The 87889-nt window shown below is 65.7% G+C and carries 89 protein-coding genes and 1 pseudogene (1 of these 90 cut by a window edge); 38 read left to right on the top strand and 52 right to left on the bottom strand.

Going from position 1 to position 87889, the window contains the following annotated elements:
• Nucleotides 1-12: 12 nt before the first annotated feature.
• The 4 genes from EZM81_RS18770 to EZM81_RS10680 form a co-directional block, all read right to left on the bottom strand.
• Entirely contained in the window at nt 13-141 is a 129-nt protein-coding gene (locus EZM81_RS18770; protein ID WP_371685739.1) for a hypothetical protein, read from the bottom strand.
• A gap of 79 nt (nt 142-220) precedes the next feature.
• Nucleotides 221-1828, bottom strand: a complete 1608-nt coding sequence (locus EZM81_RS10690) for a glycosyltransferase family 2 protein (protein ID WP_136645689.1) — start codon at nt 1826-1828, stop codon at nt 221-223.
• Between the two features lie 260 nt (nt 1829-2088).
• The gene (locus tag EZM81_RS10685; protein WP_136645688.1) at nt 2089-2958 is read right to left on the bottom strand and encodes a glycosyltransferase; all 870 of its coding nucleotides are present in this window, start codon (nt 2956-2958) and stop codon (nt 2089-2091) included.
• A complete protein-coding gene (locus EZM81_RS10680; protein WP_136645687.1) occupies nt 2955-3710 on the bottom strand; it encodes a hypothetical protein in 756 nt (251 codons plus the stop codon). The genes EZM81_RS10685 and EZM81_RS10680 overlap by 4 nt, the downstream gene beginning before the upstream one ends.
• Nucleotides 3711-3855: 145 nt before the next feature.
• Between EZM81_RS10680 and EZM81_RS10675 the strand changes: the two genes are divergently transcribed.
• On the top strand, nt 3856-4767 hold the full coding sequence (locus tag EZM81_RS10675; RefSeq protein WP_136645686.1) for a S9 family peptidase: 912 nt from the start codon (nt 3856-3858) through the stop codon (nt 4765-4767).
• A 2-nt stretch (nt 4768-4769) separates the two neighbouring features.
• Here EZM81_RS10675 and EZM81_RS10670 read toward each other — a convergent pair whose 3' ends face one another.
• The 3 genes from EZM81_RS10670 to EZM81_RS10660 all read right to left on the bottom strand — a co-directional run bounded on the left by EZM81_RS10670 (nt 4770) and on the right by EZM81_RS10660 (nt 8886).
• Nucleotides 4770-6614, bottom strand: coding sequence for a glycosyltransferase family 2 protein (locus EZM81_RS10670; protein ID WP_248298194.1), 1845 nt, complete (start codon nt 6612-6614; stop codon nt 4770-4772).
• 109 nt (nt 6615-6723) lie between these two features.
• Entirely contained in the window at nt 6724-7545 is an 822-nt protein-coding gene (locus tag EZM81_RS10665; RefSeq protein WP_248298193.1) for a hypothetical protein, read from the bottom strand.
• Between the two features lie 111 nt (nt 7546-7656).
• The gene (locus tag EZM81_RS10660; RefSeq protein WP_136645685.1) at nt 7657-8886 is read right to left on the bottom strand and encodes an FAD-dependent monooxygenase; all 1230 of its coding nucleotides are present in this window, start codon (nt 8884-8886) and stop codon (nt 7657-7659) included.
• Between the two features lie 77 nt (nt 8887-8963).
• Here EZM81_RS10660 and EZM81_RS10655 point away from each other — a divergent pair, with 77 nt between their 5' ends.
• The 4 genes from EZM81_RS10655 to EZM81_RS10640 all read left to right on the top strand — a co-directional run bounded on the left by EZM81_RS10655 (nt 8964) and on the right by EZM81_RS10640 (nt 15958).
• Entirely contained in the window at nt 8964-10295 is a 1332-nt protein-coding gene (locus EZM81_RS10655; RefSeq protein ID WP_136645684.1) for an amidase, read from the top strand.
• 165 nt (nt 10296-10460) lie between these two features.
• Complete coding sequence (locus tag EZM81_RS10650) at nt 10461-11639, top strand: aminotransferase class I/II-fold pyridoxal phosphate-dependent enzyme (RefSeq protein ID WP_136645683.1); 1179 nt, start codon at nt 10461-10463, stop codon at nt 11637-11639.
• A 12-nt stretch (nt 11640-11651) separates the two neighbouring features.
• The gene (locus EZM81_RS10645) at nt 11652-14672 is read left to right on the top strand and encodes a DNA translocase FtsK (protein WP_136645682.1); all 3021 of its coding nucleotides are present in this window, start codon (nt 11652-11654) and stop codon (nt 14670-14672) included.
• Nucleotides 14673-14950: 278 nt separating this feature from the next.
• On the top strand, nt 14951-15958 hold the full coding sequence (locus EZM81_RS10640; RefSeq protein ID WP_136645681.1) for a serine/threonine-protein kinase: 1008 nt from the start codon (nt 14951-14953) through the stop codon (nt 15956-15958).
• A 10-nt stretch (nt 15959-15968) separates the two neighbouring features.
• Here the strand turns inward: EZM81_RS10640 and EZM81_RS10635 are convergent, their stop codons facing one another.
• Complete coding sequence (locus tag EZM81_RS10635; protein ID WP_136645680.1) at nt 15969-17312, bottom strand: D-amino acid dehydrogenase; 1344 nt, start codon at nt 17310-17312, stop codon at nt 15969-15971.
• A gap of 224 nt (nt 17313-17536) precedes the next feature.
• Between EZM81_RS10635 and EZM81_RS10630 the strand changes: the two genes are divergently transcribed.
• Complete coding sequence (locus tag EZM81_RS10630) at nt 17537-18136, top strand: outer membrane lipoprotein carrier protein LolA (protein WP_135449450.1); 600 nt, start codon at nt 17537-17539, stop codon at nt 18134-18136.
• Nucleotides 18137-18182: 46 nt separating this feature from the next.
• On the opposite strand, the gene EZM81_RS10625 is transcribed toward EZM81_RS10630, so the two are convergent.
• Complete coding sequence (locus tag EZM81_RS10625; protein WP_136645679.1) at nt 18183-18767, bottom strand: lytic transglycosylase; 585 nt, start codon at nt 18765-18767, stop codon at nt 18183-18185.
• Between the two features lie 206 nt (nt 18768-18973).
• Here EZM81_RS10625 and hspQ point away from each other — a divergent pair, with 206 nt between their 5' ends.
• The 7 genes from hspQ to EZM81_RS10590 all read left to right on the top strand — a co-directional run bounded on the left by hspQ (nt 18974) and on the right by EZM81_RS10590 (nt 24035).
• Complete coding sequence (gene hspQ, locus EZM81_RS10620) at nt 18974-19300, top strand: heat shock protein HspQ (protein WP_135449454.1); 327 nt, start codon at nt 18974-18976, stop codon at nt 19298-19300.
• A gap of 61 nt (nt 19301-19361) precedes the next feature.
• Nucleotides 19362-19703 (top strand): STAS domain-containing protein, encoded by a 342-nt coding sequence (locus EZM81_RS10615; RefSeq protein ID WP_136645678.1) that lies wholly within the window; start codon nt 19362-19364, stop codon nt 19701-19703.
• Complete coding sequence (locus EZM81_RS10610) at nt 19687-20163, top strand: ATP-binding protein (RefSeq protein WP_136645677.1); 477 nt, start codon at nt 19687-19689, stop codon at nt 20161-20163. Before EZM81_RS10615 ends, EZM81_RS10610 begins: the two co-directional genes overlap by 17 nt.
• A gap of 197 nt (nt 20164-20360) precedes the next feature.
• A complete protein-coding gene (locus EZM81_RS10605; protein ID WP_136645676.1) occupies nt 20361-21935 on the top strand; it encodes a gamma-glutamyltransferase family protein in 1575 nt (524 codons plus the stop codon).
• Entirely contained in the window at nt 21913-22389 is a 477-nt protein-coding gene (locus tag EZM81_RS10600; protein ID WP_135449462.1) for a GAF domain-containing protein, read from the top strand. Before EZM81_RS10605 ends, EZM81_RS10600 begins: the two co-directional genes overlap by 23 nt.
• 94 nt (nt 22390-22483) lie before the next feature.
• Complete coding sequence (locus tag EZM81_RS10595) at nt 22484-23374, top strand: homocysteine S-methyltransferase family protein (protein ID WP_135449463.1); 891 nt, start codon at nt 22484-22486, stop codon at nt 23372-23374.
• A complete protein-coding gene (locus tag EZM81_RS10590; RefSeq protein WP_240784037.1) occupies nt 23367-24035 on the top strand; it encodes an RluA family pseudouridine synthase in 669 nt (222 codons plus the stop codon). Before EZM81_RS10595 ends, EZM81_RS10590 begins: the two co-directional genes overlap by 8 nt.
• 46 nt (nt 24036-24081) lie before the next feature.
• Here EZM81_RS10590 and EZM81_RS10585 read toward each other — a convergent pair whose 3' ends face one another.
• From EZM81_RS10585 to EZM81_RS10530, 12 genes are all read right to left on the bottom strand, one after another.
• Nucleotides 24082-26058, bottom strand: a complete 1977-nt coding sequence (locus EZM81_RS10585) for an FAD-dependent oxidoreductase (protein WP_136645675.1) — start codon at nt 26056-26058, stop codon at nt 24082-24084.
• Nucleotides 26059-26161: 103 nt separating this feature from the next.
• A complete protein-coding gene (locus EZM81_RS10580; protein WP_135449467.1) occupies nt 26162-27619 on the bottom strand; it encodes an aldehyde dehydrogenase family protein in 1458 nt (485 codons plus the stop codon).
• Between the two features lie 67 nt (nt 27620-27686).
• Nucleotides 27687-28286, bottom strand: coding sequence for an N-acetyltransferase (locus EZM81_RS10575; protein WP_136645674.1), 600 nt, complete (start codon nt 28284-28286; stop codon nt 27687-27689).
• Nucleotides 28277-29119, bottom strand: a complete 843-nt coding sequence (locus EZM81_RS10570; RefSeq protein ID WP_136645673.1) for a hypothetical protein — start codon at nt 29117-29119, stop codon at nt 28277-28279. The genes EZM81_RS10575 and EZM81_RS10570 overlap by 10 nt, the downstream gene beginning before the upstream one ends.
• Complete coding sequence (gene mobB, locus EZM81_RS10565; protein ID WP_136645672.1) at nt 29109-29603, bottom strand: molybdopterin-guanine dinucleotide biosynthesis protein B; 495 nt, start codon at nt 29601-29603, stop codon at nt 29109-29111. The genes EZM81_RS10570 and mobB overlap by 11 nt, the downstream gene beginning before the upstream one ends.
• Complete coding sequence (gene mobA, locus EZM81_RS10560) at nt 29600-30190, bottom strand: molybdenum cofactor guanylyltransferase MobA (protein WP_136645671.1); 591 nt, start codon at nt 30188-30190, stop codon at nt 29600-29602. Before mobA ends, mobB begins: the two co-directional genes overlap by 4 nt.
• Nucleotides 30191-30293: 103 nt before the next feature.
• Nucleotides 30294-30944 (bottom strand): ribosome biogenesis GTP-binding protein YihA/YsxC, encoded by a 651-nt coding sequence (yihA, locus tag EZM81_RS10555; protein ID WP_136645670.1) that lies wholly within the window; start codon nt 30942-30944, stop codon nt 30294-30296.
• A complete protein-coding gene (locus EZM81_RS10550; protein ID WP_248298191.1) occupies nt 30941-31714 on the bottom strand; it encodes an MOSC domain-containing protein in 774 nt (257 codons plus the stop codon). The genes yihA and EZM81_RS10550 overlap by 4 nt, the downstream gene beginning before the upstream one ends.
• Entirely contained in the window at nt 31711-33561 is a 1851-nt protein-coding gene (gene yidC, locus EZM81_RS10545; protein ID WP_136645669.1) for a membrane protein insertase YidC, read from the bottom strand. Before yidC ends, EZM81_RS10550 begins: the two co-directional genes overlap by 4 nt.
• Before the next feature lie 170 nt (nt 33562-33731).
• Entirely contained in the window at nt 33732-35204 is a 1473-nt protein-coding gene (locus tag EZM81_RS10540) for a GGDEF domain-containing phosphodiesterase (protein WP_136645668.1), read from the bottom strand.
• Nucleotides 35205-35280: 76 nt separating this feature from the next.
• Nucleotides 35281-36150, bottom strand: coding sequence for a tRNA 2-thiocytidine(32) synthetase TtcA (ttcA, locus tag EZM81_RS10535; protein ID WP_135449482.1), 870 nt, complete (start codon nt 36148-36150; stop codon nt 35281-35283).
• A gap of 262 nt (nt 36151-36412) precedes the next feature.
• Nucleotides 36413-37144: an SDR family NAD(P)-dependent oxidoreductase gene (locus tag EZM81_RS10530; RefSeq protein WP_135449484.1), complete on the bottom strand. Its 732-nt coding sequence runs from the start codon at nt 37142-37144 to the stop codon at nt 36413-36415.
• A gap of 123 nt (nt 37145-37267) precedes the next feature.
• On the opposite strand from EZM81_RS10530, the gene argB reads away from it, so the two are divergent.
• Entirely contained in the window at nt 37268-38146 is an 879-nt protein-coding gene (gene argB / locus EZM81_RS10525; RefSeq protein WP_135449712.1) for an acetylglutamate kinase, read from the top strand.
• Nucleotides 38147-38177: 31 nt separating this feature from the next.
• On the opposite strand, the gene EZM81_RS10520 is transcribed toward argB, so the two are convergent.
• A complete protein-coding gene (locus tag EZM81_RS10520) occupies nt 38178-38540 on the bottom strand; it encodes a dihydrodipicolinate reductase (RefSeq protein ID WP_136645667.1) in 363 nt (120 codons plus the stop codon).
• Nucleotides 38541-38601: 61 nt separating this feature from the next.
• Nucleotides 38602-39411: a 4-hydroxy-tetrahydrodipicolinate reductase gene (dapB, locus tag EZM81_RS10515; RefSeq protein ID WP_135449487.1), complete on the bottom strand. Its 810-nt coding sequence runs from the start codon at nt 39409-39411 to the stop codon at nt 38602-38604.
• Between the two features lie 123 nt (nt 39412-39534).
• Between dapB and rbfA the strand changes: the two genes are divergently transcribed.
• The 6 genes from rbfA (at nt 39535) to EZM81_RS10485 (ending at nt 44630) form a co-directional block, all read left to right on the top strand.
• The gene (gene rbfA, locus EZM81_RS10510; protein ID WP_136645666.1) at nt 39535-39945 is read left to right on the top strand and encodes a 30S ribosome-binding factor RbfA; all 411 of its coding nucleotides are present in this window, start codon (nt 39535-39537) and stop codon (nt 39943-39945) included.
• Nucleotides 39945-40667, top strand: coding sequence for a phosphodiester glycosidase family protein (locus tag EZM81_RS10505; RefSeq protein ID WP_135449491.1), 723 nt, complete (start codon nt 39945-39947; stop codon nt 40665-40667). The genes rbfA and EZM81_RS10505 overlap by 1 nt, the downstream gene beginning before the upstream one ends.
• 3 nt (nt 40668-40670) lie before the next feature.
• Nucleotides 40671-41573 carry a tRNA pseudouridine(55) synthase TruB gene (gene truB / locus EZM81_RS10500; RefSeq protein WP_136645665.1) on the top strand — a complete coding sequence of 301 codons (903 nt, stop codon included), beginning with the start codon at nt 40671-40673 and terminating at the stop codon, nt 41571-41573.
• Nucleotides 41574-41670: 97 nt separating this feature from the next.
• Complete coding sequence (gene hisC / locus EZM81_RS10495; RefSeq protein WP_136645664.1) at nt 41671-42756, top strand: histidinol-phosphate transaminase; 1086 nt, start codon at nt 41671-41673, stop codon at nt 42754-42756.
• Nucleotides 42753-43670, top strand: coding sequence for a prephenate/arogenate dehydrogenase family protein (locus EZM81_RS10490; RefSeq protein WP_136645663.1), 918 nt, complete (start codon nt 42753-42755; stop codon nt 43668-43670). Before hisC ends, EZM81_RS10490 begins: the two co-directional genes overlap by 4 nt.
• Nucleotides 43671-43820: 150 nt before the next feature.
• Entirely contained in the window at nt 43821-44630 is an 810-nt protein-coding gene (locus EZM81_RS10485; RefSeq protein WP_248298190.1) for an extensin family protein, read from the top strand.
• Nucleotides 44631-44721: 91 nt separating this feature from the next.
• Here EZM81_RS10485 and EZM81_RS10480 read toward each other — a convergent pair whose 3' ends face one another.
• Entirely contained in the window at nt 44722-45726 is a 1005-nt protein-coding gene (locus EZM81_RS10480; RefSeq protein ID WP_136645661.1) for a DUF2125 domain-containing protein, read from the bottom strand.
• Nucleotides 45727-45789: 63 nt separating this feature from the next.
• On the opposite strand from EZM81_RS10480, the gene EZM81_RS10475 reads away from it, so the two are divergent.
• From EZM81_RS10475 to EZM81_RS10465, 3 genes are all read left to right on the top strand, one after another.
• Nucleotides 45790-46320, top strand: coding sequence for a gamma-glutamylcyclotransferase (locus tag EZM81_RS10475; protein ID WP_136645660.1), 531 nt, complete (start codon nt 45790-45792; stop codon nt 46318-46320).
• A gap of 67 nt (nt 46321-46387) precedes the next feature.
• Nucleotides 46388-47560, top strand: coding sequence for a biopolymer transporter ExbB (locus tag EZM81_RS10470; protein WP_135449504.1), 1173 nt, complete (start codon nt 46388-46390; stop codon nt 47558-47560).
• 3 nt (nt 47561-47563) lie between these two features.
• Nucleotides 47564-49165, top strand: coding sequence for a peptidoglycan -binding protein (locus EZM81_RS10465; protein WP_136645659.1), 1602 nt, complete (start codon nt 47564-47566; stop codon nt 49163-49165).
• Nucleotides 49166-49286: 121 nt separating this feature from the next.
• Here EZM81_RS10465 and clpA read toward each other — a convergent pair whose 3' ends face one another.
• Together clpA and gloB are read right to left on the bottom strand one after the other, a co-directional pair.
• Entirely contained in the window at nt 49287-51605 is a 2319-nt protein-coding gene (gene clpA / locus EZM81_RS10460; RefSeq protein WP_136645658.1) for an ATP-dependent Clp protease ATP-binding subunit ClpA, read from the bottom strand.
• Between the two features lie 159 nt (nt 51606-51764).
• A complete protein-coding gene (gloB, locus tag EZM81_RS10455) occupies nt 51765-52532 on the bottom strand; it encodes a hydroxyacylglutathione hydrolase (RefSeq protein WP_135449511.1) in 768 nt (255 codons plus the stop codon).
• A gap of 59 nt (nt 52533-52591) precedes the next feature.
• On the opposite strand from gloB, the pseudogene EZM81_RS10450 reads away from it, so the two are divergent.
• Nucleotides 52592-53350 (top strand): annotated as a pseudogene (locus EZM81_RS10450) (class I SAM-dependent methyltransferase); the annotation flags it as partial.
• 23 nt (nt 53351-53373) lie between these two features.
• Here EZM81_RS10450 and EZM81_RS10445 read toward each other — a convergent pair.
• Nucleotides 53374-53919: a L,D-transpeptidase gene (locus tag EZM81_RS10445; RefSeq protein ID WP_136645657.1), complete on the bottom strand. Its 546-nt coding sequence runs from the start codon at nt 53917-53919 to the stop codon at nt 53374-53376.
• A 349-nt stretch (nt 53920-54268) separates the two neighbouring features.
• Between EZM81_RS10445 and EZM81_RS10440 the strand changes: the two genes are divergently transcribed.
• The 6 genes from EZM81_RS10440 to EZM81_RS10415 all read left to right on the top strand — a co-directional run bounded on the left by EZM81_RS10440 (nt 54269) and on the right by EZM81_RS10415 (nt 59589).
• Nucleotides 54269-54829 carry a F0F1 ATP synthase subunit delta gene (locus EZM81_RS10440; protein ID WP_135449514.1) on the top strand — a complete coding sequence of 187 codons (561 nt, stop codon included), beginning with the start codon at nt 54269-54271 and terminating at the stop codon, nt 54827-54829.
• Nucleotides 54829-56367, top strand: coding sequence for a F0F1 ATP synthase subunit alpha (gene atpA, locus EZM81_RS10435; RefSeq protein ID WP_135449515.1), 1539 nt, complete (start codon nt 54829-54831; stop codon nt 56365-56367). Before EZM81_RS10440 ends, atpA begins: the two co-directional genes overlap by 1 nt.
• 21 nt (nt 56368-56388) lie before the next feature.
• The gene (locus tag EZM81_RS10430; protein WP_136645656.1) at nt 56389-57255 is read left to right on the top strand and encodes a F0F1 ATP synthase subunit gamma; all 867 of its coding nucleotides are present in this window, start codon (nt 56389-56391) and stop codon (nt 57253-57255) included.
• A gap of 20 nt (nt 57256-57275) precedes the next feature.
• Nucleotides 57276-58721: a F0F1 ATP synthase subunit beta gene (gene atpD / locus EZM81_RS10425; RefSeq protein WP_136645701.1), complete on the top strand. Its 1446-nt coding sequence runs from the start codon at nt 57276-57278 to the stop codon at nt 58719-58721.
• Between the two features lie 9 nt (nt 58722-58730).
• Nucleotides 58731-59123, top strand: coding sequence for a F0F1 ATP synthase subunit epsilon (locus EZM81_RS10420; protein ID WP_136645655.1), 393 nt, complete (start codon nt 58731-58733; stop codon nt 59121-59123).
• Nucleotides 59124-59241: 118 nt separating this feature from the next.
• Nucleotides 59242-59589, top strand: a complete 348-nt coding sequence (locus tag EZM81_RS10415) for an H-type lectin domain-containing protein (protein ID WP_136645654.1) — start codon at nt 59242-59244, stop codon at nt 59587-59589.
• On the opposite strand, the gene EZM81_RS10410 is transcribed toward EZM81_RS10415, so the two are convergent.
• From EZM81_RS10410 to EZM81_RS10370, 9 genes are all read right to left on the bottom strand, one after another.
• A complete protein-coding gene (locus EZM81_RS10410; protein WP_136645653.1) occupies nt 59586-60602 on the bottom strand; it encodes a phosphatase PAP2 family protein in 1017 nt (338 codons plus the stop codon). The genes EZM81_RS10415 and EZM81_RS10410 overlap by 4 nt on opposite strands.
• A gap of 357 nt (nt 60603-60959) precedes the next feature.
• Nucleotides 60960-61922 carry a phosphatase PAP2 family protein gene (locus EZM81_RS10405; protein WP_136645652.1) on the bottom strand — a complete coding sequence of 321 codons (963 nt, stop codon included), beginning with the start codon at nt 61920-61922 and terminating at the stop codon, nt 60960-60962.
• Nucleotides 61923-62084: 162 nt separating this feature from the next.
• Nucleotides 62085-63104: a ribose-phosphate pyrophosphokinase gene (locus EZM81_RS10400; RefSeq protein WP_135449530.1), complete on the bottom strand. Its 1020-nt coding sequence runs from the start codon at nt 63102-63104 to the stop codon at nt 62085-62087.
• 96 nt (nt 63105-63200) lie between these two features.
• Entirely contained in the window at nt 63201-64217 is a 1017-nt protein-coding gene (locus EZM81_RS10395; protein WP_135449532.1) for a low specificity L-threonine aldolase, read from the bottom strand.
• Nucleotides 64217-64669 (bottom strand): YcgN family cysteine cluster protein, encoded by a 453-nt coding sequence (locus EZM81_RS10390; protein WP_136645651.1) that lies wholly within the window; start codon nt 64667-64669, stop codon nt 64217-64219. Before EZM81_RS10390 ends, EZM81_RS10395 begins: the two co-directional genes overlap by 1 nt.
• A gap of 41 nt (nt 64670-64710) precedes the next feature.
• Nucleotides 64711-65634, bottom strand: coding sequence for a bifunctional riboflavin kinase/FAD synthetase (locus EZM81_RS10385; RefSeq protein WP_135449536.1), 924 nt, complete (start codon nt 65632-65634; stop codon nt 64711-64713).
• 25 nt (nt 65635-65659) lie between these two features.
• Nucleotides 65660-66103 carry a MaoC family dehydratase gene (locus tag EZM81_RS10380; RefSeq protein ID WP_135449714.1) on the bottom strand — a complete coding sequence of 148 codons (444 nt, stop codon included), beginning with the start codon at nt 66101-66103 and terminating at the stop codon, nt 65660-65662.
• Nucleotides 66104-66221: 118 nt separating this feature from the next.
• Nucleotides 66222-67112 carry a TIGR01459 family HAD-type hydrolase gene (locus EZM81_RS10375; protein WP_135449537.1) on the bottom strand — a complete coding sequence of 297 codons (891 nt, stop codon included), beginning with the start codon at nt 67110-67112 and terminating at the stop codon, nt 66222-66224.
• A 63-nt stretch (nt 67113-67175) separates the two neighbouring features.
• On the bottom strand, nt 67176-68093 hold the full coding sequence (locus tag EZM81_RS10370; RefSeq protein ID WP_135449539.1) for a manganese-dependent inorganic pyrophosphatase: 918 nt from the start codon (nt 68091-68093) through the stop codon (nt 67176-67178).
• 289 nt (nt 68094-68382) lie between these two features.
• Between EZM81_RS10370 and EZM81_RS18305 the strand changes: the two genes are divergently transcribed.
• A complete protein-coding gene (locus tag EZM81_RS18305) occupies nt 68383-68544 on the top strand; it encodes a hypothetical protein (RefSeq protein WP_167850966.1) in 162 nt (53 codons plus the stop codon).
• 73 nt (nt 68545-68617) lie between these two features.
• Here EZM81_RS18305 and EZM81_RS10365 read toward each other — a convergent pair whose 3' ends face one another.
• Nucleotides 68618-69349 carry an N-acyl homoserine lactonase family protein gene (locus tag EZM81_RS10365; protein ID WP_136645650.1) on the bottom strand — a complete coding sequence of 244 codons (732 nt, stop codon included), beginning with the start codon at nt 69347-69349 and terminating at the stop codon, nt 68618-68620.
• A complete protein-coding gene (locus EZM81_RS10360) occupies nt 69346-70338 on the bottom strand; it encodes a TraB/GumN family protein (RefSeq protein WP_136645649.1) in 993 nt (330 codons plus the stop codon). The genes EZM81_RS10365 and EZM81_RS10360 overlap by 4 nt, the downstream gene beginning before the upstream one ends.
• A gap of 187 nt (nt 70339-70525) precedes the next feature.
• Here EZM81_RS10360 and groES point away from each other — a divergent pair, with 187 nt between their 5' ends.
• From groES to EZM81_RS10345, 3 genes are all read left to right on the top strand, one after another.
• Complete coding sequence (gene groES, locus EZM81_RS10355) at nt 70526-70813, top strand: co-chaperone GroES (protein WP_135449544.1); 288 nt, start codon at nt 70526-70528, stop codon at nt 70811-70813.
• 63 nt (nt 70814-70876) lie between these two features.
• Nucleotides 70877-72514, top strand: a complete 1638-nt coding sequence (groL, locus tag EZM81_RS10350) for a chaperonin GroEL (RefSeq protein WP_136645648.1) — start codon at nt 70877-70879, stop codon at nt 72512-72514.
• A gap of 84 nt (nt 72515-72598) precedes the next feature.
• Entirely contained in the window at nt 72599-73438 is an 840-nt protein-coding gene (locus tag EZM81_RS10345) for a DMT family transporter (RefSeq protein WP_136645647.1), read from the top strand.
• Here EZM81_RS10345 and EZM81_RS18550 read toward each other — a convergent pair.
• The 3 genes from EZM81_RS18550 to EZM81_RS10330 are packed head-to-tail and all read right to left on the bottom strand — an operon-like array spanning nt 73414 to nt 74928.
• Nucleotides 73414-74004: an N-acetyltransferase gene (locus EZM81_RS18550; RefSeq protein ID WP_248298189.1), complete on the bottom strand. Its 591-nt coding sequence runs from the start codon at nt 74002-74004 to the stop codon at nt 73414-73416. The genes EZM81_RS10345 and EZM81_RS18550 overlap by 25 nt on opposite strands.
• Nucleotides 73985-74491, bottom strand: coding sequence for a GreA/GreB family elongation factor (locus tag EZM81_RS10335; RefSeq protein ID WP_136645646.1), 507 nt, complete (start codon nt 74489-74491; stop codon nt 73985-73987). The genes EZM81_RS18550 and EZM81_RS10335 overlap by 20 nt, the downstream gene beginning before the upstream one ends.
• Nucleotides 74488-74928: an NUDIX domain-containing protein gene (locus EZM81_RS10330; protein ID WP_248298188.1), complete on the bottom strand. Its 441-nt coding sequence runs from the start codon at nt 74926-74928 to the stop codon at nt 74488-74490. The genes EZM81_RS10335 and EZM81_RS10330 overlap by 4 nt, the downstream gene beginning before the upstream one ends.
• 119 nt (nt 74929-75047) lie before the next feature.
• On the opposite strand from EZM81_RS10330, the gene EZM81_RS10325 reads away from it, so the two are divergent.
• On the top strand, nt 75048-75737 hold the full coding sequence (locus tag EZM81_RS10325) for a triacylglycerol lipase (RefSeq protein ID WP_136645644.1): 690 nt from the start codon (nt 75048-75050) through the stop codon (nt 75735-75737).
• Nucleotides 75738-76006: 269 nt separating this feature from the next.
• On the opposite strand, the gene EZM81_RS10320 is transcribed toward EZM81_RS10325, so the two are convergent.
• The 3 genes from EZM81_RS10320 to EZM81_RS10310 are packed head-to-tail and all read right to left on the bottom strand — an operon-like array spanning nt 76007 to nt 77818.
• The gene (locus EZM81_RS10320; RefSeq protein ID WP_136645643.1) at nt 76007-77071 is read right to left on the bottom strand and encodes a 5-(carboxyamino)imidazole ribonucleotide synthase; all 1065 of its coding nucleotides are present in this window, start codon (nt 77069-77071) and stop codon (nt 76007-76009) included.
• Nucleotides 77064-77543: a 5-(carboxyamino)imidazole ribonucleotide mutase gene (purE, locus tag EZM81_RS10315; protein WP_135449557.1), complete on the bottom strand. Its 480-nt coding sequence runs from the start codon at nt 77541-77543 to the stop codon at nt 77064-77066. The genes EZM81_RS10320 and purE overlap by 8 nt, the downstream gene beginning before the upstream one ends.
• Before the next feature lie 56 nt (nt 77544-77599).
• On the bottom strand, nt 77600-77818 hold the full coding sequence (locus EZM81_RS10310; RefSeq protein ID WP_135449559.1) for a YdcH family protein: 219 nt from the start codon (nt 77816-77818) through the stop codon (nt 77600-77602).
• A gap of 198 nt (nt 77819-78016) precedes the next feature.
• Between EZM81_RS10310 and EZM81_RS10305 the strand changes: the two genes are divergently transcribed.
• From EZM81_RS10305 to EZM81_RS10295, 3 genes are all read left to right on the top strand, one after another.
• Nucleotides 78017-78445 (top strand): Hsp20 family protein, encoded by a 429-nt coding sequence (locus EZM81_RS10305; RefSeq protein WP_135449561.1) that lies wholly within the window; start codon nt 78017-78019, stop codon nt 78443-78445.
• Entirely contained in the window at nt 78442-78669 is a 228-nt protein-coding gene (locus EZM81_RS10300) for a DUF1150 family protein (protein WP_135449563.1), read from the top strand. The genes EZM81_RS10305 and EZM81_RS10300 overlap by 4 nt, the downstream gene beginning before the upstream one ends.
• A gap of 79 nt (nt 78670-78748) precedes the next feature.
• Nucleotides 78749-79222, top strand: a complete 474-nt coding sequence (locus EZM81_RS10295; RefSeq protein WP_135449564.1) for a cytochrome b — start codon at nt 78749-78751, stop codon at nt 79220-79222.
• Between the two features lie 69 nt (nt 79223-79291).
• Here EZM81_RS10295 and EZM81_RS10290 read toward each other — a convergent pair whose 3' ends face one another.
• The 8 genes from EZM81_RS10290 to EZM81_RS10255 form a co-directional block, all read right to left on the bottom strand.
• Entirely contained in the window at nt 79292-80998 is a 1707-nt protein-coding gene (locus EZM81_RS10290; RefSeq protein ID WP_136645642.1) for a bifunctional sulfate adenylyltransferase/adenylylsulfate kinase, read from the bottom strand.
• A 365-nt stretch (nt 80999-81363) separates the two neighbouring features.
• Nucleotides 81364-81630 carry a hypothetical protein gene (locus tag EZM81_RS10285; RefSeq protein WP_136645641.1) on the bottom strand — a complete coding sequence of 89 codons (267 nt, stop codon included), beginning with the start codon at nt 81628-81630 and terminating at the stop codon, nt 81364-81366.
• Between the two features lie 66 nt (nt 81631-81696).
• Nucleotides 81697-82200, bottom strand: coding sequence for an RNA pyrophosphohydrolase (locus tag EZM81_RS10280; RefSeq protein WP_136645640.1), 504 nt, complete (start codon nt 82198-82200; stop codon nt 81697-81699).
• Nucleotides 82201-82237: 37 nt separating this feature from the next.
• On the bottom strand, nt 82238-83584 hold the full coding sequence (locus tag EZM81_RS10275) for a S41 family peptidase (RefSeq protein ID WP_135449572.1): 1347 nt from the start codon (nt 83582-83584) through the stop codon (nt 82238-82240).
• A gap of 6 nt (nt 83585-83590) precedes the next feature.
• Nucleotides 83591-84706: a murein hydrolase activator EnvC gene (locus EZM81_RS10270; protein ID WP_136645639.1), complete on the bottom strand. Its 1116-nt coding sequence runs from the start codon at nt 84704-84706 to the stop codon at nt 83591-83593.
• Complete coding sequence (gpmI, locus tag EZM81_RS10265) at nt 84703-86220, bottom strand: 2,3-bisphosphoglycerate-independent phosphoglycerate mutase (protein WP_136645638.1); 1518 nt, start codon at nt 86218-86220, stop codon at nt 84703-84705. The genes EZM81_RS10270 and gpmI overlap by 4 nt, the downstream gene beginning before the upstream one ends.
• Nucleotides 86221-86343: 123 nt before the next feature.
• The gene (locus EZM81_RS10260) at nt 86344-87240 is read right to left on the bottom strand and encodes a DMT family transporter (RefSeq protein ID WP_136645637.1); all 897 of its coding nucleotides are present in this window, start codon (nt 87238-87240) and stop codon (nt 86344-86346) included.
• On the bottom strand, nt 87237-87889 hold the 3' portion of the coding sequence (locus EZM81_RS10255; RefSeq protein ID WP_136645636.1) for a DMT family transporter. The gene runs 232 nt beyond the window's last position; 653 of the gene's 885 nt are visible here — the last part of the coding sequence; its start codon lies off the right edge, out of view; it ends in the stop codon at nt 87237-87239. Before EZM81_RS10255 ends, EZM81_RS10260 begins: the two co-directional genes overlap by 4 nt.

The following is an 87889-nucleotide window of genomic DNA, read 5'->3' as shown; positions in this document are numbered from 1 at the left end:
GAGATGAATCCCTCACGCGATTTGTGCAACAGAGCCGTCGTCCCCCGAAGACAGCGAGACGAAGTTCCGACCGGGCCCGGTATGGATCACCGAGCTTCCATCGCCATCGATGATCCGGTCGTTGCCGTGGCCGCCGTAAATCAGGCTATTGTTGCGCCGGCCACGAAGCCGAGAACAACCGCGCGACCTGTGGCGCCTCCGCTTGTTTGATCGGCGCGGATTATCCCGCCGAGTCCTCCCCTGTTGCTGTCCAGCGGGCGATCTGCTCAGGCGTGAGAACCTGCGCGCGACGTGCTAGGTAAGTTTCAAGAGCCTGCGCCTCAAACTTGCGAACCAGAGGGTCGGAGCGCATCTCTTCCATCAAGGACACAACCCGCGGCCAATGGCGCAAGATAGCTCGATCCTCAATCTCGTTCCGGTTGTAGCGCCGGTGTAGTCTTGAGTTCAGGCGATAGCGCGAGTGCTGCGCTCCATGGCCGTCGCCGCGGTCGTTCTTCATCAGGAACAGGTCTGGCGACTTCACCGCATAATGGTTCAGGCAGGCATTGGCGAACGTCAGCTGGTGAAACTTGGCCTTGTATCGGCTCTTGCTAGGCTTGCGCACCGAGGCGTTGGGCATCATCTGGCCGGCGCTGTTCACGACCCGGAACTCAGCGACCAGCGGATCCTTGGGCATGTGGTCGGTGCACCGACCAAAGAGTTTCGGCCGGAAGATTGACTTGTGGTTCACCGTACGCCGCATCGGCTGACCCTGTGATCGGGTGAACTGCTGCATCACCGAACCGCCGTTCCATTCCCGTAAACCATTGTCACCAAAAAGTTTCCAGAGCAGTGCGATCACGTCGGCGTTCTCTCCTACACTGTCCAACAGCTCGTCGACGGTGCCATCGCCAATTGAGACGTCCAGAAACTCGTCGGCGTCGATGTGCAATAGCCATTCGGCGCTGCGGATTAGCGGATCCGCCAGTGCCAGCCGAGTTGCGTTGAGCTGGGGCGAAGTTCCCTGCGGCGGCTGGTGATCGACATGCCGTAGGACCCCCAAGTCTTGAAGCCTGGCAAGCAAGCGGTCGGAGCCGTCCGTGCAGTTGTTGGTATATACGGTAATCGGGTCGAACCCGGCGGCGCGGTGGTGGGCGACCCACTCCACTACGAACATTCCCTCATTGCGCATGCAGCAGATCAGCGCAGCGCGGGGCTGGGTGGGGCCGAGAAGCAAATCCTGCGACATGGGCATTCCTTGGTGGCGGATACGGGTTGGTTGAGACAGGTGGTCTAGTGGCTTCCCTCTGGAACCTGTCGGGCGGCGGCGCGCAGATCGGTTAGGACGCGAGCGAGGGAATTGCGCATCCAGCAGCGAAAAGGGCATGGTGTCGCAGCCTCCGGCGCATGCAGCCCCAAAAATTTCTTCACCTGCAAACGCGGAATAGTCCTCGCGTCGTACTCCCTCGAAGTAGTCGCGGTATTTCCATTCGTGAGCCTCGTCCTGGGGGTTCCAGAAAAGGCTGGGAATACCGTAGGCTTCGGCAAGGACCAGACCGTGCAGGCTGGAAGAAATGATCGGCTCGCATGATGAAAGCCGCTTCAGCGTCCCGGCGACGTCCGGGTCGGTGACATCAATCAGTATGCTGCCTTCCAGCACCTCAAGAAGCGGCCTGACCGCAGAATGCTTCAGTTCCGAACGATGCGGCAACAGGCCAAAGCGGAAACGCTTTTCCTTGGCTCCAAGCCAACGCTCCGACGCAAAAAGTCCCGGCTCGCCTAAGGGGACATCGGGGCCTCCCGCAATCATCGAAGCCGTCCGTGGACCGCGCAAGGCTCCAAGGATCACCGCCAGTTCCTCGATATGGAAAGGCTACGTAGCAAGCGTTCCGCTTCCCCAGACAAAAAGCGGACGATGTCGCCGCCTTTGGCGCGCCTTGCGAGGATGGAAAACGCTACCGATGCCTATCCCATCGGAGTTTTCGGCGCTGGCCCAATATATTGACCGCCCCGAAAGATGGGCAAGGATGGGGCCTGCGATCTCGTCTCCCAGATTGTGCCCGCCGCTGCCCGGCCGCCACCAGTAAAGCCCAATTGCTTTCATTTCGCTCATAGTCCTTCCAAATAAGGAAACCTTCGGGTTAGATCGGCCTCACATTGTTTTTCGACCACCGGTTGCCATCTCTCTACCGGTTCAACGCGAGAATCATTGAAGTCATGCACCGTGCGCAAGAACATGCGAGCGCCGCCCAAGAGCCTATGGCCGAACCGCTTTGGTGCTTTGCGATGGCTAATCGCAAGGATGTTCTTGCCAGAGGGAGTGCCAACCATGGTTAGACCGGCGTTTATGAAGGGGTAGCGCTGGCGAAAAATGACTGGTTCGGTGCCTGTTCCGTAGCCTTGCCCGGTACTGGAACGCAACACCAGTGCATAACCGAGAGCATATGAAATGAAGAACGGCCGCGCAGAAACTCCGGCCAAGTCATCGGGGCCGAGACCCTCCAGATCTCTGCGCAGCCGCGCGACGAAATCGATCGCCAAGCCATCGTCGTCGTCCAGCACAACCTGCACGATATGGTCGGTCTTGAAATGTCTTTCCATGAACTTGCGCAGCGGCCGTCGGGCGGGCGCCGATGGGCGCGCTAGGATGGTAAAGCGGCGATGCGAATGGTCATAAGCGGTATTGCACAGGCATTTCAGTTCCTCCATTGCCCATTCCGGCAACTCACTGCTGGTCAGCACGAGATGATGGAAATCAGGATCGGTCTGTCCGCGCAGCGAAGGCAGGGTGATACCGCCAAACAGATCGAGACGCGATCTTAGCCGGGCAGTTTCGAACAGCAGTACGGCGTCTCGCGAGGCGTCGCTTTTCCAGCCGGATGTGCCCAGAAAGGAAAATCGGGTAACGACAAGGATCGGTGCGCGCGTGATCTCTGAAGCTTCGCCGACAGCGATACATTGACTCGGCTGGCTGCTCATCGAACATATCCACCCAAATTTCTTGTGTCCGAAGCGGCGATCAGTAGGTTTTCCAAGGCCGTGCCCTGCGCCAGACCTGCGGCAGATGTCGAATTGTCGGTCTCGACCCGGGTGACGAACAGGGGCAGGCCCGCGTGTTTCTCCATCTGCCAGTCAAGCCAGGCCTCGGCCATCAGCGCCTCGTGCGTCATCTCGCGCAAGGGGGCCAGAAGATCGGTGGTCGAGGCCCGCTCGATCCCGGCGTGGCCGACCGCGCCGATGTCGTCGGCGGGTGCGACGATGTGAAACGGGTAGCCTGCCGTTTGCGGACTGGCGAGCGCCGCACGCGGCCCGCCGATGCCCAGGATTGCGATCAGCGCACCGGGCGCGTCGGCCAGGATGGCGCCGCCCGCACGGTTTCGGCAGAAATCGCGCTGTCCCTGTCGCCCAGCCAGCCGGCCAGTGAAGCGCAGCCATTCGCCGTCGGCACGAAGGTTCCAGACATCATGCCCGTCCAGCATCGCCTCCAGGCGTTCAAGGTCGATCGCGCCCGCCGTATGGCCGGCAGCCTCCCCGGCCTCGGGTTTGCCGGTCCCGACCGGCAGGCGGTCGCGCAGGCGCAGGGCGATGTCGTCGATCACCCTGTCCGCCAGCCGGAGCACCAGGCCTGTGTTGTCATAGGCGATCACGTCGCCATTGCGAGCGCGGACCAGAACGCCATGGCCCGCCCGGACGGCCATTTCCTCGGGGGGGGTCTCGCGCTCGTCGGTCATGGATCCACTCTCGCTTGCGCCGTTGTCGTCGCTGAGGGCGCCATATTGCAAACAGGGTCTGTATCGCTATAACCGATTGATAGTCCACGTTCCAGCGGAACGGAGCGGGGCCAGGGGCAAAGTCAACGGGCCGGGGTCACGCCGAATGTCAGCCGTCAGCGATGGTCCGGATGACCTGCCGCCGCTGCTTGCCCCCGACGCGGCCGCAGATGCGTCACACCGCTTCCGTGTCCTCCGGGATCGGGCGGCGCTGTGGTTCGAACCCGGTGACCGGGCCCTGATCGTCACCTTCGACAATCTCGCCACGATCGACCACCCCTACCCCCGGAGTCCCTGGCTGAAGAACCTGGTTCAGGACTTGGGATTTGCCCTTCTCGGGGTGCAGTCCTTCGCCAAGGACTGGTATCGCAACCCCGACGCCGTGCCACTGGTCCGGCAGCTTGAAGCAGACGGGTTCTTTGCCCGCTTTGACAGGGTGGTCTTCATCGGCGCGTCGATGGGGGCTTTCGCCGCGATCAACATGGCCACGCTGGTTCCCGGGGTTTCGGTGATCGCGCTTTCGCCGCAGTCAACGATGTCGCGGAAGATTGCCCCGTTCGAGGGCCGCTTCGGCTGGGCAGTGAAACGCAGCGACTGGACGACGCCCCATTTCCTGGATGCCGCCGAGACGGTCCGCCGGCTGGACCGGGTCGTGGTGCTTTTTGACGGACGGGTGAACGAGGATCGCCTGCATGCCGCGCGGCTGGCTGGTCCCAATGTGCAGATGCTGCGCATCGATCACACCACGCACGAGGCCGTTCGCGTGGTGCTGAAATGCGGCGCGCTGGGGCACCTGATCGCCGGGGTGGCCGAACGGGGCCAGCCGGGGCCCGAGTTCTGGCAGGCCATGCGCAACCGCCGCACCGTCCGCAAGTGGGCGCGCGCCTTCTTCGAACAGGTGACGGCAGAGGGGCACCCCGCCCGTATCCGGGCAGCGGGGGCGGCCCTGCTCAGGCAGGACGACTATCTTTTCGTACATCGTGGCCTGAAACGCCTGGCAAACAGCGGTATTGACTGAGTTCACCCTGCCCGCAGAAACAGGGCCGAGCCGTTCCGCGCGGCCTCGGTGTCCTCGTTAAAGCCGACAGCGGCCAGTGCCGGGCCGAAGGCCTGCCGACATGCGGCAAGTTCGGCATCGCTGTCCACCGGAAAGACGATCCTTCGCACACTGTCCAGCGGTGCTGCGGCAAGGATTTCCGGGCTCAGGCCGGCACGTCTGCCGACCCGCAGCAGATCGGGCCGGAAGTCGCGCAGACAGGCTGCAAGCCCGCCGGCCTCGGTCTGGCGATCCCCCGGCAGACGCAGCCTGCCACCGACCAGCTTCAGCACGGCACTGTCAGTCAGCCCGTTGCGGCGGTGGATCGCCGCCGCCGCGGCCATCATTCCTGCCGTTTCGTCCTGCATCATGGCCACAAGGCCCTGTGTCGCCTGCAGCGCCTTGATCGCACAAAGGCCGACGCCCGACCCCAGATCAAGCATCCGGCGCGCGTCTGCCGTGTAAAGGGTGATGTTGCGGGCGTGGCGGCGGTCGAGCTTGCCGGCCAGAACGGCCATCACCCCCTCGGCCGAGAAAAGTAGCGGATCGGCGGGCAGTTCGATGTCCTGATTGCGTACCCAGGCAATGCCGGGATCCTGCGACAGCGCAACCCCGCCGAGGCGGTAGGGATCGACGGCCCTGGCGTTCCAGCCCGAAACCGGTGCCGGATCGTTGCGCGGTTTCATGGCTGCGGCCTCGACGGTGCGTCGTTCGACCCGGCTCATCAGCTCGGCTATCCTTGCGGGGTCGCGGGCCTTGGGGGGCTTGGCCTCGACCTTGGTGATCGGCACCTTGCCGGCTTCGATGAGGCGGGCGCGCATGCTTTGGTAGGCCTCGGTCTCGCGCAGCTCGGCAAGCCGCCGCTCGACCCTGTCCAGCGCCGCCTCGTGCAGTTCGCGCAGGATCGGGTCGGTCAGAAGCTGTGCCATGATCGCGGCGCGCGCCTCGGCATGGCGCAGGATGCGGGTGTCCGGCACCTCGTTGCGGTCCTGTAGCGACCAGTAGTCGGCGTTGTACTTGTCGGCCTTGTTGTTCACGTTGCCGCGCAGCCTGCGGATGACATAACTGTCGATCGACTTGACGGCGTAGTGGTTCATCTGGGCCCAGTTAAAGCCGACCGTGCGCCGGATCGAACGCCAGCCGCGGAACTTGAAATAGTCCTCCATCCGCTCGCCCGATCCGTTCAGCCAGTGGACAGTATCGGGAAAGTCCCCCTGGAGATGCTTGTTGCGTATCGTGGGGCGGTGGATGCCCAGCTTCCAGTATTCCGGGTCGAAGCGGAACAGCGTCTTGACCCCCCAGCCCATGCGCCACAGGGGGGGTGCGGCGCGGGTGAACTGTTCGGTCACCGGGGCGCGCGACCAGTCGATCACCCCGTTCGACCCGAAGATCCGCCAAGTGACGACGATGCCGTTCGCGCCCTTGGCCACCACATCATCCAGCATGCCGTCCAGATGGCCCGAGGGGTGGTTGATTGCCAGGAACTCGTCGGCATCGAAAACCATCACCCAGTCGGCCGCCGCCACCAGCGGTTCGGCCTGGGCATGGGACAGCGCCGAAGGCTGCGGCTTGACCCCTTCGCGGATCACGTTCGGGCGGTGATGCCCCAGACCCAGCGCCTGAAGCCGTTGAAGCATCTCGACTGTGCCGTCCGTGCAGTCGTTGGTGTAGACAAGGATGTCGGTGAAGCCGACTGCAAGGTGATGGGCGAACCATTCCAGCAGGTAGGGCGCCTCGTCCTTCATCATCGACACGGCCATGATCGTGCCGTGCGGGCTTGTCCGCTTCAGTTTGCCAAATGCCAGGGCTTCCGGTGCCGGGGACGGCATCTGCGTCAGATCCAGCCGAGGTTCACGCGCGCAGGCATCTGATTGCGCGGCCGGAAGGGCGCGATCCCGGCGTCGACCCCGGTTGCCGGTGCGGCATTCAGGGCGCCCCTCATTCGCCCCCCAGCGCCTGTTCGGGGTCGATCCCCACCTGTTCGCACATGCGCGCAACATAGGAATTCCTGAGCGGCGGGTTGTTGCGCCACCAGGGCTTGGTCCCGTTGGTGTAGAGATGAACCGATACAGTGGCATCGGTGAAATGTCCCTCGACCCTGCCGTAGGGGTCGAAGAACACATCGTTCAGCTGGAACGGCACCGGATACAGGACATCCGGTGTCATCGCCTTGTCGTAGTCCCCCGACTTCTGGGCAAAATAGGTGAAGGCCTGCGGGCCGAAGGCGGTGCGTTCGGTCTTGTAGATGGCGGCCGCATGCGACAGGCCGCCCTTTTCGGTGTTGCGGTCCATCTGCTTGCGCTGCTTCTTGCTCCACCACGGCGGATAGTCCGGCAGGTTGTCGTAGTAGTCGAGCAGCAGGTCCATCAGCTCACAGTCCGGCGGCAGGCCGACGACCCCACAGTTCAACGCCCCGCGCATCCCGTGGCCAGCAAAGACATAGTCCCATTCGTCGGGAAAGGGCTGGTGGCAGAAGGCGTCACAGTCGATCCACAGCGCGCCCGTCTTCCGGATCATCTTGTAGCGGAACACGTTAGACAGGAACGAGGCAGAGGTCGCTTCGACCAGATCCATGTCCAGGTCCATGATCTCGGACGCCGGCCGGATGACCACGCCCTCGGGGGCATTTGTGACGTCATGGGTGCAGAACAGGGTGACCGGATGCCCGTGCAGCAGGTGTGACTTCAGGCACAGCTGGTTGAGGTAATGCAGCCTTTGCCCGATCCACAAGGAAGCCACTGGGCGACGGTTCAGGATCATGGCCGATGATGTCCATTCTTGCGGGAACGTGGCAGGATTGCAGGGTTTTCCTAGCTGATAGCCCGGCAGGTGACAACACGCTCGGGCAGTGCCCTGCTGTCCTTGCCGGCTTCAGATCCGCTTTCCGGCCAGCAGTTTCGGCAGTTCCCCGGTCAGACCCGCCGCCTGGCGGATGAAGCCGCGGCGCAGGCCGGGAAGGGCGCCGACAAGACCCATGCCGAGGTCGCGGCCCAGCCGCAGGATCGGGTTGTCGTTCGAAAATACCCGGTTCACCGCATCCATGCCCAACGCAAGGGCGGTCGCATCGAACCGGCGCCAGCGCTGGTATTCCTCCAGCGCGGCCGGACTGCCCGGCTCTTCGCCGCGGCGCCGTGCCAGGATCAGCACTTCGGCCAGCGCGGCCACGTCGCGCAGGCCCAGGTTCAGCCCCTGCCCGGCGATGGGATGCACCCCATGCGCGGCATCACCCACCAGCGCGAGGCGGTCCGCCACGAAACGCTCGGCCAGGGACAGCGACAAGGGATAGGTGAATCGTGAACCCGCCAGCTCGATCCGGCCGAGGAAATCCCCGAACCGGGGCCGCAGCGCGTCAAGATACCGGTCATCCGGCAGCGCCTGGATCGCGGCGGCGGCGGCGTCGGTCTCGCTCCAGACGATGCTGGAATGATGCCCGCCCTTGAGCGGCAGGATGGCAAGCGGCCCCGACGGCATGAAGAACTGCTGCGCCACCCCCATGTGGTCGCGTTCGTGCCGGATCGCGGTGACCAGCGCGGTCTGGCCGTAGCCCCAGCCCACGCGCCGGATTCCCGCCCGCGCTGCAACGCCCGAGCCGCGCCCGTCGCAGCCGACGAGCAGACCCGCCGTCACTACCTTGCCCGAGGCCAGCGTCACGGTCACCCCGGCGGGGCCCACCTTCTGCGCCTCGACCGTCTCGCCGGACAGAAGGGTGATGCCTGGTGCGGCCTGAATCGCGGCGAGGAAGGCGGCGTAAAGGAAGCGGTCCTCCAGCATGTGGCCCATCGGGCCTTCCTCGATCTCGGCATGGTCGAAGTGCAGGAACAGGGGCGATGCCCCCTCGCCCGCGCGGCCGTCGCTGGCCCGTATCTCCAGGATCGGCTGCGCCTTGTCGCTGACCGTGCCCCAGACCCCGATCGCGGTCAGCAGACGGACAGAGGCGATGGCCAGCGCATAGGCGCGCCCGTCGAAGCCGGCCTCGGCCCGGGCCGAGGCGCGGCGAGCATCGACGACGATCACCCGGAACCCGCCCTGGGCCAGCGCCAGCGCCAGCGCCGGGCCATTCAGCCCGCCACCCGCAATCACCACATCGGCATCCCAGCTCATGTGACCTTCTTATCCTGCGGGCGCGGATTGTCCATGCGTCGGCAAGCCGCTACCCTTGCCGAAACCATGGGGGCGACATGACCGGAACCTGGGCGAACCTGACCGCATCTGAACTGGGGCGCGAGATCGACGGGGGCCGTATTCATCCCGTCGAACTGACCGAAGCCTTCATCGACGCCATCGAAAGTCACCCGCTTGCCCCCCGGATCTATGTCCGCACCACGCCTGCCCGCGCCCGGGCCGAGGCCATGGCCGCCGCCACCCGTGCCAAGGCGGGGCTGCGCCGGGGCCTTCTGGACGGTGTGCCGGTCAGCTGGAAGGATCTGTTCGACACCGCCGGCGTGGCGACCGAGGCAGGATCGGCGCTGCTGAAGGGGCGCACACCAGACCGCGATGCGGCGGTGCTGGAGACGGCAACCCTGAACGGGCTGGTCTGCCTGGGCAAGACGCACATGTCGGAACTGGCTTTCTCGGGCCTTGGCTTGAACCCGGTCACCGCGACGCCCCCCTGCCTGAATGACGATCGAGCGGTGCCGGGTGGGTCGTCCTCTGGTGCGGCGGCTTCGGTTGCCTTCGGTCTTGCGCCTGCGGCTATCGGATCGGACACCGGCGGTTCGGTGCGCATCCCGGCGGCGTGGAACGACCTTGTGGGATTGAAGACCACCGCCGGCAGCCTGCCGCTGACCGGCGTGGTGCCCCTGTGCGAAACCTTCGACACGATCGGTCCCCTGGCCCATTCGGTCGAGGACTGTGCGCAGCTTCTGGCCGTCCTGTCGGGCACGAAACCGGCCGACCTGTCGGGCACCAGCCTGTCGGGCGCGCGCCTGGCCGTGCTGGAGACCGTGGCTCTTGACGATCTGCGTGACCGGCCCGCACAGGGCTTTGACGATGCCACCCGTCGCCTTGCCCGTGCCGGGGCCGAAATCACCCGGATCAGCGCGCCGGAGGTGGCCGAGGCGATGGGTCTGGCCGGCATACTGTTTACTGCGGAAGCCTATGGCATCTGGAGGGAAACGATCGAAAGGGCTCCGGAAAAGATGTTCCCGCGCATTCTGGAACGTTTCCGATCGGGCGCGCAGTTCCCGGCCATGGACTATGTTGCCGCCTGGCGCCGCCTGCACCAGTTACGCGGGCTGTGGGCGGCACGGGCGGCGGCCTTCGATGCGGTGCTGCTGCCCACGTCGCCGATCCTGCCGCCAGATGCCGGACGTCTGATGTCCGACGATGCCTATTACGTCACAGAAAATCTTCTGGCCCTGCGCAACACCCGGATCGCCAACCTCATGGGCCTTTGCGCACTGACGCTGCCAACCTCGCAGCCCTCCTGCGGGATCAGCCTGATGGGCGCGGCGGGCGGCGAAGCGCGGCTGTTGCGGCTGGGCGCTGCGGCCGAACAGGCACTGCGCTAGGCTCGGGCACATTGATCCACGGCCGCGCCGCCGGGCGTCCCAAGCGCAAAAGCCACAATCGGCCGCCCCAACCTGCTCAGCTTGCAGGGTTTTTCTGGACCTTGCGCCCGCGACTGGCTATCGTCTGCAAAAATGGGGCGACCAGACCCCGACCTTGAGGCAGCAATGGCATTTCCTGAGCGGTTTTCGAACCTGCCGGACTATGCGTTTCCGCGTCTGCGGAAGCTTCTGGATGCGTACGCCCCCGGCGGCGAACCCATTGCCATGACCATCGGCGAGCCGCGCCATGCCATGCCCGATTTCGTCGGGCCGATCCTTGCCGCCAACCTGTCGGGCTTCGGCGTCTATCCGCCGAACGAGGGCACGCCCGAGCTTCTTGCCACGATTTCGGGTTGGATCGCACGGCGCTATGACGTGACCGTGGCCGAGGACCGGCTGATGGCACTGAACGGCACCCGCGAAGGCCTGTTCAACGCCTGCATCGCGCTGTGCCCGGAGACGAAGAACGGCAGGAAGCCGGTCGTCCTGATGCCGAACCCGTTCTACCAGGTCTATGCCGTGGCCGCGCTGACGGTCGGGGCAGAGCCGGTCTATGTGCCAGCCACCGCAGCGACCGGCTTCCTGCCCGATTACGCCAGCCTGCCGAAGGACGTGCTGGACCGGGTGGCGCTGGCCTATATCTGCTCGCCCGCCAATCCGCAGGGCGCGGTGGCATCGGCCGACTATCTGGCCGATCTGCTGGCCCTTGCCGAAAAGCACGATTTCCGCGTCCTGGCCGACGAATGCTATTCGGAAATCTGGCGCGACGCGCCACCGCCGGGGCTGTTGCAGGTGGCCGCTGGGCAGGGGGCCGACCCGGAGCGCGTGCTGGTGTTCCATTCGCTGTCGAAGCGGTCGAACCTGCCGGGGCTGAGGTCGGGCTTTGTTGCGGGTGGGCCTCAGTGCATGGCACGTATCCGCCAGCTGCGATCCTTCGCGGGGGCGCCCCTGCCCCTGCCTCTGCAACGGGTGGCCGAAGCCGCCTGGGCGGACGAGGATCACGTCAAAGCCTCACGCGCGCTTTACCACCGGAAATTCTCTGATGCCGACCGCATCCTTTCAGGTGTGCAGGGCTATCAGCCCCCCGGCGGCGGCTTCTTCCTCTGGCTGCCGGTCGAGGACGGCGAGGCGGCGGCCCTGAAACTGTGGCGCGAAACAGGGGTGCGGGTGCTGCCCGGCGCTTACCTGTCGCGCGAGGTCGGGGGCGAGAACCCCGGCAAGGGATACATCCGCGTGGCGTTGGTCGCCACGCCGGAAGAAACGCAGCGCGGGCTGACCCTGCTCCGCGACTGTCTTTATCGGTAGGTGAGGGACGGCATGGCATCCTTTCAGGCACGGCAGCGCGATCCGCTTCTGGACCAGACGACGCAGGCAATGCTGGAACGCCGGGGGCGCGAGCTTCTGGGGCTGGTCCTGATCCTGATCGGGGTGGCCTTCGCGCTCATGTTGGGCAGCTACTCGCCCGAGGATCCGGGCTGGATGGTGGCCACCGACGAACCTGCCCGCAACATGCTGGGCCGCTTCGGGGCGGCCGTCGCCTCGACCCTGATCATCCTGATCGGCAAGGGTGCCTGGTCGATCCCGCTGATCTTCATGGCCTGGGGGGTGCGCTTCATGATCCACCGCGGCGGCGAACGCGCGCTGGGCCGGGTGGTCTTTGCCGTGATCGCGGTGGCCTTCGCCGCCGTTCACTGCGCGACCCTGGTGCCGGGGTCCGACTGGGCGCATACCTTCGGTCTTGGCGGGCTGTTCGGCGACACGGTACTGGGGTCGCTGATCGGTGTGGTTCCGGGCAGCGCCGGCTTCGGGCTGAAGTTCCTGTCGCTGCTGACCTTTGCCGGTCTCATCGTCTTCATGCTTTATGTCACCGGCTTCGACCTGGCCGAGGTGCAGGCGATCTGGCGGTTCCTGCTGCTGGGGTCGATCCTCGGGTACAATGCCGCCGCCCAGGCACTGGGGTCGGGTGCGCGCGGCGCGGTCAGCGGGGCGCTGGCCTTGCAGGACCGTGCGCGCAGCCGGGCCGCCGCCGCGCCCTCATCGTTGGGACGCGATGCAGGGATTCGCCGCGCCGTGCCGCCTGTGGCCGGTGCCATGGCGCCCGAACCGCTGCGCGCCAGCCCGGCGCGCGCACCGGCCCAGCCGGCCTCGTTGCCCTCGGGCCGCTCGCGCGTCATGACGCCCCCGTTGCGGTCGGAGGCCCGGCCGGCCGCCCCCCCCGAGCCTGCATCCGCGGCGCCTTCGATGACCGCCCCGAGGCTGGGCCTGCTGGAACGTCTGCGCCGCAGACACCAGCCCGAGCCGGAGCTGGTCGAAGCCGAGGCCCCGTCCTGGGATGCCGCGATGCCGACCGAAGACCGGATCAAGGCGCGGATTTCTGACGTGATCCGCAGCCGGCTGAAGCATTCGCCCGATTTCCCTGTGGCCCCGCCGCCGCTGCCGCAGAGCGCGCGCGTGGAACCTCCGGTCATGCGGCCCAAGGGTCCGGCGCCGCTGATTGCCGACACCCGAACCCCACCTGTGGCCACCCGTGTCGCCACGCCGCCGCTGACTGCCCCACATGCTGCCACCCAGCCGGCCTGGCAGGCGGAAGGCAGCGATGAGGACGACGCGACCGACAACATGTCCGCCTCCGAGGCGGCGTGGGGCGAACCGCTGGAGGACGACCTCGACGACGCGCCGCTGGAGGATTTCGATCCCGCACCCCGCGCCCTTGGTCCGGCAAACGACCGTCGCGGCGTGGTGCAACATGCCGTGCGCAAGCCCACCCCGTCGCGTCAGGCACTGGCCGAGACGCAGCCCGCCCTGCGATTCGATGATGCCGCGCCAGCCTACGAACTGCCGCCGCTCAGCCTCTTGGCAAGCCCCTCAACGGTGCAGCGCAGCCAGCTTTCCGACGAGGCGCTGGAAGAGAACGCGCGGATGCTGGAATCGGTGCTGGATGACTATGGCGTGAAGGGCGAGATCGTTGCCGTCCGCCCCGGCCCGGTGGTGACCATGTACGAGCTGGAACCGGCGCCCGGCCTGAAGGCCTCGCGCGTGATCGGCCTGGCTGACGACATCGCGCGGTCGATGTCGGCCTTGTCGGCCCGCGTCTCGACAGTGCCGGGCCGGTCGGTCATCGGCATCGAACTGCCCAACGCGCATCGCGAAAAGGTGGTGCTGCGCGAGATCCTGTCCAGCCGCGACTTCGGCGACAGCCAGATGCGGCTGCCCTTGGCGCTGGGCAAGGACATCGGCGGGGAACCTGTCGTGGCGAACCTCGCCAAGATGCCGCACCTGCTGATTGCGGGGACGACGGGTTCGGGCAAGTCGGTCGCGATCAACACGATGATTCTCAGCCTGCTCTACAAGCTGACGCCCGAGGAATGCCGGCTGATCATGATCGACCCGAAGATGCTGGAACTCTCCGTGTACGACGGCATCCCGCATCTTCTGTCCCCCGTCGTGACCGACCCGAAGAAGGCCGTGGTGGCGCTGAAATGGGTCGTGGGCGAGATGGAGGAACGTTACCGCAAGATGTCCAAGATGGGCGTGCGGAACATCGAGGGCTACAACGGCCGCGTCCGCGAGGCGCTGTCCAAGGGCGAGATGTTCAAGCGCACCATCCAGACCGGCTTCGACGAGGAAACCGGCGATCCGGTGTTCGAGACGGAAGAGTTCGCGCCGCAGCCCTTCCCCTACATCGTCGTCATCGTGGACGAGATGGCCGACCTGATGATGGTGGCGGGCAAGGAGATCGAGGCCTGCATCCAGCGCCTTGCCCAGATGGCGCGGGCGTCGGGCATCCACCTCATCATGGCGACGCAGCGGCCTTCGGTCGATGTCATCACCGGCACGATCAAGGCGAACTTCCCGACGCGGATCAGCTTCCAGGTCACCTCGAAGATCGACAGCCGGACGATCCTGGGCGAGCAGGGGGCCGAGCAGCTGCTGGGCGCGGGCGACATGCTCTACATGGGCAACGGCGCGAAGATCACCCGGATCCACGGGCCGTTCGTTTCGGACGAGGAAGTGGAAGAGATCGTCAACCACCTCAAGAGCTTCGGCCCGCCGGTCTACATGTCGGGCGTTGTCGAGGGGCCGGAGGACGAAGTCGCCAGCGAGATCGACCTTGTGCTGGGCCTGGGGGCGGGCGAAGGTTCTTCGGACGACGCGCTTTACGACCAGGCTGTGGCGATCGTCGCGCGCGATCGCAAATGCTCTACCTCCTACATCCAGCGCAAGCTGGGCATCGGCTACAACAAGGCCGCCCGCCTGGTGGAACAGATGGAGGAACAGGGCATCGTCACCCGCGCAAACCACGTCGGCAAGCGCGAGATCCTGGTCGAGGAACGCTGACCGGCGTTCCAATTCGGCCATACGGTGATTCGGCGTCAGCGGCTCGATCGGGCAGAATGCGGGCAGTTCTGCCCTGGGGAGATGGGGGCCCGCTTCGGTTGAAAGTCAGGCAGTGGATATAATCATGGGCTTACCATGGGCTTTGTTTGCGAAACGCGAACAACCCTTCGAATTTTCAAAGCTTTTCTGTTGCAATCTGGAGTTGTGGGCCTAGCCTGACTTCATGCAGGGCGTGTTTGCGCCCTGCGGATGGGGACAGCGTGAAGGGTCACTGCGCCATGGCTCTCGACAGACTTTCGGACGATCTCGAAATTACCGATGAACTGCCCGTGGGCACGACGATCTTTCACGGCCAGTACCGGATCACGAAGTTTCTCAACAGTGGCGGCTTCGGCATTACCTACCTTGCCAAGGACAGCCTGAACCGCGACGTGGTGCTGAAGGAATGCTTCGTCGGCGCCTTCTGCCGGCGCAGTCAGACCCGGGTCCGTCCCCGGTCGGAAAGCGGGCGGGTTCACCTTGGGAAGGTGATGCGCGGCTTCCTGCGTGAGGCGCACACCCTTGCCGCCATGTCGCACCCGAACATCGTCCGCGTCCACCAGGTGTTCGAAGACAACGACACTGCCTACATGGCACTGGACTATGTCCGGGGCTACGACCTGCTTCAGGTCGTCGATGAGGGCAAGATGCATCTTGCCGCCGGGCAGCTGGTCGATCTTGCGCGCAAGCTGCTGTCGGCGCTGGATCATATTCACCAACGCGGGATGCTGCACTGCGATGTCTCTCCTGACAACATCTGCCTCAGCCTGAGCGGAGAGCCGGTGCTCATCGACTTCGGCGCCGTCCGCAGTGCCACCGCGCAAGATGCCTCGCTGCAGACCGGACTCAGCATGGTGAAGGATGGCTATTCCCCTTACGAACTTTATTCCGGCGGCGCCACCGCCGGACCGTGGAGCGATCTTTACGCGCTTGGGGCCACACTCTACCACGCCATTACCGGCGCTGCGCCAGCCGATTGCCAGAGCCGCCTATCCGCCGCGGTCGAACGCCGCCCGGATCCCGTCACGCCCCTGGCGGGACGCTTTGCCGGCTACCCGGCCGGGTTCCTTGAAAGTATCGACAGGGCAATGTCGGTCAGGCCGTCGGCGCGCGTCCAGTCTGCGCGGGACTGGCTGAGCGCCCTTGCCCCCAGAGATACGGCAGGCGACCGCAGCATCGTCCTGCTGCGCAAGGCGCCGGTGACAGGCGGTTCGGTCCGCCCGGTGCGCCCTGTCAGACCAGGTTGAACGCGGCCCGTCAGGCCGGCACCGGCAGCCTGGCGCCTGCGCGCCGTCCCTTGCCGGCTTCGCGCAGATAACGGGAATAGCCCAAGTCGGCGGCCTCGATCTCGGCCCGGCGGCCACTGACGATGTCGGCCAGCACCCGGCCTGAACCTGCAGCCATTGTCCAGCCAAGCGTGCCGTGGCCGGTGTTCAGATACAGGTTGGCAATCGGCGACCGACCGACGATCGGAGTTCCGTCCGGGGTCATCGGACGCAGGCCGCACCAGAACGTCGCGCGCGACTGGTCGCCTGCGCCGCCGAACAGATCCTCGACCGAATGCGTCAGCGTAGCCTGACGCTTGGCCTTCAGGCTCAGGTCGAAGCCGGCGATCTCTGCCATGCCGCCCACACGGATGCGGTCGCCCAGCCGCGTGATGGCGATCTTGTGCGTTTCGTCCATTACGGTTGACAGCGGCGCGAGGCCCTCATCCACGATCGGGACAGTGATCGAATAGCCTTTCACCGGATAGACCGGCAGCCTGATTCCGAACTCCCGCACCAGCATGGGCGAGTAGGAACCCAGCGCCACCACGAAGGCATCTGCGGTCACGGGCCCTTCGGAGGTGTGCGCCGCAATCACCCGGTCGCCTTCGACCTGAAGCCGGTCGATGGTGACGCCATAATGGAAGGTCACGTCCTGAGCTTGGGCCAGCTGCGACAGGTTTTGGGTGAACTTGAAGCAGTCACCTGTCTCATCCCCCGGCAAGCGCAGCCCGCCCGCAATCCTGCCGCGCGCCCCGGCCAGGCCGGGTTCCGCAGCGACGCAGGCATCGGCGTCCAGCACCTCGAAGGCCACGCCGTCAGCCTTCAGCACCGCGATGTCCTTTTCCGCCGCGGCCACCTGCTTTTCGGTGCGGAACAGTTGCAGCGTACCCTGCGTTCGTTCGTCGTAGGAAATCCCGGTCTCGGCCCGCAGTTCGATCAGACAGTCGCGCGAATATTCCGCCAGCCGCAACATGCGCGACTTGTTCACGGCATAGGCCGAAGCCGTGCAGTTCATCAGCATCCGTGCCATCCAGGACAGCTTGGCCCAGTCAGGCCGCGGCTGGATGATCAGCGGCGCATGTTCCTGGAATATCCACTTCAGCGCCTTCAGCGGGATGCCCGGTGCGGCCCAGGGCGAGGCATAGCCGGGGCTGATTTCGCCGGCATTGGCGAAAGACGTTTCCAGCGCTGGGGCAGGCTGACGGTCGATCACCGTCACCTCATGCCCCGCGCGCGCCAGATACCAGGCCGAGGTCACCCCGATCACGCCCGCGCCAAGCACAACGATCTTCATCTCAGCCACCCCGACCGCAAATGTTGCATTGCCGGGCAAGATACGCGCGCAGCCCTGGAATTTCTTGGGGATTATCCGCCATCAAGCCGCAACTTGCGCAAGAAGCTTCGATCTCAGTGACCAAGCGTGGAATAATCTTCCACAGAATGGAAACCTGGCAGCAAAACCTGTGACCTCACGCACTTTCACGCGGTCGGCACGTCCTTGCGACTGCGGAATGCCCGGGGGTGCAAGTCACCCGCGTGTCACATATATTCCCCCGCATGAACCGCCGCACCGCCATCCTGGCCCCGCTTGCCCTGCTGCTGCCCCTTCCCGCGGCGGCCGAGAAGATTCCGCTTGCCACCCTGTCGCAGTATCTGAACGGACTGACAACGGTCGAGGCCGACTTTACCCAGGTGAACGCCGACGGCTCGATCTCGCTGGGCAAGATCTATATCCGCCGTCCCGGACGGGCGCGGTTCGAATATGCCCCGCCCGATCGCAGTCTGGTCATCGCGGGGGGCCAGCAGGTGGCGATCTTCGATGCAAAGTCCAACCAGCCGCCCGAACAGTATCCGCTGAAGCGTACGCCCTTGAACCTGATCCTTGCTGGGAACATCGACCTTGGCCGGGCGAAGATGGTGGTCGGGCATACCGAGGACGGCACATCGACCCGTGTGCGAGCACAGGATCCAGAGCACCCGGAATACGGGACGATCGAACTGGTCTTCACCGCGAATCCGGTCGAGTTGCGCCAGTGGATCATCACCGATGACCTGGGCCAGCAGACGACGGTGATCCTTGGCGAGATGAAGAAGGGCGTGCAGCTTGGCGCCGGGCTGTTTGACATCTCGGCCGAGATGACGGCTCGCCGGAACTGACGCTGCTGCGCGGAAGTCCTTCGCGCTGCCGTCGCATGGTTTGCGCTCAGCGACAGTAGGCGAGCTGTTGGCGATACATCTCGGATCGCGCCGCGACGCGCTTTGCCACTTCCATCAGCCAGGGCTTGTTCAGATAGGACTGGTTGGCAAAACCTGTCCGCCCCTCGTGATAGGCAAGATACTGGCTTTCGGCATCGGACTTGGAAATGCCAAGCCGGCGCGAGGATTCGTCCATGTACCAGCCCATGAAATCGGTCGCATCGGCGATGTCGTCACGCTTGGCCCGCCGATGCCCGGCGGTGGCCAGGTATTCCTCCCATGTGCCGTTCAGGGCCTGGCTGTAGCCGTAGGCGGTGCTTTGCCGGCCCATCGGAATCACCCCCAGGGCAAAGCGGTGCGGCGTGCGCGCATTTCCGATGAACTTCGATTCCTGATGAATCGTCGCCATCTGCACATGCACGGGAATGCCCCAACGGCGCTCGGTCCGCTCCATCGCCCGCAGGTAGTGCGGGCGTTCCCGGATGATGGCGCAAGCGTCATCCAGTTGCCGTGGGGCGGAATAGTTACCCCCGCCGCCGCCGCAGGCGGCAAGCATCATCAACAGGATCGACGCACGGAGAAACCTGCTCATCTGCCCCTCGTGCCTTCTTTTTGTTGGGGCCACACTACCCCAAAGATCCGGGCGATGAAATGGGGAACACTCCGGCACCCATTCAGATCGCCGCGAGGAAACGTGACTGTCGGGCGCATGTTCACAGACTGTTTCCCTTGCCCAGATCCGGACAGGTGGACAATGAAAGCAGTTCGGGAGTAGAAAGGCCCATGGGGGCCGTGGCTATGCAGACAACCCACGCCAAATATCATCTGGGTCAGGTGCTTCGTCATCGGAAGCATCCCTTCCGCGGTGTCGTCTTTGACGTCGATGCGATGTTCTCGAACACCGACGAGTGGTATGAGAACATTCCCGAAGACAGCAGGCCTGCGAAGAACCAGCCTTTCTACCATCTGCTGGCCGAAAACGACCAAAGCTACTATGTGGCCTATGTGTCCGAGCAGAACCTGGTACCGGATGAGACAGGGGAACCGGTGGATCACCCGGATCTCGCCGAACTGTTCGGCGATTTCCAGGATGGCCGCTATCCGCTGGTCTTCCATCTGAACTGACGCTTACCTTCCGCTAACCCTTTGCCCCTAGGCTGGCGGAAACGTCAGCCAGGGGGCCGCGATGCAATTGCAAACTCGGACGCAGTCCACGGTCACGACCGTCACCGTGCTGGATGCGCGGATCGACGCAGCGACCGCAATCCAGTTCAAGGAAAGAATGCGCGATATCACCGCGGGCGGCGAGGGCCGGGTCGTGCTGGATCTGACGCAGGTGAAGTTCCTTGATTCCAGCGGGCTTGGCGCCATCGTTGCGGTGAAGAAGCTGCTCGGTCCCGAACGAATGCTGGACCTTTGCGGCCTGACCCCGACGGTGGAAAAGGTCTTCCGCCTTACGCGGATGGACACGGTCTTCACCATCCACCCCACCCTCGACGCTGCCATCGAAGATGCCGCCAGCGCCTGAACCCTGTGCACGGGAAGGTCCGCATGGCCTTGTAATCCGGGCAGAGCCGACCTCGGTCAGGGCGGCCCTTCGGTCCATCCTTGCCGCGCCTCTGGTCAGCGAGATTGCGCCCGGGCACCGGCAAACGGTCGAACTGGTGCTGGCCGAGGTGCTGAACAATGTGGTCGAGCACGCCTATGCACCCGCGACGGGGCATGTTGCCATCTTCCTGATGCGGTTTTCCGGCGGCCTCGTCTGTGAGGTCATAGACAACGGCGCGCCCATGCCGAACGGCACCGCACCCGCGGGGCGCCTGCCCGAATTCGACCTTTCCGGGTGCGACCTGCCCGAGGGCGGTTTCGGGTGGTATCTGATCCGCAGTCTGGCCTGCGACATCACTTATCGTCGGCAACGGGGCACCAACCGACTGGGCTTCACGATCCCGCTTGGTCCGCCTGTGCCGCAGGCGTCATATCCGTAGCGAACGGCCTCGAACACTCCGCATGCCTGGTGTGGTTGCGCCGGGATGCAGCGGGCCACAGTGCCCCCTGCACGTCAAGGCCGCGCCCCGGCATCCGGCCCCTGCGCCTGTCACCCCGGCGGGAGACAGGTGTTCCGTTCCGCCCCTTGGCTTCGCCAAGCGTCCGGTCTAGCTATGGGTGCAAACTCGGGGGCATCATGCGCGATCTTCACCGTCCCGGCCGCTCGGCCGTATATGCGTCGAACGGCATGGCGGCCACCTCGCATCCGATCGCGGCCCAGGTCGCGGTCGAGATGCTGAAGTCCGGTGGCAACGCCGTGGATGCCGCCATTGCCGGGGCACTGGTCCTCGGCATTGCCGAGCCGCAGATGACCGGGATCGGCGGCGATTGCTTCGTGCTGCTCAAGCCGCCCGGTTCGGAAGAAATCATCGGCCTGAACGGATCGGGCCGGGCGCCCCAGGGGCTGAACGCGGCCGAACTGCGGGCGCGCGGATTGACCGCGATTCCGACCCATGGCATCGAGGCCGTGACCTTGCCTGGCGCGATCGACGCCTTCTGCCGCCTGAATGCCGACTACGGCCTGAAATCCCTGGCCGAGACCCTGGCCCCCGCCATCCGCTATGCCGAGGAAGGCATCCCCGTCGCCCCCCGCGTCGCCTTCGACTGGGCCGAGGACATCGCCTGCCTGAAAGGGGCTGCGCGCGACTTCTACACCCTGGGCGGCAAGGCGCCGCAGGTGGGCCAGATCTTCCGTGCCCCCGGCCAGGCCGAGGTTCTGCGCCGCATCGCGCGGCAAGGTCGCGCCGGCTTTTACGAAGGTGAAGTGGCCGAGGACATGATAGCCTCGCTTCGCGCGCTGGGCGGCAGCCACACGCTTGACGACCTTGCCGCCACAGCCTGCGATTACACCATTCCGGTTGCCGGGCCCTATCGCGGGATCGAGCTGGTCGAACATCCGCCGAACGGCCAGGGCGCGACGGCGATCCTGCTTCTGAACATCCTCAGCCACTTCGACATCGGGTCGATGGACCCGTTCGGGGCCAAGCGTGCCCATATCGAGGCAGAGGCGACCAAACTTGCCTATGACGCCCGCAACCGCTTCATTGCCGACCCCGACCACACCAGGCGGCTCGACCATATGCTGTCGCCCGAAACGGCGGCCAGCCTTGCAACCCTGATCGACCCCGGGCGCGCGATGCCTCAAGCCGCCCCACTGACCGAAGCCATGCACCGCGACACGATCTACATCACCGTTGTCGATCGCGACCGCATGGCCGTTTCGCTGATCTATTCGATCTTCTGGGGATTCGGATCTGGCCTCGCCTCGACGAAATTCGGCATCAACTTCCAGAACCGCGGCGCGGGATTCACCCTGGCCGAAGGTCATCCGAACGAGGCCGGACCGGGCAAGCGCCCGATGCATACGATCATCCCTGGCATGATCCGGCAGCACGGGCGTGTCATAATGCCCTTCGGTGTGATGGGGGGCGCCTACCAGCCCTGTGGTCATGCCCGCTTCGTGTCGAACCTGATCGACTTCGGCCTTGATCCGCAATCGGCCATCGACGCGCCCCGCTCTTTCTCCGGCCCCGACGGGATGGAGGTCGAGAGGGGATATTCCGACAGGGTTCGCGCCGACCTTGCCGAAATGGGTCACCATGTCATCATTCCCGAAACTCCCCTTGGGGGCGCCCAGGCCATCGCCATCGACGGTGGCATCCTCATCGGCGCATCGGACCCCAGAAAGGATGGCTGCGCCCTTGGCTACTGACATCGACCGTCCCGCGATCACCGCCGCCATCCGCGCGCTGACGCATGGCGAAACCGATACCGTCGCGCTGATGGCCACGCTGGTCTGCGAAATCCACCACGCCCACCCCTTTTGCGACTGGACCGGCTTCTATCGCGTTGTCGCGCCCGGCCTGTTGAAGATAGGCCCCTATCAGGGCGGTCACGGCTGCCTGGTCATTCCGTTCAGCCGGGGTGTCTGCGGTGCTGCCGCCCGCAGCGGCCTGGTCCAGAACGTGCCCGATGTCGATGCCTTCCCTGATCACATCGCCTGTTCCTCCACCACCAGGTCGGAACTTGTTCTGCCGGTATGGAACGGAAAGGGTGAGCTGCTGGGGGTGCTGGATCTTGATTCCAACACCCCGGCCGCCTTCACCCAGGAAGACGAAGACTGGCTTGTGCCCCTGCTGGCCGAGGTCTTCCGGGACGCTGCCTGAACGCCCGGCGTGGAATTTTCCTTCCTCTCTGCCCAAATTTCCCATGAGGGTCCGGGGGTGTGGCCCCCCGGGCGCCGATCGAAGGACCGCAACGATGACCGAAATCACCCTTCTTGACGGCGGCATGGGGCAAGAGCTCATCGCGCGCGCAGGTGCCGATCCCGGGCCGCTCTGGGCGACGCGGGTGATGCTGGACCACCCCGGCCTTGTCCGTAAGATTCATGAGGACTACTTCGCCGCCGGAGCCAGCCTGGCGACCACGAACACCTACAACATCCTGCACGACCGGCTGATCCCCCAAGGGCTCGACCATCTCTACCACGCGCTGCACCTGCGCGCGCTGGCCGAGGCGCACGAGGCCCGCGCCGCCGCCGGGCGCGGGCTGATTGCCGGCTCGATGGGCCCCCTGGGCGAAAGCTACCGCCCCGACCTGACCCCGCCGGTCGAAACCAGCGCAGCGCTTTATGCCGAAAAGGCCAGAATCCTGGCACCACATGTCGATCTGATCCTGATCGAGACCATTTCCTCGCTTGAACTGGCCCGAGGCGCGCTGCGGGGCGCCCGTGCCACCGATCGCCCGGTCTGGCTGTCGGTTTCGGTGCAGGACCGTGACGGCACGCGCCTGCGTTCGGGCGAACCCGTGGCCGCCCTGGCCGAGGTTCTGGCCGATACACCGGCCGATGCCGTGCTGGCCAATTGTTCGATGCCCGAGGCAATGGCCGCCGCGCTTGCGGCGCTGAAACCCCTGGGCCTGCCCTTCGGTGCCTATGCCAACGGCTTCTCCGAGATCATCCCGCACAGCCATGGCACCGAAGCCCCTGCCTATTGCGCGCGCCACGACCTGACGCCGGAACGCTATGCCGATTTCGCGCTGGGCTGGGTAGGGCAGGGCGCCACCCTTGTCGGCGGCTGCTGCGAGGTCGGCCCGGTCCATATCCGCCATCTGCGCGACCGCCTGATTGCCGAGGGCCACCGCATTGCATAGGCCATCGCTGATCCCGGATTTCGCCTATGAGCCGCCGGATGTGCCGCTGACGATCCTGTACGAGGATTCAGCTATCCTTGTCCTTGACAAGCCCGCGGGCCTGTTGACGGTTCCGGGCAAGCTTGCCGATCGGCAGGATTGCCTGATAGCCAGGCTCCAGGCCGCCCGATGGGATGCGCTGACGGTTCACCGGCTGGATTGCGACACAAGCGGCGTCATCATCTTTGCCCGCACGAAACAGGCCCAGGGCTTCCTTGGCCAGGAATTCGAGCAGCGCCGCGCGCGCAAGACCTATGTCGCCCGCCTGAAGGGGCGTCTGGAACCTGACAGCGGCACAGTCGATCTGCCGATCGGAAGCGACTGGGATTACCGCCCGCGCCAGAAGATCGACCCCCATCACGGACGGCCTGCAATCACCGATTGGCAGGTCATCGGGCGGACGGATGACGAAACCCGTGTCCGTCTGACCCCTCATACCGGCCGCAGCCACCAGCTGCGTGTCCACATGCTGGCACTCGGCCATCCGATCCTTGGCGACCAGATCTATGCGCCCGAGACCCGGGCCGATCATGCGCGCCTGATGTTGCACGCCGAAACCCTGGCGCTTCACCATCCGACGACAGGCGAATGGGTCAGCTTCACAGCGCCGGTTCCGTTCTGAGGCGGCGCAAGGCTTGTGAAAAAGGCGGTCAGGCTTGATGACCCGCCTAAAGCGACAGGCCCAGCTTCCGCCCCTCGTGAAAGGCATAGGCCGCAAGCCTTGGCGCCGCGCAGTCCCCGATCCGGTGCAGCACCTTGCCCGGCAGCGTCTCGGGCAAGGGATCGAACGCCCGGTTCGTCGTCGCCATCACCAGACCCGAAGCCGGGATCACCACCTCCTCCCCCGTCAGGAAGGACCGCACCGTCACCCCGTTGCCGTGCCAGCGGACCAGCCGGTGCTCGGCCAGCATCCGCACCCCCAGCGCCCCCAGCCGCCGCCGCACTACCCCGTCCGCCGCCGTCCGTGCCAGTTCCTTGCCGACAAAGGGCTCGGGCGTGACGATGGTGACGCGCTTGCCCGCCTCGGCCAGCGCCCAGGCCGTGCCGACCCCGCGCCAGTTGCCGCCCTCGTCATAGATCACAACCGCATCGCCCAGCCGCGCCTCGCGCCGCAGGACCGCCTCGGGCGACCAGACGCCGCCCGCCTCGATCCCCGGCAGGGCAGGCTCTTCCGGCACCCAGCGCTGAAAACCGCTTTCATCGGGCAGGGAGCCTGTGGCCACCACCACCACCCCGGCCGGATGCGCCGCCACCTCCTCGGCGTCAAGAAAGGTGTTCAGCCGCAGCCGCACGCCCAGCCTGTCGAACTGCCTCTCATACCAGTCCATCAGCTCCAGGATCTGTGCCCGGCGGGGCTGCATCCCCGCCAGCCGGAACTGCCCGCCGACCACGGGCGCGGCCTCGACGATCTCCACCCGATGTCCCCGTTCCGCCGCGACCCGCGCAGCTTCCAAGCCCGCAGGCCCGGCGCCCACCACCAGCATATCCTTCGGTTCCGGCGCGACGACAAACCGGTCCCCGCCCCATTCGAACTCGCGCCCCGCGCTAGGGTTGATCAGGCAGGAGATCCAGTAGTCCCGGCTGCGCCGCCCCCAGCACATCTGGTTGCAGCTGATGCAGCCGCGGATGTCCTCCGCCCGCCCCTCGGCCACCTTCCGCGCCAGATGCGGATCGGCGATCTGGCCCCGCACGATCGACACCAGATCGGCGAGGCCGGAGGCGATGATCGCCTCGCCGTTTTCGGGCGTCCTGACCCCGGCTTCCGAGGTCACGACCGCGTGCTTCAGCACCCCTTTCAACTGCGCCGTTAGGGGCGTCGTCAGCTTCTCGCCATGGGTGAAGGGCGGGATGATCGACTCGAACTCCAGGTAAGACCCGGCGCCCACGGTCACATAATCCACATGGCCAGAGCGGTCGTGCATGTCGAGGATCTCGCACAGCGCCTCGGCCCCCAGCGTCACGCGGTAGGCTTCCGAATAGCTGACGGCCAGACCGATCACGAAATCCTCGCCGCAGGCCCGCCGGATGCGTTCGATCAGCGTGCGGGAAAAGCGGGTGCGGTTTTCCAGCGAGCCGCCCCACTGATCCGTCCGCCGGTTCGACCAGGGTGTCCAGAACTGGTCCAGAAGCGAGTGATAGGCCGCCCAGACCTCCACCCCCTGAAAGCCCGCGGCCTTGGCCCGGACTGCCGCCGCGACATGCGCCTCCAGCAGCTCCTCGACCTCAGCCCCGGTCATGGCGTGGCTGCCATCGGAATCGTGATACGACGGCCCGCCAGAGGGGGACCAGTGCGGCGCGAAGCTCAGGTCCGAATCGCCATGCGCGCCAATGTGGTAGAGCTGCTGGAGGATGACCGCCCCCGCGTCCTTCACCTCGTCGGTGATCTTGCGGAAGGCGGGGATCACCCGGTCATCGGAATGCAGGAAGTTGCCCCGGGTCAGCACGCCCGTCCGGTGCACCGGCACGGGTTCGGCCACCACCATCGCCGCCCCGCCCAGGGCGCGCTCCAGGAGATACTTGCCGAAGCGCGGCCCCGGCATCCCCTGGTCCGACATGTTCGCGGTGTGCGCGCCGAACACGATCCGGTTGCGCAGGGTATGGCCGCGCAATTTCAGGGGGGACATCAGTCGGGGATGCTGGGTCATGGCGGCCTCCGTTCGCCGCCATGTCAGCCAATCTCGACACCTGTGTCAAGTTTTCTTCGGGTGACGCAGGGGATTCTCGTCCCGGGCTTGATCCGGGGCGGGGTCACTCCGCAGCTGTGCCAAGGCTGATATCCCAACCCGAGATCGCCTTGACCTCCAGGAACTCCTCGATCCCCCAGACCCCGCCCTCGCGCGCCCGACCGCTGGCCTTGACGCCGCCGAAGGGCGCGCCCGCGCCGCGCGACTTGCCGTTCATCTCCACCATCCCGGCCCGCAATTGTCGCGCCAGCCGGTTGCGCCGCGCACCGTCCGCCGACTGGACATAGTTGGTCAGCCCATAGGGCGTGTCGTTGGCGATGCGCACCGCCTCTTCCTCGCTGTCGAAGGGCATGATGCAGAGGACCGGGCCGAAGATCTCTTCCCGCTCGATGGTCATGCCGGGTTTCACATCGGCAAAGACCGTGGGTCGGACGAAATAGCCCTTGTTCATCCCCTCGGGCAGGCCCAGCCCCCCGGCCACCAGGCGCGCGCCCTCGTCGATGCCCTTCTGGATATAGGCCTGGATCTGGTCCCACTGGCGCTTGTTCACCACCGGCCCGATGTGATCGCCCGGCTCGCTGGCCGGCCCGACCTTGATGCCTTTGGCCACCTCGGCCGCAATTTCAACCGCCCGGTCGTAGTAGCTGCGTTCCACCAGCATCCGGCTGGGCGCGTTGCAGCTTTGCCCCGAATTGTTCATCATATGCCGCACACCGCGTTCCACCGCACGGGCATCGGCATCGGCAAAGATCAGGTTCGCGCCCTTGCCGCCCAGTTCCAGCGTGACCCGCTTCAGCGTCTCGGCCGCAGCCTTGCTGATGGCGCGGCCCGCCCGCGTGCTACCGGTAAAGCTGATCATCTCCACATCCGGGTGGCTTGACAGCTGGGTGCCCACCCCGGCGCCATCGCCGTTCACCAGATTGAACACGCCCGGCGGCACGCCCGCGTCATGGCAGAATTCGGCAAACAGCATCGACGACAGGGGCGCCTCTTCCGAAGGCTTCAGCACGCAGGGGCAGCCTGCCAACAATGCCGGGATCACCTTCAGCGTCACCTGGTTCATCGGCCAGTTCCAGGGCGTGATCAGGCCGACCACACCGATCGGCTCCAGCGCAATCATCGTGTCGGGGGCATGCGGGCCCAGGGGGCGGATCCATTCGATCTGGTCGAAGGCGGTCAGGAAATTCTTCAGGTGCCAGGGCAGGCATTCCGCCTGGTCGTCGCGGCTCATGTCGATGGGCGCGCCCATTTCCAGACTGATCGCCTGCGCCATTTCTTCCTTGCGCAGATAATACTGCTCCAGGATCCGTTCGACGACGCGGCGCCTTTCGGCCAGTGGAGTGGCCGCCCAGCCGGGGAAGGCGGCCTTGGCGGCAGCCACTGCGGCATCGGTGTCGGCCTGATCGCCGAGCGAGATCACCGCGCAGACCTCTTCGGTCGAGGGGTCGATGACCGGACAATCCCGCGCGACCTTGGGGGCGACCCATTCGCCGTTGATGTAGAACTCGCGCTTGATGATCATGAGCTGGCCCTCCGCCGCCGGAATTTGATCATATTCTGACAGGGCCCGCCCGCCGGGGCAAGGGGTGTCAATCCCTGCGTTCCGTCAGCGGCCGGACCATCGTGGTCGATGCGGCAAATCCGAAGACATGTCTCAGCAGGCCAAGGTTATCGGTCCGCGTCGCCATGAAACCCTGCCGCTCATATAGCGCCCGCGCGCGCCAGTTGGCGTCGATCACATCCAGCCTGATCGAGCGATAGCCGCGCTGTGCGGCCTCGTCATAAAGCGCGGCCAGCAGCATCGTGCCGATCCCCTTGCCGCGATGTTCCCGGGCCACGCAGATGCCATCGACCAGGAAGCGGTCGTTGTCCACATCGCGGTTCAGACAGCGCAGCATGCAGCCGCGCCAGCGCCCGCCCCAGGGGCCGTATATCGCGATCAGGTCGCCCCAGACACCGCCCGCGAAACTGCCCGACGGGGTCTTGAACCCGGCCAGACCGACCAGATTGCCACGCTGATCCACCGCAGCAAGGCAGTGATCGGCGCGGATCACCCTTTCGAAAAAGGCAACGGCACGGGTGTCGGGGCCCAGGACGCGGCCCAGCTTGCCGCCGAAGGCCTCCCAGTACAACCGCGCTGCCTGCGGGCGAAGATGCGCATGCAGACCCGAGTAGATCGTCACGTCCATCCCAGCGCCTCCTCCAGAAGGCGGGTGTGGCCGGCGCCCAGGATCCAGCCTTCCTCGATGGCAATCGGCGGCACCCGAAGCAGGGGTGCCAGACGGTCGGCCTGCGACAGGTTGAGCAGGGCGCGGGCCAGCAGTCGGACCTGCGCGCGGTCGGGAATCGGGTCGCCGTCACGCCGGACCGCGGCCGCAAGAAGTGATGGGTAGACTTCGGCCAGTGTCAGATCAGCAGGGGCCTCGAATGGCCAGATGGCGGCCCCGGTCTGCGCGGCAAGCCGGTGGACGACTGGTATTCCCAGAAGCGCCTGCGAGCCCACGGAACCGGCCCCCATCAATTGCCAGACCGGTTTGGCGGGAGGGTTCTCGCATTCCGCCCGGCGCTTCTCGGCAAGGCCCAGGGCGGCATGGTCGCTGTCCTTGAACGCAGACAGATGCGGGACAGCGCGGGCCATCGGGCGGCCCCAGAACGGACCCCGGCCGCCCAGACGGGCATTGATCGCCCCCGCGACCTCGAAGCGGTTGTTGCGGTTGTCCGGCTCGTCCACGATCTGCCGTTCCAGCCAGCCATGCAGCGCCCGCGCGTCGTCCCGACCCGTCAGCCTTCGTGCAAAGCCTGCGGGAAAGCCCATCGGAAAATCGAATCCGATCAGCTGCCGCCCACCCTCGGCCAGACGGGCGGACAGCCAGTTCGCGGCCTCCGCACGGGTGCGGAAATAGCTCTCCTCTCTGCGGTCCGGTTCGCAGAGGCCAGCCCAGATCGCATCCTTTCCGGGGCGGGCGGGGCTGGGTGTCGCCTTGCCCGACCAGTCGACCACGATCACCCGGTCATACCGCAAGGCCTGCCTCGCGCAGGATGAAGTCGGCCACCGCGCGGGTATCGTTCAGGTCCAGCACCGGGACCGGCAGCACAAGCGCCGCATCGGTCGCCACGGCACGTACCAGCGGGTCGTCCGGCTGAATCAGCGGTTGCCCGGTTTCCGCGCGCCAGACTTCGACCTTCGGGTGGGCGTCACGCTTGTAGCCCTCGACCAGAACAAGATCGACCGGTGCAAGGCGGGCCAGGATGGCGGGCAGTTCCGGCTCCGGCCCCCGGTGTTCCACCATCAGGGCGAACCGGTCTGCCGAGGCCAGCACCACCTCGCGCGCACCGGCCTGGCGGTGGCGAAAGGTGTCCTTGCCGGGCTGGTCCAGATCGACGGCATGGTGGACGTGCTTGACTGTCGAAACGCTGAAGCCCCGACCGGTAATCTCGGCCACCAGGCGTTCCATCAGGCTGGTCTTGCCTGAATTCTTCCAGCCGATGACACCGTAGACCTTCATGCTGCACCCCGCAGCAGCGCCTCGGCGGCAGCAAGGTCTTCGCGGGTGTTCAGGTTCAGGAAGGCACGCGGGTCGTTGAAGCTGGCCCGGGCGGCGTGGTGGGCGTCGGTGAAGCGGGTCACCTTCGCCCCGCCCCCGGCAAGATGGTCGGCCAGCGCCGGTGCGATCCCGACCGGCCAAAGGGCGGTTGCCGGATGGTCGCCATCCGCCGTCTTTGCCAGCGCCAGTCCTTCGGGTGCGCCTTCCGCTGCCAACAGAAGCTGCGGCACAAGATCACCCGGCAGAAAGGGCGTATCGACGGGGGTCGACACCAGATGCGTGGCCCCCAGCTCGCGCGCCCGGTTCAGTGCAGCAAGGATGCCCGACAGCGGCCCCCTTGGCGCGGCATCGGGCACAACCTCGCAGCCGAAGGCGGCAAAGCGGGCAGGGTCGCCGTTGGCCGAGATCAGGACCCGTTCGACCTGCGGGGAAAGCCGGTCCAGGACATGGGCAATCAGCGGGCGGCCGGCCAGGGTTAGCAAGGCCTTGTCCACGCCCCCCATCCGGCGTCCCTCTCCGCCCGCAAGAATGACCCCGACGATGCGCAATCCGGTTCCTTCCGCAGCGACACAGCACCGTCGGACCCTAATGGATGACGCAGAACCTGCAAGCCCTGAGGCCTTTTGAGGGCCCGATGCCGCAGACCCCGGGCTATTCCAGCGTGGCTATGATGGCGCGAAGGGTCTCGATCCCCTCGCCCTTTTCGGAACTGGTGACGACGATCTGCGGATAGGCGGCGGGATGCTTCGCAAGCGCCCCCTTGACCTGTTCGATCACCGCTGCCCGTTCGGTGCGGTTGATCTTGTCCACCTTGGTCAGCACGATCTGAAAGGTCACCGCCGAGCGGTCGAGCAGCGTCAGGATTTCCTGATCGACCGCCTTCACCCCGTGGCGGGCATCGATCAGAACGAAGGCCCGGCGCAGGGTAGGGCGGCCCGCGAGATACTGTTTCAGCAGCGCCTGCCACCTGGCAACAATGGCAACGGGCGCCTCGGCATAGCCATAGCCCGGCAGGTCGACCAGATAGCGCGCCTCTCCGAGCGCGAAATAGTTGATCTCTTGCGTCCGCCCCGGCGTGTTCGAAGCACGCGCAAGCGTCTTGCGACCTGTCAGTGCATTGATCAGACTTGATTTTCCGACATTCGACCGGCCGGCGAAGCACACCTCGATCCGGTCGGCGGGGGGCAGAGCCGCCATGGAAGTGACGCCCTTCACGAAATCGACCGGGCCCGCAAACAGCAGTCGGCCCGTTTCGCGTGCCTCGTCCTCGGGTTCGGGGGCCAGGGTGAAGATCATGCTCATGCATGCACCTCGTCGCCAAGCGCGATGCTGCCGCCCTCGATCACACGGGCAAACACGCCGAAATCGGTGTGGCCGTAATGCCGTTCCAGCGCAGCCATCGTATCGGCATCCTGCTGGCCGGTGTCGGGGTTTGCGCCGGTGGCGCGGCAGCGGCCGATCGGTTCCTCGACCCGCAGGCGCGCGGTGCCGATGCTGATTTCCCGGCCGATCAGGTCCAGTTCGGCCCAGGGCTTCCAGCCTTGCACCCAGATGTTGCCTCGCCAGCGGTGGATCGACAGATCGTACCCCATGCGGGCCGACAGATCGGCCAGCGACGACAAGCTGTTGATCGACACCAGCGGCTGGTCCTGATCCGTCATCGCCTGGCCCGGCACCGCGATCACCCGGGCCGGTTCGGGCCGGTTCGCGGGCCACAGCGGGCGCAGCCACTCGATCAGACGCGCGGCGTCGGACGGATTGTCGGGCTGGAAGCTTTCGGTTGGCCGCCGGGGATGCGACAGTGTCACGCGCCACGCCTGCGGGTCAGAGGTGCAGGCAATGGCCATCAGTTCGGACGAGCCCCAGCCGCGCAGGAATTGCAGCTTTTCGGCCCATCCGGGCGGATCGGTCAGGCGGGCTGCGGCATGGGCCACGGCCCAGACCCTGTCGAACGGAAAGGCCGCGCCGGGGCTCAGCACGGCGCGGTCCACATGCTCATACCCGCCGGACTTGATCGGGTGGCGGACCAGATGGGCAACCAGGCCCGTGTCGGTGCCGGCCCGACCGGTCACTTCTTGCCCTTCTTCGGCCCCGGTGCCGCAGGGGACGCTGCTGACTTGGCGGCGACCCGCGCGGCCTTGTTCGCACGGATGTTGCCGAAGATGTCGGGCCGTTTGCCGTGGCTCCACATGATCATGTACTGCTGGATGAAGGTGATCGTGTTGTTGGTGATCCAGTAGATCACCAGACCAGAGGCGAAGCCCCCCAGCATGAACATGAACACCCAGGGCATCCAGGCGAAGATCCGCTGCTGCACCGGGTCGGTCGGGGCAGGGTTCAGCGTCTGCTGCAGCCACATGGTGATGCCCAGAAGGATCGGAAGCACGCCGATGAAGATCAGGTGCAGCAGGCTTCCGGTCGGCGGCGCATCCCATGGCAGGATGCCAAACAGGTTGAACAGCGATGACGGGTCTGGCGCCGAGAGATCCTTCAACCACCCGAAGAACGGCGCGTGGCGCAGTTCGATCGTGACGAAGATCACCTTGTACAGCGCAAAGAAGATCGGAATCTGGATCAGGATCGGAAGGCAGCCCGCCGCCGGATTCACCTTCTTGTCCTTGTAAAGCTGCATCATCTCGCGTTGCAGCTTCTGGCGATCTTCGCCCGCCCGTTCCTTGATCGCCTCCATTTCAGGCTGTAGTTCCTTCATCCGCGCCATCGAGACATAGGACTTGTAGGCCAGAGGCAGCACGATGACCTTCAGCACGAAGGTCAGCGCGATGATGGCAAGGCCCATGTTGCCGATGGCCGCATTCAGCCAATGCAGCACGGCGAAGATCGGCTTGGTCAGGAAGTAGAACCAGCCCCAGTCGATCGAGTCGAGAAAGCCCGGGATGCCCGCGACATTCTGATAGTCGCGGATCGTCGCCCATTCCTTGGCGCCGGCAAACAGCTGAATCGTCGAGCTGGCTTCGGCCCCGGCGGCAAGGCTGACCGCGGCGGGCCGGACATCGGCCAGATATTCGTCGCGGTTCGGGTCGTATTTCAGAACCTGCTTGTGCGGTTTGCCCTGCTCGGGGATCAGGGTCGTCATCCAGTAGTGGTCGGTGAATCCCACCCAGCCATCGGTCGTGGCCTCGGTCACCTCGGCCGGAAGACCTTCGCGCGGATCGACGGCAAGCGCGGTGATGTCCTTGTAGTCGGTCTCGCTCAGCTCTCCATCGGCGCGCGCCACGGCCCCTTCGTGGACGACGAAGATGTTCTGCAGCTTGGGCAGCCCCTGACGCACGATCAGACCATAGGGCTGCAGCACGACAGTGGCACCGGACGTGTTTTCCACCCGATCGCTGACGGTGAACATGTAATCTTCGTCCACCGAGATTTCCCTGTGGAAGATCAGACCCTTGGTGTTCTCCCAGCGCAGCTTCACCGGCTGGCCGGGCGAAAGGACGGTTCCGCTTTCCAGCTGCCAGTCTGTGTTCGCGCCGGGAACGTCGGCCGCTTCCAGACCGGTCCCGTGGACCCATCCGAAAAAGGAATAATAGGCCAGGTTTTCGCCCTGGGGCGCCAGAAGACGCACGGTTTCTGCCCCGGGCTCCAGCGTCTCGCGGTAGTTCTTCAGCTTCAGGTCGTCGATCCGCCCGCCGCGCAGCGAAACCGATCCGGCAAGCTTCGGCGTGTCAAGCGGCACGCGAAGTGCCTCTGGAACGGGTTCCGAGGCCCCGGCCCCAGTGTCGGCGCCGGCGTCGGCGGTGGCAGAGGGGGCGTTGACCGCAGGCTCTGCGGTCGTTACGGCATCGCTGGCCGGCTGAGGGCTGACGGGTGGCTCGGGTGGTGGGAAGAGGACGAACCACACCAGCATCACGGCGGCGGAAAGCACCATCGCCAGGATCAGGTTCTTGTTGTTCTGCTCTTCCATCGGCAAGTCACCCTGACGGTCGTTCTCGGTCAGCGGTGCTTCAACGACAGGGCCGGGGAAAGGTCAAGCGCTTTCACCCCGGCGCGGGCAGCGGACTTGATCAATTCCTTGGGCATCGTGGATTGTGACAGCCTGCGTGGCAGCGTGCGGCGTGGCCGATCCAGGTGATGCTATCGCGTGCGCAGGCCGACCGGCAGGGCGTTGGCTAGCCTGTCCCGATGCGCCGACAGCCAGACTTCCAAATCCTCGGCCGGCATCGGGCGTGCGATCGCAAAGCCCTGGACATGGCCGCAGCCAAGTTGCGCCAGCATCGCATGTTCACCCCGGGTTTCCACGCCTTCTGCCACCGTGTCCAGCCCCAGCCGTTGGGCCAGTGACAGGATCGCGGTGACCAGGCCCTGCTGGTCGCGGTCCTGGTCAACCCCGCGGATGAAGCTGCGATCTATCTTCAGGCGGCGCAGGGCGAAATGCCGGATCGAGGTGATCGAGGCACTTCCCGTGCCGAAGTCGTCCATGTCCACGCCGCAGCCCATGCGCGCGATGCAGGCGATATTGCGGGTGATAATGTCGTCGGCCCTGGCAGCCACCGACTCGAGTACCTCGATGGTGATCCGACCGGGGGCAAGGCCATGGCGGTCCAGCGTCCATGCAAGGCGCTGTGGCAGAAGGGGATCGCGCAGCTCGCGTTCCGAGAGGTTGACCGAGACCGAGGGGACGCCCAGTCCCGCCCGATCCCATGCTGCAAGGGCCGCCAGGGCCCGGTTCAACATCGTCCTGCCCAGAAGTTCGACCAGCTCGGTGCCCTCGATCGCCGGCAGGAAGGCACCGGGGGCGAGGCAGCCGCGTTTCGGGTGGTTCCAACGGGCCAGTGCCTCCATGCCCGATACGGCGCCGCTGTCGGTGCTTGTCTGTGGCTGAAAATGGGGAAGGATCTGTCCGCTTTCGATGGCCTGCACGAATTCCGCACGCAAGGCTTCGCGCTCGTCGCGGGCGCGGGCAAGGTCGGCGGTGAAGGCGCGGATCGCGCCCGGCCCCTTGTGAAGCGCCTCATCCGCCGCGATCTGGGCCGCGTCGAGGACGGCCCTGCCGCTGGCGGAGGCCGACTGGCCCGAGTGACAGAAGCCGATGCAGCAGCTCAGCTGCACGGGTTCGGTTCCCAGAAGCAGCGGCTGCTGCACAACCATCTGCAACCGGCCGGCAATGCGGATCATGCTGTCTTCGTCCAGACGATGCGATGGACCAAGGACCACGGCAAGGCTGCCATCTTCCAGCGGAAACAGCAGGTCACCCGACCGCAGGCTGCCGCGCAGCCGCGCGATGCAGGCAGCCAGAATGGCCGACTGACGGGTCCGGCCGATGCGATCGCACAGGGGGGCCAGATCCTCGAACTGAAGGACAAAGCAGCCGGTCCTTCCGCCAGAGCGGATCGCCGTTTCCAGCCGGTCTATCACCCGATCCGACATGGCCCCGGCGTGACCGGCCTGCAGCAGGTGCCACGTTGCCGCAATGGTGAAAGGCAAAAGCAGACCAAGGGCCAAGATCGCACCCGGAACCCAGCCCAGATACGCGCAGATCGCTGCCACCGAAACGGCAAGGCTGGCCCACCGCACACCCTGCGGCACAAGAGACCGCCCTCGCGCCATGCCTTCCCCCCGTCTGCCAGGGCCAGAGCCCCTTTCGTTGCAGGGTCAGGCTAGAATAATGTTCCTGTTCAGTTCCTTAACGTCCAACCGAAAGTTGTGTAGGATTTTCCCCATCTGCCACAGCGGCAGCGAGGCCGGCAAAATCGAACAGCGTCGGGTCTGCCAGGTGAGACGGGCGCACGTTCATCAGGGCGCGGAACATGATCTGACGTCGGCCGGGGGTGCGCGATTCCCATTCGTCCAGCAACTTCTTAATCTGGGCGCGCTGCAGGCCTTCCTGGCTGCCGCACAGGTCGCAGGGAATGATCGGATAGTTCATGGCGCGGGCAAAACTGGCGCAATCCGCTTCCGCCACGAAGGCAAGCGGCCGGGCGACATAAAGATCGCCGTCCTCGTTCAGCAGCCTCGGCGGCATGGCGGCAAGCCTTCCGCCATGGAAGAGGTTCATGAAGAAGGTTTCCAGGATGTCGTCGCGGTGGTGGCCGAGAACCACGGTGGAGCAGCCCTCTTCCCGCGCAATCCGGTACAGATTTCCGCGCCTCAGCCTTGAGCACAGGCTGCACATCGTGCCGCCCGGCCTGATCTTGGAGGTCACCACCGAATAGGTGTCCTGGTATTCGATCCGGTGCGCAACGCCCATCCGCGTCAGGAACTCGGGCAGCACGGTGGCCGGGAAACCGGGCTGGCCCTGGTCGAGGTTGCAGGCCAGAAGATCGACCGGCAGCAGACCGCGCCATTTCAGTTCGTGCAGGACCGCAAGCAGGGTGTAACTGTCCTTGCCGCCCGAAAGGCAGACCAGCCAGCGGTCGCCGGCCCTTGCCATCCCGTAGGTTTCGATCGCCTCGCGGACCTGCTGGACCAGACGTTTGCGCAGCTTTCGGAACTCCAGCCCCTTCGGTGCGCCGTGGAAGAGCGGGTGGATGTCGTCGTCGCTGTCGTCAAGCATGGGCGGGACCTTTCGGGATGCGCCCTTATGCCAGAGCGGCGGGCAGAGGCAAAGACCCAGGGGGCGGATCGGGCGCGGGGGCTTGGAGGGGAACAGGCTGATGCAACATCGGGGCCGGGCCGGCGGGATGGCGGGTCGCGAGCCAGAAGGGGCCGGAACCGCTGGCCGGCACCCTTCATTCCGGAACCTTTCCGACGCCTTTCTTGCGTCCTTGCGCAGGCACAGGCGGAACGCCTTCAACCGCCCAGCGCGAATCGGTCGGTCAGACGTGCTGTGCCCCGTTCACCGCGATCTCGGCCCCCGAGATGTAGCTGGACTGGTCGGAACACAGGAACCAGATCACGTCGGCCACTTCCCGCGGCTGGCCCAGTCGGCGCAGGGGCAGTGTCTCGACGATCTTCTCGGTGCCGGGCGACAGGATCGAGGTCTCCACCTCGCCCGGGGCAATGGCGTTCACCCGAACGCCGAGCGGGCCGAAGTCATGCGCCATTTCCCGCGTCAGGGCCGCAAGCGCGGCCTTCGAGGTCGCATAGGCCGCCCCGGCGAAGGGATGAACCCGGCTTCCGGCGATCGAGGTGACGTTGACGATGCTGCCCTGAGCGGCGGTCAGTTCATCCTTCAGGCCGCGCGCCAGGATGACCGGGGCAAAGAAGTTGACGTGGAAGACATGGCCCCAGGTGCGCAGATCGGTTGTCAACGTGTCAAGCCGCGCTCCGCCCGGGCCCTTCGGGCTGATGCCGGCATTGTTGACCAGAGCATGGACCTTGCCGCCGACCTTGGCCTTTATCGTCTCGATAGCGGCAATGGTCCGGTTCGGATCGGCAAGGTCGATCTCGATATGGTTCTCTTCACCCCCCGGCCAGGGGCAGCGCGGGTCGAAGGGCTGGCGCGAGCAGGTCAGAACGCGCCAGCCCTCGGCGCCGAAACGCTTGACCGTGGCATGGCCAATCCCGCGGCTGGCCCCGGTAAGGACGAGCGTCTTCTGTTCGGTCATCGCGGTTCTCCTTTGCCGTCAAGCTACGCAGGGCTGCGCGGAAGGCAAGGCTTGGCAGGGGGGGCGAAAAGACTTATCCGGTCCACGACGCGGAGGCCGCCCATGAAACAGCAGACCCTGACCATGCAAGACGCGAAGAACACCGCCCGGATGCTTTCCGAAGCCTTGCCATACCTGCAACGCTTTTCCGGCGCGGTGGTGGTGGTGAAGTTCGGCGGCAACGCTATGGGCGATGATGCGGCGATGGCCGAATTCGCCCGCGACATCGTGCTGATGAAGCAGGTCGGCGTGCACCCCGTGGTCGTCCACGGCGGCGGGCCGATGATCAACGAGATGCTGACCAAGCTGGGGATCAAGTCCGAATTCGTCCGCGGCAAGCGGGTAACGGACAAGGCCACGGTCGAAGTGGTCGAGATGATCCTGTCGGGCCTTGTGAACAAGCGGATCGTGCAGGCGATAATGGATGCCGGCGGCCGCGCCGTGGGAATTTCCGGCAAGGACGACGACCTGATGGTCTGCGAGGCCGACGACCCCGAACTGGGCTATGTCGGCCGCCCGGTCGAGATGAACGTGCAGGTGCTGCGCGACCTTTACAATGCCGGGATCATTCCGGTGATCGCCCCGGTCGGCACGGGGATGAAGGACAACGAGACCTTCAACGTCAACGGTGACACGGCCGCGGGTGCGATTGCCGGGGCGCTGAAGGCCGACCGGCTATTGCTTCTGACTGATGTGCCGGGGGTGAAGAATGCCCAGGGCGAGGTGATGACCCAGATCACGCCCGAGGAGATTCGCCAGATGACGAAGGAGGGCGTGATCTCGGGCGGCATGATCCCGAAGACCGAGACCGCGCTTATGGCGCTGGAACAGGGCACGCGGGCGGTGACGATCCTTGACGGCCGCATTCCCCATGCCTGCCTGATCGAACTGTTCACCGACCATGGCGCAGGCAGCCAGATCCGGTCAACCGAGCCGCGCGTGAAGCCGCATCCTGGGCGCTGACAGCCTCGGCGGCGCCGCAGCGGGATACCGGTCAGCGCAGCCGGAAGGTTGCCGAATCGCCAGCCCCCTGATCGACGGTAAAGCGCAGCTGTTCGGCGCCGCGCGCCTCGACCAGCTGGCAGTTGTAGGAAATCTTCATGCCGCTCCAGTCCATCTCGCGGCAGAAGTAGCCGTCCTTCCAGTGCCAGGTGCCCGTGATGCCCCAGCCCAGGGCGCTGCCTTCGATCCGGCCGTCGGGCAGCACGCGCAGCGACAGGTTGTAAAGGCCGATCCTGAGCACGCGGTCCTTGACCAGCGACAGGAAATCGCCCTTTTCGCGGACGGGCTCGAAACCATTGGCCGCCGCGGGCAGGGGCGCGGCAAGAAGCAGGACAGACGCAATCACACGCAGCATCGCAGACCCCCCGGGTTCCGTCGACGATGATACGCGCAAGAAGCCGCGCCGGATGAATCGATCAGATGCCGAGAACGTCCATCATGTCGTATTGCCCCGGCTTCTGACCCTGGCCCCACAGTGCGGCCCGAAGCGCCCCCCGGGCAAAGATCGCGCGATCGGTGGCGATGTGGCGCAGGACAACACGTTCGCCCTCGCCAGCGAAGATCACATCATGTTCGCCCACGATGTCGCCGCCGCGGATCGCGCTGAAACCGATGGTGCCCCGCTCTCGCGCGCCGGTGATGCCGTCGCGCCCCGCGACCATTGCATCCTGAAGGGTGACGCCCCGTCCCGCCGCCGCTGCCGCGCCCAGCATCAGCGCGGTTCCCGAAGGCGCATCGACCTTCATCCGGTGATGGGCTTCGACGATTTCCACGTCCCAGTCGGCATCCAGCGCCGCAGCCACCTTCTGCGTCAGCCGCACCAGAAGGTTGACGCCAAGCGACATGTTCCCCGCACGCACGATCACTGCATGGCGGCTGGCGGCCTCGATCCTGGCCAGATGGTCGGGTTCCAGCCCGGTGGTGCCGATCACATGCACGGCCCGGGCCTGAGCGGCAAGCGCGGCGAATTCCACCGTCGCGGCGGGGGCGGTGAAATCGACCACGGCCTGCGCCCGGGCGAAGGCTTCCAGCGGGTCGTCGGTGACCTTCACGCCAAGCGCTGCGCTGCCCATCGCCTCGCCCACGTCACGGCCGATCCAGGGGTGTCCCGGACGTTCCACGCAGCCCACCAGGCGCAGCCTGTCGGACGCCCCTGCCAGCCGGATCAGCGTCTGACCCATCCGGCCCGATGCGCCTGTCACAACCAGTCCCGGTAGATCGTTCATCACAAGCCTCCATGCCTGGGTCTTTTCCCTAGCCTCCATGCCTGGGTCTTTTCCCTAGCCGCTTCGCGCAGGCGTGAGAAGCCCGGCGTTGCGGGGCGCGGCGAAAGGGCCTAAACGGGCGGCATGTCGAAATCACGCCCCACCCATGGCCAAGGCCCCTCGCAGCGGCAGTTGCGCGTGGGCGAACTGATCCGCCGCACGCTGTCCGACGTGCTGAACCGGGGCGAGATCCACGACCCCGACCTGAACGCCATGTCGATCACCGTGGGCGAGGTCGCCTGCTCGCCCGATCTCAAGATCGCCACCGTCTATGTCATGCCGCTGATGGGCTCGGTCCCGGTGGCCGAGGCCATAGCCGCGCTGGCGCGGAACAAGGCCGAACTGCGCCACCGCGTCGCAAGCGAACTGACGCTGAAATATGCCCCTGACCTGCGTTTCCGCCCCGACGAGACCTTCGACCGGCTGGACGAGACGCGCCGGTTGTTTTCCGACCCCGCTGTGAAACGCGACCTCGACGCGCTGGACGAAGAGTGATGCTGCGGCTTGCCCTTGCCCTGATCCTGGCGCCGCTGGCCGCGGGTGCCGCAACGTGCCGCGATACCGTGTTCGAAGGCATGGGCTACACCGTCTGCGAGGTCGCCGCGGGCGAGGACCTGCGCCTCTTTCGTTCTGGGCCCGATGGTGCCTACGGCAGCTTCCGTGCGGTCAACCAGGCCCTCGAGGCCGAGGGCAAGAGCCTGGGCTTCGCCATGAATGCCGGGATGTATCACCGCGACCTGTCTCCGGTCGGGCTGTATATCGAGGACGGCAGCGAGCAGGCCCCCCTGGTCACCCGCGATGGGCCGGGGAACTTCGGCATGTTGCCGAACGGGGTCTTCTGCTGGGACGGCAGCTTCCGCATCATCGAAAGCCGCGCCTTCAAGGCCGACCGTCCCGCGTGCCGCTATGCCACCCAGTCCGGGCCGATGCTTGTGATCGGGGGCAAGCTGCACCCGCGCTTCCTGGCCGACAGCGACAGCCGGTATATCCGCAACGGGGTTGGCGTCAGCCGCGATGGCAGCCGTGCGGTCTTTGCCATCTCGAACGGGCGGGTCAACTTCCACGACTTCGCGCGGTTCTTCCGGGATGCGATGCGCCTGGACGATGCGCTGTACTTCGATGGCAACATCTCGCGGCTTTACGCGCCCGAACTGGGCCGGCATGACGGCGGCTTTCCCATGGGGCCGATCGTCGGCACCGTCGTTCCGAAGGGGTGAATCATGGGTCGCACCAGGAAGGGCCGCGCCGTCAGCGGCTGGCTGATCGTGGACAAGCCTGCGGGGGTGACCTCCACCGCCGTGGTCAACAAGGTGAAGTGGGCGCTGTCGGCCCAGAAGGCGGGCCATGCCGGGACGCTTGACCCCGATGCGACCGGCGTTCTGGCTGTGGCGCTGGGCGAGGCGACCAAGACCGTGCCCTACGTCACGGATGCGCTGAAGTGCTATCGCTTCCGCGTCACCCTCGGAGCGGCGACCGATACCGACGATGCCTCGGGCACAGTGATCGCCACCAGCGACCGGCGCCCGACAGATGCCGAGATCGAGGCCGCGCTGGCCGCTTTCCGCGGCCATATCCAGCAGGTTCCGCCGCAGTTTTCCGCCGTTAAGGTTGATGGCGAACGCGCCTATGATCTGGCGCGCGAGGGCGAAGCGATGGAACTTGCTGCCCGCCCGCTGTGGGTGGAAAGGCTCAAGGTGCTGGGGCGCCCGGATGCCGATCACGTCGATCTTGAGATGGTCTGCGGCAAGGGTGGATATGTCCGCGCAATCGCCCGCGACCTGGGTCAGGCCCTAGGCTGCCTGGGCCACGTCGCATGGCTGCGGCGCGAATGGTCCGGCCCCTTTCGCGCCGATCAGGGCGTGACGCTGGAAACGGTCGATGCCGAGGCTGGCACCGAGGCACTGGACGCGCGGCTTCTGCCGCTGGAACTGGGGCTGGCCGATCTGCCGGAATGGCCCGCCACGCCCGAGGGCGCAGCGCGCCTGCGCAATGGCAATCCCGGCCGGGTGATCGGCCATGCCGAATGGGGCACCGAGGGCTGGGCCAGCCTGGACGGGCAGGCGGTGGCCGTTGGCCACTTCCGGGCGGGAGAATTGCACCCCAGCCGCGTCTTCAACCGTTGAGCCCTTTGCACGGCTGCGGACACACCGCACCGGGCGGAAGGCTCTGGCCTTGCGCGCACGGGGCAGGTAAACGGGGCGCAATTCCGCGGGGGCCACGATGAACGACCAGATCAAGCCGCAGCCAGGCATTCTTGACATTGCCCTTTACGAAGGCGGCAAGGCGCATGTGGCGGGTGTGGCCAATGTGGTGAAGCTGTCGTCGAACGAAAACCCGTTCGGTCCCTCGGACAAGGCAAAGGACGCCTTCGCGCGCACCGTCCACAGCCTGCATCGCTATCCGGTGACCGACCACGCCGACCTGCGCGCCGCCATCGCCGAGGTGCATGGTCTGGACGCAGGCCGCATCATATGCGGCGTGGGGTCGGACGAGATTATCACCTTTCTCTGCCAGGCCTATGCCGGCCAGCGGGACGAGGTCGTGTTCACCGAACACGGGTTCCTGATGTATCGCATCTCGGCCCTGGCTGTGGGTGCGACCCCGGTTGAGGTGCCGGAGCGCGAGCGCACGGCGGATGTCGATGCGATCCTCGATGCCTGCAACCGGCGTACGAAGCTGGTGTTCCTGGCCAACCCGAACAACCCGACCGGCACGATGATTTCGGCCGCTGAAATCGCCCGGCTGGCCGAGAACCTGCCGCCCCAAGCGCTTCTGGTGCTGGACGGGGCCTATGCGGAATATGTCGAGGGTTACGACGGCGGGGCCGCGCTGGTCGATGCGCGAGACAATGTGGTGATGACCCGGACCTTTTCGAAGATCTACGGCCTTGGTGGGCTGCGGATCGGCTGGGGTTATGGTCCGCGGCATGTGATCGACGTGCTGAACCGGATCAGGGGTCCGTTCAACCTGTCCACCACCCAGCTCGAGACCGCCGAGGCGGCGGTGCGCGACCAGGACCATGTGGCCAGGTGCCGGGCGGAGAACAGCCGGATGCGCGGCTGGCTGGCCAATGCCCTGGCCGAGATCGGCGTGCCCTCGGACACCTCGATGGCCAATTTCATCCTGGCCCGCTTTGCCAGCCCGGAAGAAGCCGAGGCCTGCGATGCCTTCCTGCAGAAGCAGGGCCTGATCGTGCGGCGTGTGGCCGGCTACAAGTTGCCGCATTGCCTGCGGATCACCGTCGGCGACGAGGCGTCGTGCCGCCAGGTTGCCCATGCGATCGGGCAGTTCAAGGGGGTGAAATGATCTATCAGCGTGTCGCCCTGATCGGCCTGGGACTGATCGCCTCGTCCATGGCGCATGCGATGCGGGCGCACGGGCTGGCTGGCGAGATCGTGGGCCATGCCCGTTCGGCCGAGACGCGCGCGGTGGCGAGGGATCTGTTCTGCGACCGGGTCTGCGAAACGGCGGCCGAGGCCGTGAAGGGTGCCGACCTCGTGGTTCTGGCGGTGCCGGTGGGCGCGATGGGCGAGATCGCTGCCGAGATCGGGCCGCATCTGAAGCCGGGTGCGGTGGTGACGGATGTGGGGTCGGTCAAACAGGCGGTGGTGGATGCCGTGGCGCCGCACATTCCGCCGGGTGTGCACTTCATTCCCGGCCATCCGCTGGCGGGCACCGAATATTCGGGGCCGAGGTCGGGTTTTGCGACGCTGTTCCAGAACCGCTGGTGGCTGCTGACGCCCTTGCCCGAAACCGACCCTGTCGAGATCGCGCGGCTGCGGAAGCTGCTCGAGGCGATGGGGGCCAATGTCGACGAGATGGACGTAGCCCGGCACGATCTGGTGCTGGCCGTGGTCAGCCACACGCCGCACCTGATCGCCTACACGATGGTCGGTGTGGCCGACCACATGCGGCGTGTTTCGCAGCAGGAGGTCATCAAGTATTCGGCCTCGGGCTTCCGCGACTTCACCCGTATTGCGGCCAGCGATCCGACGATGTGGCGCGATGTCTTCCTGACCAACAAGGACGCGGTGCTGGACATCCTCGGCCGGTTTGCCGAAGAGCTGTTCACCTTGCAGCGCGCCATCCGCATGGGGGATGGCGAGCATCTGCACGCCTATTTCACCCGCACCCGGGCCATTCGCCGCGGGATCATCGAGGCCGGCCAGGACACGGCCGCGCCGGACTTCGGGCGCTCGGCGCCCGCGAAGGAAGGCTAGCCGGTGCGGGGGCTGCTGGCCGCCGCCCTGTGCTGCCTGGCCGTGAAGGCCGGGGCCGAAGCGGTGGACAGATCACCGCGTCCGCTGCCGAACCCCGTGCTGGCTGGATTGGGCGCTGCCCCCCCTGTAGCTGATCCCGCACCGGCGCCCATGCCCGACACCGTGCCGGCCGGCGCGCCAGATGTGAAACCCAGGGCCAGGCCCGAGCTGCAGATGGCAGCAGCGGATGCATCCGTGCAGGCGACAGCTTTTCCACCCGGCGCGATGGCACGATCCCTGCGCCCGCTGGCCCGGCCGCGTGCACTGGTGGAACAGATCGCGGCGCTGCGGGTTGCCCCGGCCGAAATCGGGCTGAAGCTGTCGTCGAGGCCGCCCGAGGCCGAAGTTGAACCGGCCGCAGCGGCCCCACCGCTTACGCCACGCGAGAAGCGGAAGAAAAAGCGCGAGGCAGCCTCGATGCAGGGCGCGGTCTGCGGTGTCGCGGCGATCAAGGGAGAGCCGATTGCCCCCATCGGGTCAAAGGTTTCGGGCTGCGGCGTTGAGGAGCCGGTGCGCGTCACCTCGGTTGCGGGGGTGCGGCTCAGCCAGGCGGCAACGGTGGATTGCAGCATCGCAAGGGCCCTGAATTCCTGGGTGGACGAGGTCGCCCAGCCCGCCTTCAATGGCCAGCTGGCCGAGCTGCGCATCGCCGCTCATTACGTCTGCCGGGGGCGGAACAATGTGAAGGGCGCGAAAGTCAGCGAGCATGGCAAGGGCCGGGCCGTCGATATTTCGGCCTTCGTGCTGGCCAACGGTCGGGTGCTGACGGTGGCGCAGGATTATGACCAGCTTCTGCGCCGGATCTACAGGGCGGGTTGCGGCTATTTCAAGACGACGCTTGGCCCGGGGTCGGACGGCTATCACGAGGATCACTTCCACTTCGACACGTCCGCCCGTGCCGGCGGGGCCTACTGCCGATAGAGCAAGGCAGGAGCTTCGGAGCCGCCCTCTCCTGCGCCGTCGGCCTGTCGTCGGGTCGTGGGGCCGGTCGTGGCGGAATTGTCCGCGAGCCTCAGCCCGCAGGCGGCAAGAGCACCGGCGCAGGGCCGAGCGGCACAGGGCCCAGCGTCATCCAGCCGTTTTCCAGGACGAGCGGCAGTTTCAGCACCTCGGGGTCACCCGTCTGCTGGGCGAGGCTTGCCAGCATCGTTTCGACCGTCTGCAGCAGTTCCGGCCGGACCGCGCCCGAGGCAACCAGGACCGGAAGGATCCGCCGCCAGTTGGTGATGGTGACGTCGATCCGGCCGGCCGCCAGGCCATTGTCATCGGGCGCGATGCGACCGGCAGCCGCCGCCGACAGCTCGCCCCATGTGATCAGCGTGTCAGTCAGCGCCAGTGCAGCGACACGGGGGCGGGTCTGGCCCGCGTGCCGGTCGAGGGGCACCGTAAGCGTCAGGCTGGCACGCAGGCGGATCACCCCGACCGTCGGGGGCAGGCTGTCATCGGGCACCAGCCGCGCAAGCAGCGCCGGGTCGGGTGCAAGCCCGGCGACATCCAGCGACAGATCATAGGCGTTCTGTCCGCCCTCGGCTGCGGCCAGCGACATGACGGCACGCTCTGCCCCAAGCGTCCAGCCTGCGCTGGATCGGGCCTGGAAGGGGCCGGTCTCGGCCACGGCCAGGGCCAGCGGCAGATCGGTCGCCGGACGGGCACGGAGGCTTGCGCGCAACCCCTCGGCCGTGACGGTGACCGCTTCGTCCGGAAGGGTCACCACCTGCTCGGGCGGCAGCACGGCGATGATGTGCCAGGGCTTCCAGGTCATCGCGAAGAGCTGGGCGAAAGGTGCCTGCCATCCGATTCCCGAGACAGGATCGGCATAGCGTATGCCCTCGACCGTCAGGTCGAAGCGGTTCGGGAAGCCCGCAACCGTCAGCCCCGTGCGCTCCGCGGTGGCACCGCGAGCGGCAGCCTCGGCAAAGGCCTGTTCCACGCCCTGACGCACCGCCGAGGATCCCACGAACCAGTAGCCCCACCACAGGCCTGTGACCAGAAGGATCAGAATGAGAAGCTTGCGCATGCAGCGGCCCTTTTCATTGCCCTTGCCCCGGTGTTTACAGGGGCAAGGGGTTCACGGCCAGCCATGCATGGATCACTTTGGGTTTTCGGATACGGGTCGCTGATCTGGGATCCCGGCTTCCCCGTTGCCGAACAGCGCATCGGGCGGGTGGCCGGCTGGCATCGCAGCTTCTGCATGCGCTCGATCCATCACCGGGGCACTGCGGTGAACCCCGGTCTGGTGCTGGCGCTGGATCGTGCGGACGGCGCAAGCTGCCAGGGCATTGCCTTCCGAGTCGTCCCCGGGGCCGAGGCCGAGGCGCTGGCCGGCCTACGCGAGCGCGAACTGGTCTCGTCCGCCTATCTGGAGACCGTGCTGCGGGTCGAGACAGAGGCCGGTCCGGTCGAGGCGCTGACCTATGTCATCGACCCCGATCACGTTCAGTATTGCGGCAGGCTGGATCTGGATGAACAGGCCCGGATCATCGCCCGGGCGCATGGCGGGCGAGGGCCAAACCGCGACTACCTTTGGGCGACGGCTGCGCATCTGGCCGAACTTGGTATCAGCGATCCCGATCTGGAATGGCTTGCGCGGCGCGTGCGCAGCCTGTGCTGACCTTTTGCTTGGCAGCGCGCGTGGGCCTGCTAGTCTTGCGCAAAGGGCAGGAAACAGAAGGGCAGGCATGTCCCAGACCGAGACACGGGGCGCAGAGGTTGCGACGACCTTCAGTCAGCCGATCCGCGCCATTACCCAGATGCTTCTGGTCTGTGCGCTGGTCGGAACCGGGGCCTGGGCGATCCATGGCCAGATCATCGACATCGTCCGTGCCAATCCGCTGCTGAACGGGCTGATCGCCTTCGTTTTCCTGATCGGTGTGCTGACCTGTTTCTGGCAGGTCTGGATCCTGGCGCAATCGGTCTACTGGATCGAGAATTTCGTTCGCGGCACCCCTGGAACCGAAGACAACGCGCCGCCGCGCCTTCTGGCACCGCTGGCCGCGCTGCTACGCGCACGGACGGCGCGAATGTCGATCTCGGCCTCTTCGTCGCGGTCGATCCAGGATTCGGTCGCCCAGCGGATCGACGAGGCCCGCGACATAACGCGCTATCTGATCAACCTGCTGGTCTTCCTGGGCCTGCTGGGCACCTTCTGGGGGCTGGCCACCACAGTTCCGGCGGTGGTCGAGACCATCCGCTCGCTTGCCCCGCAAGAGGGCGAAAGCGGGATGGAGGTGTTTGAAAAGCTGATGAGCGGCCTTGAAAGTCAGCTGGGCGGGATGGGAACGGCGTTTTCCTCGTCGCTGCTTGGACTTGCGGGGTCGCTGGTGCTGGGCCTTCTTGAGCTGTTCGCCGGGCACGGCCAGGCGCGCTTTACCCGCGAGCTTGAGGAATGGCTGTCCTCGATCACCCGGATCGGCTTCACCGGCGAGAGCGACGGTGGCGATCAGGGTGCGCTGGCCGCGATGATCGACCACATGGCCGTGCAGATGGAGCAGTTGCAGCTGATGCACGAACAGGCCGAGGCGGGACGCGCCGCATTCGAGGCCCGGATCGCCGACCTGACGCAGGCTCTTACAGTTCTGGGCGACCAGCGCGGCGACGAAGGCAGCCAGGCCGCCATCCTGCGTCGCATCGCCGACGGGCAGGACCGGCTGATCGCGGTGCTGGCGACGGGCGAGGGTGGGCATGCCGACGCCGAAAGCCGGATGCGCCTGCGGTCGATCGACGTACAGCTGCTGCGCATCCTTGAAGAGATGGCAGCCGGCAGGCAGGAGACACTGGCGGACCTGCGGTCGGACATTGCGGCGCTGACGGCAGCGATCCGCCAGCTGGGCCGAACGGCGGGGCGGGGATAGGTCATGGCCGGCGCACGACGGCGGGACAGTTCGATCATCTGGCCGGGCTTCGTCGATGCGGTGACGACGCTTCTGATGGTGCTGATGTTCGTCCTGACCATCTTCACCATGTTGCAGGCCGTGCTGCGCGACCGGCTGACCACGCAGAATTCTGAACTCGATGCCCTGACGGCCCAGGTGGCGGACCTGGCCAATGCCCTGGGTCTGGAGCGGACCAGGGCTTCGGACCTCGAGGCGCAGATTTCCACGCTGCGGGCGGGGCTGGCGGCAGCACAGGCCGAGGGCGAACGCCAGGCCGGGCTGGTTGCCACGCTGACGGCCGACCTGGCCAGGCGCCAGGCTGAGCTTGAGGCCGCGACAGGGCGGATCACCGCGTTCGAGGCACAGGTCGCCGCCCTGATTCTGGAACGCGACACCGCGCGGGGCGAGGCCAGCCGCCTGGGCGCAACCGTGGCCGAACTTGAGGCTGCGCAAAAGAAGCTGGTCAGCGAAGCCGAGGCGATGTCGCTGGCCCTGGCCAAGGCGCGGGAAGAGATCGACGCCAGCGCCGAGGCGGCCCGGCTGGCGGCAGCCCGGCGCGAGGCGCTCGAGGCGTTGCTGGCCGAAGTGCGCGCCAAGGGCGAGGCCGATGCTGCCGCGCTAGCCCAGGCAACGGAAAAGCTGACCGAGGCCGAGGCTGCGCGCCTGGCCGATGCAGCCGCCCTGCAGGCGCTGCGCGACCGGTTGGCCAACGCCGACACCGAACTGACCGCGATGACGCTTGCGCTTGAGGCGGAACGCAAGCGCGCCGAAGAAACCCTGACCCTGCTGGCGGCGGCCCGGCAGGTGGCAGAGCAGGCCGGGGCAAAGGACGCGGCCCTGGCGGCGGCCGAGGCAGCCCTGACTGCGGAACAGGAAAAGTCGCTGAAGGCGGCGCGCGAGGTCGAACTTCTGAACCAGCAGGTTGCGGCCCTAAGGGCGCAGCTGGGCAGCCTGCAACAGGTTCTGGACGAGGCGAAGGCCCGCGACGCCGAGGCACGGGTGCAGCTGGAAAGCCTGGGGGCCGAACTGAACGCCGCCTTGGCGCAAGTCGCGTCCGAACAGCGCCGTCGGGCCGAACTGGAGGCAGCCGAAGCCGCGCGTCTGGCAGAGGAGAACCGGAACCTTGCCCGCTTCCGGTCGGAATTCTTCGGGCAGCTTTCCGCCCTGCTGGAAGGGCGCGAGGGTGTTCGGGTGGTGGGCGACCGTTTCGTGTTCTCGTCCGAGGTGCTGTTCAATCCCGGTTCGGCCGAACTGGCGCCGGAAGGGCGCGCGCAGATCGCGGGCGTGGTCAGCATCCTGAACGAGATCCGTGACAAGATCCCGCCCGAGATCGACTGGATCATCCGGGTGGACGGCCACACCGACAACGTGCCGTTGTCCGGGGGCGGAGAATTCCGCGACAACTGGGCACTTAGCCAGGCGCGCGCGCTGTCGGTGGTGCGCTACATGCAGAACGAACTGGGCTTTCCGCCCGAGCGGATGGCGGCAACCGGGTTCGGCGAATACCGTCCTGTGGCCGAAGGCGACACCCCGGAGGCCCGGGCGCAGAACCGCAGGATCGAGCTGAAGCTGACCGAACGATAGGGCAAAGGGCGCTTATCGCCCTTAGCGGGACTGTTCGCCGGGCTGCGCTTTGCCGAGTTAGCAACGGCTGCCCGCACGGGCTTGATGAGCGGCCGCCAGGCCCCCTTGCGGGGGCGAGCGATCACTCGGCCGTCAGCAGGGGCGGCTTCTGGCCGGTGAGGCGCGGTTTCTGCGGTTCATCGATGTCCAGAACAATGGCGTCGTCCTTGACCTTGACCCGGACCAAGCCGCCCTTGACCAGCTTGCCGAACAGCAGCTCCTCGGCCAGAGGCTTCTTGATGTGCTCCTGGATCACCCTGGCCAGCGGACGGGCGCCCATCTTGTCGTCGTAGCCCTTGTCGCCCAGCCAGGCGGCGGCTTCGGGCGTCAGCTCGATATGGACGCCACGGTCCATCAGCTGTGCCTCGAGCTGCAGCACGAACTTCTCGACCACCTGCATGATGACCTCCTTGCCGAGGGGGGCGAAGTTGATCACCGCGTCCAGACGGTTGCGGAATTCCGGCGTGAAGGTGCGCTCGATCGCCGCCGTATCCTCGCCCGTGCGCCGGTCACGGCCGAAACCGATGGCGGCCTTGGCCATGTCGGAGGCCCCGGCGTTCGAGGTCATGATCAGGATCACATTGCGGAAATCCACCGTCCGGCCGTTGTGGTCGGTCAGCTTGCCGTGGTCCATCACCTGCAGAAGGATGTTGTACACATCCGGATGGGCTTTCTCGATCTCGTCCAGAAGCAGGACGCAGTGCGGATGCTGGTCCACCGCATCGGTCAGCATGCCGCCCTGGTCGAAACCGACATAGCCCGGAGGCGCGCCGATCAGGCGGGAAACCGCGTGCTTCTCCATGTATTCCGACATGTCGAAGCGGATCAGTTCCACCCCGAGGCTCGATGCCAGTTGCTTGGCGACCTCGGTCTTGCCGACGCCGGTCGGGCCGGCGAAGAGGTAGTTGCCGATGGGCTTTTCCGGCTCGCGCAGGCCCGCGCGCGCCAGCTTGATCGCCGAACACAGCGCCTCCACCGCCTTGTCCTGACCGAAGACCACGCGCTTGAGGGTCTTTTCCAGATCGCGCAGCGTCTCGGCATCGTCCTTCGAGACGGTCTTGGGCGGGATGCGGGCGATCTTGGCCACCACGGCCTCGATCTCCTTGATCCCGAGCGTCTTGCGCCGCTTCGATTCGGCCACCAGATGCTGCGCCGCCCCGGCCTCGTCGATCACGTCGATCGCCGAATCCGGCAGCTTGCGATCGTGGATGTAGCGCGCGGCCAGCTCCACCGCCGACTTGATCGCCTCGTTGGTGTATTTCAGGTCGTGATGCTGTTCGAAATGCGGCTTCAGACCCATCAGGATCTTGATCGCATCGGGAACCGACGGCTCGTTCACGTCGATCTTCTGGAACCGGCGGGACAGCGCCCGGTCCTTCTCGAAGTGCTGGCGGAACTCCTTGTAGGTGGTCGATCCCATGCAGCGCAGCTTGCCGCCCTGCAGAGCGGGCTTGAGCAGGTTCGAGGCATCCATCGCCCCGCCCGAGGTCGCCCCGGCGCCGATCACGGTGTGGATCTCGTCGATGAAGAGGATCGCGTCGGGGTGGTCTTCCAGTTCCTTGACCACGGCCTTCAGCCGCTCCTCGAAATCGCCGCGATAGCGCGTGCCGGCCAGAAGCGCGCCCATGTCGAGCGAGAAGATCGTGGCCTTGGACAGGACTTCGGGCGTCTCGCCCAGCACGATCTTGCGGGCAAGGCCTTCCGCAATCGCCGTCTTGCCTACGCCGGGGTCGCCCACCAGAAGCGGGTTGTTCTTGCGCCGGCGGCACAGCACCTGGATGCAGCGTTCCACCTCGGCCTCGCGTCCGATCAGCGGATCGACATCGCCCTTTAGCGCCTTCACGTTCAGATCGACGCAGTATTTTGACAGAGCCGATTCCTTGGCCTCGCCGGCCTCGGCCTTCGGGGTTTCCTGCGGATCGTCGGCGCCCTGGACGGGGCGCGTCTCGCCATAGGTGGGATCCTTGGCCACGCCATGGGCGATGAAGTTCACCGCGTCATAGCGCGTCATGTCCTGTTCCTGCAGGAAATAGGCCGCGTTCGATTCACGTTCGGCGAAGATCGCCACCAGGACGTTTGCCCCGGTCACTTCCGTCCGGCCCGAGCTTTGCACATGGATCGCCGCGCGCTGGATCACGCGCTGGAAGGCGGCTGTGGGCACGGCCTCGGACCCTTCGACATCGGTGACAAGGGTCGACAGGTCGTCGTCGATGAAATCGGTGAGCGTCTTGCGCAGTTCCTCGAGGTTGACCGCGCAGGCCTTCATCACCCGGGCCGCGTCGGGTTCGTCGATCAGCGCCAGCAGCAGATGTTCCAGCGTGGCGAGTTCGTGACGGCGCGAGTTGGCCAAGGCCAGGGCGCTATGGATTGCCTGTTCAAGCGTGGTCGAAAACGATGGCACGGTTCGTGCTCCTGTCCTGCGGGTCGGGGGGCTTTCGGGCCCGATACCGACCGTGGCCTCATATGCCTAAAGTTCGGTTTTCTTCACCGCACTTCAAGCGCAATCTTCCAGATTTCGGGGTTTCCCCAGCGTCTTCACACCAATTGTGATAGGCTGGAATCAGAACTTGTCTTTTCTGGCCCGGATTTCGGCGAAAACCGTGACATCGTCGGCATCTGGCAGGCCGACCGCTGTCTTGAGCGCGGGCAGATGCGCCCGCAGGAAGGGGTTCGTGTCCAGCTCTACCTGAAGCGGGACAGGAACGGTAGGAATGCCCCGGGTGCGCTTGTCGGCGACCTCGGCACTGCGTGAGATAAGCGCAGGATTGTCCGGTTCAAGGGTCAGGGCGAAGCGCAGGTTGGAGGCGGTGTATTCGTGGCCTGAGCAGATCAGCGTGTCGGGGGGCAGGGCGGCAAGCCTGCGCAGAGAGTCGTGCATCTGCCGGGCTGTGCCCTCGAACAGCCGACCGCAGCCGCCGGCCATCAGGCTGTCGGCGGTGAAAGCGTAGCCGCTGGCCGGCATGACATAGGCGATGTGGCCGATGGTGTGACCCGGAACCGCGATCACCTGCACCTCTTCCGAGCCCAGCCAGAACCGGCTGCCATCGACCAGCGTCTGGTCAAGCCGCGGCAGGCGGTGGGCATCGGCGGCGGCGCCATGGACCTGGGCGCCCGTCCGGTTGCGCAGCGCATCGACAGCCTGGATGTGGTCGTCGTGGTGGTGGGTGATCAGGATGTCGGTCAGTCGCCACTGATGCGCCTCGAGAGCCGCAAGGATCGGGCCGGCTTCGGGCGCATCCACCACGGCTGTGCGGCCAGAGGCGGGGTCGTGGATCAGCCAGGCATAGTTGTCCGAAAGGCAGGGGATGGTGATCAGGTCAAGCGGCATGGTCTTTGGTCCCTTCCCGAGTATGATGGGCAGGATCGACCCAAAGGGCGGCGGCCGCAATGCACCTTGATGTGCTTGACCTCAGGAATTTCTACTACCGCACCCAGCTTGGCCGGGTGGCCCAGCGCGCGATCCGGGAACAGGTGGTGAAGCACTGGCCCCCCGGTCCGGGTCAGACGGTAGTGGGGTTCGGTTTTGCGGTGCCGCTTCTGCGTCCCTATCTGGCCGATGCCGCGCGCGTGGTGGGGCTGATGCCGGGACCGCAGGGCGTGATGCCCTGGCCCGCGGGAATGGAGAATGTCAGCGTCCTGTGCGAGGAGACCGCCTGGCCCCTGCCCACGGGCATTGCCGATCGGCTGGTGCTGATGCACGGTCTTGAGACCTCTGAGCACCCATCGGCCGTGCTGGACGAGGCGGCGCGGGTGCTTGCGCCGGGGGGGCGGGCGCTGTTCATCGTGCCGAACCGCTCGGGCCTCTGGGCGCGGAACGACGCCACGCCCTTCGGCTATGGTCGGCCCTATTCCGGCGCACAGCTCGAGGCACAGCTCAGGCGCCACGGCTTCACGCCGGAACGCAGCCAGTCGGTGCTGTTCGCGCCGCCATCGACCACACGGTTCTGGCTGCGGACGGCCGATTTCTGGGAAGGGGTCGGGCGCCGGATGCCTTGGCTGGTGGGGGGGGTGCTGATGGTCGAGGCGTCCAAGCAGGTCTATGCCCCCACGCGCGGGGGCCTTGGAGCAGCAGTGAGAAGACCCCTGCGCGTCCTGGAAGGCGTGGGCAAGGGGGCGCCCGAACCGGCGCTGAACCGGGAACAGGGCCGGCTGCCCGGCCCGGTCATGCGTCAGACCACCCTGACCTGGGTGCCGATCGGGCAAAGCGCGAAAAGTTCGGCGATGTTTTCGTTGAAAAGCCCGATGCAGCCATCCGAGGAACGGCGGCCGATCTTCCGGGTGTCATGGGTGCCGTGAATGATGTAGGCGGGCCAGGACAGATACATGGCGTGGGTGCCAAGGGGGTTGTCCGGCCCGGGGCCGATCGGCTTCCAGTCGGGGTAGCGCTGCATCTGTGACGGCGTGGGGGTCCAGCTGGGGCCGACCTTCTTGCGCACGATGGATGTATACCCGCGCCTGGTCAGTTCGTCGGTCAGCGGGACCGAGGTCGGATAGATGCGATAATCCGACCCGTCGGCATTCCAGAAATGCAGGGCGCGCGAGCCGGTGTCGGCAACGATGGTGGCAGGGCCGAGACCGTCGAAATGGTCGCGCCAGTCCTGCATGACAAAGCTGGAGATGTTGTTGCGTGCCCCAGCAGGATTGGCACGCGCCGTCGTGGCGAGCGTCGCCGCGCCCAGTGCAAATCCGATCAGTCCGCGTCGCGAGAGGGTCATGCCTGCCTGCCTTTCTTTCCGGTCTGTTTCCGTGGGACACTTGCCGCGCAGGCAGGAAGGGTCAACCGAAGGCGGCCGGGTGTGACGGGCATGTGACGGGTCGTGAACGCCAGAAGCGCCCCGCCGATTCCGGGCGTTCCGCGACCTGTCCGCAACGATTGCGCAAACAGCGACGATCTGCGCAGGGCAAGGCTCAAGAATCCGTGTCCAACCCGGTTGCGGGGTATCAAGGCCTCTGCTAAGGACGCCCGCGACGGATGGCATGCGCCACGGCCGGGGGGTCGAGGTGTGCGCCGATGGAGCGCCCGGTTCGCCAGAGCCCTGGGCATCAGACAACGGAAGGGTTGACGTGTCGGAACCAGCTTCGATCTCTCTGGGCATTGCCTCACGCTACGCATCGGCCTTGTTCGACCTGGCAAGGGAAGACGGCGCCTTGAAGGCGCTGGAAGCGGATATCGCGACCCTTTCGGAAGCCCTGGACGCCAGTGCCGACCTGCGGGCGATGATCGCCTCGCCCGTCATCAGCCGCGAGGACCAGGGCAGGGCGATCGCCGCGATCGCCGGGAGGCTGGGGTTGGGCCAGCTGACGGCCAACACGCTGGCGCTGATGGCCGAAAAGCGCCGCCTGTTCGTTCTGCCGCAATTCCTGGCGAACTTGGCCGACCTGATCGCTGCCGAAAAGGGCGAAGTGACCGCCGAGGTCACTGCCGCCCGTGCGCTGAGCGCCGCGCAGTCCAAGAAACTGGCCGAGACGCTGAAGGCGCGTGTCGGCAAGACCGTGAAACTGAAAACGACCGTCGATGAATCCCTCATCGGCGGTCTTGTCGTCAAGCTGGGCTCGACCATGATCGACACCTCGGTCAAGGCAAAGCTCGCGGCCCTGCAAAATGCAATGAAAGAGGTTGGGTGATGGGAATCCAGGCTGCTGAGATCTCTGCGATCCTCAAGGAGCAGATCAAGAACTTCGGCAAGGACGCGGAAGTGGCCGAAGTCGGCCGCGTGCTGTCGGTCGGCGACGGGATTGCCCGTGTGCATGGCCTCGACAACGTGCAGGCTGGTGAGATGGTCGAATTCCCCGGCGGCATCCGGGGCATGGCCCTGAACCTGGAAGTCGACAACGTCGGCGTCGTTATCTTCGGGTCGGACCAGGACATCAAGGAAGGCGACACGGTCAAGCGCACCAAGTCCATCGTGGACGTGCCGGCCGGTGATGCGCTGCTGGGTCGCGTCGTGGACGCGCTGGGCAACCCGATCGACGGCAAGGGTCCGATCAAGGCGACCGAGCGTCGCGTGGCCGACGTCAAGGCCCCGGGCATCATTCCGCGGAAGTCGGTGCACGAACCCATGGCCACGGGTCTGAAGGCCGTGGACGCGATGATCCCCGTCGGCCGTGGCCAGCGGGAACTCATCATCGGCGACCGCCAGACCGGCAAGACCGCCGTGGCGCTGGACACGATCCTGAACCAGAAGTCCTACAACGAGGCCGCCGGTTCGGACGAATCGAAGAAGCTCTATTGCGTCTATGTCGCGGTCGGCCAGAAGCGCTCCACCGTCGCCCAGCTGGTGAAGAAGCTGGAAGAGACCGGTGCCATGGCCTACACGATCGTCGTGGCCGCCACCGCCTCGGACCCCGCGCCGATGCAGTTCCTGGCGCCCTATTCGGCGACCGCCATGGCGGAATACTTCCGCGACAACGGCCGCCATGCCCTGATCATCTACGATGACCTGTCCAAGCAGGCCGTGGCCTATCGCCAGATGTCGCTGCTGCTGCGCCGTCCGCCGGGGCGCGAGGCCTATCCGGGCGATGTGTTCTACCTGCACTCGCGACTGCTGGAGCGTTCGGCCAAGCTGAACGAGGATTTCGGCGCGGGTTCACTGACGGCGCTGCCGATCATCGAAACCCAGGCCGGTGACGTGTCGGCCTATATCCCGACCAACGTGATCTCGATCACCGACGGCCAGATCTTCCTGGAAACCGAACTGTTCTACCAGGGTATTCGTCCGGCCGTGAACACCGGTCTGTCGGTCAGCCGCGTGGGTTCCTCGGCCCAGACCTCGGCGATGAAGTCGGTTGCCGGCAAGGTGAAGCTGGAACTGGCGCAGTACCGCGAAATGGCGGCCTTCGCGCAGTTCGGGTCCGACCTCGACGCCGCCACCCAGCAGCTTCTTAACCGCGGCGCGCGCCTGACGGAACTGATGAAGCAGAACCAGTATTCGCCGATGACCAACGCGGAAATCGTCTGCGTGATCTATGCCGGCACCAACGGCTATCTGGACAAGATCGCCGTCAAGGACGTGGGCCGGTTCGAGGCGGGCCTGCTGCAGCACCTGCGCACCAAGGGCAAGGCGCTTCTGGACGACATCACCAAGAACGACCGCAAGGTTGCGGGCGATCTGGAAAAAGCGATCCGCGCGGAACTCGACGCCTTCGCCAAAGACTTTGTCTGAGCGCCCTGAGGGAGAAGGCAGATGCCAAGCCTGAAGGATCTCAAGAACCGGATCGGAAGCGTGAAAAACACGCGGAAGATCACCAAGGCGATGCAGATGGTCGCCGCGGCGAAACTGCGTCGTGCGCAAGAGGCCGCCGAGGCCGCCCGTCCTTTTGCAGAACGGATGACAGCGGTGATGTCGGCCCTGGCCGCCGGTGTCGGCACTGGAGAGGGTGCACCGAAGCTTCTGGCCGGAAACGGCCGGGACCAGGTGCACCTGTTGGTGGTGATGACCAGCGAGCGCGGGCTTTGCGGCGGCTTCAACTCGTCCATCGTCAAGCTGGCCCGGTCCCGCGCCGCCGATCTGGTGGCGCAGGGAAAGACGGTGAAGATCCTCACCGTCGGCAAGAAGGGCCGTGAACAGCTGAAGCGCGACTGGGCGAATGCCTTTGTCGGTCACATCGACCTGAGCGAAGTGAAGCGCGTGGGCTATGCCAACGCGCAGGCCATCGCGCGCGAGGTCATGGCGGCCTTCGAGGCCGGCGAGGCAGATGTGGTGACGATCTTCTACAACCGCTTCCAGTCGGTGATCAGTCAGATCCCGACCGAGCAGCAGATCATCCCCGCCAAGTTCGAGGGTGGCGCCACGACGGCGCTTTACGACTACGAACCCTCGGAAGAGGCGATCCTGGCCGACCTTCTGCCGCGCGGCGTGGCCACGCAGATCTTCACCGCGCTGCTGGAAAACGGTGCCTCGGAACAGGGCGCGCGGATGTCCGCAATGGACAACGCGACGCGCAACGCGGGCGACATGATCAACAAGCTGACGATCCAGTACAACCGGAGCCGTCAGGCCGCGATCACCAAGGAACTCATCGAAATCATTTCGGGCGCCGAGGCGCTCTGACGAACCCGGAGTAAATGACAATGGCAAAAGCCCCGAAAGCTTCCGCCGCAGGCAGCGGCAAGGTGACCCAGGTCATCGGCGCCGTCGTCGACGTGCAGTTCGACGGTGCGCTTCCCGCGATCCTGAACGCGCTGGAAACCGACAACAACGGCAAGCGCCTGATTCTGGAAGTTGCCCAGCACCTGGGCGAGAACACCGTGCGCACCATCGCCATGGATGCGACCGAAGGCCTCGTGCGCGGCACGCCGGTCAAGGACCTAGGCGCGCCGATCTCGGTTCCTGTCGGTGACGCAACGCTGGGTCGCATCCTGAACGTCATCGGCGAACCGGTTGACGAAAAGGGCCCCGTGGTGGCCAAGGAAACCCGTGCGATCCACCAGCCTGCCCCGGAATTCAGCGAACAGGCCACGGAAAGCCAGATCCTGGTGACCGGCATCAAGGTCATCGACCTGCTCGCGCCCTATGCCAAGGGCGGCAAGATCGGCCTGTTCGGCGGCGCCGGCGTGGGCAAGACGGTTCTGATCATGGAACTGATCAACAACATCGCCAAGGTTCACTCGGGCTATTCGGTCTTCGCGGGCGTGGGTGAACGGACCCGCGAAGGGAACGACCTCTATCACGAGATGATCGAATCGGGCGTCATCAAGATCGACAACCTGTCGGAATCGAAGGTGGCTCTTGTCTACGGCCAGATGAACGAACCCCCGGGGGCACGTGCCCGCGTGGCGCTGACCGGCCTGACGCTGGCCGAGCAGTTCCGCGACCAGTCGGGAACGGACGTGCTGTTCTTCGTGGACAACATCTTCCGCTTCACCCAGGCGGGTTCGGAAGTGTCCGCCCTTCTGGGCCGCATTCCCTCGGCCGTGGGCTACCAGCCGACGCTGGCCACCGACATGGGTGCGCTGCAGGAACGCATCACCTCGACCAAGCAGGGCTCGATCACCTCGGTGCAGGCGATCTACGTTCCGGCCGACGACCTGACCGACCCGGCGCCCGCGACCTCGTTCGCGCACCTCGACGCGACCACCGTGCTGTCGCGCGCGATCTCGGAACTGGGGATCTATCCGGCGGTGGACCCGCTGGATTCGACCTCGCGGATGCTTGACCCGCAGATCGTGGGCGAAGAGCACTACAATGTCGCCCGCGCCGTGCAGGGAATCCTCCAGCGCTACAAGTCGCTGCAGGACATCATCGCCATCCTCGGGATGGACGAACTGTCGGAAGAGGACAAGCTGACCGTGGCCCGCGCCCGGAAGATCCAGCGCTTCCTGTCGCAGCCCTTCGACGTGGCGAAGGTCTTCACCGGTTCGGACGGCGTGCAGGTGCCGCTGGAAAAGACCATCGCATCCTTCAAGGCGGTGGTGAACGGCGAATACGACCATCTGCCGGAAGCCGCCTTCTACATGGTCGGCGACATCGAGGACGTGAAGGCCAAGGCCGCCAAGCTTGCCGCGGCTGCGGCGTAAGGGGGCGACATGGCCAGCACGCTGCAATTCGATCTCGTCAGCCCGGAACGGCGCCTTGCGTCGGTCCCGGCGACCGAGGTCCAGATTCCGGGGGCCAATGGCGACCTGACGGCGATGGAAGGCCATGCCGCCACGATCACCTCGCTGCGTCCGGGTCTGCTGAAGGTGGTGAACGCCGAGGGGACGAAAGCCTATGTCGTCACCGGCGGCTTCGCAGAGATCAGCGCCTCGGGCGTGACGGTTCTGGCCGAACAGGCGGTGCCGCTGGACGAATTGACCGCGCCTCAGCTGGATGCGCTGGTTGCCGAAGCCAGCCAGGCGGCGGCGCTGAATTCCGACAAGGATGCCGCCGACAAGCTGGTGGCCGACCTGCAAGCCATGCGGATTGCCGCAGGACTGTGATCCTCGGCCACACCGATAAGCGCATCGAAAGCCCCGGTTCGTCCGGGGCTTTCCTTTTCCGGTTCCCTGTCGGAAGTTTTGGGGCAAGATGTGGCCGGCAGAAGGATCCGGTCGGGACATGAAGAAATTCAGGGGAACCATTGCGGTCGATCAGGGGTCGCGCGTTCTGTTCGAAGACTTCTCTCAGGATGGCGCGATGTGGGTTGGCGCAGGGCCGCGCGAGGTGAGGCTGCGACAGGATTTTGCGCAGGTCTTTGTGGATGTGCCAGTGGTCACCATCGGGCTTTCCATGTGGGACATCGCCTGTTCGACGAATTCCCGTGTCGATATCGCGGCCGAGCAGGTGACAGGCAGGGGCTTCGAGATCGTGTTCCGCACCTGGTCCGACACCCGGATCGCCCGCGTCCGGGCAGACTGGCTGGCAATCGGTGCCCTGCGGGATGAGGAAGACTGGGATGTGCCCTAGGCCTGATCGGGAACCGTGCGCCGCGCAAACCAGCCACTGACCTGCCAGATCACGCCGACAGCGGCCATGGCCACGATGCCATCGAGAAAATAGTGCCAGGCCAGCATGAACGATCCGATGAAGATTACCAGCGTGAAGGCGGTCAGAACCCAGCCCAGCGCGCGCGAAGCCGTGAAGGCATAAAGCGTAACGACCATCGTGGATGCGACATGCATCGACGGCATGGCCGAAATCACCGAGAAGCCGCCATCGGGAAGCGTGTAGAGATCCCAGAGAACTTTCTGCAGGTCGCGGACACTGTAGGGATAGGTCTCGGCATGGGCGTCAAGTGTTTCCAGAAGCGGCCGGTACACATTTCCCAGGCCCAGATCCGCGTAATACACCGGTCCCGCAGAGGACATCAGGGTTGCCATGACGATTCCAATGACAAGCCAGCTCAGCAGATGCGCGATCATGAACTGCATCCGGGCGACCGGGTTCTTGCGGGCAAAGGCGGCAATGGTCAGGGTGCACAGCAGCAACGTCAGCCAGAAGGCATAGGCCCCGGTCAGAACCGTCAGCACCCAATCCCAGCCGATCAGGCCGTAAAACACCCGCCACGGTTCGTGACCAAGGAAAACCAGGCGATCCAGTTGCTCTAACGTCTCGTCCCAGGAAAATTCACCCAAGATCGCCACCAGCCCCTTGGCCTGGGTAAAACCCGCCAATGCAGCAAGAAGCAGGGCCAGGGTCAGGCCGCCGCGCAGGATGGTTGGCCCGTCGGTGAGAAAGGACCTGATCTCGGCCTGAAGGACTTCCATCCGCTGCGGTGTGCGCTCGACATAGGTCAGGTGAAACAGACGGTGGGCGATGACGGCATAGGCCGCGCAGGGAAGGATCGTGGCCAACTGCAGCACCTGCGCCCCGAAGCCGCCAAGGGGCAAGCCTGGTGCCGCGGAAAGCGCGTAAAAGCCAAGCGCCGTCTGGATCGCTGCAAGCAGGAGCACGAACCGATAGTGATAGAGAGACGTCATGATCGGCGACCGATCACTGCCATGGGCAAGGTAAACCACAACCGTCTCCGTCTGCGAAACACGCCATGGGTTTGAAGGCCTTTTGCGGCCTAAACTTGACCAAAACCCCGCAAAAAGATGGAAACCAACCCGCAACTGCCGGCGCCTGCCATCGGACGTTCCGCGCGAGATAGCGACCGAACGGGTTACCCTTGGCGAAGATCACGGCCGACAATCCGATGCGCGGCGGCCTCCGCTTCGATGGTGACCCCTACGATCCGCAGCCCCATCGTCCGGGTGCGGGAGCAATTACTGGCGATTGGCCCTGCCGTGTTGCGGCTGACCCCGGCGCGCGCCCGTTGATCCACAAGACGCCGTTCAGGAACCAGAGGTGCGCACCGGCTCCAACTCGTCGCCCGGGGCCAGAAATCTGGAGACGAACCAGACGCAGAGCGCAAACACCGCCACCCCACCCGGAATATCAAGCAGATGATGACCGCCGTGGATCAGGGTGGCAGGAATCATCGCCAGGTTGAGAATCAGTGCCGGAACGAACAGCACCGTCGCGCGCAGGAACCAGACGACCAGACAACACATGACCATGTGATAGGAGGGAAAGCCGACCACACCCGTGACCGTCTCGGGGCTGATGCGCGCCGGACCCTCGGTCAGCAGCTGCGTCAGGAAACCGCCACGGTCGGTCCCGTAATGGTAACCGCGTTCGCGCAGCACCTCTGCCGGCACATCCAGCGCCCCGACATAGCCGACGCTGGGAAAGACCCACCAGATCGCAACCGTCACCGCAAGGCTGAACATCCCGACAAGCATGAAGCGGTGCACGGAAAGCGCCCGGTGCAGGGCCGCGAGAAAGCAGACTGTCAGCATCAGCTGGAAGATCGAACTCTGATAGACATAGCCAAGTGCCCGCAGGATCACGGGATAGTCCAGCATGTGGTTGATCAGGCTGTGCCAGTCGTATCCGACAAGGTGCCCGGACCAGGTCAGCCAGTCATCGACCATCGGGTTGGTCAGCGGCATGAGCGAGAAGATCACGATGGGAGAGGCCGAGGTGAAGGCAAAGAAGCTTCCCAGTCCCACCATGGCCAGCGCCACACGAGACGACCCCCGAGTGCCCCTTACGAAAGCCCCCAGAGCAATGAGCGCCAGGCCAATGGCAAAACCCAGCAGCATGGGCGGCCAGTTCACATTGCGTTGCAGTGCGGTTGCCAGGGCAATCCCCGCCGCCTCTGCGACCAAGGCTGTTGTCAGCATGATCCGCTCGACGGGCAGCAGTTCGAAGGTCCGCCGCGAAAGGCGGATGGTTTCGATCGAAGACTCCAAGGCACACCCCCAGGCCGCGCGGCCAGTCCAAAAAAGCTGCAACAGTCGCACTGCTGAAGCCGAATTGTGCCGATAGTTTGGCGGAACCGGACCGTAGTTGGGCCCTTCCTGAGGGAAGGGCAATCGCAGGGGGTATCTCTGGCGCGGTCCGAAGCCTGGCGCCTAGCTGCGCTGGTAGAGCCCCTCGTAGATCGGCACCAGGGTATCCGTCTCGAACAGCGACGACACCGACATCCCGCCCCAGATGTTCAGGATCGCCTGGGCAAACATCGGCGCGGTGGGGACGATGCGGATGTTCGTGGCACCCTTGACCTTTTCCGTGGCTTCGATCGAATCGGTGATGACCAGCGATTTCATCACCGAATTCTGCACCCTTTCCACCGCCGGCCCTGACAGGACGCCATGGGTGATGTAGCTGTGCACCTCGGTCGCCCCGGCTTCCATCAACGTCTCGGCGGCCTTGCACAGCGTGCCGGCCGTGTCACAGATGTCGTCGACGATGATGCACTTGCGCCCGCGCACGTCGCCGATGACGGTCATGCCTGCAACTTCGCCCGCCTTCTCGCGCCGCTTGTCCACGATGGAGAGGGGTGCGTTGATCCGCTTGGCCAGTTCCCGCGCCCGCGCCACGCCGCCAACATCGGGCGAGACGATCATGATGTCGTCCATCTGGCCCTTGAAATGGTGCTCGATATCCAGGGCAAAGACCGGCGAGGCGTAAAGGTTGTCCACCGGAATGTCGAAGAAACCCTGGATCTGCGCGGCGTGCAGGTCCAGCGTCAGCACGCGGTCCACGCCGGCCGTCTCGATCAGGTTCGCCACCAGCTTCGCGCTGATCGGGGTGCGCGCCTTGGCGCGGCGGTCCTGGCGGGCGTAGCCGAAATAGGGGATCACCGCGGTGATCCGGCTGGCCGAGGACCGGCGCAGCGCATCCACCATGATCAGCAGTTCCATCAGGTTGTCGTTCGCCGGGTTCGAGGTCGGCTGGATGACATACATGTCCTCGCCGCGGACGTTTTCGAACACCTCGACGAAGATTTCCTGATCGTTGAAGCGTTCGACCCGGGCATCGACAAGGTTCACGCTCATTCCCCGGTGCACCGACATGCGCCGCGCTATGGCTTTTGCCAGGGGCAGGTTGGCGTTCCCGGCGATGAGCTTGGGTTCGGTGACGGCGGGCATGGGCGTCCTCGGTGGCGGATTCGTGACGTGCCTCGCTTATCACCCGGTTCTGCGATTGCAAACCGGAGCTGCTTCCGGCGTTGCGAAAAACCCCGGTCAGAAAGCCGCGAGGAAGCGGTCTACCTCGGCTTCGGTGGTGCACCAGCTGGCGACCAGCCGCGCCTTCTCGCGCCCCTGGGGGGCGGTCCAGCGGTAATAGACGGCCCCAGCGGCCTCCAGTCGCTCATGGGTGCCGGGGGCCCATTCCGGGAACAGCATGTTGGCATCGGCCGGTGGCACATGCGCCTGCCGGTCGCGCAGGCCCTGCGCCAGACGCTGGCCCATCGCATTTGCCTGTGCGGCGAGCCGCAGCCAGAGGCCTTCGGTCAGGTAGGCCTCGATCTGCGCCGAAAGGAACCGGTGCTTGGAAAAGAGATGCCCCCCCCGCTTGCGTCGCAGCTCGAATTCCCAGGCCTTTTCGGGGTTGAACAGGACGACTCCTTCCACCCCCAGACAGCCATTCTTGGTTCCGCCCAGCGACAGAACGTCGATTCCCGCCTTCCAGGTCATCTCGGCCGGTGTCGCGCCGGTGGCGACCAGCGCATTGGCAAGGCGCGCGCCGTCGAGGTGGCAAGGGATGCCCTTGGCCCTTGCGAGGGCAGTCAGCGCGGCAATTTCTGCGGGGGTATACACCGTTCCGGCCTCGGTGACATTGGTCAGCGACAGCATCCCCCGCTGGACGCCATGCACGCCGCTTTCTCCGGTTGCGGCCAGCGCCTGCGACAGGCTGGCGGGTGTCATCCTGCCATGCTCGCCCGGCACCAGCACCAGCTTGGCGCCAGAGTAGAATTCAGGCGCGTTGCATTCGTCCTCGGCGATGTGGGCATGGGTATGACAGAACACCGCGCCCCAGGGCGGACAGTGGGTGGCGATCGCCAAGGCGTTCGCGGCAGTTCCGGTGGCGACCAGATGGACCACGGCCTGTGGCGCCTCGAAGATATCGCGCACCAGATCGGTCACGCGGGCCATGGCCGCATCGCCGCCGTAGGAGCGTTCATACCCTTCGTTCGCCTTGACGATCGCGGCCATGATCTCGGGGGCGGCGCCCGAGGTGTTGTCTGAAGCAAAGCGCATCAGGGTGTTTCCTCGATCAGATAGTCTTCCCAGTCGTCTTCCGGCACCGAGCCCTCGGGCAGGGTGATTCCCCTGACAGATTGCCCCGCCTTGTGGGTGCTGTCGGGATCGCCGGTCAGCAGCGGATGCCAGTCTGGCAGGCGCCGCTTCTGGAACAGCAACTTGTAGGCGCAGGTCGCGGGCATCCAGTAGGCGATCTTCGGCAGGGTCTTCGGCGTCAGCACCACGCATTCCGGGACGCGCTGCTTGCGGTTCGGGTAGTCGCGGCAGCGGCAGGTTTCGCCATCCAGCAGGCGACAGCCGATGCGGGTATAGACGACCTCGCCGGTATCCTCATACTCGAGCTTGTTCAGGCAGCACTTGCCGCAGCCGTCGCAGAGCGCCTCCCATTCGGCGGGGGTCATCTTCGACAGGGGAACGGTTTCCCAGAACCGGGGGCGCAGGTTTTCCATTCCCGCACCCTGATGTGGCCTTGCGGAAAAGGGAAGGGGGGTCAGAGCGCCGAAAGGATCGCGCGGGCCTGGTGGCAGTCGGCGTCCATCTGGGCGATCAAGGCGTCAAGGGTGTCGAACTTCTGCTCGGGGCGCAGAAACTCGACTAGGGCGATCGAAAGATGCTGCCCGTAGAGGTCGCCCCTGAAGTCAAACAGGTAGGTTTCCAGATTCGGGCGGTTTTCGCCGAACATCGGCCGCACGCCAAGGCTGGCGGCGCCGTGATGGCTGCCCTTGTGCGGGCCGGTCAGAATGTCGACCAGCACGGCATAGACCCCAAGTTTCGGAAGGTGCAGCCCGTCCACCGACATGTTCGCGGTGGGATACCCCAGCTCTCGCCCGCGCTTCTGCCCGTGCAGCACCTCGCCCTCGATCCGGTGCCAGTGGCCAAGCATGGCGGCGGCGTCACGGGGGCGCCCCTCGGTGAGGGCGGCGCGGATCTTGGTGGAAGAGATCTCGGTCCCGTTCTCGGTGACAAGGGGGGCGATGGTGGTGCGGATGCCCCGGGCGTCGCACAGCGCGGCAAGGTCGCCCGCCGTGCCAGTGCGCCCCTTGCCGAAGCAGAAGTCGGCGCCCACCACGACATGGCTGATGCCAAGGCCATCGGCCAGAACCTGGTTGACGAAGGCCTCGGGCGACAGGCTGGCAAGGGTGGCGTCGAAGGGAAGCTGGAACAGGTGTTCCACCCCCAGACGGGCCAGACGGTTGGCGCGCGCCTCGGCGTTCATCAGGCGAAAGGCGGGGGCTGTGGGGGCGAAGAACTGGCGGGGGTGGGGCTCGAAGGTGATGATTCCCAGCGGGCCATGGCCGCGCGCTAGGTCGATCACTGCCTGGTGGCCGCGATGCACGCCGTCGAAATTTCCCATGGCGCATGAGGCGCCGCGGGAAGACGGGTCGAGACCCTGCCAGTGGAAATGCTGCTGCATCCTGCCCTTTGCGGGCCGGGGCCCGTCAGTCGAACTTGCGGCTGGGCGCCAGAACCAGCGCCTCGCCCTTCAGGACTACGGTTTTACCGACCGAGGCGAGGGTTTCAAGGGTCACCCGGCGTTTGGCGTGGTCGATGCCGGTGACGGTGACCTCAGCGCGCACCATATCGCCGGGGCGGACCGGTGCCATGAACTTCAGGCTTTGTCCCAGATAGACCGTGCCATGGCCCGGAAGCTGTTCCCCGATCACCGCCGAGATCAGTCCGGCGGTCAGCATCCCGTGCGCGATGCGGCCCTCGAAGATCGTGTCCTGGGCATAGGCATCGTCAAGGTGGACCGGGTTCCGGTCGGTGGAAACCTCGGCGAACAGCTCGATGTCGCGGTCGGTGATGACCTTCATCAGATGGCGGGACATGCCGATCTCGATGTCCTCGATGCAGATCGTTCCGCGGGGCATGTTGTCGAGCATGGGGTCCGAATCCCTTCCGGTCATGCGGACAACCTAGCACGCGCTGCGACGCAGCACAATCGGTTGCGCAAGAATTGTTCAATCGGACTTTCGTCTGTGAACGAATGTTGCTGCGTCGTCAGCGCAGGCGGCCCATGGCGTAGGTGGGCGACAGTTCCAGCCCGTCGAGCCAGTCGCCCAGCCGGGCGGGATCGGGGTTTTCCGGGTCGGGGCCGAAACGGTCGGCCTCGAGTCCGCCGGTGATGAACAGCGTGTCCAGCCCCTCGCCGATCCCGCCCCGGATGTCGGTGGAAATCCCGTCGCCGATGCAGAGGATCGCGGGGTCGGCCAGTGCGCCCGCCTCGGCCAGGCGGCGGCGTGCCAGGTCGTAGATCGGCGGATGCGGCTTGCCGAAGTAAAGCGTCTTTCCGCCCATTTCCTCGTAGGCCTGCGCCAGCGCGCCCGCGCAATAGAGCCGGCGATCCCCCAGATCCACCACGATGTCGGGGTTGGCGCACAGCATGGGCAGATCCAGCGTCTTGCCCAGCAAAAGCGCGGCGCGGTAGTCGTCGGGCGTCTCGGTCAGGTCGTCGCGCAGGCCGGTGCAGACGATGCCCTCGGCCTCACGCAGCGGCACCCGTTCGATGGGGGGCTGGGCGGCGGCATAGGCGGCCAGATCCTCGGCGAAATCGGTGAAGAAAGCCTCGTCCTTCGGGGCGCCGATGTGGTGGACGCGTCGGCCCACGGCACCGGAAAGCATCCCCATCTGCGCAGCGTCACCCGAGGTGACCACGATATCCCAGGCGTCACGCGGCACGCCCAGACGGTCGATCTGTCGGATGACGCTGGATTTCGGCCGGGGCGCGTTGGTCAGAAGAACGACCTTGCCGCCCCCGGCCCGAAAGCCCTGCAGGGCCGCCACGGCTGCCGGGAAGGCAGCCTTGCCGTTGTGCAGGCAACCCCAGAGGTCGCAGAAGACGGCGTCATAGCGCCCGGCAATTTCCGACAGCGACCGGATGATGTCAGTCATGGCGCGGCACCTGCTTTCCTTCCTCGATGTTCCGGCAGAGGCCGGCACGCCCGCGGTTCGCGTCTACAGCTTGAGCGCCGGCAGGATCTGCTTCTTGCGGCTCATGATCCCCGGCAGAACGACGGTGTCGCCGGTGACGGTGCAGCCGAAGGAGGCCTCGGCGATCTGTTTCACCAGGTCGTTCGGGACCAGCAGCGTCGCCTCTTCTCGGATGATGTCCACCACGAACAGCAGCACCTGATCGGCGCCGTCCTCCTTCGCCACGTCCACCATCGAGCGCATCAGGCTGTCCTTGCGGTCAAGGATCACCTTGGGCGCCGTGGTCTCCAGTACCGAGACGCGCAGTTCCTTGCCGCCGACCGTGTATTCCTTGGAATCCATGCGCAGCAGTTCCGCATCCGAGAAGGCCGAGACGTCCGACTTGGCCTCGAACATCTTGGCAGCCAGTTCGGGGATCGAGACGCGCAGTTCGTTCGCCAGCTTCTCGGCCACGGCGCGGTCGTGGGGTGTGGTGGTGGGGCTGCGGAATTCCAGCGTGTCGGACAGGATGCAGGACAGCATCGCACCCTTGATGCCGGTCGGCGCCTTGGCCAGCACGTCGCCCATCAGGTCGTGCATGATGGTGGCGGTGCAGGCCAGCGGGCGGATGGTGATGTCGATCGGCGTGCGGGTCTTCAGGCCGCCGACCAGCATGTGATGGTCGATGATGCCCTGGATCTGCGCCTCGTTGATCGAAGGCGGCAGTTCGGCCGGGTTGTTGGTATCGACGATCACCACCTGGTCCTCCGCCGTCACGTCGGTGATGATCTCGGGCCTGTCCAGGCCCCAGTGCCTCAGCACGAAGGCGGCTTCGGTGTTGGGTTCGCCCAGCAGGACGGCTTTCGCCGGTGTGCCGGTCTCGTTCAGATACCAGGCCCAGATGATGGGCGATCCGGTGGAATCGGTGTCGGGGGACTTGTGGCCGAAGACGAGCGTGGTCATGGGAATGCCTTTGGGAGGGTGGCGGTTTTGCGCGCGGTATAGGGGAAGGGAGCGCGATTGTCACGCGGGGGCGGATGTGGCATCGTACAGCTTCCGGCAGAGGAGTGCATGTGTCATGGAACTGACCGTCTGACGACCCGACAGGGGCCGTGAGCATGGGCCGAACGGCCCGGAAGTGCAGCCCTGAGCCAAGGAGTGCCCTGAACATGGACAAGTTGCACGCGGCCTGAGGGCCGGTCGTTGGCGGGTTATCCCCGTCTGTCTCCTCCTTTCATGTCAGGGGCATGTGATGCCGACACAGAACACCGGAAAACCCGCCGCGGCGGGGCTGAAGCCGTTGCCAAAAGCGAAGAGGTTCGATCCCGCCAGCCTGAGGGCAGCGATGGGACCGAAGGGTCCGAAGCTGGTGCCGAAGCGCGGCCTGGTGCCGGGCAAGGGCGGTCACCGCTGAATTGCTGCGGGGTGGGCGGGTGGCGCCCCCACCCCAATCCCCTCTCCATTGGGGGCGGCGCATCTGATCGGCATCAGTCGTAGAAGGCCGGGGCCTTGCGCAGGCTTTGCCACTGGGCCGGGTCATGACCGTAGATCAACAGGCCCGGCAGCGCCAGAAGCCGATCGGCGGAGGCTCTGGCGGCATCAGGATCCTGCGCGTCGGCGAAGTGCTCGGCGGGTTCGGACGCCCGGTTGATCGCGTCGGCGGCCAGTATGACCGTGCCGGTGCGTGGCAGGGCCAGGATGGCGGACAGATGGCCAGGCGTATGGCCGGGGGTGGGAATCAGGGTCAGCCCATTGCAGACGGGCGTATCATCCCTGATCAGGATATGGCGAGCCTCGGGCCAGGCCATCGGCCGTGCAGTGCCGAAATAGCTGGGGCGCGGGTCGGCGCGTTCGCGGGCTGTCATCACGATGGGCGCATGCGCAAACAGGTGCAGGGCGCCCACATGGTCGATATGGCCGTGGCTGAGGATGGTCAATGAAATGTCGCGCGGCGTCAGACCCAGGGCGGCAAGGGCACCTTCCGCAGTATGTTCCACGTCGTAACCGATCAGTCGGCCAAAGGCGGGCAGGCCGTCGCGGTCGGCAATCCCGGGATCGGTCGCATAGGCCGGGGGAAAGCCCGTATCGAACAGGATGCGGTCGCCCCGGTCGGTTTCCATCAGATAGGAGGGGATGCCGATCAGGCGTTCGCCGCCCCTGACTTCGAAGAGCCCGAGGTCGAGCACCGTCAGCCGGGTCAGACGGCCGGGCAGGATCATGGCGCAAGCTGTTCCACGGTGAAGCCTTCGCGTTGCAGAAGGTTCAGCACCCCTTCCTCGCCCGACAGGTGAAGCGCGCCGAAGGCGGCAAAGACCGGGCCTTCCGCCGCTGCCGCAGTGAGGACGGAAATCCATCGACGGTTGCGGGAATTCATCAGAAGCTCTTCCATCCGGGCAAAGTCGGCATCCACCTCCTCGCGCGTGTAGCCCGGCAGGCCATAGCTGACATCGCGCATGTATTCCCAGATGATCCGGCTTTCCCCGGCGAAATAGCTGTCGGCAAGGGTGGCGTGATAGTCTTCGGACCGGTCATCGACCGCAAGGGTGGACTGGATCATCGCGACCATCTCGTCATGGTTCATGGCGTCGAAGATGCTGAAGACCGTATCGAACGGCTCCAGCCCCCGCACCGGCACACCGGCGGCGGCGGCCGTTTCGATCACCATGCCGTCTAGGCCCTTGGGATCCTTCATCTGTGCCACGGCGCAGGGCGGCATCGACAGAAGCACGGCAACATACCAGGGCTGAAGCTTCGCGGCCATGAAGCCGGGGATGCCGCGCAGGGCAAGGGCAGCGCTGAGGTCGGACCATACATCGGGCGGCAGCTGTTCCAGAAGCGATGGGCCATCCGTTATCATCATCCGTCCCGGTTCACGGGCGATCAGATCCTGCAGCGCCCTTTGCTCTTCCGGTCCGGCCTCGACCAGGACGGTGGTTGCGGATTCGATGGCCGGTCTGATCGCGGCAAGGGTAGGGGCGTGCCGGGGGTCGTCGAAGTGATAGGTGCCGGCAATGGTGATCACCTCTTGCCCCCGGGTCGCGCGCCAGAGATTGCCGCGCGGGAACGGCACGGCATCGGCAGCTGCGGTCAGCGCGGCCACCTTTTCGGGCGGCATCTCCTCAAACAGGTTGCGGCCGTTGCACTGGGCCAGCAGCGGGGTAGCGAGAAGGCAGAAGGCAAGGGCGGCAAGGGCAAGGAGGCGGGTCATCGGGGCCTTCGGTCGGGGCAGGGCATGTCGCGGGCATCGTGGCAGGCGGTCGGGAAAAGGCAAATCAAAATCCGGCAGCCGGGTGTTGACAGGCGGCGGGGCATCGCCTACCTCAGCGTCCGTTAGCACTCGATCGAGGCGAGTGCTAATCGAGATCAAACCTGGTGACTCAAGGGAGAACCTCCAGATGGCTTTCAAACCCCTGCATGACCGCGTCCTGGTCAAGCGCGTCCAGTCCGACGAAAAGACCAAGGGCGGTCTGATCATCCCCGACACCGCCAAGGAAAAGCCCGCCGAGGGCGAAGTGATCGCCGTGGGCGAAGGCGCCCGCAAGGATTCGGGCGAGCTGATCGCGCCGTCGGTCAAGGCCGGCGACCGTGTGCTGTTCGGCAAGTGGTCGGGCACCGAAGTGACGCTGAATGGCGAAGAGCTGCTGATCATGAAGGAAAGCGACATCCTCGGGATCATTTCCTGATCTGTCGCAAGGAACGGTGCGCTGTAGCGCACCCTACGAAATCCCATTCAAGGAGCTGTCATAATGGCTGCTAAAGACGTCAAGTTCGATACCGACGCCCGCGACCGCATGCTGCGCGGCGTCAACATTCTTGCCGATGCCGTGAAGGTCACCCTGGGCCCGAAAGGCCGCAACGTGGTGATCGACAAGTCCTTCGGCTCGCCCCGCATCACCAAGGACGGCGTGACCGTCGCCAAGGAGATCGAACTGGCCGACAAGTTCGAGAACATGGGCGCGCAGATGGTGAAGGAAGTCGCCTCGCGCACCAATGACGAGGCCGGCGACGGCACCACCACCGCCACCGTTCTGGCTCAGGCCATCATCAAGGAAGGCATGAAGGCCGTTGCCGCCGGCATGAACCCGATGGATCTGAAGCGTGGCATCGACCTGGCGACCCACAAGGTCGTCGAGCAGATCAAGGCGATGGCTCGCCCGGTGAAGGACTCGGATGAAGTCGCCCAGGTCGGCACCATCTCGGCCAACGGCGAAGCCCAGATCGGCCGCTTCATCGCCGACGCGATGCAGAAGGTCGGCAACGAGGGCGTGATCACCGTCGAAGAAAACAAGGGCATGGAGACCGAAGTCGAAGTGGTCGAAGGCATGCAGTTCGACCGCGGCTACCTGTCGCCCTACTTCGTGACCAACGCCGACAAGATGGTTGCGGAACTGGAAGACGCCTACATCCTGCTGCACGAGAAGAAGCTGTCGTCGCTGCAGCCGATGGTTCCGCTGCTGGAAGCGGTCATCCAGTCGCAGAAGCCCCTGGTCATCGTGGCCGAGGACGTGGAAGGCGAGGCTCTGGCGACCCTGGTCGTCAACAAGCTGCGCGGTGGCCTGAAGATCGCCGCTGTCAAGGCTCCGGGCTTCGGCGACCGCCGCAAGGCCATGCTGCAGGACATCGCCATCCTGACCGGCGGTCAGGTCATCAGCGACGACCTGGGCATGAAGCTGGAGAATGTCGGGCTCGACATGCTGGGCCGCGCCAAGAAGGTCGTCATCAAGAAGGATGACACCACCATCATCGACGGCGCCGGCGACAAGAAAGAGATCGAGGCCCGCGTCGCCCAGATCCGCGCGCAGATCGAGGAGACCACCTCGGACTACGACCGCGAGAAGCTGCAGGAGCGTGTGGCCAAGCTGGCGGGCGGTGTTGCCGTCATCCGCGTCGGCGGCATGACCGAAGTCGAAGTGAAAGAGCGCAAGGATCGCGTGGACGACGCGCTGAACGCGACCCGTGCGGCTGTTCAGGAAGGCGTGATCGTCGGTGGCGGCGTAGCTCTGGTCCAGGCGGCCAAGGCGCTGGAAGGGCTGAAGGGTGCCAACAGCGACCAGGATGCCGGCATCGCCATCATCCGCCGTGCGCTGGAGGCCCCGCTGCGCCAGATCGCCGACAATGCCGGCGTGGACGGCTCGGTCGTTGCGGGCAAGATCCGCGAGTCGAGCGACAAGAACTTCGGTTTCAACGCGCAGACCGAAGAATACGGCGACATGTTCAAGTTCGGCGTGATCGACCCGGCGAAAGTGACCCGCACCGCTCTGGAAGATGCGGCTTCGGTTGCCTCGCTGCTGATCACCACCGAGGCGATGATCGCCGACCGTCCCGAGCCGAAGGCGGCCCCGGCGATGCCGGGTGGCGGCGGCATGGGCGGGATGGACTTCTGATCCATCCGGTCAGTCCGGTTTCAGGGGGGGGCGGCCTTCGGGTCGCCCCTTTTCCTTTTGCGGGCAAGGCGTCAGGGTGGGTCAATGCGTCTGTTCCTGCTGACTGCCCTGACCATGCTGGCCTTTGCCGCCAATTCGGTGCTGAACCGCTGGGCGGTGGGGCCGGGACATATCGGCGCGGTGGAGTTTGCGGCAATCCGGCTGATGTCGGGCGCGGTGATGCTGGCGGCGCTGGTGTTATGGCAGCGCGGCGGGATTGCCTGGCCGGGGATGCAGGGGCGATTGGCGGGGGTGCTGGGCCTTTCGGCCTATCTGCTGGGGTTTTCGCTGGCCTATCGTGGGCTGGATGCGGGGACCGGGGCGCTTGTCCTGTTCGGGATGGTGCAGGTCACGATGTTCGCCGGCGCGTTGGCCGGGCGCGAAGGTGTGCCGCCCCGGCGCTGGGCGGGGGCAGGGCTGGCGCTGGCCGGACTGGCGCTGATCGCAGCGCCGGGTGCTGTCGCCCTTGCCCCACTGGCGCTGATGGCGGTGGCGGGAGTGGGCTGGGGCCTGTACTCGCTGGCCGGGCGTGGCGCGCGCGATCCGCTTGCCGCGACGGCCTGGAACTTCGTGCTGGCCTTGCCCTTTGTGCTGCCTTTCGGTCTGGCAGGCCTTGCCGCACCGGATGCCAGGGGTCTGGCGCTGGCGGTGGTGTCAGGCGCCGTGACCTCGGGGCTGGGCTACGCGCTGTGGTATGCGGTTCTGCCCGGCCTGGGCGCGGCGCGGGCTGCGGTCGCGCAGCTGACGGTGCCGGTCATCGCTGCGCTGGGCGGGGCTGTCTTGTTGGCCGAACCGCCGGGTCTGCGCTTCTGGCTGGCGGCGGTGCTGGTGCTGGGCGGGGTCGCACTTGCCAGCCTGCCCTACAGGGCCTTGACCAGCCGGTGAAGCGTGTGCCCGGTGACCTGGTCGCGCCGGGACAGGCCCGTTGCTCGGAAACCCTCGCGTTCCCAGAAGGCGCGGCCGCGTGGGTTGGCCTCGAGAACGGCCAGAACAATCCGCCTCGCCCCCCTCGCGCGGGCAAGCGTCTCGGCCTGGTCGAGCATTGCCCTGCCATGGCCCGCACCCCGGGCCCATGGACCAAGCAGCATGAGGCCGAGATAGGCGTCGGTGGCTTCGGGAAAGCCGTAGGAAAGTTCGGCCACGCCAGAGAGGCGCATTCCATCAGGCGATGCGGGCAAGATGGGCCGGCCCTCTACCCCTCTCCCATCTGCACAAGGGGAATGGGAAGCGCCCGTCCCGGCGCGGGGATCGCCGGTTTCGGCCGCTGGCAGGAACAGCCCCAGATGATGCGTCAGTGACCGGTCGCATGCGGGCGGGCCGTCGGTAAAGAACTCTGCGGCCTGCCGGTCGGGGTCGCAGGTGCCCTCTGCAAGCAGCCAGTAATCGGGCGCGGCGCGGTAGAAGTCGGCGACCAGCGCAACCTCTGAGGGGTCAAGCAGGCGAATCGGCATGGGCGATCCTGAGTATCTCCAGCTGCATCGTTCCGGCCGGGCGGCGCCAGGTGACAACGTCCCCGATTCGCGCACCGATCAGGGCTCTGGCCAGCGGCGAGGTCGGGGCGATCCGCCCCGACGGGGCGTCGGCCTCGTCCTCGCCCACGATTTCGTAGGTGGTTTCACGGCCGTGTTCGTCGGCGACCGTGACGGCCAGGCCGAAGGCGACCTCGGTCAGGTCGTGGGCGGCGGGATCGATCACCACAGCAGCCTTGAGGCGCGCCTCAAGCCAACGGATGTCGCGTTCTGCGGCAGCCTCAGGCAGCTTGTCCAGCCGGTCGTGCCGCGCCCGCAGTGCGACTAGCTCGGTCGTCCGGCGCGCAAGGCGGTCACGCAGGGCTGCAAGCCCGCGCGGGGTCATGATGTTCGGCCCCGGCGGAACGGGAAGTTCAGGCAGGTCGGGCCGGTCAAGACCGGCGTCCTCGTTCACGAAGGCTCGGCTCATCGGACGATCCTTTCCAGAGGGTCGTAGCCGAAGTCTGTGCCCCAGGCGGCATCCGGCAGGCTGTCGGGCTTGAACCTGATGCGGCCAAGGTCGAGATCGGCGCGGTCGAAGAAGCGGCGGCGTGTGACAATGCCTTCCGGGTCGCGCCAGTCGTCGTCCAGCCTGCCCGAGATCAGGCGACAGCGGAAGAAGACCTCGACCTGGTGAAAGCCCGAGGGCGGGTCGTGGAATTCGTTGACCAGCGCAGGCCCGCCCACGGCAATGGTCAGGCCGGTTTCCTCGTGCACCTCGCGAATCAGGTTCGCGGGCAGGGAAGTGCCGGGTTCGACCCCGCCGCCCGGTGCGCACCACAGATCCGAGCGCGCGGATTTCCATGCGTTGACCAGCAGCAGCCGATCCTCATGCAGGATCAGGGCGCGGACGGCGAGGCGCGGCATCGGGCGGGACATGGGCCAAGGCTTGCGCGGGACAGAGGCCGATGTCCAGCCCCGGGCGTGATGCAAGGTCGGGCAGGGCTGCTCTTTCCAAGCGCAGGACAAGGGCGCATGTTCGGCCCATGACCCTGCGCCCGCCCCTTTGTCTGCCTGCCGACCGGCCCGCCGGAACTGCCCCTGGCGAACGGGTGATACTGGTGCATGGCCTTGCGCGGACGGCGCGATCTCTGGTGCCGATGGGGCTGGCCTTGCGCGCAGCGGGCTATGCCGTGACCCATGCCGCCTATCCCTCGACGACGGCCGAGCCGGATGCTCTGGTGGCTGAGGTCGCGCGCGCCTGTGCCGAGCCCTTCGTGGGTGTGACCCATTTCGTCACGCATTCGATGGGGGGAATCGTGGTCCGCGACTGGCTGGCGCGGGGGCACCCTCCCGGCCTGGGAAGGGTGGTGATGCTGGCACCGCCCAATCATGGTTCGGAACTGGTGGATCTCTTCGGCGACTGGAAGGTGTTCCAGATGATCACCGGCCCGGCGGGGCTGTCTCTGGGCAAAGGGCCCGACAGCTGGCCGAACCGTCTGCCACCGGCCGACTTTCCCCTTGGCATCATTGCCGGAACCCGTTCGGTCAGCCCGTGGTTCAGCCAGATTCTGCCCGGGCCGGACGACGGCAAGGTGACGGTGGCATCCACCCGGCTGGACGGGATGACGGACCATCTGGTTCTGCCTGTCACCCACACCTGGATCATGGTCAACCCGACCGTCATCCGGCAGGTGATCCACTTCCTGCGGCAGGGGCGGTTCCAGCGCAACTGAGCATCGTGGCCCGGTGCTGCTTGGAGCGGCTTGCGCTGCACGCCGTTCCTCTGGTCGTCAGGCCTGCGCCCTCCTCCTCGGCTGATGGGGTGTTCACCCCCAAGCCCCCAGAGTATTCCGGAAGGAGCGACTGCAGGAGCGGTCCGAAGTTGCTCCTTGCAAGATACTCCCGCCGTAGGCGTGCGACGGATCGGCAGGCGGCACGATACAAATGTCTTCCGCGGCAGCGCCGCAAAGGCCGGCTCGATGCCCGACGAGGTGGCAGCCCCTTACCCGCGGATCACCCGGTTGACATGCCCCATCTTGCGGCCCGGCCGAGGGGTGCCCTTGCCGTACAGGTGGACGGCGGTGTCACGGGCCTTGAGCAGTTCGGGCAGACGCAGCACATCGTCGCCGATCAGGTTCTCCATCACGACGTCCGCATAGCGGTTTCCGTCGCCCAGAGGCAGGCCCGCCACGGCGCGAATGTGCTGCTCGAACTGGTCCACCGTGCAGCCGGCCTGGGTCCAGTGGCCGGAATTGTGCACGCGCGGCGCAATTTCGTTCACCAGAAGACCGCGGGGGGTGACGAACAGCTCCACCCCCATCACGCCAACATAGTCAAGCGCATTCAGGATGCGCGCCGCGATCAGCACGGCATCGGCGCGCTGCGCCGGTGTCAGGCGGGCTGGCACCGTGGTGGTGCGCAGGATGCCGTCGCGATGGACGTTTTCGCCGGGATCATAGCAGGCGACCGAGCCGTCCATACCGCGTGCGGCGATCACGCTGACCTCGCGCTCGAAGGGGACGAAGCCCTCCAGCACCGAAGCCGCGCCGTTCATCGCGGCCCATGCGGCGGGGATGTCGGCCTCGGCGTCCAGCCGCGCCTGGCCCTTGCCGTCATAGCCAAGCCGCGTCGTCTTGAGAATCGCGGGCAGGCCCAGGCGATCGGCGGCGGCTCGCAGGTCGGCTTCGCAATCGACCTGCGCCCAGGGTGCGGTCTGCAGGCCCAGGTCGTTCAGGAAGGACTTCTCTGCGATCCGGTCCTGGCTTACGGCAAGGGCCCGGCGGTTCGGGCGGATCGGTCTCAGGCTTTCCAGAAGGTCCAGCGCCGAGGTCGGGACATTCTCGAATTCGTAGGTGATCACATCCACGCTGGCGGCAAAGCCGCGCAGGGCGGTCTCGTCCTCGTAGGGGGCGGTGGTGACGCGATGCGCAACATCGCCCGCCGGTGCGGCCCCCGGTTCGTAGATGTGGCAGCGATAGCCCAGACGGCTGGCGGCAACGGACAGCATCCGCCCCAGTTGTCCGCCGCCGAGGATGCCGATGGTGGCGCCCTGTGGAAGTTCAGTCATCCGAAGGCTCCTCGGGGATGCTTGCAGAAAGTGCATCGCGCCAGTCATCCAGCCTTGCGGCCAATGCGGGGTCAGAAACGGCCAGGATCGCGGCAGCCATCAGGCCCGCGTTGGCCGCGCCGCCGATGGCCATGGTGGCCACCGGGTAGCCCTTGGGCATCTGCACGATGGAATAAAGTGAATCGACACCGGACAGCGCCCTGGTCTGGACCGGCACCCCGATAACCGGCAGCCGCGTTTTCGACGCCATCATCCCCGGCAGATGCGCGGCACCCCCGGCACCCGCGATGATGACCTTCAGCCCACGCGCCACGGCAGTCTCGCCATACTCCCACAGCCGGTCGGGCGTACGGTGGGCAGATACGATCTTCGTTTCGTAGGGAATGCCAAGCGCATCCAGAATCTCTGCCGCGGCCTTCATGGTGGGCCAGTCGCTTTGCGACCCCATGATGATCCCGACAGATACGGTCATGCCTGCCTCCCCTGAGTATCAGCGCGATTACCTCGGGATGCGTGCAGGGGCAAGCATCAGGCGATGATGTCGGGAATCAGCTGATCCTGTATCTTCACGATCTGGTCTTTCAGCGCCAGCTTCTGCTTCTTCAGCCGGCGCAGGGTCAACTGGTCGGGGCGGCCGGTTTCCTCCAGCGCATGGATGGCCTGGTCAAGATCGCGATGCTCACGCTTCAGCACTTCGAGCTTGATGCGCAGCATCTCTTCAAAGCTGAGCTCCGACGGGGCGTTCATGGGGGCGACTCGCTTCCTGCCTTTGCGAAAGAATATAGGAAAGCGGATGGTCTGGGTGAAGGTTTCTGCATCCGTTTCAGGCGATTTCCGGGTAGTGCAGGGCCTTGCGGGGGGCCACGACCGGCCCCATATTGCGGGCAGTGCGGTGCCCGAATGTGGGGCCGTACGTGAGTGTCGCTTGAAACAAGGACAGTCCGGATGACGAAACTGAGCTTCGGGTCCCACCCCTACCTGCTGGGCTTCGAACAGCTGGAAAGGCTGGTCGAACGCACCGCCAAGTCCGGGGCCGAGGGCTACCCTCCCTTCAACATCGAAGCGGTGGCCGAGAACGCTTACCGGATCACGCTGGCCGTCGCGGGCTTCCGCGAGGAGGACCTGTCCATCACGGTCGAGGACCGCCAGCTGGTGGTGCGCGGCCGTCAGGCCGAGGATCAGGGAGAGCGGGTGTTCCTGCACCGGGGCATTGCAAGCCGCGCCTTCCAGCGCAGCTTCGTGCTGGCCGACGGGGTGGAGGTTGCGGGCGCGACGATGGAGCATGGGCTTCTGCATGTCGATCTGCGCCGCCATGTGCCCGAGACCGTGGTTCAGACCATTCAGATCAGCCGGAAGGAAGGGGTGAAGAAATGAACACGCCATTCAACGGGTTGCCACAGGGCGCCGATCGGATCGTGTATGTGCGCGAGGTCCATGTCGAGGATTTGCCCGACGAGGTACGCGAGCAGATTCCGGGCCTGGAGGTGCTGTGGTCGGTGCATGGTGCCGACGGACGCCAGCTGGCCCTGGTTGCCGACCGCAGGCTAGCGTTCCATCTGGCGCGCGAACACGACTATACGCCGGTAAGCGTGCACTGACGGAAACCATCGGCAATCGACAACGCTGTCGGACCTGCTAGGCTTTGTCCGAGAGGTTTCGGTGCATGTCGAGGTCGAGATGAAAACCACAACTGGCTATTCCGGCGCCCAGATCGCTTTGCACTGGCTTGTCGCCGTGCTGCTTGTTGTCGCCTGGCTGACGGGCGAGGGTGCGGCAGAGGCCCTCGAGGCCATCGAGGAAGGCGGCGCGCCGGGTTTTGTGCCGCATGTGGCGCTGGGGCTCGCGATCCTGGCGCTTTCCGTGCTGCGGCTGCTCGTGCGCCTTGGACGGGGCGCGCCAGAGGCGGCAGGAACGCCAGGCAGCTTTCAGGTCCGGGTTGCCGGATGGGTGCATGTCGCGCTGTATGTGCTGATGATCGCGGTGCCTCTGGGCGGGATCAGCGCCTGGTTCCTGGGGCTTGAGACCGGCGATATCCACGGGCTGTTCGCCAATCTGCTGATGGTGCTGGCGCTGGGCCATGCGGGGCTGGCGCTATATCATCAGTATGTGTTGAAGGATGGCACACTGGCACGGATGATGCGGGCCGAATAGCCCGCCGCCGACCCCACCCCAATCCCCTCCCTCCCCCTCGTGGGGAGGGGAGGCGCGGGAAAACCCGCGTCAAGCCCGGATCAGGCCCATCTGCTCCAGCTTCAGCAGCACCTGATGGGCGCAATGATCGACATCGACGTTCTCGGTGTCCACGCGCAGTTCGGGGGTTTCGGGCGCCTCGTAGGGGTCGGAGATCCCGGTGAATTCCTTGATCTTGCCTTCGCGCGCCAGCTTGTACAGCCCCTTGCGGTCGCGGCGTTCGCATTCCTCGAGGCTGGTTGCGACATGCACCTCGACGAAGGCACCGAAGGCCTCGATCATCTCGCGCACCGCCCGGCGGGTGGCGGCATAGGGCGCGATCGGCGCGCAGATCGCGATGCCGCCGTTCTTGGTGATCTCGGAGGCGACATAGCCGATGCGGCGGATGTTGATGTCGCGGTGCTCCTTCGAGAAACCCAGTTCCGAGGACAGGTGCTTGCGCACCACGTCCCCGTCCAGCAGCGTGACGGGACGCCCGCCCATCTCCATCAGCTTGACCATCAGCGCATTGGCGATGGTGGACTTGCCACTGCCCGAGAGGCCGGTGAAGAACACGGTGAAGCCCTGTTTCGACCGCGGCGGGCTGGTCCTGCGCAGTTCGGCCACCACTTCGGGGAAGCTGAACCATTCGGGGATCTCCAGCCCCTCGCGCAGGCGGCGGCGAAGTTCGGTGCCGGAAATGTCGAGGACCGTCGAGCCTTCGGGGATCTCGTTCGCCGGGTAGTACTGGGCCTTTTCCTGCACGTAGACCATGTGCTTGAAGTCAACCATCTCGATGCCGATCTCGGCCTGATGGGAGCGGAACAGTTCCTGCGCGGCGTAGGGGTCGTAGAAATCCTTGCCCTGGCTGTTCTTGCCCGGGCCCGCGTGGTCGCGGCCGACGATCATGTGGGTGCAGCCGTGGTTGCGCCGGATGATGCCGTGCCAGACCGCCTCGCGGGGTCCTGCCATGCGCATGGCGAGGTTGAGGAGCGACAGTGCGGTGGTCTGGGCGGGATACTTGTCCAGCACCGCCTCATAGCAGCGGACGCGGGTGAAATGGTCCACGTCGCCCGGCTTGGTCATGCCGACGACCGGGTGGATCAGGAGGTTTGCCTCGGCCTCGCGGGCTGCGCGGAAGGTGAGTTCCTGATGCGCACGGTGCAGGGGGTTGCGGGTCTGGAAGGCCACGACCTTGCGCCAGCCCAGCTTGCGGAACAGCGCGCGCAACTCGTTGGGAGTGTCGCGGCGGGCCTTGAAGTCGTAATGGACAGGCGGCTGGATCCCGATGATCGGCCCGCCGAGATAGACCTTGCCGGCCGTGTTATGCAGGTAGTTCACCGCCGGATGCGCGAGATCGTCGGCGCCAAAGACCTTCTCGGCCTCATGCGCCTTGTCCGGCACCCATTTGTCGGTGATCGACAGGATCGCAAGGATCACCCCTTCCGCATCCCGCAGCGCGATGTCCTGACCCGGGGCAACCTTTTCGGCGAAGGCTTCGGACACGTCCAGCGTGATCGGAATGGGAAACAGCGTGCCGTCCGCAAGGCGCATCTTTTCGACGACGCCTTGGTAATCAGCCTGGGTCATGAATCCCTTCAGCGGCCAGAAGCCACCGTTCATCAGCAGCTCCAGATCGCAGACCTGGCGCTGGGTCAGATCCCACGAGGGAAGGGCCGCCGCCTCGTGCTTCAGTTTCTGGGCGGATTCGTAGGAGACATACAGCTCCGGGATTGGGGCGTGGTTCAGCAGGGACATGCGTGGCAACCTTTCGACACGGCAGGACACCCCCGCCGTTTGGGCGGGTCCGTAGCCCGACAAGAGGGCGAGATTCAAGCGAGCGCCGGGCGAAGCCGCGATAAAAGGCGGAAATGCCACGTGCCGCTCCGGTATCGGACTTCCGTTCTGCTTTTTAGCTTAAGTGCGGGAGGTTTTCCCGGAAAGTTGGCTTTTCACCCCGTCTTGAGAAACAGCGTTCCGTCAGAGCGCCTGCTTTCCGGGCTTCGGCGTCCGCGTCAGACCGGAGGCAGCCACAGCAGGATCACCCCGGAAAGCGGCAGATAGATGGTTTCTGACAGGATGCCGCCAAGCGCCTCTGGCCAGCTGTAATCTGGCCCGATGGCCTAGCCGATCTCGCCAAGGACGAACATCACCCACCAGAAGCTGACATAATGGATCAATGCGCCGGCAAGGCTGTCTTGCGCCAGAACCCAGATGCCGACGAAGGCAACGGCCGTTCCGATCTTCGAGACCGCAGCCCCGGCAAGGAAGGCCAGGGGGTCATCGCCGGGCGGCCGAAGCCCGGTCAGGCGCGAGATCGCGCCATAAACCAGGACAGGGACGATGAAGATGGTCAGGAAGACGGCCAGGACGGCAAGGACGAAGGGCATGGGCGGGACCTTTCCGAAGGGAAGACCCAGCCTGACGCCGTCCCCGCCATCGCGCCTTGCGCCAGGTCAAGTGCCGCGGCTGGCGTACCGGCAGGCAAGATGTGCGCGGAAGCTGCGGATGACTTCCTCGTAGACCGCGCGCTTGAAGGGCACGATGGCGTCCAGCATCTCGTCGGCGAGGATCCAGCGCCATGTCGAGAATTCCGGGTGAGGGGTATCGATGCGGATGTCGCTGTCCTTGCCCTTGAAGCGGAACAGGAACCACTTCTGCTTCTGCCCGCGATACTTGCCGCCCCAGACCTTGCCCAGCAGGTCCGGCGGCAGGTCGTAGGTGACCCAGCCGTGGGTCTTGCCGACGAACTCCACCAGATCGCGGGTGATACCGGTTTCCTCTCGCAGTTCGCGGTAGGCGGCTTCCTTCGGTGTCTCGCCATCGTCGATGCCGCCCTGCGGCATCTGCCAGGCAGGTGATGGGCTGTCGATCCGCTGTCCGGCAAATACCAGACCGCGGTCGTCGATCAGGACGACACCGACACAGGGACGATAGGGCAGGGTTTCGGGATCCACCATGGCAGGGCACGGGCGGGGATGGACCCCGCCCTTCGCTTCAGGGCGTTTGCGGGGCGATGACGGTCAACCCCTTGATGATGTCGACGGCATAGGCCAGCTGGTAGTCCTCGTCGCGAAGCTTGGCCGATTCCTCGGCCCGGGCGAGTTCTTCCTCATACAGCCGCTTTTCCTCGTCCGTCATGGAGTCATTGGAAATCGCGCCGCGCAGCGACGCCTCGGACCGGTCGCGTGCGGCCGCAGAGGCCGCAGTCTCTTCCTCGGTCGCGGGGGGCTTGGGTGGCGGCTGGTTCACCACGATGTCGGGCGAGATGCCAAGCGCCTGGATTGACCGGCCCGAGGGTGTGTAATAGCGCGCCGTGGTCAACCGCATCGCCCCGTCGCCGCGTAGGGGGATCAGCGTCTGCACCGAGCCCTTGCCAAAGCTCTTGGTGCCCACGACTATCGCCCGGCGATGATCCTGCAGCGCGCCCGCGACGATTTCCGAGGCCGAGGCTGAACCGCCGTTAATCAGCACCACGATGGGCTTGCCCTCGATCAGGTCGCCCGGCTTGGCATTGTAGCGTTCGCCGCTGCCGGGGTTGCGCCCGCGGGTCGAGACGATCTCTCCCTTTTCCAGGAAGGCGTCGGAAACCGAGATCGCTTCGTTCAGCAGGCCGCCCGGATTGTTGCGCAGGTCGATGACCACACCGTCCAGGTTCTCGATGCCACCCAGTTCCTCAAGGCCCTTCTTCAGCGCGTCGTTCACGCCGCTGGTCGTCTGGTCGTTGAAGGTGGTGATGCGCAGGACGATCGTCTGCCCCACGACGCGACCCCGCACGGCTGTCATCTTGATCGTGTCGCGGATGATCGACACATCAAAGGGCTCTGGCACGCCTTCGCGCACGACCGTGATGATGATCTCGCTGCCGACCGGGCCGCGCATCTTTTCCACGGCCTCGTCCAGCATCAGGCCCAGGACGGATTCGCCGTTCACATGGGTGATGAAGTCGCCCGCCCGGATACCGGCCTTGTCGGCGGGTGTGCCGTCCATCGGCGCGATCACCTTGATGAAGCCCTCTTCCTGCGTCACCTCGATCCCGAGCCCGCCGAATTCGCCCCGGGTCTGGACCTGCATGTCCTCGAAGTCCTTGGCGGAGAGATATGAGGAATGCGGGTCAAGCGACGTGAGCATGCCGTTGATCGCGGCGGTCACCAGCTTTTCGGTCGAGACCTCTTCGACATACTGGGCGCGGATGCGCTCGAAGATGTCGCCGAACAGGTCCAGCTGCTCGTAAACCGAGGCACTGCCCCCGGCCTCTTGCGCGATCAACGGTCCGGCGATCTGCGTCGTGGCCACGATCCCGGCAACCGTTCCGCCGAGGGCGGCCATCACGAACTTCTTCATCCTGCGTCAGTCTCCCAGCCGGGCCAGCGCGGTGAACCAGGGCATCGGGTCCACGGGCGCAGCGCCCTGTCTCAATTCCATATAAAGCGTTTCCGTGCCCCGCCCGCCAGACCCATCTTCCGCACGGGTCATGAATTCCTCCGACGCGGTGCCCGTGCCGCCCATCAGGCCCAGGGGCGCGCCTGCGGCGACGACTTCACCCACCTCGCCGTACAACATCTCTAGCCCGGCGAGGATCAATAGATAGCCGTCTCCAGGCTCGAGGATCATCACATTTCCGTAGTCCAGCAGCGGTCCGCGGTAGCGGATCGTCGCGGGCCAGGGCGCCGTAACCAGCGCGCCGGCCTGGGTGGCAAGCGTCACGCCGGGGCGGCGGCTGCCGGTGGCATCGGCCTCTCCCGGCCGCCGCAGGAGGGTGCCCAAGGCCGGAAGCGGCAGGTTGCCCTTCTGGTCAGCGAAACTTGTCCCGGCATCGGCATCGGGCGACAGGCCCGCGGCAAAGGCATCCAGCGTATCGGCGCTTTCCAGCAGGCCGCGCAGGGCTTCGGGATCCTCGGTGAAGCGGCGCGGCAGGTCGGTGCGGTCGGACATCGCCTGCGAGAGTTCGGTGCGCGCGTTCTGCGCGGTGGCTAGGCCGGCCTTCAGCGTCTCGCCGGCCGCAAGCTGCAATGCGCGCAATTCGGCCAGTTCGACGAGCTCCGCCTTCAGGGCCAGTGCCTCGGCCTGAAGCGCCGGGGTGACGTCGGCCAGGATCATGCCCGACCGTGCCGTTTCGACCGCCCCTTCCGGGTGCAGCAGAAGCAGCGGGCCGGGGTTGGCTTCCATGGTCGCAAGTACGGCGAGAAGCCGGCCGATGCTGTCGCGCTTGGCGTCAAAGGCGCGGGTCAACTGGGCTTCGCGAAGGGCGGCGCTGCGCAGGGCGCCGCGCAGGACGGCAAGCCCTTCCTCATAGGCGCGGATGGTGCGGGACAGGGCAGACACGCGATCGCGTGCCTCGGTTGCGGCGTCAAGTGCGGCAACCGCAGCCTGCAGGTCGGCTGAGGCCCTGGCCGCCTGTTCGGCCACCGTCTCTGCCGCAGCGGGCAGGGCAAGCAGCAGGACAAAGGCAGCTGCGCGGATCATGCGATGAGCGTCTGGCCGGTCATCTCGGGCGGCTGCGGCAGGCCCATGAGTTGCAGAACGGTTGGGGCAAGGTCGGCAAGGCGGCCGCTGCGCAGGCTTGCCCCGGCCGGGCCGCCGACCAGGATCACCGGAACCGGGTTCGTGGTATGCGCGGTGTGCGGCCCGCCGGTGACGGGATCGACCATGACCTCGCAGTTGCCGTGGTCGGCGGTCACGATCATCGCCCCGCCCCGCGCTTCCAGCGCAGCCAGCGCCCGGGCAAGGCCGCGGTCCACCGCCTCACAGGCCTTGATCGCCGCCGGCAGGCTGCCGGTATGGCCCACCATGTCAGGGTTGGCATAGTTGACGACGATCAGGTCGTATCCCTTGCCGATCGCCTCGACCAGCCGATCCGAGACCTGATCGGCGCTCATCTCGGGTTGCAGGTCGTAGGTGGCGACCTTGGGCGAGGGCGGCATGGCGCGGTCTTCGCCGGGGTAGGGTTCCTCCCGCCCGCCGTTCAGGAAGAAGGTGACATGCGGATATTTCTCGGTCTCGGCCAGGCGGAACTGGGTCAGGCCATGTTTCGAAACCCATTCCCCCAGCGTGTTGACAAGTACCCGCTTCGGAAAGGCCGTTGCCATGAAGCCGTTATGGGCGTCGGAATATTCCACCATGCCCAGCAGCGCCGACCATTTCGGCCGCGGGCCTGTGTCAAAGGCAGTGAAGGCCGGATCCCCGATGGCCGAAAGGATCTCTCGCGCGCGGTCGGCGCGGAAGTTCAGGCAGAAGAAGCCGTCGCCATCCTTCGCGCCGTGATAGCCATGGATGACCGTGGGGGCCAGGAATTCGTCGGTCTCGCCCTTTCCGTAGCTGGTCGTGACGGCGGTCAGGGCATCTGGCGCGGTTTCGCCCTTTGCATGGATAAGTGCGTCGTAGGCACGGCTGACGCGTTCCCACCTGTTGTCGCGATCCATCGCCCAGTAGCGGCCGGCGACGGTGGCGATGCCGGCGCCATAGGGAAGGTGGCGGACGAGCATGGCGATGAAGCCCTCTGCCGATGACGGGGCAACATCGCGCCCATCGGTGATGGCATGCAGCGCCACCGGCACGCCGAGCGCGGTAAGCGCGCGGGTGGCGGCCAGGACGTGGTTGACATGGCCGTGCACACCCCCGTCCGAGATGACACCCATCAGATGCGCGGTGCCACCGCTGGCCTTCAGCTTCGCCGCGAAGTCGAGCAGTGCCGGGTTCTGCGCAAAGCTGCCGTCCTCGATGGCCAGGTCGATGGCGCCCAGGTCCATTGCCACCACACGGCCCGCACCGATGTTGGTATGGCCGACCTCGGAATTGCCCATCTGGCCGGTGGGCAGGCCCACATCCGGGCCGAAGGTGGTCAGCGTGGCATGCGGGCAGGTCTGCCACAGCCGGTTGAAGGTCGGAACATTCGCCTTTGCCGGGGCGCTGGTGTCCGGGTTCGGCCCGATGCCCCAACCGTCTAGGATGCAAAGGACGACGGGTTTCGGGGTGGGCATCGGCGGTCTCCTTCGGCTTTGCGTCCCGGGTTTTACGCCTTGCGCGGCGGGGGGGCAACCGGGACGCTCTCCGCTTGCTGCGCCGCGCTCATCGCCCCGACGGCACGTCAGCGATGAAAGCCATCAGGCTTGAAGAGCGGACTTTTCCCGCACCCTTTGTCGCCACAGCGTGAAAATACCCGCCGCGACCACGATGCCGGCGCCGATGGCCACGTTCAGCCGCAGCACCTCGCCGAAGACAGTGATGCCGATGCCGCTGGCGAAGACCAGTTGCAGATAGGCGAAGGGCTGGATCGCCGAGGCCTCGGCCACCGCATAGGCGCGGATCAGAAGCCAGTGGCCAAGGACTGCCGTGCAGCAAAGCGTTGCCATCCAGCCCCAGTCGGCCGGCGCCATCGGGGACCAGCTTGCAAGGCCGAAGGGCGTGATTGCGACGGCACAGACCACACCCGTCCAGAAGAAGCTGACCGGAGCCGTGTCGACCCTTGCGACATATCGGGTCAGCAGGCCATAGACCGCGAACATCGCTGCGGCAAGGAAGGGCACCAGCGCCCGTGCCGATACCACGGCATATCCCGGTTGCAGGATGATCAGGATGCCAATGAAGCCCACCAGGATCGCCGTCCAGCGCCGCCAGCCGACCTTTTCCCCCAGGATCGGGCCGGACAGCGCGGCGATCAGCAGCGGGTAGCATGCAAAGACTGCATGCGCCTCGATCAGGCCCAGTTTCACGAAGCCCAGAACCATCACGCAGATTTCCGCGACCAGGATCAGGTTCCGCACCAGTTGCACCCAAGGCATGGCGCTGCGGCTGGCGGCGCGCAGGCCCCCCGGCGCCCGCGCAGCCAGTGCAAGGACGAACAGCGCAAAGACCCAGAAGCGGATCATCACCACCATGAAGACGCTGTAATTGTCCGCCAGGTGGCGCGAGATCCCGTCCTGCGAGGCAAACACCACGCTTGTCGCGATCATCAGCCAGATGCCAAGACGGGTATTCTGCATCGTGGCCGAGGTGGTCATGCCGGCCTGCGCTCCAGCGACAGGGCGTAAAGCCCCGCAGCGACGATGACCAGGGTGCCGATCGCGACGGGAAGTTCCAGCGCCTCGCCATAGACGGTCAGGCCGATCAGCGTGACAAAGACGATCTGCAGGTAGGCATAGGGCTGTACACGCGCCGCCTCGATCTGCTCGTAGCATTTCAGAAGCAGCCAGTGCGAAAAGATCGACAGTGCACAATAGGCCGCAAGGAACACCATGTCCTGCGGGATCATCGGCTTCAGATGCGGCAGTCCGATGGCTGTCATAAGCACCGCGCCGATCACTCCTGGCCAGAAGAAGGCGGGAAAGGTCGGCTCGTCCCGGGTGGTCAGGCGCGTCAGGACGGAATAGAGCGCAAAGAGCAGCGCCGAGGCGAAGGGCAGAAGCGCGGCCCAGGAAAAGACACCCGATCCGGGGCGCAGGATGATGAGGACACCGGTCATCCCTGCGGCGACGGCGGCCCAGCGTTGCCAGACGATGCGCTCGCCCAGGATCGGGCCCGATAGGGCGACGATCAGCAGCGGGCATACGGCAAAGACCGCGTGGCTGTTGATCAGCCCGATCAGCGTGTAGCCCCAGACGATCAGGCAGATTTCAGCAACCAGCAGGCCAGAGCGCACCAGGTGCGCCC

It is taken from the genome of Tabrizicola sp. YIM 78059, from assembly GCF_004959785.1.
Lineage (GTDB): Bacteria > Pseudomonadota > Alphaproteobacteria > Rhodobacterales > Rhodobacteraceae > Tabrizicola > Tabrizicola caldifontis.
Note: the sequence above shows the minus strand (reverse complement) of the source record. Positions and strands in the feature narration are given on the sequence as shown.

What these genes read in the sequence shown, in the direction of transcription:
- EZM81_RS10685 (WP_136645688.1), bottom strand. Translation starts at nt 2,958, where the DNA reads ATGAGCAGCCAGCCGAGTCAATGTATCGCTGTCGGCGAAGCTTCAGAG.
- EZM81_RS10680 (WP_136645687.1), bottom strand. Translation starts at nt 3,710, where the DNA reads ATGACCGACGAGCGCGAGACCCCCCCCGAGGAAATGGCCGTCCGGGCG.
- EZM81_RS10675 (WP_136645686.1), top strand. Translation starts at nt 3,856, where the DNA reads ATGTCAGCCGTCAGCGATGGTCCGGATGACCTGCCGCCGCTGCTTGCC.
- EZM81_RS10670 (WP_248298194.1), bottom strand. Translation starts at nt 6,614, where the DNA reads ATGCCGTCCCCGGCACCGGAAGCCCTGGCATTTGGCAAACTGAAGCGG.
- EZM81_RS10665 (WP_248298193.1), bottom strand. Translation starts at nt 7,545, where the DNA reads ATGATCCTGAACCGTCGCCCAGTGGCTTCCTTGTGGATCGGGCAAAGG.
- EZM81_RS10660 (WP_136645685.1), bottom strand. Translation starts at nt 8,886, where the DNA reads ATGAGCTGGGATGCCGATGTGGTGATTGCGGGTGGCGGGCTGAATGGC.
- EZM81_RS10655 (WP_136645684.1), top strand. Translation starts at nt 8,964, where the DNA reads ATGACCGGAACCTGGGCGAACCTGACCGCATCTGAACTGGGGCGCGAG.
- EZM81_RS10650 (WP_136645683.1), top strand. Translation starts at nt 10,461, where the DNA reads ATGGCATTTCCTGAGCGGTTTTCGAACCTGCCGGACTATGCGTTTCCG.
- EZM81_RS10645 (WP_136645682.1), top strand. Translation starts at nt 11,652, where the DNA reads ATGGCATCCTTTCAGGCACGGCAGCGCGATCCGCTTCTGGACCAGACG.
- EZM81_RS10640 (WP_136645681.1), top strand. Translation starts at nt 14,951, where the DNA reads ATGGCTCTCGACAGACTTTCGGACGATCTCGAAATTACCGATGAACTG.
- EZM81_RS10630 (WP_135449450.1), top strand. Translation starts at nt 17,537, where the DNA reads ATGAACCGCCGCACCGCCATCCTGGCCCCGCTTGCCCTGCTGCTGCCC.
- EZM81_RS10625 (WP_136645679.1), bottom strand. Translation starts at nt 18,767, where the DNA reads ATGAGCAGGTTTCTCCGTGCGTCGATCCTGTTGATGATGCTTGCCGCC.
- hspQ (WP_135449454.1), top strand. Translation starts at nt 18,974, where the DNA reads ATGCAGACAACCCACGCCAAATATCATCTGGGTCAGGTGCTTCGTCAT.
- EZM81_RS10615 (WP_136645678.1), top strand. Translation starts at nt 19,362, where the DNA reads ATGCAATTGCAAACTCGGACGCAGTCCACGGTCACGACCGTCACCGTG.
- EZM81_RS10610 (WP_136645677.1), top strand. Translation starts at nt 19,687, where the DNA reads ATGCCGCCAGCGCCTGAACCCTGTGCACGGGAAGGTCCGCATGGCCTT.
- EZM81_RS10605 (WP_136645676.1), top strand. Translation starts at nt 20,361, where the DNA reads ATGCGCGATCTTCACCGTCCCGGCCGCTCGGCCGTATATGCGTCGAAC.
- EZM81_RS10600 (WP_135449462.1), top strand. Translation starts at nt 21,913, where the DNA reads ATGGCTGCGCCCTTGGCTACTGACATCGACCGTCCCGCGATCACCGCC.
- EZM81_RS10595 (WP_135449463.1), top strand. Translation starts at nt 22,484, where the DNA reads ATGACCGAAATCACCCTTCTTGACGGCGGCATGGGGCAAGAGCTCATC.
- EZM81_RS10585 (WP_136645675.1), bottom strand. Translation starts at nt 26,058, where the DNA reads ATGACCCAGCATCCCCGACTGATGTCCCCCCTGAAATTGCGCGGCCAT.
- EZM81_RS10580 (WP_135449467.1), bottom strand. Translation starts at nt 27,619, where the DNA reads ATGATCATCAAGCGCGAGTTCTACATCAACGGCGAATGGGTCGCCCCC.
- EZM81_RS10575 (WP_136645674.1), bottom strand. Translation starts at nt 28,286, where the DNA reads ATGGACGTGACGATCTACTCGGGTCTGCATGCGCATCTTCGCCCGCAG.
- mobB (WP_136645672.1), bottom strand. Translation starts at nt 29,603, where the DNA reads ATGAAGGTCTACGGTGTCATCGGCTGGAAGAATTCAGGCAAGACCAGC.
- yihA (WP_136645670.1), bottom strand. Translation starts at nt 30,944, where the DNA reads ATGAGCATGATCTTCACCCTGGCCCCCGAACCCGAGGACGAGGCACGC.
- yidC (WP_136645669.1), bottom strand. Translation starts at nt 33,561, where the DNA reads ATGGAAGAGCAGAACAACAAGAACCTGATCCTGGCGATGGTGCTTTCC.
- EZM81_RS10540 (WP_136645668.1), bottom strand. Translation starts at nt 35,204, where the DNA reads ATGGCGCGAGGGCGGTCTCTTGTGCCGCAGGGTGTGCGGTGGGCCAGC.
- ttcA (WP_135449482.1), bottom strand. Translation starts at nt 36,150, where the DNA reads ATGCTTGACGACAGCGACGACGACATCCACCCGCTCTTCCACGGCGCA.
- EZM81_RS10530 (WP_135449484.1), bottom strand. Translation starts at nt 37,144, where the DNA reads ATGACCGAACAGAAGACGCTCGTCCTTACCGGGGCCAGCCGCGGGATT.
- argB (WP_135449712.1), top strand. Translation starts at nt 37,268, where the DNA reads ATGCAAGACGCGAAGAACACCGCCCGGATGCTTTCCGAAGCCTTGCCA.
- EZM81_RS10520 (WP_136645667.1), bottom strand. Translation starts at nt 38,540, where the DNA reads ATGCTGCGTGTGATTGCGTCTGTCCTGCTTCTTGCCGCGCCCCTGCCC.
- dapB (WP_135449487.1), bottom strand. Translation starts at nt 39,411, where the DNA reads ATGAACGATCTACCGGGACTGGTTGTGACAGGCGCATCGGGCCGGATG.
- rbfA (WP_136645666.1), top strand. Translation starts at nt 39,535, where the DNA reads ATGTCGAAATCACGCCCCACCCATGGCCAAGGCCCCTCGCAGCGGCAG.
- EZM81_RS10505 (WP_135449491.1), top strand. Translation starts at nt 39,945, where the DNA reads ATGCTGCGGCTTGCCCTTGCCCTGATCCTGGCGCCGCTGGCCGCGGGT.
- truB (WP_136645665.1), top strand. Translation starts at nt 40,671, where the DNA reads ATGGGTCGCACCAGGAAGGGCCGCGCCGTCAGCGGCTGGCTGATCGTG.
- hisC (WP_136645664.1), top strand. Translation starts at nt 41,671, where the DNA reads ATGAACGACCAGATCAAGCCGCAGCCAGGCATTCTTGACATTGCCCTT.
- EZM81_RS10490 (WP_136645663.1), top strand. Translation starts at nt 42,753, where the DNA reads ATGATCTATCAGCGTGTCGCCCTGATCGGCCTGGGACTGATCGCCTCG.
- EZM81_RS10485 (WP_248298190.1), top strand. Translation starts at nt 43,821, where the DNA reads ATGCCCGACACCGTGCCGGCCGGCGCGCCAGATGTGAAACCCAGGGCC.
- EZM81_RS10480 (WP_136645661.1), bottom strand. Translation starts at nt 45,726, where the DNA reads ATGCGCAAGCTTCTCATTCTGATCCTTCTGGTCACAGGCCTGTGGTGG.
- EZM81_RS10475 (WP_136645660.1), top strand. Translation starts at nt 45,790, where the DNA reads ATGCATGGATCACTTTGGGTTTTCGGATACGGGTCGCTGATCTGGGAT.
- EZM81_RS10470 (WP_135449504.1), top strand. Translation starts at nt 46,388, where the DNA reads ATGTCCCAGACCGAGACACGGGGCGCAGAGGTTGCGACGACCTTCAGT.
- EZM81_RS10465 (WP_136645659.1), top strand. Translation starts at nt 47,564, where the DNA reads ATGGCCGGCGCACGACGGCGGGACAGTTCGATCATCTGGCCGGGCTTC.
- gloB (WP_135449511.1), bottom strand. Translation starts at nt 52,532, where the DNA reads ATGCCGCTTGACCTGATCACCATCCCCTGCCTTTCGGACAACTATGCC.
- EZM81_RS10445 (WP_136645657.1), bottom strand. Translation starts at nt 53,919, where the DNA reads ATGACCCTCTCGCGACGCGGACTGATCGGATTTGCACTGGGCGCGGCG.
- atpA (WP_135449515.1), top strand. Translation starts at nt 54,829, where the DNA reads ATGGGAATCCAGGCTGCTGAGATCTCTGCGATCCTCAAGGAGCAGATC.
- EZM81_RS10430 (WP_136645656.1), top strand. Translation starts at nt 56,389, where the DNA reads ATGCCAAGCCTGAAGGATCTCAAGAACCGGATCGGAAGCGTGAAAAAC.
- atpD (WP_136645701.1), top strand. Translation starts at nt 57,276, where the DNA reads ATGGCAAAAGCCCCGAAAGCTTCCGCCGCAGGCAGCGGCAAGGTGACC.
- EZM81_RS10420 (WP_136645655.1), top strand. Translation starts at nt 58,731, where the DNA reads ATGGCCAGCACGCTGCAATTCGATCTCGTCAGCCCGGAACGGCGCCTT.
- EZM81_RS10415 (WP_136645654.1), top strand. Translation starts at nt 59,242, where the DNA reads ATGAAGAAATTCAGGGGAACCATTGCGGTCGATCAGGGGTCGCGCGTT.
- EZM81_RS10410 (WP_136645653.1), bottom strand. Translation starts at nt 60,602, where the DNA reads ATGACGTCTCTCTATCACTATCGGTTCGTGCTCCTGCTTGCAGCGATC.
- EZM81_RS10400 (WP_135449530.1), bottom strand. Translation starts at nt 63,104, where the DNA reads ATGCCCGCCGTCACCGAACCCAAGCTCATCGCCGGGAACGCCAACCTG.
- EZM81_RS10395 (WP_135449532.1), bottom strand. Translation starts at nt 64,217, where the DNA reads ATGCGCTTTGCTTCAGACAACACCTCGGGCGCCGCCCCCGAGATCATG.
- EZM81_RS10390 (WP_136645651.1), bottom strand. Translation starts at nt 64,669, where the DNA reads ATGGAAAACCTGCGCCCCCGGTTCTGGGAAACCGTTCCCCTGTCGAAG.
- EZM81_RS10385 (WP_135449536.1), bottom strand. Translation starts at nt 65,634, where the DNA reads ATGCAGCAGCATTTCCACTGGCAGGGTCTCGACCCGTCTTCCCGCGGC.
- EZM81_RS10380 (WP_135449714.1), bottom strand. Translation starts at nt 66,103, where the DNA reads ATGCTCGACAACATGCCCCGCGGAACGATCTGCATCGAGGACATCGAG.
- EZM81_RS10375 (WP_135449537.1), bottom strand. Translation starts at nt 67,112, where the DNA reads ATGACTGACATCATCCGGTCGCTGTCGGAAATTGCCGGGCGCTATGAC.
- EZM81_RS10370 (WP_135449539.1), bottom strand. Translation starts at nt 68,093, where the DNA reads ATGACCACGCTCGTCTTCGGCCACAAGTCCCCCGACACCGATTCCACC.
- EZM81_RS18305 (WP_167850966.1), top strand. Translation starts at nt 68,383, where the DNA reads ATGCCGACACAGAACACCGGAAAACCCGCCGCGGCGGGGCTGAAGCCG.
- EZM81_RS10365 (WP_136645650.1), bottom strand. Translation starts at nt 69,349, where the DNA reads ATGATCCTGCCCGGCCGTCTGACCCGGCTGACGGTGCTCGACCTCGGG.
- EZM81_RS10360 (WP_136645649.1), bottom strand. Translation starts at nt 70,338, where the DNA reads ATGACCCGCCTCCTTGCCCTTGCCGCCCTTGCCTTCTGCCTTCTCGCT.
- groES (WP_135449544.1), top strand. Translation starts at nt 70,526, where the DNA reads ATGGCTTTCAAACCCCTGCATGACCGCGTCCTGGTCAAGCGCGTCCAG.
- groL (WP_136645648.1), top strand. Translation starts at nt 70,877, where the DNA reads ATGGCTGCTAAAGACGTCAAGTTCGATACCGACGCCCGCGACCGCATG.
- EZM81_RS10345 (WP_136645647.1), top strand. Translation starts at nt 72,599, where the DNA reads ATGCGTCTGTTCCTGCTGACTGCCCTGACCATGCTGGCCTTTGCCGCC.
- EZM81_RS18550 (WP_248298189.1), bottom strand. Translation starts at nt 74,004, where the DNA reads ATGCCGATTCGCCTGCTTGACCCCTCAGAGGTTGCGCTGGTCGCCGAC.
- EZM81_RS10335 (WP_136645646.1), bottom strand. Translation starts at nt 74,491, where the DNA reads ATGAGCCGAGCCTTCGTGAACGAGGACGCCGGTCTTGACCGGCCCGAC.
- EZM81_RS10330 (WP_248298188.1), bottom strand. Translation starts at nt 74,928, where the DNA reads ATGCCGCGCCTCGCCGTCCGCGCCCTGATCCTGCATGAGGATCGGCTG.
- EZM81_RS10325 (WP_136645644.1), top strand. Translation starts at nt 75,048, where the DNA reads ATGACCCTGCGCCCGCCCCTTTGTCTGCCTGCCGACCGGCCCGCCGGA.
- EZM81_RS10320 (WP_136645643.1), bottom strand. Translation starts at nt 77,071, where the DNA reads ATGACTGAACTTCCACAGGGCGCCACCATCGGCATCCTCGGCGGCGGA.
- purE (WP_135449557.1), bottom strand. Translation starts at nt 77,543, where the DNA reads ATGACCGTATCTGTCGGGATCATCATGGGGTCGCAAAGCGACTGGCCC.
- EZM81_RS10310 (WP_135449559.1), bottom strand. Translation starts at nt 77,818, where the DNA reads ATGAACGCCCCGTCGGAGCTCAGCTTTGAAGAGATGCTGCGCATCAAG.
- EZM81_RS10305 (WP_135449561.1), top strand. Translation starts at nt 78,017, where the DNA reads ATGACGAAACTGAGCTTCGGGTCCCACCCCTACCTGCTGGGCTTCGAA.
- EZM81_RS10300 (WP_135449563.1), top strand. Translation starts at nt 78,442, where the DNA reads ATGAACACGCCATTCAACGGGTTGCCACAGGGCGCCGATCGGATCGTG.
- EZM81_RS10295 (WP_135449564.1), top strand. Translation starts at nt 78,749, where the DNA reads ATGAAAACCACAACTGGCTATTCCGGCGCCCAGATCGCTTTGCACTGG.
- EZM81_RS10290 (WP_136645642.1), bottom strand. Translation starts at nt 80,998, where the DNA reads ATGTCCCTGCTGAACCACGCCCCAATCCCGGAGCTGTATGTCTCCTAC.
- EZM81_RS10285 (WP_136645641.1), bottom strand. Translation starts at nt 81,630, where the DNA reads ATGCCCTTCGTCCTTGCCGTCCTGGCCGTCTTCCTGACCATCTTCATC.
- EZM81_RS10280 (WP_136645640.1), bottom strand. Translation starts at nt 82,200, where the DNA reads ATGGTGGATCCCGAAACCCTGCCCTATCGTCCCTGTGTCGGTGTCGTC.
- EZM81_RS10275 (WP_135449572.1), bottom strand. Translation starts at nt 83,584, where the DNA reads ATGAAGAAGTTCGTGATGGCCGCCCTCGGCGGAACGGTTGCCGGGATC.
- EZM81_RS10270 (WP_136645639.1), bottom strand. Translation starts at nt 84,706, where the DNA reads ATGATCCGCGCAGCTGCCTTTGTCCTGCTGCTTGCCCTGCCCGCTGCG.
- gpmI (WP_136645638.1), bottom strand. Translation starts at nt 86,220, where the DNA reads ATGCCCACCCCGAAACCCGTCGTCCTTTGCATCCTAGACGGTTGGGGC.
- EZM81_RS10260 (WP_136645637.1), bottom strand. Translation starts at nt 87,240, where the DNA reads ATGACCACCTCGGCCACGATGCAGAATACCCGTCTTGGCATCTGGCTG.